Genomic DNA, 115,343 nt, shown 5'->3' on the forward strand with positions numbered 1-115,343 from the left:
GAATCATCTGAGTCTTCACTATTGTTTTCATCACTAGCCAAGCCATCTTCACTCTCTATACCAACATACTTAGCCCATTTTTCACTATAATTAATGCTTGCGCCTTTTCCATCTATTATAACATTCTGAGCTATTATTATTCCATCAAGTGTAAAATAATCACAATCAATCTTTACAGTTCCAGATGGTGCATATATAATTCCCTTTAAAGAAACATATGTATTTGATATTTTAATATCACCTGTCTTTGAATATATAACAACACCAGAACCATTAACATTTAAGTTTCCTCCAAAACACGAAATATCAGATACTGCTCCTACAGATTAATTTAGATTTGTACTTCCATTCAAGTTCAAACTTCCATCAGTCCATATCTTTTCATCAATACTAATGTTCATGTTTCTAATTGAGTAATCTTTTTTATGATTATTACATCCGTCGCCAAACTCTTCACTCTTGATTTTATCATGAAGAATGATTAAATCCTTATTATAATCAAATGAATTATCTAAACTCTTATTACTAGAATCATTTGTATTTTTGCTATCTTTATCTATGATTTTTCCACTTATACATGGATATTTGGCTGTTGAAACAAACTTTCCATTAGTATATGCAGTACCATTAATTGTTAAATTCTCCGTATTTATTTTGATTCCTAATTCCTCATCCTCTGCATACAAAGTATAAGGATATTTTTCATTATTCCCTTCTTCCCCCTTTACTGGAACTCCAGAAATCAATCCTGTTACCATAGTACATGTTAACGCAACCGATAACACTCGTTTAATTACATTGTTATACATTCTCATCAAAGTGTCCTCCAATACTAGTTTTGTCAATATATATTATACCCTAAATGTTTTAGACACTTTCTAACTTTTTTCTAACTTTTTCTATCCATCTTTTATAAAAACCCATACAAAAAAGCAGATGTTATTTAAAAGAAATCTTTTATAACATCCGCTTTGGCATAGCTTGTCATTATTCGTCTATAATATGTCCTGCTTTTATGTTCTTCTTAATTAACTCATCAACTACGTCATATATCTTATCAGAACCAAGTTTTGTCTTCTCTTGGCGCTTATAAACTTGCGATGATTTAACCTGATGTAAAATCCAATCCTTTCCACCATTTGAATCATTAAGCATAAGTGGTTGTAGATTATCCATAGCATGAGCATACTTGCTTTCCGCTGTTTCACAAGCCTCAAACTCATCAAATAAAGCAATCATCTCTTCTTTCTGATCTTCTGGCAAAAGTGAATAGATTCTTTCCTTTGCCCTATCTTCTCTTTCCTTCTGAGTTGCAAGACCTTCACTATCATAAGCATAAGTATCACCTGCATCTATTTCAACTATATCATGAATAAGACACATAATCATAACCTTAGCAATATCAACTTCTTCATTAGCATAGTCTTTTAAAAGATAAGCCATAATTGCCATATGCCATGCATGCTCTGCATCATTCTCACATCTACTATATCCATCAATATGAGTTTGTCTATATATACTTTTTTCTTTATCAATTTCTAGAGCAAATTCAAGCTGTTTCTTTATTCTCTCATCCATACTAAAACTCCATCAATACATTAATATATTAAACATTCGAAAAATATCAAAAAACGTCCATCAAATAAATATTTATTTTATAAACATTGCATCCCCGAAACTAAAGAATCTATATTCTTCTTCCACTGCATGTTTATATGCATTTAATACATTATCCCTACCTGCAAGTGCTGAAACTAACATAACTAATGTTGATTCTGGCAAATGGAAATTTGTAATAAGACAATCAACTGCCTTAAACCTATATCCAGGATAAATAAAAATACTTGTATCTCCACTACCTGGAATAACTATGCCATCATCGTTCGTTACAGTTTCAAGTGTTCTACTACTTGTTGTACCAACTGCAATAATTCTACCACCATTTGCTCTGGCATTATTAATCTTATCTGCCTCTTCTTTTTCAACAACATAATACTCCGAATGCATATGATGCTCTAATATATTATCAACTTTAACAGGTCTAAATGTTCCAAGTCCAACGTGTAATGTAACATTTGCTATAATAATACCTTTATCTTCAATTTTCTTAAGTAATTCCTTAGTAAAATGAAGACCAGCTGTTGGAGCAGCTGCAGATCCATCATACTTTGCATAAACTGTCTGATATCTATCCTTATCCTTAAGTTCATGTGTAATATATGGTGGAAGTGGCATCTTACCTAACTTATCAAGTATTTCCTCAAAGATTCCTTCATACTTAAACTTGATAATTCTATTACCTTCATCAACAACTTCTAATATTTCACCTTCAAGTAATCCATCACCAAATGTAACTTCTGCACCAGGTCTTAGCTTCTTTCCAGGTTTAACAATACATTCCCATTCATCTGCAGTCTTTCTTTTAAGTAGTAAAACTTCAATTGCTGCACCTGTTTCTTTCTTCTGTCCTAAGAGTCTAGCTGGAATAACTTTAGTATTATTAATTACCAGGCAATCCCCTTCATTTAAATAATCAATAATATCGCTAAAATGCTTATCCTCATAATCACCAGTATTTCTATCAAGAACTAATAATCTTGAACTACTTCTATCTTCAAGAGGATCCTGCGCTATAAGTCTTTCTGGCAAATCATAATAATAATCATGAACACTCATTGAATTTTCACTTAGTTGTTTTTCGCTACTATCTAATACTTCTTTACTCATATCTTACACCTTTATATATTTGCTATAATTCTTTATTACTTCATCTTTATATATAATTATAACTTACATAATTTCATCACTATCTAAAACAATTGTAAATGGTCCATCATTAAGAAGTTCTACCTTCATATCCGCACCAAATACACCCGTTTCAACTTTACTTACTCTCTTTTTACACTCATCAACTATATAGTCATATAATGGAATTGCCAAATCAGGTTTAGCTGCTCTAATATATGATGGTCTATTTCCCTTTTTACAATCTGCATAGAGCGTAAACTGTGAAATAAGTAAAAGTCCACCACTTACAGCATCTAAATCTATATTACTCTTTCCATTTTCATCTTCAAAAATTCTAAGCTTTATAAGTTTATCAACCATCTTATCGGCTATTTCCTTTGTATCATCATCTCTAATACCTATTAAAACCATAAAACCATTATCTATTGCGCCTTCAACATTACCCTCAATGGTAACAGATGCATGCGCTACTCTCTGAACTATAAATCTCATAATATCCTCTAAAATCTTAATTTATACTATATAAAATATCCTATTAACACTTAAATAAAACTATAATTTTTATTTATTTATTCTTCTCAACAAAATCAACTAAACTATCATATGTTTCATCAGTAAATTCTCTTACAGTATCATCACAAGGTGTTAAATCTGGAATAAAAACTGTATTAACACCTGCTGTCTTGGCACTTTCAATTCCATTTCTAGAATCTTCAAATGCAATACACTCATCTGGTTTTAAACCTAAGTAGTTAACTGCATATTCATATACATATGGAAATGGTTTACCTCTTTTAACATCTCTTGCTGATATTATAATATCAAAATACTCTCTTATACCAGCTCTAGTCATATAATCATTAGCAACATTAACCTTAGATGCCGTAACAACTGCAACCTTAATACCTTTACCTTTAAAGAAATCAACAACTTCCTTAACACCAACCTTAGGTTCAATTGGAGTAGTCTTTAGCTCTTCTTCCATTAATTCACGTCTTTTCATTCTTACCTTAGTATATGCATCCATATCGCCATACCATTTAAAGAAACGTTCCGTTGCAAGTTGGTGATCAGTACTTCTAAGCGTATATACTCTGTCCATCTCCATATGATATCCACATATGTCAACTGCCTTCTTCCAGCATTTAACATATATCTTCTCTGTATCTATTAATGTTCCATCAAGATCAAACAAAGCCGCCTTAATATTACTTAAATCCATAATTATCCTTTCAAAATATAAAAAGAAGCGAAAACCTCCGCTTCTTCCTATAACTTAACGCATTATGCGCTCATCCCTAAGTTTAATAATAATTTTAAATTATTCTGCTGATAAGCCGTACTTTTTATTGAACTTATCGATACGTCCACGAGCTGAAAGTGCTTTCTGCTGTCCTGTATAGAAAGGATGGCAAGCTGAGCAAATTTCTACGTGAATTTCAGGCTTTGTTGAACCTGTTTTAAAAGTATTACCGCAGTTACATGTTACTGTAGCTTCGAAATACTCTGGATGAATTCCTTCTCTCATCGCGTTCACCTCTCAAAAAATATGCTTAATTTAATACTACATTGTTATTTAACAACTCTATAACTTTACCATATATCAAAATAATTTGCAAGTATTTTTAATTTTATTGTTTTATGAACTCCAATTTTTTATGATTATCAGCATACTCTAATGCCTCTTCTTCATGAGAACTAATAATAACTGTGCTTCCATTCTCCGCATATTTGCATAAAAGTTTTAATACTTTAACTACATTTTTATGATCTAAGTTAGCTGTTGGTTCATCCATTATTATATATCTAGGTGAATTTATAAGTGTCCTAGCTATAGCCGCACGTTTTAATTCTCCGCTTGATAAACTTGATGGAAATTCATTTCTTAATTCATGTAATCCCAATTCGCTTAAAAGTTCTTCAATTTTTTCCTCGTCAACTTCTGCACCTTTTTTTAAATCATTATTTAATCCATATACAAATTTCAAATTATCAATCACTGATAAATACGGAATAAGTTCAATATTTTGAGTCATTATACCGAGATGACTTTTTCGAAATTCTGATATATCTATATCATTTAAAGCGGTTATTTCTACATCACCAAAATATACTTTACCTTCTGTAGGCTTTGTAAGACCTGAAACAATTCTAAGAAGAGTACTTTTACCAACTCCACTTTCTCCGTGAAAAACTGTAAACTTTCCTTCCGGTATATCATATTCAAAATCTTTTAATACCACTTCTTCTCTTGTATTTCTTTTATACTTTTTTGTTATTTTATCAATTCTTATACTCATATCTTCCATCCAAGGTAGGTTTAATAATCTTAGTTTATTACTTAATCACTTCTTTAGGACATACCTTATTTATTCTCGTATATGCACATATTGGACCAAGTATAAATGTAATTAAAAAACCATATAACGCTATAATAATTTCTTCCTTTATCGTAGGTGAAACAAGTGGAATCTTATTTGTATTCTTTATAATTTGATAAAGAACAACGTAAAAAACAAATCCCAAAATCACACCCAAACAAGCTCCAGCAAATGATATTATAGATATTTCACTAATCAAAAAACGTTTTACTTTTCTTCTACTAATACCAATTGTCCTAAGTATTTCTATTTCACTCTTTCGTTCATTAAGAGTAATATAATATATAAAATATAAAAGCAAGATACTTACAACAACAATCAAAGCTATAATCAAAATATAAACAGTACTCATTTCTTTAAGTCCCGATGATAATTTCGATGATACCATATCAGTTGTTACTATATCTATTCCATCTATACTGCTAAGTTTACCAACAATTTGCTGAATTTGTGATTTATCTATAACACTAATCAATACAGCTGATATGTCATCAGCTCCGACTTCTTTTACAATACCTTGTCCAGCCTTACGGGCTTTATCTATCATAACAGGCATGTTTTTTCTAGATACAAATACCGTATTATCCATCATAGAGCCGCTTTCATCAAGTATTGCTGATACTTTATATGAATCACCAAACATCTTAAATGTTTTATTTTCTCTTACAGCAACTCTATCGCCTGCTATAATTTCTCCCTCATCTAATGAGTTGATGAATTTTTTATCCATCCAAGGAGTAACTGTAAAATCAGTATCAATATCTATACCTATTATTTGCGCACTTTGATCACAGCATGAAGCATCTAATGTCATTAGAAATGTCTGAGTCGATATTTTATCTATTCCATCAATGCTTTTTATTTTATCTACAATAGAATCATTCATATAAAAATAACTCTTCTGTGTAGTTAGAAGCATTCCTTCTATTTCATTTCCATAATTTTTTGGAACAACTATTATATCAGCTCCCATTCTATCTACAACATTTTCACTTCCATGTTTCATACCAATAATAATCAGGCTGGTCATAATTAGCGAAAAAGAAACCACAAAGCCTATTACAACCAGCCCGATACTACGATAGAATTTGGAACTTATACTCTTTAATATTAATTTATTAAAAGTTACCATTCTATTCTTTACCTTTTTAATTTATGCTTTTTTTACCTGAGTTAAAGATGCTAAGAATTCAACTACTGTTAAAATTACTATTGCAATACCACTAATTATAAGTAATGGTTTTGTAGTTGTATAACAATTCATTGTTTTCATCTTACAAACTGGTGCAATCACAGTTGGAAGAATAATGAATACAACTCCTAAAACCACCTGTGCTAATGATATTAAATTATTTACTGATATTTTATTAACAGCAATCTGAATAAGTGCAGTTAGTATCAAAACAATACTAAGTACGATTGCAATATGTTTTGTCTTATGACATTTTGCTTCCATCTCTCCCATTGAGCCACATACATGAGCATATGTAAATAAACTTACTAAAACAAATATAGCCTCTAAAAATAATAATGCGTTAATAATTCTTCTTGATTTCATAATCTATTTCACTTCCTTAAATTCTTTTGTATTTTTATCATATGTAACTGAGTTAGGTACACCATCTAATGTTGGATATACTCTTTTTGTAAAATCATCAATATCAAGTGATTTATCCAAATCTCCAGTCTTCTGTAAATCTTCAAATGATCTTGTGAATGTATCTCTACCAGCTTCAATTGAAGGATCATAATCTAACGAAGCTAAAATCTCTCCATATCTAACTACATCGTCATTACTTTCTGATGGCATATATCCTTTTTCAACCTGTAGTCTTGCTGCTTCCTCTGGTTCTTCCTGAACAAATGCTGCCGCTTTTTGAATTGCTCTTGTATAAGCTGCCGCACCTTCTGGATTATTCTTTATAAGTTCCTGTGAAACATATGCCTGGCAGCAATATTCCTTTGAGAATACTTCATCTTCACCAATATCTAATATCTTAATAAAATCATAGTTTTTCTCAGCATTATATGCTACAGGATCATGAATACCTATTGCATCTACTGCTCCATTATCAAGCGCTGTTGGTAAGTCAGTCATTGCATATGTTACAAACTGAATATCTGCTTTATCTCCATTAACTGTAAAACCTAATGAATAGAGTTTTCTTTTTAACTGTATTGGAGCTGAATCTGATAATGATGCAACACCTATTGTTTTACCTTTTAAATCCTCTAAACTCTTTACAGCTGAACCGTTCTTAGCATAGAACTTTGTACATCCTCTATGTAAACCAGTAACAAATGAAATAGCTAAACCATTTGATATAGGCTGCATTAATGTACCTGTAAGTCCGTAACCTGCATTTATTTCACCACTTGTAATCTGTTCAGTAATTGTATCAAGGTTTGATGTTACAATCTTATACTCCTGACCAATCTTTTTAAATTCTTCATCAAAATAACCATTAATGATTGCAATATGTACAGGTGCAAGACATAAACTTTCTTTGTTATTTAAAATCTTAACTACCTGTGCTTCTTTCTTGTTTTTATTACCACCATTGTTCTTACCACAAGCTGTAGATAAACCTGTTATCATGGATACAGCCGTTAATAATGCGACAAATTTTTTTAACTTCATATTCTCAAAACTCCTATTATAAATAATACTCTGGTTCTTTTTGTTCTCCAGCAAAGTTTAAAATCTCCAATATTTTTGTACGATATTTAAAGAAGTCATCACTTCCTCTAACTCTTGGTCGAGCTAATTCAATATCTATAACCTTCTCTATTTTTGCAGGTCTCGGTGTCATAATAACAACCTGATCTGATAAGTAAACAGCTTCATCAACATCATGAGTAACCATAATCATCGTCATGTTCTGTTCTTTCCAGATTCTTAATATTTCGTCCTGCATATTCATTCTTGTAAAAGCATCAAGCGCTCCAAGTGGTTCGTCTAAAAGTAATACCTTGGGATGTCCTACTAATGCTCTTGCAAGGGATGCTCTTTGATTCATACCTCCTGATAACTGATGTGGATATGATTTTTCAAATCCCTTTAGACCTACCATTTCGATGTACTCTTTTACATCCGACTTTTTTTCTTTATATATTCCCCTGGCTCTTAATCCAAATGAAATGTTTTTTTCAATTGATAACCATGGATATAAATTAGCTTGCTGAAATGCAAATCCTCGTTCATGTCCTGGTTTTGTTACCACTTCATTATCAAGATACACATTTCCTTTATCTGCTGGATTAAGACCTGCTATGGCACGAAGAAGTGTTGTTTTACCACAACCTGAAGGACCAATAAGTGAAACAAATGATCCCGGTTTGATATCTAAATTTACTCCTTCAAGTGCATTTACTACACTTCCATCAGGATTAACAAAACTTTTCGAAACATTATCAATTTTTATTTCGCCTACCATTTTATTACTCCTTTCTGCCATTCTAATAATCTATCTTTTATCCTAAATAAAAGTGTAATTATTAAATTACATAAAACAGCTAAAAGAATAAGTCCTGCATATACATTTGCGTAAAGCATCATACTCTTTTGCCAGTTTAAGTACCAACCTATACCAGATTTACATCCAAACATTTCAGCTGTTACTAATGTTATGAACGAACCTGTTGTAGCATAAAACACACCTAAGAACACACTTGGAAGTGCTGCTGGTATACCAACTTTAAATATCTTGTAGAATTTATTTGCTCCTAATGTATCAGCAACTTCGAAATATGTCTGCTGAACATTTTGAATACCATTACTTGTCATAACTGTAATTGGGAACCACACCGCAAGTGCTATCATAAAAATAGCTGCCTGATATGATGTACTAAAAAGTGATAATACAAGTGGCGACCATGATGTTGCTGGTATTGGTCCAATCACCTTAGTAAGTGGATTAACCCAATATGCAATCTTTTTGTTAAAGCCGACGCAAATACCTGTTGTAAAACCAATTATTGCTCCAATTGCAAACCCAATTATAAGTAACTTTCCTGATGATATCACACATTTGATAAGTAATTCTCTATCATTTATAAATACAGCAAATACTCTATCAAGTGATGGGAAGAACAATACTGGTAATAATGAATACTTACTACATACTATATTTATAATATTAAGAAGTAATACTGCACCTGCAAGAAGCGGTCCTATACCTTCAATCTTTTTTGATACTTTTTTATTTATAAAAGATATAATAAAAAATACTACATAAACTCCACCTAATATAAATAGAAAATATCTAAAATATGGTTTATCAGTGGCTGGTTGTAAATCCGAATTTGGAATCAACACATCAATTAACACTGCAAATAATAATGAAATAATAAAACTTATTTTCTTGCTTAATTTTAAAATCACTTTTCTAACTCCTTTAACATTCTTACTCCTTTATCTTTTTCACGTAACAAATCTTATCACATATAGCATATACTGTATAATCCTTGTAATTTATCACTTGTAATCACTGTAATTTATCGCGGAAATATTCATCTTACTTCCTCTTATTTTTCTATTAATCCAATAAAAAATCAAAAGAACTTAGCAGACATATAATCTAATTCTACTAAGTTCTTTTATTACTAATTTGTACTCATTTGATACTAACTATTTTATTTATTACTATACTAACTATTTAAATTATTAACTTTTTACTATACTAACTATTTAAACTATTAACTTTTTACTATACTAACTATTTTTCCGATTCTTCTTTATATCTATTTAGTTCTTCTATATATGCCTGTCCAATATCACTTAATTTGTAATACTTTCTAAGTATATATCCTATAGTAAGCGGATCTTCCTCTTTAAGTTTTATAGTAACAAATCCTTTCTTTAAAGTTACACTTTCTGTCATAATACCTGTTCCTATGGCATAACCATTCATCTTAGCCATAATCTCAGACGATGTTGCTCTATCATCAAGTTTTATAAGTTTATCAAAATCATAATCTCCCAGCGCTTCCTCTGTAAGATAAAAATCATTATCACTACTTTGATCAAATGTAACACACGGATAATCTTTAAGTTCACTTAGAGCTATTTCTGTTTTATCAGCGAGAGGATGATCCTTCCATACATATACATATGTATCTCTAACCATTAAAGGAAAGAACTCTAACTGATAATCCCTAAATATCTTTCTATATATATTTTCATTATTACTTGAATATGCTATTATTCCAATTTCACTTTTTAAATCCCTAACATTTGATAAAACATCATCTGTTTTTGTTTCATGAATAGAATACACATATCTCTCTTCATCAAATCTTTTTAATGTATTTACAAAAGCATGTACAGCAAATACATAGTGCTGCAAAGATACTGAAAAGTGTTTTTTATCTTTATCCTTCCCTATATATCTATCTTCAATCAATTCATATTGATTAACAGCTTTTTTTGCATATTCAAGAAAATCTCTTCCCTGACTAGTTAAAGAAATTCCTTTATTAGTTCTCTTAAATACTTTTATTCCAAGTTCATCCTCTAGATCATGTACTGACGCAGAAAGCGCTGGCTGCGTAACAAATAATTTGCTGGCTGCTTCTCTCATAGATGTTGAACTTGCAATTACTATAACATATTTTAATTGTAATATTGTCATAATAGTTCCTTCTTTCAGATAAATCATTTTCTTATAGGTATTCGCAAAATACGCAAATCTACCCACATTCACAATAACATATTTCAAATATATTTTATAATTCTTAAAATTTATTATCTGATATAAATAAAACTAATTATAGAATCATAACCTATCTAAACCATATATATCAAAATATATAATTCTATTATTACAATCACAATATTTATGTATATTCTATACATTGATATATATTCTAATATATGATATTATCCTTGATGGAACTAAGAATTTTAAATAAACAGATTAATTAATCATAATACGAATTAATCGTATGTATTAATAATATAAGGAGATTAACATGTTTAATACATTACCAAGCGATCCAATGATTTTAGTTAGTGTAGTTAATACAAAACTTCGCGATACATATTCAAGCATCGATTCACTTTGCGATGACCTTGATGTTGACAAAGACGAATTAATCGGCAAGTTAAATAAAGTAAATTACAAATATAACGCAGAAAAAAATCAGTTCATTTAAGAACTGATTTTTTTATACCCAATTAAATATTCAAATAATATTATATTTATTTAATATATTTTTATATCGTTTATTACTTTATATTTGTACTTCTTATAATTAAAATTACCTCTAACATAATCTCAATTAACATAGCTGTCACTATTGGCAATATTCCTGCCATAATTAATCCTATGGCTGCAAGTTTATAAAGAACAGCAAGCTTAATGTTTCCATCTGTTAATCGTTCTTGTTCAAAAGCAACTTTGATGTTTTCAATCAAAGGAACTGGATCATCTTTCATTGAAATAACTGATGCACTATGAAAATCCATAAAATCATCATTACTTTCAATAAGTCCACATGCTGTTCCTACACTTGCTCTTGAAATCATAACACTGTCAGTTTTATAATCTCCAATAAACATAAGCTGTGGCGAAAAATCATCCATACTTTTAAGTCTTTCAAACATCTCAGGCATTGTTAAACTTCCATAACATGTTCCTTCATCAATACCTGCTAAACTACCAGCTCTCTTAACTTCACCTTCGTTTGCATCTGAAAGAATTGCATATTTGCTGATTCCAAATGACTTTGCAATCATAACAGCCTTACTTGCAAATCTATGTGTTGCCATCTCAACATCAAACACAACCGCTCTAATTCTTGCAAGCTTACTAAGTGCATTTTCATCTTTTACATAAACACCATTTCTAAAACATTTATACAAACCAACAAGACCAGATATTCCAGCTGTACTTGTAATGGTTATACCACAAGTCATAAGCATAACTGAAAAACCTTTAATAATCCATGGTTTAAAATTTTTAAAGCCACCTAGTGCAGGAGCTAAAAACATGATTCCAATGGAGAACACCGTAAAAAACACCATTAAAATAATTGATAATGTAATTGCCTCATCCTCGGTCTTTGATATTTCAACGTCAGCATTTTTAATATTATCAAATAGCCTTGTAGTAAAACATGTCTTTTTATCATTTTTAACTTCAAGTTCTATTTTTTCATCAATTACATATACACCACTTTTAACAAATGCTCCCGGAACTACCGCCATAGTCCCACCATCATTACAAAATGGCGACATATCAACATGCGCCATTCCTTTTACCACATAACCATCAAGTGGAACTTTTTCTCCTGGATTAACCAAAATATTCATACCCTTTTCAATTTGAGTAATGTCAACATCTGCCTTAGTTTCTCCAACAACCATATGAACAACATTTGTTCCTAAATCAAATCTATTTATAATATCCTCTTTAACTGATCTGATAAGCGAATAAGACAAATCAAAAAGCATCCCATATATTGCCATACATAAAACAGCTTTCATATATTGTCCTAGTGCTAAAAACGCCAATGTAGAAATCACAACAACATGATTATATTCAAATATATCCTTATTTGATAACATATCCATGGTTTTTATAATCGGAGTTATAGCAACAACAAAATATGCAAACATAAAAAATCCTATTTTTATATTTTCATAAACAGATTCGTCCAATCCTGGATAATACTTTTGAAACGGAACAAACATTGCAACTGCGATTAATCCTAACGCAAATGCATACTTAATTATTTTCATTTAGACTATTCCTCTAATCTCCTCAATGCTTTCAATTCCATTATCAGCTAACCATTTGTCCATTCCATTTATAATATCAAGACTAATATCTGGCTTCATAAATGAAGCTGTACCAACCTGAATTACTGTAGCGCCAGCCATAATAAATTCAATTGCATCCTGCCATGTTGTAATTCCACCAAGTCCCATAACAGGAATATTAACTGCATGAGCTACCTGATGAACCATACGAAGTGAAATTGGTTTTATAGCAGGGCCTGAAAGTCCGGCATATCCATTATTAAATACAGGCTTTCTCTTATTAATATCAATTGCCATACCAAGGAATGTGTTTGTAAGTGAAACACCTTCTGCACCTTCTTCCTCGCACATACGAGCAAGTGAAACTATATCTTCTGCATTTGGTGATAACTTAACTACAAGTTTATGCTTACATTCCTTTCTAATAAGCTTAACTACTTCTCTTGCAGCTTCAGTCTTAACTCCGAAATTCATACCACCTTCCTTAACATTAGGACATGATATGTTTAATTCCAAAATATCTAAATTAACTTTATTAAGCTTTTCAACACCACTTAAATAATCATCAATACTATGACCACCAAGATTAACTATATTAACAAGTTCCTTGCTATTAACCCAAGCTAAATCATTCTCTATAAATGCATCAACACCTGGATTTTCAAGTCCGACACTATTCATCATACCCGATGGTGTTTCCCAAACTCTAATACCATCATTACCACCATGTGGATGTTCAATAAGTCCCTTTGAACATATACCACCAAGTTTTTCTATATCAAAAAATTCATTCATTTCTCTACCGAAGCCGCATGTTCCTGATGCAAGTGCTACAGGATTCTTAAACTTAACTCCAGCAAATGTTGTTTCTAATCTACTCATTTTTATTTCCTTTTCTAAACTAATATTCAAATATATATCATCTATTTGTAGGATTCATAACACTTAGTATCTATTTGCTACTATCATTATTCTCCCCATACTTCATTTGCTAAGAATACAGGACCATCCTTACAAACTTTCTTATTTCCATGATTTGTCTTACATGTACAAACAAGACATGCACCGAATCCACAAGCCATACGGTTTTCCATAGAAACGTAAAGTCTGTCATCTGTCTTTTCTTCTTTACACTTCTTATATAAAACCTGCATCATAATTTCAGGTCCGCATGTAAGAATGTAATCATACTTTGTTGTATCAATATCGTCTGTGATAAATCCACCAACGTTTACAATTAAATTATCACAAATTTTCTTGTATTCTTCTTCAAGAATTGGTGTACCACTAAATCCAAGATAAACATCAACTGTATTATTTGGATTATTCTTATATTCCTTAGCACTCTTAAAAAGTGGAGCTATACCTACGCCACCACCAACAAGTGCGATTTTACCACTTATATCCTCAGGAAATCCCTTTCCAAGAGGGCCTGTGATTTCTATGTCATCACCCTTCTTTAATTCACTTAAGATTTCAGTTCCCTCACCAACAATCTTAACTAAAAAGCTTACTGAATTATCATCACTATCATAAACGCTAATTGGCCTTGAAAGTGTAGGATAACTATCCCAAGCTCTAAGCATATAGAACTGTCCAATCTTACTTAATTTTTGATCTTCTACTTTTAAGAGAAAGAAATCTTCATCTATTCTCTCATTACTAATTACTTTGCTCATCTATAATTTCCTTTCATGCATTAATCATTATGAATTTTCTTCATTGAGTTAAATCGTTGTAAAGGATACAACGATTTAATCCCTTCGGGACACAAAGTCCTTTGGACTTTGCACATGTACGCTCTGAAAAATCTTTATGATTTTTCTTCGCTGAGTTAAATCGTTGTAAAGGATACAACGATTTAATCCCTTCGGGACACAAAGTCCTTTGGACTTTGCACATGTACGCTCTGAAAAATCTTTATGATTTTTCTTCGCTGAGTTAAATCGTTGTAAAGGATACAACGATTTAATCCCTTTGGGACACAAAGTCCTTTGGACTTTGCACATGTACGCTCTGAAAAATCTTTATGATTTTTCTTCGCTGGTTAAATCGTTGTATACAACCTTGCCCTTGCAGATTGTATATATAACCTTACCTGTAAGTTTTTCTCCAATAAATGGTGAATTCTTTGCCTTGGATTTAAAGTTATCTGTTACAATCCATTCTTTATTTTCATCAAAGATTGTTATATCTGCGTACGCTCCTTCACTAAGAGTTCCGCCATTTATATTATATATCTTAGCAGGATTTGTAGACATCTTTTCAATCAACTCACTAAGTGTTAATTCATTCTTTTTAACAAGATTTGTAATACCAAGTGCAAGTGATGTTTCAAGACCAATCATACCACTTGGTGCTGATGCCATATCCTTACTTTTTTCTTCACTACTATGTGGAGCATGATCTGTAACAATCATATCAATTGTTCCATCTTTAAGTCCTTCAATAATCGCTCTTCTATCTTCTTCTGTTCTAATAGGTGGATTAACTCTTGCAAGTGTACCCTTCTTTAAAACTATATCTTCAGTAACACTAAAATGCTGAGGTGTGGCTTCGCCATAAACCTTACCACCAAGTTTCTTTGCAAGTCTAACTACTTCAATTGTATTCTTTGATGTAATATGCTGAATATCACATTTAACGCCTGTAGCAAGTGCAATCATGCTGTCTCTTGCAGCCATTGAATCTTCTGCAAGTGATGAAGCACCACCATAATTGATTTCTTTAGAAACCTTGCCCTCATTAATACCCATCTGCTTAATGAATGCAGGATCTTCTTCATGAAGACTAATAGGCAAATCAAGCTTTTTAATTCTTTCCATTGCTTCTTTTAAAAGTTTCGCATTCATAATTGGAATTCCATCATCAGAGAATCCAATTGCACCAGCAGCTGCTAATCCTTCTATATCAGTTAATTCTTCACCTTTAAGTCCCTTAGTTACTGTAGCTACTGAATATACATTAATTCCTGTTTCCTTACCCTTATCAAGAACGTACTTTAGGGTTTCAACACTATCAACAACTGGCTTTGTATTACCCATACAAACAACTGATGTAAAGCCACCAGCCTTAGCTGCTTCAGCTCCTGTATAGATATCCTCTTTATATGTAAGACCAGGATCTCTAAAATGAACATGTACATCTACTAAACCTGGACATGCTACAAGTCCTGTTCCATCAATAATCTCTTTCTCATTTTCAATTAGATTAAGATCACCTTTTTCTTCTAATGATCCTTTAACTATCTTTTCAATTTTATCATCTTTAATTAAAATACTTCCAACTTCATCAATCGATGATGCTGGGTCTATAATTCGAATATTCTTAATTAGCATCCTTTCTCCTTAAACTCTTATCTATTATAAGATTTTTTCAATTAATACCTTATTTTTCCATCCTTTATATTTTAACAAATCTTTATAATAGTTACAACTTAAACAAAGAAAAAATACATATATTCAGGCATTGAAAAGGTCTATAAATAATATGTAGAATCCTTTATTATCCAATTTCAATGGCATAAATTATAGATTAATGTATACATAAATTTTCAGTCATAATAATCAACTCTGTTTTATAACATTAAATTTACTTGACTTTAATTATAGATTATGTTATCATTTTTCTCGCTGCGCAGTTTAATATGGGGATATTATCAATGTGGAGAATTTTAAAATTTATTCCGCATTTTTTTATTACTTATATTAACGAAAGGATACAAAACTAAAATGAAAAAAACAAATCATATTCTATTATCATCAATTTTATTGATTGTTTTAACTTTATCTAACCCAATCGATACTTACGCAAAGGTACAAACATATTATGGGCCAGAACATTCTTCTGGAACACAAATGATTGCCCATGCTACAAGAACAAAATATACATACGACTCAACTGATGACGATATATCATATACTCATGGCAATTGGAAGACTATTAATTCATTTACATGTAGTAAAACAACAAAAAAAGGACAAGCCTACACTTTATCCCATACAGTTAATACAATTTATAGTGTTAGCATTTCAGCTTCGATTCCATTTGAATTTATAGAAAAAATAGTACCTAAAAAAATTGAGGATATCATGAAGGGAAGTATCAGTGTTGGAGTAACAAAAAGTATTTCTGAATCAACAACATGTAGCTCAAGTGGCGTATTGTATAAAAAAGGAAACGTTGCTGAATTACAGATAAGAAATACAACAAAAAAAAGGGTAAGAATTGTAAAATGTCAAGATCAATGGCAAAGTATATCAGGAGAATGGAAAAAATCGGGTAAAACATACGAAAAGAAAATAATTACTACACACACTTATCCTGATCATCGAGTAATAGAAAAATAACACACTACTGTACAAAAATATAAAACAGCTATGTTCTAAATGACCATAGCTGTTTTTCTATTATTATTTAATTTTCTTCTACTGCGTCTGCTACTGAAGTTGGAACATAATTTGTATTTAGTTCATTTTTAACTTCATCATCATGCCATGGTTCAGGATCTAAGCTTCCATCCTTAACAATCTTTGACTCTATAAACGAAATAATAATACCAATTAAAATAACTATCGCTGAAACAGCCCAACCTAATATAATATTAGCAGTTGCTGAATAGCCAGATTCTTTTCCTCCATATACACCTTTTTTTACGATTGCAAGATCGTATAAATTCCATGCGAAAAAGATAGTTAAAATAATAGGTGCTAAATACTTAATCGAAACTTCAAACCATATCGATGACATTTTAAAACTCTTAGTATTCTTATTAATTTCAGCAAGTACTTTCTCTGTTTTAAAGAACCAACCAACTGCTATTGTTTCCGTAATACCAACAAATACAAGATTAATTCCATTCGCATATGTATCTACAATATCAAGACATGCAAGACCTGCACCTGTTACATATATTAATGAACAAGCAGCTGCAATCACACATACAACCTGAGTTACTTTCTTTGCATTTAATTTAAACTTATCTGAAATCGAAGCTGAAATACCTTCAATAATTGAAAAGGCTGAATCAATTGCCAATGTACATAAGCAAAAATAGAAAATAAAAGCAAATATACTGTTAAACATTCCATTATTTGTAAGTTTAACAATAGCCTGTGGATATATAATAAATGCCGTTTTAACACCTGACGCATCCATATTATCAAGCATTCCAACACCACCCATTGTAGTAAACATTACAATACTAGAAAGAAGACTTACTCCTAAATCACTGAACGCAATAATTACTGCATCTCTAGCAATATTTGACTCCTTAGGTAAGTATGAACCATATGCAATCATAATAGCCATCATAATAGAAAGTGAATAAAATACCTGTCCAATGGCATCAATCCATAAACTTGCCACACCAAGCTGTTTTAAATTTGGTGTAATCATTTTTGCTAAACCATCAATTCCACCTGGCATAACAGCACCTTTTATTGCCATAATAACAAGACAAACAACTGGCGCAAATACGGTAAATTTAACAACCTTACTAACTGAGCTTGCACCGTTTCTAATACATACATAAATAAGAACCCATGCTATAACAAGCGCACCTAAAACAAGAGGAGAAATTGTTCCAAATCCCTTTGTTGTTCCAGTTGTTTTAATCTGTTCTGCCCATAAGCTTCCTGCGCCTTCAACATCACCTGTAAGGCCGTTAAACTTATAAGATAATAGAGCCATTAATATAACCCAAGCAAATACAACTGCATAATATGTAACAATAACAAATGCATTAACAGTTGCTGACCATCCAATCCACTGGAACTTCTTGTTCATTGCTCCAACTGCATGAATTGCACCTTTTTGAGTCTTTCTACCGATAGCAATTTCCATCATGAGAAGAGGAATACCTAAAACTAACATCATCAAAATATAAATGAAAATGAATGTTCCTCCACCATATTTCGCCGCTAATCCCGGAAATCTCCACGCATTTCCCAAACCTACTGCTGATCCAACAGCTGCCAAAATAAATGTGAAGCTAGAGCTCCAACGTCCTCTTTTTTCTTCCATTTTTACTGCCTCTCGATGTAAAAAACATCTGTCCTTTCTTCTTTAATACATTCTATAATTTTACCACACGATATAGAAAGATTCAATAACCGAAAGAAACTATCGCATGTGCGATAGTTTCTTTATTACTATAATGATTTTGCTTTTGACCATTTAGAAAAATACTGCTTTCCTCTTTTCCCTATAATAGTTCTAACTCTTACAAAACCTTTATTTATATTCTTAATTATAATTCTTGTTTTCTTTGTTTTATATCTCTTTACATTTGCTGTAAATGATTTATTACTAGAAGAGAATATTTCATATTATTTAACACCCTTAACTCTTTTAAGTGTTATCTTTCTATTATTTCTTATTTTTTTAACACTCTTAATAACTGTTGTTTTTGTATTTACAATTTTCTGTGAAGATAATTCTTTTTCTTCATCAGTTGCATTTGCTCCTAAATCAAGAGAATTTGAAGCATAATATACAAATCCTTTTTTCTTACAATACTTACTAATCTTATTAATCAAATTCTTATCTGTTGAATACTCTATTAAGTATACATTTCCACCATGCTTACTAACAAAATTAATGTATGATTTTGCATACTTATTATCGCCTTCATCCTGTTCAATGAAAGCATTATCATTATCCCAGTCAATTGTTGTAAATACAGATTCCTGAGCAACAGCATTTAATATCTTTTCAAGTTTGCCATGTCTTTTTACATATTGTCTTACATAAGTATCTCCGCCATTAACAACAACATCCACATCTAACGCTTTGAAATTTTTAAGTATTGTTGTTACGCCATTAAATATTTTATCGTTATGATACATATAATATACGTCTACATTATCAACGAAAAAACCATCAACGCCCTTTTTAACAAGCTCTTTCGCAAGTGTACCTGATATAAAATCCTGCCACTTCTTCTTGGATACATCAACCCATCTTTCATCTTCCCAGTTCTCATATACATCAAGAGTTACATCCTCATAATCCTTATAGTAATCTCTAAAATTTTCTACTGAGCCAAGATTAATATAACTATAAACTGTATGTCCTGTTTTTCTAAGTTTCTTAATTGTATTTGCTGAATATCCCTGTGCATCTATAACGATTGTTCTATACTCATTAAGTTTTTCAACATCTTTTTCTTCTACACTATTAAATACACCAAATTCATATTTGATTCCCTTACTATTAATTCCTGACTTTGCATAAACTTTATTACTATTAAAAATATTCATGGCAAAGCCACAAACCAAAATCAAAACCACAACTTTTAAACAAATAAATCTTTTCATAATCTGCTCCTTTTATAATTTTAGCCCAAAGAAAATCTTTGGGCTATTTATGTCTACATTATGCTTCTTCAACACTTGTATTTTTGTTTTCAATCACATTTACCAAATAATTATATATCGGTAAAACAATCAATTTACAAATAATTATGCCAGCAAATGCTCCAATAGTATTTAAAATAACATCATCAACATCTACAACACGATAATTATATCCTATCATTTTACCAATCATAAATTGCATTATTTCAATTGCTATTGATGTGCAAACAAAAATAATACAATAATTTATTATTTTTTTATTCTTTATTGCAATTGGTATATATATTCCTAATGGAAATAATAAAATTAAATTTCCACCTAATTGTCTCATTATTACAAACGATCTATCGTCACGCAATATTTCAATAATCGATTTGAACGGAATAATATTATAATTTTTCCCATAACCATAATTTTTATGTATTTCAATTACTGATTTCTGAAATGGTATCGGAAAAAATACCACTCCTACTAAACAAATAATGTATACTATAAAAACTATACTAACTATATTATCTATTACGTTATTTTTCTTCCATAAAACAATAAAATATACAAAAATTGAAAACGTACATATTATTAGACCTAAAAAATCAAACTCTATCATTGTGTAATCTTAATCTTTCCTTTCAAATGTGCTCCATCCAAGTCTTTAACCAAGTATAGTTTGTATTTTCCAGAAGACATATTTGTCCACTTTTCTTTTGTTGTACCACTATACTTCACATCTACCTCTCCAATATTTGTATTAAAAATCCAATCTTTACGATATAAAATAATTGTAAATTCCTTTTTTTTACATCTATCTTCATCACAAGATGACGTTACTTTAATTTTTATATCTCCCTTATCAAAACTTCTATATTTACCATCAACGAAATTTTCAAAATTAAATGTAGTAGTATATGCTTCTTTAGCAAATACCAATGTTGGTAATGATATTATTATTGCAAATGCAACAATTGTTAATTTTCTTAATATGTTTTTTATGTATTTCATTTTTTCCACCTTACGCCTTTCTATAGTATTCATAACAAGTAAATTTTTATTATGTCATGAAAAAATGTTATAACATTAATATTATTAATTTTACAACTAAAAGTTGTTCTCTAATATTCAATTTTCACATTAAAAGAGAGTCGTATTCTATACGACTCCCCTTATATATTAATATATTAATTTATAAATTACTTATTGTAATTAACAATCTGACCAAAGTCAGCCTTAAGGCTTGCGCCACCAACTAAACCACCATCGATGTCTGGCTTAGCCATAAGTTCAGCAGCGTTACCAGCGTTCATTGATCCACCATACTGAATTCTGATTGCTGCAGCTGTAGCATCATCATAAATTTCAGCAATAAGATCTCTGATTGCCTTACATACTTCTTCAGCCTGATCTGATGTAGCTGTCTTACCTGTTCCGATAGCCCAAATTGGCTCGTAAGCGATAACTACATTCTTAGCCTGATCTGCACTTACACCAAGAAGTGCGATCTTAATCTGCATACGAATCCAATCGATTGTGATACCCTGTTCTCTCTGTGTAAGAGATTCACCACAACAGATGATTGGAATTAAATTATGCTCAATAGCCTTTAATACTTTCTTATTAACTGTTTCATCAGTTTCAGCGAAGTATTCTCTTCTTTCTGAATGACCGATAATAACATATTTCACGCCCGCATCAACTAACATGTTTGGAGCAATTTCGCCTGTATAAGCGCCGCTTTCTTCAAAATAAAGATTTTCAGCACCGATAGCGATGTTTGTTCCCTTTGTAGCTTCAACAGCAGGAATAATGTCAATAGCTGGAACGCAGAATACTACGTCCACATCATCATTTGCAACTAATGGTTTTAATTCTTCGATTAAAGCAACTGCCTCACTTGGAGTTTTGTTCATTTTCCAGTTACCTGCGATAATATTTCTTCTCATTTTTAATTCTCCTGATATATTATTTATCATTTGCTGCTGCAACACCTGGAAGTTCCTTACCTTCAAGGAATTCAAGTGAAGCGCCACCACCTGTTGAAATATGGCTCATCTTAGGGCCAAATCCCATCTGGTTAACAGCTGCTGCACTATCACCACCACCGATGATTGTTGTAGCATCTGTATCAGCAAGTGCTTCTGCAACTGCCTTTGTACCTGCAGCAAGTGTTGGGTTTTCGAATACACCCATAGGTCCGTTCCAAACTACTGTCTTAGCACTCTTAACTGCTTCAGCATAAAGTTCTCTTGTCTTAGGACCGATATCAAGACCTTCCTTGTCATCAGGAATTTCGTTTGTAGCAACTACTTCTGTAGCGATTTCTGCATCGATTGGATCAGGGAAATCAACAGCTGCAACTGTATCAACAGGAAGTAATAACTTCTTACCAGCTGCTTCTGCCTTCTTGATCATTTCATTACAGTAGTCAAGCTTTGTATCGTCAACAAGTGACTTACCAACTTTACCACCCTGAGCCTTAACGAATGTATAAGCCATACCTCCACCAATGATAAGTGTATCGCACTTTTCAAGAAGGTTGTTAATTACGTTAAGCTTATCAGCAACTTTAGCACCACCAAGGATAGCTACGAATGGTCTTTCTGGGTTGTTTACAGCGTTACCTAAGAAATCAATTTCTTTCTGCATAAGGTAACCAACAACTGCTGTATCAACATATTCTGTAACACCAACATTTGAGCAGTGAGCTCTGTGAGCTGTACCAAATGCATCGTTAACAAATACGTCAGCAACTGAAGCTAAATCTTTTGAGAAAGCTTCACCATTCTTTGTTTCTTCTGCTCTGAATCTTGTGTTTTCAAGTAAGATAACATCTCCATCATTCATAGCATCAACTGCAGCTCTAACTGTATCATCAACAACTTCAAGACTTGGAACGAATTTAACTTCCTGTCCTAATAATTCTGATAATCTTACAGCTACTGGTGCAAGTGTCTTTGTCTGTTTATCTTCTTCTGTTTTTACTTTTCCAAGATGTGAGCAAAGAATAATCTTTCCTCCATCTGCGATTAATTTCTTAATTGTTGGAAGAGCAGCTACAAGACGGTTTTCGTCTGTAATCTTGCCATCTTTTAAAGGCACGTTAAAGTCACATCTGCAAAGTACTCTCTGACCTTTTACATTGATATCATCAACTGATTTTTTGTTAAGCATCTTTTGTGCTCCTTTCTTAATGAAGGAAATTCATAAAGAATTTCCTGAATGTATTTGTGCAAAGTCCTTTGGACTTTGTGTCCCGAAGGGATTAAATCGTTGTATCCTTTTCAACGATTTAACTCATATTTTTTAGCTCATAAAAATATAAAGGGTCCGGCCCATATAAGCCGGACCCTGTTGGATCTAAATTAATTTACCAAACTAATTATGCAAGTTCAGCAAAATATTTGATTGTTCTAACCATCTGGCTTGTGTATGAGTTTTCGTTGTCATACCATGAAACAACCTGAACTTCGTAAAGATCATCAGCGATCTTTGAAACCATAGTCTGAGTTGCATCGAATAATGAACCATACTTCATACCGATAACGTCTGATGAAACGATTGCATCTTCATTGTAGCCATAGCTTTCTGAAGCAGCAGCCTTCATAGCAGCGTTGATACCTTCAACAGTTACATCACTACCCTTTACAACAGCTGTAAGGATTGTTGTTGAACCTGTTGGAACTGGAACTCTCTGAGCTGATCCGATAAGTTTTCCGTTAAGTTCTGGAATAACTAAACCGATAGCTTTAGCAGCACCTGTTGAGTTAGGTACGATGTTAGCAGCACCAGCTCTAGCTCTTCTAAGGTCACCCTTTCTGTGTGGTCCGTCAAGGATCATCTGGTCACCTGTGTAAGCATGAATTGTGCTCATGATACCACTCTGAATTGGAGCGTACTTGTTAAGAGCATCAGCCATAGGAGCTAAGCAGTTTGTTGTACATGATGCAGCTGAGATGATCTTGTCATCTTTTGTAAGTGTCTTCTCGTTAACTGAGAATACGATTGTAGGAAGGTCGTTTCCAGCTGGAGCTGAAATAACAACTTTCTTAGCACCTGCATCGATGTGTGCCTGTGATTTATCTTTTGAGCAGTAGAAACCTGTACATTCAAGTACTACATCTACTCCGATTTCTCCCCAAGGAAGTTTTGAAGCATCAGCTTCTGCGTAGATCTTAAGTGTCTTACCATCTACTGTAATTGTACCAGCTTCGTCATCAGCTGAAACTGTGTGAAGACCTTCACCGATTCTACCACAGTATCCACCCTGAGCTGTATCATACTTTAATAACTGAGCAAGCATTGAAGGCTTTGTTAAGTCGTTGATAGCAACAACATCATAACCTTCTGCACCAAACATCTGTCTGAATGCAAGACGACCAATACGGCCAAAACCATTAATTGCAACTTTTACTGACATTGCGTTTTTCCTCCTGAAACTTTTATTCTTCTGTTAATTGATAATTAACTAACAATTATTTTACAAAATTTCTTTGTAAATATCAAGTGATTTTTGCATTTAGTTTAAAGATTATCAAAAATTTAACAATCTATATAACGCCAATTACCTTTATTTGTTTATCTTTTATAAATAATCCAATAAAGTTATTATTTTTACAAACATCAAATAATCTTTTATATGAGTTTGAACTCCTCCAAATCATCAAGATTTAAAGCCATTTCTTTATCATTAACTCTTACCAAAGCCTTATACTTTTTATTTGCTTTAACTTTAAGACTTATCACCTTTCCATCTTTCCATGAAAAATCAAAACTAGCTCCACCTCTTACTACTAATCCCTTTACACTTCCACTTTTCCATTCATCAGGAATTGCAGGTAAAATGTATACCACTCTTTCTTCATCTTCATTAAGAATATCTCTATGTGATTGTATAAGCATTTCACTAATAGCTGCTATGCTTCCAAAGTTTCCATCAATTTGGAATGGTGGATGATTATCAAATAAATTAGGTAGTGTGGATTTTTCTAATAAAGCCACCAAGTTTTTATATGCATTTGCTCCATCACGAAGTCTTGCGAACATAGCTATGATCCAAGCTCTACTCCATCCTGTATGACCACCACCATGCGCTAACCTATCTTCAAGTGATTTTCTTGCTGCTTCCATAAGCTTAGGTGTTTCATCAAAACTAAATTGCGATGATGGGAACAAACCATATAAATGTGATATATGTCTATGACCTTTTTCGGCTTCATCATATTCATTAAACCATTCTAAAATTTGTCCCTTACTTCCTATCTTAACTTCCGGTAATTTACTTAAAACAGCTTCTAATTTTTCTATGTACTCTTTATCTTCACCAAGGATTTTTGCACTTCTAATATTAATCTTAAATAAATCCCTTAAGATTTCATTATCCATGGTGCATCCAAATCCATTGCACCCTTTAGTTCCATCAGGAAGTATGTATGTATTTTCAGGCGATACCGATGGACATGTTACAAGTTTTCCATTGTATTCAACCAAGTAATCAATAAAGAATTGCGTACTTTCCTTAATGATTTCATACATGTCTTTTAAAAATTCTTCATCACCCGTATACTCATAGTGATCCCATATATGAGTGCAAAGCCAAGCAAATCCCATAGGCCAATATGTAGCAGGATTATATGTATCCTGAGGTGCACAATCTCCCCATATGTCTGTATTATGATGAGCAACTATTCCACCACATCCATACATGTTACTAGCAACTTCTCTTCCATGCGTTTCCATTCTCTTTATATGAGCAAATAACGGTTCATGAAGACTGGATAAATTTAGTCTTTCAGCAGACCAGTAATTCATTTGTGCATTTATGTTTATTGTAAACTTACTTCCCCAAGGAGGAGTAAAATCATTATTCCATATACCTTGTAGGTTTGCAGGTAAAAATCCTGGTCTACTTGATGATATCAGCAAATACCTTCCAAATCTAAAATATATATTTATCAACTGATTAATACTCTCTATTTTTTTATTACCATTTTCGCTATTTAAATTTTCAAATAAATATTCAATATTTTCATATTTATTTGGTTTTTCATCCATCTCACCAAGTGTCAAACTACATGCATCCGCAAGATTACTATAATCCTTTATGTGTTCTTCCTTTATTTTTTCATAACCTTTACACTCAGCTTCATCAAGTCTTTCCCTAACTTTTTCAAAAGGATTCTCACAATAAAAAGATGTTTCAATTGAAACATAAACAGTTATAGAATCAGCATCTTCACATATAATGTGATTTGACATTACATCTGCATTTGCTCCATCACAGACGCATCTAAGACCTACCACGTATTCCACTGCGTCATCCATAGACTTTCCATAATAATAAAGTGTATTTTCATCCTGACTTATATCCGTTCTAACTGGTGAGCAATTATACGAGCAATCAATTGAAACCTTTTCATCTGAATAATAATTAAATGCTATAACCTGTTCATCAAAAGATGCCAAACATTCTCTATAGTATTTTGTTTCTCCATCATCAGCTATCACATATGCAATAGCCTTATCCAAATCAAGACCTCGTTCAACAACTTGTGCTTTCCCTTGTTCTTTAATTAAATTAATATACACATTTCCAGCTGTCTGATAAAACGCTTGTGATTCAGGCACAGCTGTAAGTGATAACTTCATAAGTCTTTCTGCTTCAGGAATCTTTCCAGCAAATATCAACTCTCTTATTTTTGGTAAGTTATCTTTAGCATTTGAATTAACTCTATCATGATAAGAATTACCCCATATGGAATCTTCATTAACCTGAATGTGTTCTATTTCATTCTCTCCAAAAACCATTCCACCAAGTCTGCCATTTCCAATTGGCAATGCCCTGTTCCACTCCCAATTAGAAGGAGTGTAATATCTCATTTTCATTTTTCTTTCTCCCGTAATAATTTAAAACCCGCTGTCTAAATCATAATTCACATCATAATAATCTAGTACCATTTTTACAACACCATCGTAATTATCTTCTTTTAATACTTCATCCTGAACATCCCAACCTACTTTTGATGCTTTCTGTGCACTTTCAGATAGTTTTTGTGCCGGATGATTATCATTATTATATAATTCTTCACTTTGTTTAATTGCATCATTAATATCAACTTTAACTTGTTCTAATATCAAATCATGAGTTTTTAAATAATCTAGCATTTCCTTATTATTTGAAACTTTCTCTAATACCGCATCATTCAAATAATAATAAATTTCTATATATCCCGAATAATTTGCTAATACATCATCACTATTTATACATGCTAAGAAAGCTAAAAAATTCGCTTCACTTTCCTTATAATATCCTTGATGATGAGATGATTCATGAGCAAATAAAAATGGATAATATAAATCTGTACTATACTTATTATATGTTACTTCCATGGTATATGGATAAGTGTATCCCCCTATATCCATCCATTCAAGAATATCTGAAATCATCGCTTTTTTCATATGTGGATAATATCCTTTTAATAACGGATATTGTTCGCCTAATTTTTTCATTGAATAAACAAGCTCACTTCTCGATTTTTTATTATCATATATAACTTTACCTTTTTCATCTCGTGGAACTTTATATGATAATTCATTTATTTTCTTAACTATGTGAGCTCGCACATTAACTACTTCACCTAATTTATAATCTTTATCAACTGCTCCTACAACTTTAACAACACTACCTCTAAATGGAATACTCCATGTATATGTATAAACAAATACGCTAATTACACATAATAAAATCATCATTTTAGAATAAAAGAAAAATATCATTCTATAACCTGTTTTCTTTTTTAATACAATAAATAAGAAAAGTTGTAAAACAAATATTATCAACAATAAAAAAAATATAAGCATAAACACTTCACCAATACATATAGGTATTGATGACGTTAGCTTACCTAAAATATCAGAAATATATCCATAAACATTTGCTCTATACGCGTCACAAAACTCTATATTAATCGCAGCAACATTACCAAACACTGCAGCAAATCCTAAAAATATGCATATTATGGAATAAATACTTTTTTTCATTGTAATTCTCCTCATATAAAATAACCTGAGTTTTAAAAATATAGGCAGTATTAATATATCATAAACAAACATTATTTTACAAACTTTTACAAGAAAATAGCACCTGCAAAAGCAGATGCCATTTCCATTAATATTACTAAATATTATTTTTTAATTTTAATCTTCTTAACTTCACTCCAGTTTCCATATACCTTCTTGCCATTCTTATCAAGAGTATATGCTCTAACCTTTACGAAGTAATTCTTATTCTTCTTAAGTTTCTTAAGTGTAAGAGAAGTTTTCTTGATATTCTTAATCATCCTAACTTTCTTACCCTTTGTAAACTTCTTGTTACGTGCATATTTAACTACATAACCTGAAGCACCTTTAACCTTTTTCCACTTAATAGTGAAAGCTTTCTTTTTATTATTCTTAACTGATTTAACTTTAACCTGTTTTGGCTGTTTAACGTATACTGTTACATATACAGTTTTTTCTTTACCAGCAACTGTAACCTTAGCCTTAACAATATTAAATTCAACTGTTCTTTCACCAACTATTTCTAAATCACCAAGTGGTTTAACAATTGCCTTTGCCTTACCGATACCAATATTGTTTTCATAAGTAACTTCAAAGTCCTTACCTTCTACAAACTTATTTCCTTCAAAAGTTACCTTAGGTGTAATTGCTTCACCTGTAAGTTCAAATTCTTCTTTTTCAACTTTAATCTTACCAGTAGCAAATGATTTAATTCTACCAACATTATACACTCTACCATCTGCCTGATATAATTCCTCATCTGTTTCTTCATCATATCCGATATAGCGAGAATAACCTAAAGCAATATTAACATCATCAGCAGAGATTGCATTTTCACCAAATGTAGGAGAATATTTTTTATAATTTACTTTTGAAGCATTGTTTTCTTCATCGTAATCAGTATAAACGCCTTCTTTTAAATCAGCTTCACTAATAGTATAATCTTTTGACATAGTATATGTAATGTTTTCTTTAACTTCACCTGTACCCCATGTCATAAATTTAGCTTCTTTAGCTTCTCTGATTTCAAGATTAATAACATCACCAACTTTTAATTCTGTTACACCATCATCTTCTTCAATAGGAATTAAATCCACATCTTCATCTTTAATATTTCTAATAACTGATTTAATTCTCTTTGTCTTTTCTTCCTGGCTTTCTTCTTCAAGTTCACCAAATGAATACTCGTAGAATCTATCAAATACATATTTTCCATTATCATCTTTTTGGAAATAGAATTCACCCTCTTTTCCATTTAACATACCCAAAATGTATAAATAATGGAATTCACCTGAATAAGGATCCTTTTCGTCATATGTTTCATCAATTATTTCAGCATTTATTGGTGTCTTATCACCTATTGAATAATACTTATCTATTGGTTTAATTTCTAATGAAGTTTCATAACGGATATCATCTAAATTATCTACATCACCGTAGAGCATTGCTAAAATCATATCCTCTCCTGGATAAACACTATGTGTATTAAGTAAATAATTCTTTCCACTATAATTAACGTATGTAAAACTATCTAATGAATTAATAGTCATTGCTTCTTCTTCAGTTACATTTACATTAAATACTCCACTTGCTACATCATATCCATACTGTGGATTACACGGAATGTTTTTAATATCTTCCATTTTGATATTGCTTGCATAAAGATATGCTAATCTTGCATATGCACTACTTACTGATACTAATGGATATTCATTAGCATTAAAGATTGCAATATCATTATCAGCCATCTGATCTGGAACAAATATAGACATTGCTAATGTATTATAGAAAGTATTACTTTCCCATCCATTATATGAATTAATTAAACCTGCTGAAATTGATTCTTTTAATTCATCCATATTATCTAATAAATTCTGATATGATGTTGCTGCAATTTCATGATATGGATTACTTGAATCCTTTAAGTTTTCAATTCTCTCCGGAGCAACTGTTTCTACTGCTTCAAATAACTTTGTAACATCTACAATTTCAGCACCAAATTCGATAACTCCATCTTCCGTTGCTTTCTCAAAAATCGATGTAACACCCTCATTATCAGCATATGCTTTAAATAAGTCTTCTCCAAATGAATTAAACTTAACTGCTGATAATGCAACTTTTTCCAAATCAACAGATGTTAACATAGCAGGTGCTAATGCAATTTCAGCTCCTTCTAAAAATTCTTCATCATATGGTCTAGAAGTTTCTGTTTCCTCTTTAACATCTTCATTAACATCTTCTTTGTTACCTGATACTGCAGATTCTTCTTTAACTACAGCATTTTTTCTAGCGTTATTGAATATAGCCTTAATATCTATATCTTCGCCTTCATTCTCTTCCTGTTCTTCCAAATATTCATCCCAAGTCTGCTGCATTAATACACCATCGAATTTATAATATTCACCATATGCATCTACAATACTTGCAGCGAATTTAGCTGGAGTATAATCTTCCTTAGTATAATTAGCACCAAGGTCTTCAATAAATGGTGTATAATACCATCCATCACCTGGTTCTGAAGTTAATGAGCCAACACCAATTTTAGCATAAGCTGATAAACCAACCCAAGACTCATAACTTGACATAAGGCAAGCATCATATCCAATAATATCTAATTTATCATATCCATTATCAACTCTATTCTTAAGAACTTTCTTAAGTTCTAATAAAGTGATTGGATCATCTGTATATTCATCATAACATACACCACCTGTGATACCACCACCGTGATTCCATAAATCAAGTGCCATATGTTCTGCTGGGAATTCCTTATCAAGATCTTCTAAGAAAGCATTAAGGAAATATTCATCACCCATGTTTGCATACTTAACAGTATCATCTTCCTTATCACCTACTACAGTATCACCTTCTTTACCTGCAGTATTAGAATCTAATTCATCATCAAGATCTTCATCAGCAAAATCTTCAAGCATAGCTGGATCATAATCAGCTATATCTTTTATAAACTCTAATGTTGGAATTGTTTGTGTTGATTCTTCATCAGTTGTATATTCATGCTCGAAATTAATCTTATACTGTGAAAGCTTTTTAGAATCAATTTCTTCAGGAATAACCTGATCTACTTCTGCTTCACTAAGACCTTTTTCTTCCATGAGATACTTTGAATATTCTTCCTTGAAATGCCAAGCAAGGCATCCACCAGTCTCAACAATAATATTATTATCCTTTGAGAAACCTTCTGGTACATCAGCTTTAAGAATTTCCATAAGGTCAGCTGTGGAATTAGAATTAATCGCTTCAAGATTCTGTCCACATAAATAAATACCAAATGTCCATCCTTTGGCTTTTTGAGAAACGATAGGCTTTTTAGCCTCTTCCGCATAAGATGTCACTTGCATACCAAGTACATTAAAACCTGTCATCACAAGCATAGCAGCACTAGTAAGACTTACTAGTCTCTTTTTGAAATTATACATAATTTCCCTCCTTAAAATAATGTGAGTATCCTGCATAAGCCGTTATTACACATTATTCTTCATGTAAAATTCCTTATTAAATTTTTACATTCATTCTTAATATTCCTAGTATTAAAACTAGTTAATTTTTTCATGTGTATGTGAAAACAAATATATAAACAGGATACCCCTAAATAAATAAAATTATATTCGTTTCCAACAAAAACAATTATAATATAACTAACAATATACGTCAATTTAAATTGTAATAAAAACCATCTAAATTATGATGTATTAAACATTTGCAATAATACAATAATTATATTATCATAGTACTTGTTATGTTTATCAAATAAACCTAACTCAAATTTACACTTGGAGGTTAATTATGATTTGCGATTTTCACTTACACAGTAACTTTTCAGGCGACAGTCATGAAGATCCAGAGAAAATAATCCAAACTTGCATTGAACAAGGTATGAGTGATATGTGTTTTACAGATCATCAGGATTTTGATTTTAAATATGAGAAAGATTTATTTACTCTAGACTATAATAAATACTTTGAAGAACTTAGAACTTTAAAAGATAAATACAAGGATAAGATAAATGTTCACATTGGTGTTGAACTTGGAATTGAAGAAAGAACTGCTAAAGATTGTATAGCATTTGCTGAAAAAATGCCTTATGAATTCATCATAGCTTCTACTCATCTTGTTGACGGTATTGATCCATACTATCCTGAATATTTTGGGGAGTATAGTGAAGATGAAGGCTTTAAAAGATATTTTGAGTTCTTAAATAAAGGTATCGACCACTTTGATAATTTTGATGTTTATGGTCATCTTGATTATGTTATAAGATATGCACCTAATAAGGATAAGTTTTATAATTACTGCAATTACATTGACATCATTGATGAGATTTTAAAGAAACTTATAAATAAAGGTAAAGGTATCGAAGTTAATACTGCTGGACTTTATAAAGGTCTTAAACAAACAAATCCTTCAAAGCAGATTTTAAAACGTTATAAAGAACTTGGTGGTGAAATAATCACAGTTGGTTCAGATGCTCATGTATATACAAATCTAGGATATGCATTTGATACCATTCCTGATTTACTTAAAGAAAGCGGTTTTGACTACTATTGTATTTTCGAAAATAGAAAACCTAAATTTTTAAAACTTGATTAAACTAAATTTTTAAATCATATTAATTTTATTAGAATTTTTAATATAAAAGACTCAACATATGTTTATACACTAAACATCTATTGAGTCTTTTATTATATTTATTTAAGTTGTTCCAAATATTCTATCACCAGCATCACCAAGACCAGGACAAATATAAGCATTTTCATTTAAACATCTATCAACATTTCCAACATAAAGTTCAATGTCAGGATGTGCTTTCATTAAATTCTCAATGCCTTCTGGTGCTGCAATTATACATAAAAATTTTATACTTATTGCTCCACTCTTTTTTATAAAATCAACAGCTTCAATTGCAGAGCCTCCAGTTGCAAGCATTGGATCTAAAATAGCAACCATTCTTTTATCTAATTCATCTGGCAATTTACAATAATAAGCCTCTGGTAAATGTGTATCTGGATTTCTAGCAAGGCCAACATGTCCAACCTTTGCAGATGGAACTAATGCTGTTAATCCATTCACCATACCAAGTCCAGCTCTTAATATTGGAACAATAGCTAACTTCTTTCCATCTATAACAGTTGTCATGCAAGTTTCTATTGGTGTTTCAACTTTCTCTTCAGTTAAAGGTAAACTTCTTAATGCTTCATAAGCTTCAAGCATCGCAATTTCTTCAACTAAAAGTCTAAACTCCTTAGTTCCAGTATTTTTATCACGTAATTTGCTGATTTTGTGTTTAATTAATGGATGTTCCATCACATAAACATTTTTGTAATCTTTATACATAATCTACCTCCTAATACAACTAGTTTTACTTCCCCTACGTCTATATAGATTTCAATACATTTGAAATCTTTTAATTAAATTTCTATTATATACCTTTCATACGCATTTACAACTTTTGTATCGTTATACATATCTTCCCTAGGATACTTAAGTCCATAATTTAAATGTACATGTCCGTGAACAAATAACTTCGGAGAATATGTATCTAATAACTCTCTAAATGCTTCAAACCCTCTATGTGGAAGATCAGTTCCATCATTGATACCAAAAGCCGGCGCATGTGTAACTAACACATCAAATCCTCCTGCCTTTCGTATCTTTCTTCTCATTTTTCTAACCCTTGATTTCATCTCTTTCTCAGTAAATTGTATGCCACGTCCATCATAAAGCATAGAACCACCAAGTCCTAAAAATCTTACACCTTTATATTCAAAAATTTCATCTTCAATACAAAAGCATCCTTCAGGTGGTTTTTCTTCATACTTATAATCATGGTTTCCACAGACATAAATTACAGGCAAATTAGTTAAAGTAACTAGAAAACTTAAATATTCTGAATTCAAGTCTCCACACGATACTATAATATCAATTCCTTCAAATTTATCCTTAGAGAAAAAATCCCAGTAATATTTTGATTCTACATCTGATAAAACTAAAATTTTCATAAGGACTGCTGACCTCCTCCTTCATTAACTCCAAGGAGTTCAACAACTCTTTTACTTGAGTTTTTAATTTCTTCAATTGTTGGAATAATGCCTTCAACATTTTCAACAAGATAATCCATATTCATAATGTCCTCCGGTTGTAAAACTTCTCCTTTTTTTACAATCACTTCTCCAGCTTGATTTCTTATTTCCCCAACAAATGTATGGAATCTATTTCTCTTCTTAGCATGTCTTATAGCTTGAACAAGTCTAACTGTTTCATCCGGCACTCTGCTAGAACAAATTAAGTCTATAACGCCAGCAGAAAATCCCCACCAGTAGTTTATCGCTTTATTATCCTTTCCATCAGCGCTTTTATATAAACCGTCTTCGATTCCTTCTATAATCTTTTTATAAAATCTGCCCCAATTATAAGCAGACATTGCAAGCCCAGTTTTAGTTCCATCTTCTTCAACTTTGTATAAACCAAACTTTCTATCATGCGCTTCAGGAGTAATCATCTCCTGCGCAGAAATAATATCTATTCCTTCTTCCTTAAATAACTTTTCATAATCAACATGCTTCATAGATGACCATGCAAGTTTAATCTTAATTCTTGGATTAACCATCTTCGCTCCAATAGCAAATGCATTAATACCAGCAACAACACCATAGATAGGATAATCAGCAACATAACCTACCACATCATTATCACTTAGTACACCTGCTATAATTCCTGTTAATAATTTAGCTTCATAGATTCTTGCATAATAAGATCTAACCGTATTATGTGTTGATCCTAACTGGCAGTTAAATATATAAACTGAAGGAAATTGTGCCGCAACCTTAATACTTGAGCTAATAAGATTTGGCGTAACTATAAATATGATATCATATCCATTCTTGCATATTTCAGCCAGTTTACCATCTGCCTGTTCATCATCACTTGGAATAACAAAATAGTCACTGCTAATGTTATCAGGCATTTCATCTTCTATAAATAATCTACCAAGTTCATGTCCATATATCCAAGCTGATTCCTCAGGATCTTTATCATAAACAAATGCAACTTTATAATTACTTGCCTTATTTGATCTAAATGGATTAAATCGAACCTTACTCTTTTTAGCTAAATCCTCTTCCATTCGTATTTCAACAGGATTATCTGCACTTAAATTACTAATCTCAGACCATATAGCCTGCAATTTTGTTTTAATATCACCTTCTAATAAATCCTTTTCATCCTCATATGGATAAAGTGATAAATAAAAAAGCATTGCATCATCATCAGTAATATACTTCGTAGTACTATCCTTTAAACTATTATATGCTTTTTCAAAATGAGCATGGAAAAACGCTACATCCTTTCTCTCATCTTCAGTAAGTACATCTTCCTCATCATCAAGAATAAATGATAACATCTTTGCATAACTACCTGACTTTGTAAAATGCAAATTATTAATTCCAGTCTTTGCAAAGAAATCTAAATACTCATAATAAATTATATTTTCTTCATCATCTGTTCTTTCTGGAACTTTTCTAACCACATCCGCTGAAATATAAGATGCACCTAGATACTTTAAGACGCTTACTCTCTTATGCCCTTCTATGACATAATACTTATGCATATATTCATAAACTTGAATTGGATCTGCAATTCCAGATTCAATCTGATAATCATAAAGACTGCTCCACTTAGTTGAAAACTCACTACCATACTCAAGTATTGGCATAAAATTTGGAGCAAATGCCTGCGTTCTACCTTCAGCGTATGTGCCAACAACATCAGAAAGCGGAATTTCCATAATTCCTAAAGGCATGTCTTCAACAACTTTAACATGTGTTAATATTTCATCTAATACAGGAAGATATGCAAACTCTCCGTTAGCTATCTTCTCTCTGTGAACCTTCTGTCCTAATTTTAACGCCTGTGCGTAATCTTCTTGTGCCATGTAAATCCTCCATACAATTATAAAATAATAACCTTTCTTTATAATTATATCATCATATGCTTATTTTGCGTACATTTTTAGATACGATATTTTTAAATTCTTTTAATCCAAGCATTTGCTAGTTTTGTCCATAAACCAACATCTTCTATAACGCTCTTATCACCAGCGAACGTATTTCTATCAATCAATTGTTTCTGAGCAATTTCTTCATCACTACGGCACTTAATCTCAAAGTATTTATCATTTTCATAAACACTTGTATCAACACCTGCAAACTGCTCCTCTAATTCTTTCCTTCTTTGTTCTGATACATTAATACCTTTTCCTTTTTTAACGTTATCAACAGCTCTCATAACCTGTTCCATGGTATAATCTAAAATTTCTCTACCATAAAGGAAATTCTCATCACATGTTGATAAACCATGCATTCCTGTAGGAAATACATAATGAGCAAATGGAATGTTCTTTTCCTTTAATGCCTTAGCTAAGAGATAGCTGTTTTCAACAGGAACCAAATCATCAGTCGCTGTCTGCCAAATAAAACAAGGTGGTATATTTTCATCAACGTGTTTTTCAATTGAAAAGTACTCTTTTTCCTCTTCGCTTGCATCCTGCCCAACAAGCGCCCATACAGAATAAATATGAGTATACTCGCCTGTTGTAACAACAGGATATGACAATATTACACCATCCGGTCTATTAGACACATCCTTGTATTCTTCATTAGTTTCAATAACATCATCAAAATGAACTGTAATACTTCCACATACATGAGCTCCTGCTGAAAATCCACATAGTAGCAATTTGCTACTATCTATATTAAATCTATCGGCATTTTTTCTAACATATCTTACTGCTCTTGATACATCCATAAGTGGCTGTTTTTCTAATTTAACTGACATTGTAATATCAGTTGTATATGTCAATACAAATACATTCATACCCTGATTATAAAACTCAAAAGCAGGTAATTCTGCTTCGTGTGGAACACACATACAGTAACCACCACCAGGACAAATAATCATGCATTTTCTTTTAACATCATCTTCATGCATATATGCATGAATGTTAGGTACAAAACCATACGCAGCTTCGTAATTATACTCTCCATCTTTCCAGATGTTTTCTCTAAATTCTTTCATTTTTCTTTCCTTTCGTTCCATAAATATTTTAGGCATTCATCTTATGTAATTTTACTATATCATATTCTATTTAACAATTATTTCTTTAGTAGCAATTTTCTCCTTAAATCTTACATCATGTTCTACTATAAGCATTGTTGGTTTAAAATCTAAAATCAGTTTCTCAATCTGCATTCTTGAAAAAACATCTATGTAGTTAAGTGGTTCATCCCATATGTATAAATGAGCTGGAGTAATTAGGCTTGCCGCGATTAAAACCTTCTTCTTCTGACCTTCAGAAAAATCCTCAATCCTTTTATTATACTGTGCTCGTTCAAAATCCAACTGTCTAAGAACAGTTAAAAACAATGTTTCATCAAGACTATTTTTTTCAGCATATTCCTTAAGTGTTCCTGAAAGATTAGATGTATCCTGATTAATATATGAAATAACCAAACCTTTCGGAACTTCTAATGTACCATTAACAATTAAACCATAATTCTCATTATTGATCTTACTCAAAATTGCTTTAATAATACTAGACTTTCCACAACCATTTGCTCCAGATAATAAAACTCTTTCACCCTGTTTTATATCAAATCTCAAATCAGCAAATAGCTCATCCATACCTTCATATTGTAGTGATAAATCATAGGCATTTACCAAGGTCTTTTTATGAAATTCCAAAGGATTAATCTTTAAGTTCTTAACGCTTTCAATATCCTTTAACAATCCTTCTTTTTCACTTATTTCCCTATCTACTCTTTTTTCAAAGCTCTTAATTCTAGAATTCATCTTTTTTGTTTTAGCACCTATGGTTGCACGGGTTGCAATACTTCTATCATTTTCCTTAATGGGATCAAATCCAATTTTTGTACTCTCACCTTTTTTAGCCCATCTGTCAAATCTATCAATAGAACTTTTAAGTCTGCCTATCTCTTTTTTATGTTTTTCATTCTCAGCTAGATTATGAACATCCTGCATTTCTTTCTGATTCCACCATGATGTAAAATTCCCCATTTGAACACTTACTGTTTCCTTGTTAAAAACAAGCATGTGGTCGCACACTGCATCAAGCAAATCTCTATCGTGCGAAACTAATATAAAACCTTTTTTCTTTTTAAGAAAATCCTTTACAATTTCTCTTGCGTTAACATCTAAATGATTTGTAGGTTCATCTATTAATAAAAATTCATTATCCCCAGCAAATAAAACTGCAAGCATAACTCTGGTTCTTTCACCAAAACTAAGCGTATTAAAAGGTCTATATAGGCATTCAGCATCCATGCCTATTTCATTAAGTTCAATTAGAACCTGCCAGTTTTCAATTTCAGGCTTCCATTCTTCTATTAATTCATATGCGCATTTTTCCATGGCATATGATGATATGGAATAGGGAAAATAATCAAACTTCATATTAGAAACTATGCTTCCCTTATATGAATACTTATCCATCAAAAGATTTAAAAGTGTGGTTTTTCCTTTTCCATTTCTACCAACGAAACCTAACTTCCAATCCGAATCTATATTAAATGATATATTTTCAAAAACATTATCCATACTACCTTCATATGCATATGTTAAATTACTTACTTTTATCTGTGCCATACTTACCTCCTGTCTTTAAATGGCAATAAAAAATCTGCTTCAACCGAAGCAGATTAAAACGCACATGAAGATGTGTATACAATAAATGAATAAGCCTAGTTATTAACCATAACAATTAATAATAGCTATACACATCATATATAACACACATTAATAAAGATTCTTCACAATGAAAACGATAATCTAAATCGGCATCAAAAACAGACCTTACGGCCATTTAATTAAAATATGTTTTTAATAATACCAAAATAAACTATCTAATCTTCATCGGTTCACCTTTCACACTATGTGTGCCCTTCTTTTTTTATAATGTGTTCTAATGTTTTAGAACTATAAAAATACTAACATAGTATAATTATCTAGTCAAGTTATCTAGCAAATAATGTTTCCCTTATTGCAACGCATTTATCAGCGATACATACTATCCAAGCTTCCCTACTCTTTGGAAAACTTCTAAATGTAAGTGGCCACATATGACTTGAAATCACATGCTCTACCTCCCTACTTACTTCAAAATACTTTTTAGCATTAACTGAAGCTTTCTTTGGATGACTAAATCCATGAAGTTTATGACTTCCATCATCATAATTATGCCAGTCATAAAGGTAAAAATCATGTAACATAGCACCCTTACATAAAGTATCTTCATTCGCACGAAGATGTAATTTTTTGTTTATCTTATAACTTAAATTAGTTACGCTTTCACAATGATCATATGTAGAAATTTTACCATGCTGTATAAAATTCTTCATATCCAAAGTACGTTCATTATACTTTATTTCATCAAGTATTTCTTCAATCTCTTTTTCGTATTTCTTCATTTTCACCTTTTCCTTTTTAGCATATCAAATGCTTAAATCCTTATCACAAATATTATTTAATCACTCAATAATTTAAACAATTTCAAATAATATTCTCACCACAATTTCAATTCTATCACCGACTTTTAAATATGTCATCTGTCATTATATCCAAAATATTCTTATATTTTTATTAATTTTTATCATTTAGAATACCCTGTATTTATTTGACAAAAGCAGGATTCAACACTAAGTTTAATCCTGCTTTCTTTACCCATATTTTTAGTTTTCTTATAACACTGTTTTTACTATATCTTTTGGAAAATCAATTATATATGTTGCACCAGCCTGTTCTAATTCTTCTCTATTTCCATAACCATATAATACACCAATAGAGTCAATGTTATTACCAACTGCGCCATCTATATCAAAACATCTATCACCAATCATAATATATTCATTTAAATTTGGACTTGCTGATGACTTATTAATAGCTGCCTCAACTAATTCCTTCTTTGAATAACTTCTATCCTTTAAATCAGGTCCTACTACATCTTCAAAGTATTTTGAAATATCAAAATGTTCAATTATTTTCTTTGCCATATGTGTAGGCTTTGACGTTACCACATACATTTTTATTCCATGATTTTTCAACTCTTCAAGAGTTTCTTTTATTCCTTCATATAATGGAGCATTAAAAATTTCTCCACCATTATAACACTCTCTATATAACCCAATTGCTTTTTCAATTGTTTCTTCATCCATACCATAATAATCTTTAAACGATGCTGCAAGTGGTGGTCCAATAAACTTCTTTAAAGTTTCTTTATTATCCACATTCACACCAAGTTTTTCCAAAGCGAATGACACTGAATTAATAATACCAAATTCTGATTGTGATAAAGTCCCATCCAAGTCAAAAAATACATAATTGTACATAAGATATCCTTTCTTGTTAGTTAAAAACTAAGTTGTTAATAAGTTACTATACAATCACCGAAACCGCTACGCTTGTTTCGGGATTGTACGCAGTCGTCAAATACATTCAAGTAAGCTTGATGTACTTGACTCGTTGCCAAACAAAAAAGATGCTACCTTAATGGTAGCATCCTTTCTATGTATTATAACGACTTTTTATTATTTTTCAATAACTAATTAATACAAATCATCGCTTTCTACTATATTTTCACTTGCAACACCTTCAACAGTTTTAACATTATCCTCTGTTTTGATTGTAGTCTGATTGATAACTGGATCAATACCACTAATGTTAATATTCTTATTAACCTTAGCATCGTATGTGTTAGCTTTCATGATTTCTGTGATGTCAATTCCTGTTGCTTCCTTAACTGACTCAATAGTCTTAGCTAATACCTGAGGTACATATGAACCCATTGTATCAACACCATTACCTGCTCCACCACTGCCATCAATAATAGTAACTTTATCAATAGTTGAGAGTGGTTCAGCAATTGCCTTAGCCATTTCTGGAAGAGCTTTAACAATCATTTCAACCATAGCAGCCTGACCATACTTCTTCATAGCCTCTGCCTTCTTTTCAAGTGCTTCAGCTTCGGCTTTACCTTTAGCTTCAATAGCTCTAGCTTCAGCTTCACCTACTGCCTGGATACCTGCAGCTTCCTGCTGCTTAGCGAAGAGGTCTGCTTCTGCCTGTGCTTTTCTAGCTTCAGCTTCTTTCTGTTTTTCAAACTTATCAGCTTCAGCATTTCTCTGTCTCTGATAAAGCTGAGCATCAGCTTCCTGCTGTCTTGCGAACTTATCAGCTTCAGCTTTCTTACGAATTTCAGCATCAAGAGCCTGTTCCTTAACTTCTGCTTCACGCTTCTTTAAGTCTACTTCTTTTTCCTGCTTAGCGATATCAGCTTCTGTCTTTGTGATTTCAATTGTCTTACGCTGAGCTTCCTTTTGAATTTCGTATGCAGCATCAGCTTCAGCTTTCTTTGTATCTTCAACTGTCTTAAGTTCAGACTTTCTAATTGCTAATTCATTCTGCTTAACAGCAATTTCTGTATCAGCAACAACTTTAGCATCATTAGATTCCTTAGCAGCCTTAGCCTGCGCAATTGCAACGTCTCTGTCAGCATTTGCTTTTGCGATACTAGCGTTCTTCTGGATAGTAGCCATGTTATCCTGACCAAGAGCGATAATTAAATCGTTCTGATCTACAACGTGCTGGATATTACATGAAATAATCTCAATACCCAAACGGTTCATGTCGACCTGCGCTTTTTCCTGAACCTGATCACCAAATGATTTTCTATCATTACAAAGTTCTTTCAAGCTAATTGTACCAATAATTTCACGCATGTTACCTTGTAATGAATCAACTAATGCAGCCATGATTTCTTCTTCTCTCATATTCAAGAAGTTCTTCATAGCAAGCTGTAAGCCTTCTTCATCAGTACGAATCTTAACTTTTGCAACAGCATCAATATTAACACCAATAAAATCAAGTGTTGGAACATAATCTCCAGTCTTAATATCAATACTAATCTGCTTAATTAAAAGTTCATCCTTTCTTTCGAAGAATGGTAACTTAAGACCTGCACGACCGATTAAAATCTTTGGATTTCTTCTAAGACCTGAAATAATATAAGCCTTATCAGGTGGTGCCTTCACATAACTAGAAATAATAATTAAAAGTACAAATAAAACTAGTAAAGCAATTGGTGCGACAATGAAAGGATTTAAGCCGCTCATAGAGCTTTCCTCTTCAAATGCCAAAATAAAACTACCCATAACATACTTCCTTTCTTTCCCATTTATTTTTATATGTTACATTATAAAACAAAAGTTCATTTTATAAAACAAATTTACATTATTATATAAAAAAAGACTCCTGTTAAACGCAATTACGTTTAACAAAAGTCTTGCTATTTCAACTTAAACCGGATCAAACGATCGTTCTGACGATTTAAATACAATGTAACTTGTTAGCTACTCCCTTTTGTTTTATTGATATGGATTTTATCACCTTGTTATTTAATTGTCAATATATTTTTCAAAGATTTTTTGGTTAATTTTTCTTTTCAATTACACCCATAATCACATTATCACAGTACTGACATTTATAGTCTTTATAAACTGCTCCAACTATCGGTGCAGCACAATATGGACATGTATCTTTTACTATTCGTTTAGCAAGAGAAACCATAACCTCACCTTCATGAACTTCCATTGAACAATGCTTTAAATAGCCTTTATGAATGGTTCTTCTAACTTCTTTTAATTTTGTTTTTGGTTTACTAACCACACCTGCATTCGGTAACCATTCTATCTTTGAAAATGCCTGGTTACAATATGCGAAAAATTGAGCAAATACATTTGCTGCACCAGAGCTAATTATTCTTCTTAGTGCCATATAACTTAATGGAGCAAATACTAAAACAAATATGCAATCATAAATAAAACTATTTAGTATCTCTCCCTTTATTAATTCATATGATTTATATGGATAATCTGGTGAAAGTAATAAATCCCTCTGATATTCATGATCAAAATAGTGCGATAAATCAGAAACACCAATCATAAAAAAGATTACTGTTATAAATGCTCCCAGTATAAAAAATATAATTGCGCCAACTTTCTTTGAATTTAGATTTTTAGCCCTATAATAATCAGGTTTGTTTACACCATATTTAAAATCACTAGCAATACTGTAAAATCTATTATCAGTTAAAACTTTAGCATGCAAATCTGAACTTCCACAATATGAACATATACCTGTAAAGAATACTCTCTTTTCAATCACGCCACCGCAGTTTTTACATTCACACATATAAGTCTTACTATATAGTTCAACCATCTCCTGTCCCTTAATAACTTTAAGTTCATAATTTTTCATATATAGTTTTCTAAAAATATGTAAATGTCTTCTAACCTTAGCCACACTATAACCTGTAACACCTGCCAAATCATGATAAGTTACATATCCATCAAGATCATTTTCAAAATAACTTGAATATATTCTTGCATTACCTATCCACTTTCTAGATACTATTGCAATTGTTAATAATATAATTGCAACTATCATACCTCTTATTGAACTTTTCATTGAAACAGCATGCATAGCTGTGTCTAAATCATCTCTATAATAGACAAACTCAGAAATAATATATGATCCACAAAGCAAAACATTAAATGCTGCTATTATAATAAAAATAATATTCTTAATTGCTAATTTTTTAATTCTCTTTTCAAGTAAATACATTTCCCTATACCGTTCCTTAAATTATTTACAATATGCTACTTTAACAAATCTTATTTTTTATTCTTAAGCACGCCTCTATATGCATAATCCAATGTCTAGAAAAAGGCATTTGGATTAAACCACGTATATCCTTATTACACCAATAATCAATTAACCAAATTGCATTCTCATCATCACTAACTACATGCAATGACTTAAGTTCTTCTCTTGTTTCTTCAGATATCTTTTTCTTCATATCATCAAAAGATAAACTCTTTAAAATATCTTCCGTACTCTGCTTAACTTCAAGCATATATGAATATAATTCATCTATGTCTAACTTCTTTGAAAACTCAGCAATTTCCTGTTTAACAAGTTCATTACCTGTTGTTATAATTGGAGAACATATTCTTTCCTGGTAATTTCCAGTAAAAAATACCTGCTCATCTTCTTTTATCAAAGTATGAGCTACAATATCTTCAATACGAAAGATATGCCACAATGAATACGCAATTGTTTTACTATGATATCCATCTGCATTTATAAACGGAATGGCGCTATAATCATCTTTATTTAATTCTTCCTTAAATGAAAAAACTGTATTCCATAAAGCATTACGCAAAGTAATAAGTGTATCTATTCCAGTTTCATAGGTATCTTTTTTCTTTAACTGACTCTGCATAACCTTGTTAAGTTCTGACCATTCTTTATTCATATGCTTCTCCTTAATTATTCTTAACAAACTTGTTTTGAATAAAAAACAAATTCTTCATCACGCTTTATTTCCTTATACCCAAGATATCCTGGTGGTTCACCAGATGATGGACCTCCTATTAAAACATCACTTTCAAATGCTCTTTTTGAAATGCCGGTTAATGTCAATGCATCTGATGTTCCGGCTTTTATAAATTGTAAACTCATATTTTTTCCTTAATCATTCCTACTTTCTTCACGTATACCCTTTTCCCTTGCTATCATGCCTCCTCCGAACTACTCATATCAGTATCTCATTTTGAAAGTTGAACTACCGTCTCAACGTCGTTTTCGTTGAGCAACACCTTGCCACCGTCTTCAGCATAATAATCAATGCGGAATTTAATGCGAGTGATATTAACCAATCGTACACAACTTGCCACGAAGGACATAGCCGATCTTCTCATAACATGCATTTGACGCTACATAATCCGCATTTGTATAAAGCATCGGTACATATCCTGCTTCCTTCACTTTCATCGTAACCTGATAAACAAGGTTTTCCGCATAATGTTTTCTGCGATACTCGGGGCGTGTGAACACAAGGTTTATCGATGCCATAGCTCCGGCTGACGCATACTTACAGCTTGCTACGCTCCGCCCCTTTTCATCCTTCCAAAGATACATATTCCCTGTATTGATAAAAGATTCTGCATCTTTCCTGTAACCATTATTATCCTTTTGATCAATGCCAATTTCATCGTGGAACACCGCCAGAAACTCAACTACCTCTTCTAAGTCTTTCATCTCACAACGGTAAATCTCTCCCTCTGCCTCTGTTTTCGGTTTAACAGGGTTAAGGCAGTCATATGCAAACATATTTGTGGAGATTTTCAACTCTAATCCATCTTCCGCTGCTCGTCTTATGAAATACTCTGCAAGAGAATACTTAATGTTAAAATGATATTCTCCGGTGAGTAACTTTTTTTCTTTGGCCAGCTGATATACCTTTTCCATTTCTTCTTCTGATACATCATCTGCTGTCCATATCCAAACCGGGAACGGATGTCCTGTAAAGCAAAGGATCATTCTCTCATGGTCAGACAACAGTAGTTTACATTCCCCGCCCATGATCCGCTTCAGAACGAAAAATGTGTATCTGTCCGCTTCTAGAAGCTCATAGTCCCTTTCATCAACATAAGTATCTATCATAGTTTTACCAACACCTCCCATCTGCCGTTACGCTTACCGTTCTCTCTACGGATTAGTCCCTTCTCCTGCATTTCAACTGTTCGCGTCTTTATCGTTCTTTCTGATTTTCCTATGATACCAGCCAATTCTTTCTGAGTAATCGAAGGATTCTTCAGTAACTCTTTTAGAATTGCCAATTCCTCCAAAGTGCAATTATTGCACTTTAGATCTTTTTCAATTGCACTTTTGGCACTTTGAATTGCACTTTGTTCCTTGTAATCCACGTGGATAAATCTATTCTTCAATTCATTCTGATAACCCATCAGAAGGTTTTCAAAAAATCGTTCTAAATATATTGTAGTAGCGCTGATTCCCTTGCCCAGATCATTATAATTGGCTCTGGCAAGTGAGTTTCTGAAGTACCATGAGTTCTCGGCAAATATCTCATTATTAATTGAAAAGCCAAACGTCTTCAAATACTTAATAACGAAAACCGCCGTAGATCTTGTATTGCCTTCACAAAACGGATGAATCTGCCATATACCGGAGGTAAACTTCGCTATATGCTTTACAGCATCATCAGCTGAAAGGCCTTCAAAGGAAAAATTCTTTTCCTGACCGAAATCATAATCCAAGGTATCCCTTATACTGTCAGCCGATGCATACAGAACTGTCTCTCCATTAAGAACCCATTCGCTTTTCGTAATGTTATAAGTCCTGTATTCTCCAGCATGGGGAAATATATCTTTGAACAGCCGTTTATGAATGGTCTTCCACTCTGCCGGTGAAAACTGAAATGTTCTTTCACCCAGCAGCTCAGTGATTCTGGCTGAAACAATATCAGCTTCCTTTGTTCCCTCTTCAATCTCACTTTGAGTCTGTCTTTCCTCGTAATAAGACTGAATGCGTTTCTGCGCAGTCTTTATATCTATTTTTCCTTCAATATGCTCTTTGGCCGTTTCCAACAAATACTCGGAGGTTTTCAACCCGTCAACATCCTGAAGGCCAATAGCCGTTTTCCATGCAGTAGATTTCTCTGATTGCTCAGGTTCTCCCTGTCTGATATATTCTTCAAGGTCCATCTGCCATCTTTCATGATCATTCCGTGGCATCTACAGTCACCTCCGTTCCTGATCTAATAATATATCCTTCCTGTATTGCAGCAAATGTAGCTACAGCACTAACAAATGCTCCGCTATATTTCAAATCAATAAATCTTAATGTCATCGGAAGTATAAAAAGTAATATCCCAGTTAACTTATTCATTACTGTATGTAGCGCAACTACTTCTTTTCGCATAACATATCCTGAAATTAAGTTAATAACCTTAATTATAGCAATAACAATAATCCAGATAACAAGCCAACTTGGCACGTGAATTGCCGGAATCAATTTTATCATGCATACAACAACCAATACAAAATCCGCGACTGTATCAAGTTTAGATCCAAACTCACTAATCGTACCCATTTCCCTTGCTATCATACCATCAATCATATCTGTAACTCCAGCAAGTATATATACCACATAAAACGTCGGAGATAATACTGGACAAAATATCAAAACAACGCTAAGTAATATTCTAATTCCAGTTATGATATTTGCCATATTTATCAGTCCTTTCATCAATTCCCTTACAATTTATCAAATGCTTCCATAAGTTCGGAGTAAGTTCAAACAATTCTTTTCTAGGTTTATAACTCTATGCATCCTCAGAAGTAAATACTCCAGCTGTTATGCCCAATCTCGACATACTCCGGACAGTTTCTCGAATCCCAGGTGACAACCCCTATGGGTTCTCCATCTATAAATGCATCCGTTTCCATAATATACTCTCTTGCTTTTTCATATAACACTTCCGCACCAAGAGTATTAGTCTGGAAAAATGAGAATAATGAAATCTTAAATCTTAATCCTAATATATCCTCATATATATAATCTCTACCATATAAAATCTTAGTTTCATCACTCTGAACAACATCTGATAATGAATCATTAATAATGTGCATTACATCGACTATTTCACCACTAAGATTTAAATTACATAATTCATCTGATAATTTCTTAAAGTCAAATATAACTACCCTTATTAATTATTATAATAATATACTTTAAAATAACTAGCTGATGAAATGTTTAAACTAGCATGTCTAAGATCAATTTTCCTTAAACCCTTATATTTCACTTTGAAGGTTCTTGGCACATATCTAAAAGAAACCTTCTTTGATTGGTAAAAACGATTTCCAGAATCAAGTAATATGCAATCAACAGCATCAAGATTTCTAAGTCTGTATCCCGAAGAATTATTAACTACATATGTAACTATATAATCATTATAATATTTCTCAATTGATGTAGCATAAATTGATACACCAATTCTACTATCCATTGAGCAATTTGTAGGTAGATTAACTTTGTTAGCATACACCTTGACTTTACACTTGTAATTTTTACCATTATTTTTACCAATTATAGTAACTTTACCTGTTTTCTTTGCTTTAATAATGCCTTTTTTACTTACTGTAGCTATATTTTTATTTGAACTTTTCCATTTAACTTTTCCTTTTGCGTTGTAAAGCTTTAATTTTTTTGCAAAACCAAGTGTAATATTTAGTTTTTTATGATTAAGGCGTCTTTTTCCACCATATTTTTTTGTTTTTCGATTATTATTAGTGGTATCAATTTTTTTGTTTCCTGTAATGATTTTTACGTCTTTATCTTTAAAATACTTGTAAGCATAAGAATTATAACTACAATAAACTGTTTTCAAGCCAGTTTCACTAAATGCACCGTCTCCGATTTCTTTAAGACTATCAGGAAGAGAAATTGTAGTTAATGATCCACAATTATAAAAAGCATCTTTCCCTATAGAAATCAATGTTTCAGGGAAATTAAATGTTTTTAAACTATCATTAAATGAAAATGCACCTTCTTCTATGATAGTAGTTTTATTTCCTAGAACAATAGTTGTTAACTTTTCACATCCAACACAAAAATCTTCAGGTATTACTGTAACTGTATTAGGAAGTTTAAGCGTACTCATTTCTCTACAATTATAAAACATTGAGTCACCAATTGTATTAATGGTCAAATGGGAAAGATCCATATAAGGAAGTGATTTACAATTAACAAAAATACGTGGCTCAATTGTTGTAATGGATGTTGGTAAATTAATTGAACTTAATGATTCACAATCCTCAAAAGATTCCTCTCCAAGGGTCTTTATTCCACTACCTTTAAATTTAACATATTTTAATTCTTTGCAATACTTAAATGAACCTCTTTCCAATGTAGTGACCGATTCTGGAATGGTAACCCCCGTGATTCTAGCTACATAAAAAGCGGTATCTCCAATAGAAACAACCGGCTTTGAATCAATAGTATCAGGAATTACTATATCACCTTCATCTGGTCCGTCTATAATTTCTATTCCTCCTTCAACTTCCTTGTATCTAAATTCATCAAAAGTATCTGCTTCTGTTTTATTAGTGAAAAAGCAAAACGTTGCAAGTGCAACCACTACTGATATTCTAATTATTTTTTTCATTTTGAATCCTCCATAAAATATAATACTTATCTATCACTTCTGTTATCTCAATTGTCTTCTTTATTTTACCATCCGGCGCATCTGCCCATGTTGTAAGTCCCATATGCTTCTTTTGGGCATCTGCTCTCTTATAAATCAATTCTGCAGCAGTATTTCCATGAACAGCATAATGCATTTTATTCTGAACTGTTGCATAAAACCTTTTAGTTGCTGCGGAGTTTTTGTCATAATCAATAGCTGTGGCATAAAGATCTGTAATCTTCTGATAAAACTTTCTTTCACTGGCACGGATTTCTCTAATACGTTCTAATTGCTCATCAAAATACTTATCAGTTAAAAACGTTCCCCTTTTGAGACGTTCATCATCCATAACCCAACCTTTGATTGTGTAATCTTTTGCTATCTGATTAACCCATTTTCTAAACTGAACTGCTCTTTCTGAATTTACTTTAAAACCAACAGCGATAATCATTTCTAAAGAATAATGATTTGTATTATAAGATTTTCCATCATTGGCAGTTATTCGAAATTTTCGAATAACTGCATTTTCCTGTAATTCGCTATCATTAAATATTTTTTTTACATGATAATTAATTGTATTTGTCTCAACATCATACAATGTTGCCATCATCTTCTGTGTCAGCCATATATTTTCATCTTCGTATCTCATCTCAATGCTATCAGTACTATCTCCAACTGATGCTACATATGTCAAATATTCGGCTGCGCTTGAACGAATAGATACATCATTTTTATTTTTCTTCAAATCAATGCCTCCTGCTATTCTAGAAATCTCTATAATATTAAACGTTTCCCACTACTTTCTTCATTCTATTTTTTGCATCTGTGATGCAGGCTTTTTCCATGCCTTTAAGTACAAAAGTGATTTTATAAGGATCAACTGTTCCGTCCTCATTATAACCACCAACTATTACTTTACTTACAACATAATTTCTTTTGTTAAACTAATTGCCATTTTTTCTGCCTCTTCCCTTATACATATTTATTTCTATACTCACCACTATATTCTCTCTCCTTTATTCCTTACGCCAAAATGATTTAATCGTGTGGATAAGCCTGCAAACATATTACATAGATTTGTACTCAACCCATTCGCCATCCTTAAGTGTTTCTAATTTTCCCCACTCCGGCTTTCCGGTACTGCGTCCTTTAACTCGAAGCGGTATAAACGCATCATGCTGACAATCCGGTAATGGATCTTCAATTTCTATCCAGCCATTCTCATCTATCAAATCATCCCATTCTTTATATAAGTCGTTTATTGAATCATAGAAGATATCAAATGAGCACTGCACAGCATCCATACTGCAATACTCAAAGAGATAAGTTCCTTCTTTTGTTTGATAAAGCATTATTTTATATATTGTGCTGTTTCTATTAACCTGTATAGGTTCTTTAAGATATGCATATTTTCTCATTATTCCTACTCGCATTTTCCTTTTATAGCTAACTTCCAATTTCCACTGAAACAATTTTGTTTTTACTCACCAATTATAAAAGTGGCAGTCTTATCCGACTGAGGTAAACTATCACTAACTAACAATATTCATCTACAAATCTTTTTTCAATGTATTCAACTACTTTTTCCCCATCATGGAACTCTGTATAACGAGGTTCCCCATCAGAATATGCAAGATGATAAATTCGATAAACTTTATTATCCAACAAAAACAAAACATCATCATTGGAATAACTCTTTGCTAAAGCTATCACATTCTGATATGGTGCCAGCACCGTTTCTTTCACAAGTTCACTTTGATAGAATTCCCTGTTTATTTCAGTACCCCAATTAAACTCTTCGCCATATTTTTTCTCTAAATTGTTTATTTCTCTTATTATATCAAACATATTATCTTATCCCTGCAATTTTGAATTTGTATACTCCTCTAAGTCTTTACTAATTATTCTCAAATTTAAACTGCCCCAATTTTTCGTCAAATTCCATATTATCATTCCTTCCATCGATTCCTCAAACATCCACTAATTGTAATCAGCTCTATCGATAACCATAGATAATAAAACTTAAATGCCCTCGCAAAGTACGTAAATGTAAGGATTTCTACGAATTCACCTTTTGTAGCAATGTGACAGTCTCCACGTGAACCGTATTAGGGAACATGTCAACTGTGCATGCCTTTACTAATTTATATCCTCTTTCAAGTAACACTTCTAAATCTCTAGCAAGAGATGTTGGTTTACATGATATATAAACCATATTTGAAACACCATAATCTATTATCTTATTTAAGGCCTTAGGATTTATTCCATCCCTAGGTGGATCAAGAATAATAAAATCTGGTTTATCCTTAATATCATCAAGGACCTTTAATACATCACCAGCAATAAAATCACAATTATCAATATTGTTAAGCTTTGCATTTTCAATAGCTGACTCTACTGCTTCTTCAACAATTTCAACACCAACTACTCTTTCAGCTGCAGGTGAAATCATCTGAGTGATTGTTCCTGTTCCTGAATATAAATCAAATACAACCTTGGCTTTTGAACTTTCACTAAGCGAGTCTGTACTCATAATATACTCTCTTGCCTTTGTATAAAGTTTCTCGGCACCCTTTGTATTTGTCTGGAAGAATGAGAAAATCGAAATCTTAAATCTAAGTCCAAGTAATTCCTCATAAATGTAATCTCTTCCAAATAATATTCTTGTTTCATCACTCTGTACAACATCAGATAATGAATCATTAATGATATGCATTACACCAACAATCTCACCACTCACATCAAGTTTACATAATATATCTTTCAATTCATTAAAATCATGTTCAACCTGTGATGATGTTACAATACCAACTATGATTTCTCCAGTTGATACTGCTCTTCTTACCAGCAAATGTCTTAGAAATCCTTCATGTTTTAACTTCTTATAAAACGGTAAATTATTCTTACTGCAGTAATCAAGTACTGCATCAAGAATTAATGTATAATCATTATTTATAATCTTACAACCACTTACAGTTACAATATCATGAAAGCTTCCCTTTTTATGAAGTCCTAATGCAAGTGGACCATCCTTAAATTCATCACCAAATGAAAACTCCATCTTGTTTCTGTATGCTGTATTATCAGGACTTCCAATAATACCCTCATACTCATAATCTGAGCATACACCATCAAGAATTTCCTTAACCATTCCTGACTTTAATTCAAGCTGTTTTTCATATGGAATCGTCTGATAAGAACAGCCACCACAAAACTCATGATATGGACACAAATCTATCTCTGTTTCAATTGCAGACTTTTCAAGTACTTCCTTAAGTCTTCCTACGCATCTGCCAGATCTTTTCTTTGAAACAACAAACTTTACTTTCTGCCCTACAATTGTTCCTTTAACAACTGCAACCCCATCATCTGTTTCAACTACACCTTTATTTGGAAATTCCATTTTTGTAACTATACCTTCGTAATCAATTCCTTTTTTCATAACTTATCCTTTTCTTTATTAGTATCATTTTGCTACTAAGCGCATCAAATAATATACATTATGTATATTATCGGAAGATGTATTTATGATATTTACATAGGCTTAACATTTATATATCACACAAACGGTTGAGTGTTTCCTAAATTCAGTTTTCGTCCTTGGTATTTTTCTATAAGCTCCGAAATGCGTCGCATATCTCTGAATAATCAGAGCTATGCTCCCTTCTGCGCTTATGAAAAATAAACCAAACCTCAAACTAAATTTTTAACGGAAAACTCAAATTGTTTGCTTAGATATAATAAATGTTTTCGCTTATGTAAATATCATACTTTAAAAACTTCCGATAATATACACTATATCTACTCTTTATCTTTTAGGCTTTCAATAAATGCCTTAACATCCTCGTTTACGTCATCTAATAAATATACTTTATCATTCTGCCGATTTCCAATTTCCTCTACTTTTTGGGAAATCTTCTTTTTTATATTCTCAAGTTCTCTTTCAAACTCTCTTGAAGATATTACTTTGCAGCCAAAAGATAATGCAGTAACTCCTATAAGATTATCTGATGAAACAACGGTCATGTCTAAGTTTCTTCCAAACTTTCCTGCCATCATTTCAATAAATGTATCCGCTGTTTGATTCTCCTTAGTATAAAATACATTTATTCCTTTATAGACTTCATTTCTATCAGAGTTTCCTTTAACATTATATGCATCATATACTACGTACACATCACCATCAAAATAGCTTTTGTATACGCATAACAAGTCATTAAGTTCATCTCTTGCACCATCTATGTTATCCTTAGATAGTTGCTTTAAACTACTAACTGCATAAATCACGTTATATCCATCGACAACAAGTAATTTCTTCTGTCTTTTTACTGGCTTATATACATATGGTTTATCATTTCTTACTTTACCATTTACTGTAACTTTTCTTTTACTGGCATTAAGTTTACCTCTAATTTGCTCATTACTTTGATTAGTATGAAATATATTATCAGTATTTCCTTTTATACCATATGCATCAGCAAATATCTTCTCAAGACTTTTTTCTTCCTTTTTTAATTCCTGCTGTCTAACCTTAGCATTCTCCTTTGCAATGTCGATTATATCTTCATCACTAAGCTCGCCAAAGTCCTCTTCACTTCCACCATAATATGCATTTTTATATTTATTGAAGTTATCATCCGTAGTATGTTTTTTATCATACACTTCATCCCATGGTACATAGTAGCCAGCTCCATGACTACAGAATATTGAACCCACTGGATTATTTTCATCAAGTAGCGGATCATAAGCAATACTTTCTATAACTTCTTCCTCATTATGGCAATCATCATATCCATCAAACACACAAACAATGCTTGCCTGTCCATGAGTATATGATGTTAATTCCTTCTGATAATTCTTAAATGTATAAACAGGTCCTCTTCCTGTTATCATAACTGAATCACTATTATCCTCTGAAACAGTACATGTACCTGACATCTTTTCGACATCCATCATACATCTACCAATATGTTCTCTTGGAATCATAATGGTAAAACTATAATATGGTTCAAGCAATTTACAATCATTATTCATAAGGCCATGTCTAATCGCCCTGTATGTCGACTGTCTAAAGTCGCCACCCTCAGTATGTTTTGGATGAGCACGACCTGCAACAATTGATATCTTCATGTCTGTAATAGGACTACCTGTAAGTATTCCAACATGCTCCTTTTCTTCAAGATGAGTAAGAATCAATCTCTGCCAGTTAATAGCAAGCTGGTCCTTACTTATCTTACTTTCAAATATCAAGCCACTACCTCTTTCAAGTGGTTCTATTGCAAGTCCAACCTCAGCATAATGTCTTAATGGTTCATAATGACCAACACCATATGACAAATCGTTAACTGTTTCCTTGTATAATACCTTACCTTCACCATACTCAATCAAAAGTCCAAATCTTTCTTCAACCACACTCTTTAATACTTCCATTTGAACCTCACCGAGAAGTGAAACTGTAAGTTCCTTAGTATCATTTTGATACTTAGTCTTCAATGTAGGATTCTCTTCTTCAAGAATCTTAAAAATGTTATAGACTTCATTATAATTATCATTATTAAGTGAATTAATACTGTAATTTAATACAGCATTTGTTATAGGTTCTATAACTGTTTTATCAGCACCAACACCCATTCCTATCTTTGTTTCCCTAAGGCCTGTTAAAGCAACAATATCGCCTGAGAAAGCCTTATCAACAGTTTCATAGGATTCACCATTTAAAAGTCTAATCTCATTTACTTTATCTTCTAAAACAACATCCTTAACACTTAAACTTCCACTCGTTATCTTTACATGTGTAAGTCTATTATCATTTTTATCCCTGTTTATCTTGTAAACAAATGCTCCGAATTCATCACCATATTTTTTCTCAAGTGTGAATCCAGTGATTGCATCCAGCAGTTCCTTTACACCTTCTGCTTTAGTTGCAACACCACCGAATACTGGAAATACTTTTCGCTTTGAGATTAACATTTTTATATCACTATCATCAAGACTTCCACTTTCAAGATATTTATCAAGCAAATCTTCATCAAGTGTGGCAAGGCTTTCAAATAGTTCATCGCTATCAATGCTAAAATCAATCGCATTCTTTGATAATTTAAGAGCTATGTCTTCAATTGTTTTTTCTTTATCAGCACCAGCCTGATCAAGTTTATTAATAAAGATAAATGTTGGTACTTCATATCTGTCAAGCATATCCCAAAGTGTCTTTGTATGACCTGTAACCATGTCCGTACCACTTATAAGAAGAATGCATACATCTAATACATTTAACACACTTTCTGTCTCATATGAAAAGTCAACATGTCCTGGTGTATCAACTAGTGTAATATTAGCATCACCATAAGAAAATCTTGCAACCTTTGAAAAGATGGTAATACCCCTATTTCTTTCAATTGCATTATTATCAAGGACCGTATCCTTATTATCAATTTTACCCTGATTCTTAATAGCACCCGACACAAAAAGCATGGACTCTGACAAGGTTGTCTTGCCTGAGTCCACCGATGCTAAAATTCCAATATTAATCTTCTTCATTCTAGGTCAGTATTTCCTTACTTAATTAATCAAGAATACCCTCATTGTATTCTTTCTGCCATTCGTCAATGATTCTCTCTTCCTTTGGATCATCCGTAGCAAATGTTTCCACATAAATATCTATTATTTCTTCTTCGCTTAAATCTTCGCCATATACTTCCTCAAATGGCTCATCCTTAAACTCATCATAGAAATCAATCAGCTGACACTTTACATCATCAGCATCAATTTTGGTTAATAAATTTTCCACATACTCTCTTGCTTCTCTTTTATCCATACATGTCCTCCTAAAAAGTTACTATTCAAGCTCATATGGTGTAGTCTGATATACATAGTAATTAAGCCAATTACTATATAAACAGTTTGATGTGCTTCTCCATGTAAGCTCTGGCTTATTAGCAGGATCATCATCCTCATAATAATTCACCGGAATCTGAGGATTAAGTCCTTTAGCCAAATCCCTTTTATACTCCTTATCAAGAGTTAATCTATCGTACTCAAGATGACCTAAAACAAATATCTGTTTTCCATCATCCGCGAGTACAAGTAAAACTCCTGCCTCTTTTGATTTTGCCAAAATTGTAAGATGAGGATTAGCTTCTATTTCTGCTGCTTTTACACCAGTATGTCTTGAATGCGGTGCATAAAAAACATCATCGAATCCTCTTACAATAGGCGTCTTTCTATGAAGCACCCTGTGTTTGTAAATTCCTGAAAGTTTTTGTTTTAACTGATATTTCTTAATTCCATAATGATAGTAAAGACCAGCCTGTGCTCCCCAACATATATGAAGAGTACTAGTAACATGAGTCTTTGACCACTCCATAATTTCCTTAAGTTCATCCCAGTAGTCAACTTCATCAAATTCCAAGTGTTCAATTGGTGCTCCTGTAATAATCATTCCATCGAATTTATGATCTTTAATCTCACTAAATGAACTATAAAACTTATTAATATGACTTGCAGGTGTTGTCTTTGAAATATGAGTATCCATCATAAGAAAAGTAACATCCACCTGAAGCGGTGTATTACTAAGTTCTCTTAGTAATTGTAATTCTGTATCTTCTTTAAGAGGCATTAGATTCGCAATTATTATCTTTAAAGGTCTAATGTCCTGAGACATAGCTCTTTTTTCATCCATAACGAATATATTCTCTGTTTCAAGTATTTTTTTAGCTGGTAAATCGCCCTGAATTTTAATCGGCATCTAACTATCCTCCTTAATTATTTAAATTATTTATATACTTTTAATAATTTATCTCTCATATAAATCTGATTATTCCTCTATCATAGATAGAAAATCTTCTTCAGATATTATAGGAACTCCAAGTTCCTTAGCTTTTTTATTCTTACCAGAATTTGAATTAATGTCATTATTAATTAAAAAGCTTGTTTTTCCAGTAACAGAACCTGTTACCTTTCCACCAAGTTTTTCAATTACTTCCTTAACTTCATCTCTATTCTTAAAGTGATTAACTGAACCTGTAATAACAAATACTTTTCCAGCTAACTTATCAGAAGATTCTTCATTAGCGACTTCTTCAAACTCTATTTCATCAAGCAAATTATTAATTCTATTTTTATTATCTTCATCACTTAAATAGTTCTCAATTTCTTTAGCGATAACATCACCTATACCCTCTATGGATACTAGGTCTTCATACTTCGCATTTAGAATATCATTACACTTATTATTATAATACATAGCAATAAGTTTTGCCACAGTTAAACCAACATTTGCTATGCCTAAAGCATTAATGAAATTAGCTGGTTTAACCTTTCTGCTATCATTAATTGCCTTTATCAAATTATCATACGACTTTCTTCCAAAGCCAGGCATATTAACTATATCTTCTTCAAATCTATCAAGTTTAAAAATATCAGCATATTCTTTAATAAAGCCATGTCCAATAAACTTAACTAGAGTTTCTTCTGATAAGCCATCAATATTAAATGCATCTCTTGAAACAAATAATGTAAAGCTCTTTATGTGTTTCGCTGAACACTCCTTATTAATGCAGTGAAGAGTCTTAACTCCATTCTCGTTCTTTATAACAACTTCTCCGCCACATGCAGGACATGTCTTTGGTATTTCAAGATTTCCACTCTTTGTAATATTTTCATCAATTTGTGGAATAATCATATTCGCCTTATAAACTGTTATTTCATCGCCAATACCTAGTTCAAGACTTTCAACTATACTTAAGTTATGAACACTCGCTCTTGAAACCGTTGTTCCTTCAAGTTCAACCGGCTCAAATATGGCAACTGGATTTATAAGTCCTGTTCTACTTGGACTCCATTCCATTTCTAACAAATGTGTTGTTGCAATCTCATCAGCCCACTTAAATGCAATACCATTTCTCGGGAATTTAGCTGTACTTCCAAGTGAAATTCCATATTCAATATCATTAAACACAAGAACAAGTCCATCAGATGGTAAATCATAAGTCTTAATCTTTTCTTCAAAGAAACCAACTCTTTCAACTACATCTTCACTTCCAACAAGGTAATGCTCAACTACATCAAATCCCTGATCTTTTAGCCATTCAAACTGATTCATAATTTCATTATTAAAATCCACACCTTCAGCACTAATAAGAGCAAATGCATAGAAATTCACATTTCTTTTTGCTGTTATTTCATTGCTAAGCTGACGCACTGAACCAGCACATAGATTTCTTGGGTTCTTATACTTTGATTCAACATCTTCAATTGATTCATTAATCATCTCAAAATCAGAATATTTAATTATTGCTTCGCCTCTTAAAACCAACTCGCCTTTATGTTTTATGTTAACCGGAATGTTTTTGAAAACCTTAGCGTTATTAGTAACAACTTCACCTACAACACCATTACCTCTAGTAACAGCGCTAAAAAGTTTACCATCTCTATATGTAAGTACAATTGTAAGTCCATCAAGTTTCCAAGATAACACCCCTTTATGATTACCTAAAAATGAAGCAAGTGCTTCCCTATCCTTTGTCTTATCAAGTGATAACATAGGCGAATCATGAGTTTGCTTTGGAAGTTCAGATAAAACTTCATAACCAACATTTATTGTAGGACTATTTGATAAAACAAGTCCTGTTTCTTCTTCAAGTTTAACTAATTCATCATATAAGGCATCATACTCCTTATTGCTCATTATCTCTTCACCCTGCTGATAATATGCGTATCCAGCCTTGTTAAGAATTTCCACCAATTCCTTTATACGTTTCTCTTTATCCATTAATCATTCTCCATAATCACGTTTTATAGATTTATATAACTCAAATATCAATTCACTTAATTAATATCATAATATATTAATTATTCTTACCTATTTTACTAATTCTTCTACTTCTTCCTTGCTTAAAACTCTGTATGTTCCAGACTTAAGTTTTCCAAGTTTTATATTACAAACTCTTACTCTCTTTAAATCAGATACTGTATATCCAAAGTAATCACACATACGTCTAATCTGTCTATTAAGTCCCTGTGTAAGAATAATATTAAAACTTGTTTCAGTTAATTTAGTAACCTTACACTCTTTAGTTACAGTATCTAATATAGGAACTCCGCTTCTCATACCTTCTAAGAATTCATCTGTAATAGGCTTACTTACATGAACCACGTACTCTTTTTCCTTATTATTCCTTGATCTCATAATCTTATTAACAAGTTCCCCATCCGTAGTAAGTAAAATCAAGCCATGTGAGTTCTTATCAAGTCTTCCAAGATAAACAAGCTTTTTATCAAAACCAATTGCTTTAATAATATTGTCTTTATTATTTAAATCATTCGTGCATTCGATTCCTACTGGCTTATTATAGGCTATTACAATCTGTTCCATCTTTGTATCAGAGATTACTTTTCCGTCAACCGTTACCTTGATCTTTCCACTTTCGTAGTCATCAAGATTTATCTTTTCACCCATTAAAACATCCCTGTCATCAATTGTTACTCTACCCTCGTCAATAAGCCTATCTGCTTCTCTTCTTGAACAATATCCTATTTCACTAAAAAATTTATTTAAACGAATTAATCTATTTTCCATAACGCATTATATTTTACCATATTTGCTGCAAATATTAAACATTCATAAGCATTTAAAAAGTCCTCAAACTAAATTAGTTTAAGGACTTAATATAAACATTTTTATAAATACGCTATAGCTAAACCAACTACTAGTACAACAAATAAAATTATACAACCAATTGTAGCCTGTAATTTTGACTTTTTCTTATCTTCCTTATCTTCACGTGAAGCAACAATTCTACCGGCAAGTCTAATAGCTTGTGAAACTGGCGCAAGTGAAATTAAGATAAGAGTAATTATACCTTCAACACCAAGGTATGAAATATTATAAGTTAATGAATAAACAAGTGGTGACTGTCCTTTTGGCGCATACTCAGCGAAAAATACAACACCTGAAAGCACAGAAAATACATATCTTCCTAAAACACCAAGAATGTAACCAATCTGTAAACCACCAAACTCAAATACAGTTGATTCTGTTTTCTTATCAATATGATGACCAATACCTGAAAGACCAAGCGCACCAAATGCTAATGGATAATCAGTTAATAACTGTGGCAATGTAACAATATAAGGATCAACAATCAACTGTAATAATCCATATGTTACACCTGCTAAAATACCAGCACCAATACCATACCAATAACCTATAAGACATATAAACATCATACTAAATAATGTAATTGATCCACCCATTGGCATCTTAAATAACTTCATGTTACTTGCAACAAATGCAAGTGCAATAAATACTGCTGAAACTGTAAGCTGTTTTGTTGAAATCTTAACATCACGCTTACCAATAAAGTACGCAGCCACAACCAAAGCGATAACCATCAACACAATAATTGAAGCTTTACCTGCTGTTGTTAAATCGTAACTTCCTGCATCTTTATTATACTTTGCAAAAATATTAGCTAAATATAACATAAAAATCCTCCTACAGCCTTACGGCTTCCCTAGCGATTATATTATTTCGGCTATGAATATACCATAGTAGAATATTTTTGTCAAATAAAGCAAAACTATACCAAGTTAGTAAACTTCTATTATTTTTGTACTGACCACATAATGATTAAAACACCATCTTCAACGGAAATTCTTGCTTCTTTATCAATGAATGAATTACTAACTCCAAGCGCAAAATCTGAAGTAAGTGTAACATCTCTAACTTCATACTTAAGTCCTTCAATTGATACATGATTTACATCCCCACCGTGAGCAAATACAGAGACATCCCCCTTCATGCCTTTTGGAAATACTATATAATCATTATATATTGCAGTAATCATGGTTTCATCCCCAACCATGGTTATGTTGTAACCTTGCTTGGTATAATTACAAATCATTTGTAAATTAGCTATGGTGTGAGCAATTCTCTTACCACCTAATCCCCCAAATATAACGAAGTTTGTAAAACCTTCTTTTATACCATGTCGCATACACATTTCCATGTCTGTTTCATCTTTTTCAACTTTAAGTTTTATAACATTCTTATGAGCAGGAACCGGTGCTGAATCAAAATCACCTATTACAACATCAGGTGTTAATCCTTTGTTTTTTAAATACTGATATCCAGCATCTGCAGCTATAATCAAATCTCCATCTTTTTTGTTTATGCCTAAATTCTTGCAATCTCCTGCACCTACTATAAAACATGTACTCATATTTATACCTTTCATTCCCAAAACATATAGTAATTCTTAAATATTCTTTATCATATAAATATCAGACGGGTCTCCCCGTCTGATATTTTACTCAATTTCAACAACGTCATCATTACCATCTGAATTATTACCATCATTATTATTCTGATTAGCATTATTATCATCATTGTTATTGTTATTGTTATTGTCATTGTTATTATTATCGTCGTTGTTATTATTGTCATTATTGTTATTATCGTTAGCATTATCAGCGCCATTGTTATCATTATTATCATTATTAGCGTTGTTATCGCTAGCATTTTCATCATTTGCATTATTATCAGAATTATTTGCGTTATTATTGTCATTATTAGCATCATCATTCTGATTATTATCAGCTGCAGGTGTTGTAGACTCTTTCTGTTTATTAGCCTCTGAAGCTTCTTTTGCAAGATTCTGGAAGAATAATTTTAAGTTTTCATCTTTTTCACACGCATCTTCAAATCTTGAATCAACTTCTTCATTAAATGCTACAACATCCTCATCGTTCGATAAGTTGATAATATATGCTTTTATTTCAGCACTAATATTATTATTAATAACATACTTGCCATCCTTCTTAACTATATATAAAACAGTCGCTGAAGGTGCAGGTGTATCAATGTCCTTAAATTTCAAATCATAAGAAATATAAGCTACATATTCTTCTTCACTCATGCCATTCTTCATTAAGCACTTAATATTCTCATAATTCTCATAATTACTAGTCTTATCTTCAAGATCCTGCTTTGTTAATCCTGTTGCATCATAAAGGCAAGGAATAACTGCTTCTAAATCATGATCAATAAGTCCTTTGTAATATGTCTTTATAAGAGTATCAATTTCAGCTGTAACAGCAACAAGGTTGTTAGCTGGTTCCTCTGTTGTAGGTTCAACTGACTCTGTAGGAACATCCTTAATAACTTTTACTTTCTTTGTAGGTGCTTCTTCATCCTTACCCTTAATCTTCTTAACTGCAAGAACACCAACCGTTACTACAATTATAAAAGATACAACTGTCAAAATACTAGAAATAAGTTTTCTTTGTTTTTCTCTAGCCTTACGTTGCTGCGCTAAAGCTTTCTTTCTAGCATAATAAGCTTCCTTGACTCTTTCTTTTGACTGTTCGTATTCTCTTTCTTCTTCCTCAGTATTCTTAACATCATTTGCATTAGCATAATATTCTTCAAATTCGTCATAATACTTATCTGAATTATCCGTCTGTGCATATTCCTGATAGTCTACAGAATTATCTTCATATACTGAGTCTCCATTACCATACTCTGACTGATTATCGTAAGGAAGTTCTTCATTTACACCATACTCATCACTATAGTATTCTTCTGCATAATTTCCATCGTAACCCTGATCAAAATATCCTTCATTATCATATTCCTGGTCACCATATGCATAAGCCTGATCCTGATCCTGATTTTGATATTCATATTCCTGATTATCGAAAGTACCATATCCATTCTGATCATCATAATATTGAATATCATTTTCATCATATTCATAACCAAACTGATTGTAATACTCTTCCTGAGTTCTATCTTCTTTAAGTTTTTCTAATCTTCTTTGAGCGGCTAATTCCTCTGCCTGACTTGCTCTTTCTTCTAGTTCTTTTTTATCTTCCTGCTTTTTTATTAACAAAGCTTCTTTTTCAGCCTGCTTCTGAGCACGTCTTTCTTCCTTTTCCTTAGCCTTTGCTTTTGCCTTTTCCATCTTTTCAAATCTTTTTCGAACTTTTTCTTCAGCCTTTTCAGCTTTTTTTCTAGCCTTTTCTTCTTCCCTTTCAGCAGCTTCTCTTTCTTCTCTTTCTCTTCTCTGCTGCTCAATAATCTGTCTCTGTTCTTCAATGAGTTTTTGTTTTTCTTCCTTTTCACGAAGTAATTCTTCTTCACTCATTTTAACGATTTTCTCGCGTTTTGTTCCTTCATCATCTTCAACAGATATATCATTTATCGGCTTATTTTTATTCTCTAAATATTCATTTAGTCGTTCTTCTCTTCGTTTCTCCTTTATAATTTTAGCTCTTTCTTCTGCCTGAGCTTTAATCTTCTCCTGAAGTTTAGCTCTCTCCTCTTGTATAGTTCTAGCTTTCTCTTCCTCTGCCTTAATTCTCTCTGCTTCTGCTTTTGCCTTTCTAAGAGCTTTCTTTTCTTTCATCTCTCTCTTTCTAGCTGCAAGATAACTCTTATCATGCTTAAAAGCATCTCTCTGAATGCGCTCTAATCTGCGCTTTGTCTCCTCCGCTTCTAACTCCTCTATAACACTGGAAATATCAAGAGCTTCATCAATGTCAACAAGTCCCTTATCCTTACTATCAGTAACTGCCTCCTCTGCTATGCTTCTAATAGAATGACTAGTTATGGCTGCACTCTTTTCAGCATCTATTTTAGGCTTGTTTTCGGGTTTTAAATTTTCGTTCTTGTCTAATTCCTTATCTAAATCCTTACTCACTTTTTTCTCCTTTTTACAAGTTTATAATAAACTTGCAAACCTTTTACTTCCTCACTCCGTGTTAATTATACCCACCAAGGCATAATTACCCAAATCATAATATCAAATCAAATTATATCAAAATTGTTTAAATTTATCAACTATGTTGATTTTTCCTTGCATAATCAAAAACTCTAATGTAAAATACCCTTGTTGGCACCTGTAGCTCAGTGGATAGAGCACCGCCCTCCGGAGGTGGGTTTTGCGTAGGTTCGACTCCTATCAGGTGCATAAAAAATGTTCTATAAGTCTTATAACTTATAGAACATTTTTTATGTATAAACACACATTATTCTGTCATTATTTCATTTGTTTCCCTACGGTATTTATATATATGATTTGATAACACATCCGTAGGTTCCACTTCTGTTGTATTTATTTGCTCGATCATAGTATTTATCTCCCTTGGATTCATATATCCCATATTTGGAATTAAAATAACTTCATGAACCGAACTTGGAATTATGTAAACCTCATCAGTTCCTTGTTCCGTAGCAAATTCTTTCAAACAATCCTTATATGCAATACATGAAGCTCCATATAACTTTATGCTATTAGTTAAAACAAACATATTTATTTCATCATGCATTCCATCTATTCTATCTAGAATATTATCAGCCTTTGATTTATATATAACCGTCTCCTCAGATAATTCCATATCTCGTTCTTCTTTTACAATCCCTATCTCTTCCATCAAATTAAATGTTAATATTTCAGATAATACTTCTCTCATAGATTTAATCACTGGTTTCATAATAATAGGTGTATTCTTAAAAGCTCTTTCAAATAATTCATCTTCATCAATTCCCCATAATAATATATGCGAATTATGAACCAGTGCTGTTGCTTTCCCTAACATATTATTATCTAGTATGCAAAAGCAAACTATGGATAAATCCATAAAAGTCCTATGTGGTACTCTCTCTAATAGTTTCTTATTACTGTTTGTATTAATAATCTTAAAAACTATCCTATCCTTAACCTTATCAAAATCCTTAAACACTTCAACATTTACATCATCATCTAATCTGGATCTTTCATAAATATTAATAATATCACTGGCTATCTCATCTAATTCTTTTCCTCCCTTATATTCACAATAATAATCCTTCAAATAAATAGTTGGGGTGATATCTGCTTTACTAGATGATATCAATAATGCTTCTTTTGATTGGCTATTATTCTTTAAAACCTTCTGGATTGTAACCACATATCCATCACCATATCTTTCACTTACTTTTTTACTTACACATTCTTTTATACTTTCTAAAAATTTAAGATACCTCATCAATTATTCCTCCTAAGTTTTACCTTAAAAGGTAGCGCTATCTCTAAGGTTGTAGTTCGAGTCTATACCTCTTATGCTACATTTTCAATAGATTTTTATCAAATAAATCATTTAACGTTTTTAAAGCGACATTTCAATGTATTATGTCGTTTTTCAGACGATATTAGATATTTATTTAACATAAATAAGGCACAAAAAAGAAGCTTTGAAATTCTTCAAAGCTTCTTTCTATATTAATATATGATTAGTTATTGATTAACTTATCTTCACCATTCCAGCTGTAAAGCTTTCTGATTTCTTCACCAACTTTTTCTGACTGATGTTCAGCTGCAAGCTTTCTCATAGCTTTGAAATGAACCTGTCCACCTGCTGGTGACATATCAAGTAAGAAGTCTTTAGCAAATGTACCATCCTGGATGTCTGCTAAAACTTTCTTCATAGCTTTCTTTGTATCCTCCGTAATGATCTTAGGACCTGTAACGTAATCACCATATTCAGCTGTGTTAGAAATTGAATATCTCATTCCAGCGAAACCTGACTGGTAAATAAGGTCTACGATAAGTTTCATTTCATGAATACATTCGAAGTATGCATTTCTTTCATCATAACCAGCTTCAACAAGTGTTTCAAAACCAGCCTGCATAAGAGCACAAACACCACCACAAAGAACTGCCTGTTCACCGAAGAGGTCAGTTTCTGTTTCTGTTCTGAATGTTGTTTCAAGAACACCAGCTCTTGCACCACCAATTGCTAAAGCGTAAGCAAGTGCTACTTCCTGAGCCTTACCTGTAGCATCCTGATGAACAGCTACTAAACAAGGAACACCCTTACCTGCCTGGTATTCTGAACGTACTGTATGACCAGGTCCCTTAGGAGCAACCATTGTTACGTCAACGTCTGCTGGTGGAACGATCTGACCAAAGTGAATGTTGAAACCATGAGCGAACATAAGCATGTTACCTGCTTCAAGGTTTGGCTCGATATCTTTCTTATAAAGACCAGCCTGTAATTCATCATTGATAAGAATCATAATGATATCAGCTTTCTTAGCTGCTTCTGCTGCTGTATAAACTTCAAATCCCTGAGCTTCTGCTTTAGCCCATGACTTACTTCCTTCGTATAAACCGATAATAACGTTACATCCTGACTCCTTAGCGTTAAGCGCATGAGCATGTCCCTGACTACCATAACCAATAACTGCGATAGTCTTTCCATCTAAAAGTGAAAGATTACAATCTTCCTGATAAAAAATCTTTGCCATTTTTATAGCCTCCATATTTTATTTTTATTATATTATAGTTATGTTGCATTCACGTGCAATATAACTTATAAACATTATTAGTTAGTTCCTCTTGTAAGACCTGTAATACCTGTACGTACAAGTTCAAGAACCTCAAATCCCTGAATAAGACCTGTAAATGCATCGAGCTTAGCCTGATTACCTGTAAGTTCAATAATTAATGAATCTGTACTTACATCCACAATCTTAGCTCTGAAAATATCACATACAGCAAGAACCTGTGCACGTGATGCTGCATCAACAGCAACCTTTATTAAAATAAGTTCTCTTGTAACTGATGAATCATCCTTAAGTTCAATGACTTCTCTTACATCAACAAGCTTATTAATCTGTTTAAAAATCTGTTCAAGAATTTCCTCATCACCATGAACAACAATTGTCATTCTTGAAAGATTTGGATTTTCTGTTTCACCGACTGTAAGGCTATCAATATTATAACCTCTTCTACTGAAAAGTCCGGCAATTCTGTTTAGAGCTCCTGAAGTATTATCAACAAGAACTGATAAAACCATCTTTCTCATATATACATCTGCCTTTCTCTATTATTGCAATCCTTAATTTTTCGATTGCACCGCTAATAAATAGTTTATCACAATCACTATTTTTGTCAATATTTAAACGGGGGATTTGTTAATATATGTACATTTTACGACTCTTGAACTACTTTTTACAATATGTTAAAATCTTTAATGTAGTTTTTAATATGACTATATTTTAGAAAGGAGCGCATAATCAAAGCGAATTAAGTGTAATTACATATAGAAGAATTGATTGTGCAAAAATAAATATGTCAGATAACAGACCTAGTAACAGAAAAAAATATACCACTTCTGGCAGTAGTTCCGTTGATAAAAGAGGCGACGGCCTTGGAACTGGTCCTGTAGGCAGTGGTAACGGACATAACAACAGCACAGGTGGATTTGACCATGGTAGTGGTTCAGGTAAAGCCATAACAAGAGGTGCAGCTGGTGGTTCCGGAATTATGATTATATTATTAATTGCCTATCTCATATTTGGTGGCGGAGGCGGTACATCTTCTAATAATTCACCTGTTCATTCAGGTAATCAGTCTAGCGGATCTTCTACCAACATGAACTCAGTTAACTCATCCGTAGCTGATGGTTCAAGAGCGAAATATACAAATATAAAGGGTGACAAAGATGATGTTGTTACTCTTATGGTTTATATGTGCGGAACCGACCTTGAATCAAGATCAGGCATGGCTACTAATGACTTAACCGAAATGGCTAATGCGACTAACGCTAAGAACGTTAACATTATCGTTTATACCGGTGGTTGCGCACGTTGGAAAAATAACATTGTAAGCAATAGTACAAACCAGATATATCAGGTAAAAGATGGAGGCCTTAAATGCTTAGTAAGTGATGATGGCAATAAAGGTATGACAAAACCTGAAACCCTTACTGATTTTATAAAATACTGTAAACAAAATTACCCTGCTAATAGAAACTGCTTAATCCTTTGGGATCACGGTGGTGGATCGGTTAGCGGTTATGGATATGATGAAAAACAGAGCAAAAATGGTTCAATGACACTCGGTGGAATTAAAAAAGCTCTTGAAAATGCTCAGACCAAATTTGACTTTATTGGATTTGATGCATGTCTTATGGCAACATGTGAAACAGCCCTTATGCTTGATCCTTATGCTGACTACCTTATTGCTTCAGAAGAAACTGAACCCGGTATTGGTTGGTATTACACAAATTGGTTAACAAAGTTATCAAAAGATACTTCAATGCCAACTCTTGAAATTGGTAAAAATATCATTGATGATTTTACAGCTAAATGTGCTTCTCAGTGCCGTGGCCAAAAGACTACTCTATCAATAATAGACTTGGCAGAATTTTCTAATACAATTCCATCAAGGCTTTCAGAATTTTCAAAATCAATAAGTTCTCTTATTGAAAAGAAAGAATATAAAGCTGTTTCTGATGCAAGATATGAAACTAGAGAATTTGCTGCAAATACAAGAATCGATCAGGTTGACTTAGTTGACCTTGCAAATAACATGAAAACTGATGAAGGAAAGGCTTTAGCTTCTGCTATTATTAGTAGCGTTAAATATAACCAAACTTCTTCATCCATGACAAATGCATACGGTGTTTCAATCTACTTCCCATATAGAAAAACAAGCTATGTAAATAAAGCTGTAGATACTTATGATAACATCGGAATGGACGATGAATACAGTAAGTGTATCAAGGAATTTGCTTCACTTGAAACAAGTGGTCAGATATCAACTGGTGGTTCTCAAAATCCATTAGGTTCACTTCTTGGTGGTGGCGATGGTGGTTCTTCATCTATGAGTTCTGATATGATTGGTTCCCTACTTCAGACCTTCTTAAGTGGTGACAGTCAGATTTCAATAAACGGACTTACAGATGTTGCAAATAGTTTCTTAAGTGGTCGTGCTCTTCCAACAGAAGACATGGCAGAATACATTTCAGAAAACTACTTTGATTCTACTGCTCTTAAATTTGAAACTAATGATAAAGGTGAAAGCATAATCAAACTTTCTGAAGATCAATGGGATTTAGTTCATAGCATTGATAAAAACACATATGTTGATGACGGAAGTGGTTACATTGACCTCGGACTTGATAATGTATATGAATTTGATGAAAATAAAAATTTAATTGCAGATACAGATAGAGACTGGCTTGCAATTAATAACCAGATTGTTCCATATTATCATATTGATACTACTGAAACTGATGATGAAACGGTTACTACTGGTTATGTTCCTTGTAAAATAAATGATGTTAAATCAAAACTTATTATTGTTTTTGATAAAGAAAATCCTAAAGGATATATTGCAGGTGCTCAAACTGATTATGATGAAGATGAAACTCTCACAATTGCAAAAAGCATGTCATCACTTAATGTAGGTGATAAATTAGATTTTATCTGCGACTATTATTCTTACGACGGTAAATACAATGATAGTTATTTACTCGGTGAGCAAATGACTGTTACAGATAATATGACAATTAGCAATATTGCAATTGCTGATAAAAAAGTAAAAATCACATATTTATTTACAGATATATATAATCAGCAATATTGGACAGATAGTATTGATAAGTAGCAAATCGCTACTAAGATAAAAAATAGATACCTCATAAGAGGTATCTATTTTTTATTCTGTTACTGTAAGTACTATTTCAAAATCTGTTCCAGCTCTAACATTCTCCGGTATACTCTGACTTTCAACAAAGAATACTTTATCAACAAACTTACCACTACTATCATACTCTTTAGTTATCTTATATTTTGATTCTCTTAATTTAGGAAAATCAATTTCAAGCACATTACCTTCTTTATCCTTAACTTTAACATTATAAAAGCCATATCCATCTAAAGATGATAACGCTCCTTCTAAACTATGTTTTTCAAGTCCTGGTACAAATAAAGTCATAATACGGTGTTCGTCATTAAACTCTCTAGTATCCGACTCTACTTCAACTACTTTTTTTACTTGCTTTTTATGTATATTTCTTTCAACCTTTCTATGTTCTACAAGGAAAGCATAGGATAATAAAACTGAAAGATATACAATACTTATTGCTGTAAAAGAAATAATGTATTTAAACTTTTTACTATCTTTTTCTCTTGCATAAATCTTATATGATATAACACTTGCCATTGAAGCAATAAGTGTTCCGAGCCCACCAAGATCAGCACCTAAAATAACTGTTTTATATCTATGAGTAAATCCAGTAATTAATAACGTTGCTGGAACATTACTAATAATCTGACTTAATGCAATTGATGTAACGAACTCACGTCCCTTTATAATTTGAGCTAACTTATCATGCACTTCTGGAATTCTGCTAATATTACCTGAGAATATAAAGAATGCTATAAAAGTAAATAATAAAGCATAATCAACTCTAAAGACTAATTTATAATCAATCCAAAGTGCCACTGCACATACCGCTACTACAGTATATCTACAAGGTATAATTCTTAATACCGTTAAAAGTGCACAGATAAATAATAAACAATATACTAAAACCTGTTTCCTACTTTCAATAACAATATGTTTATTATGTTCATCAGCAATATCTACCACATCCATTTTTCCCGGTAAGAATATCTGACTTATACATAATAAAACAATCGTTAATAAACTATAAGGTAACATCAAAGAGAAGAAATCTACTAAACTCATTTTTGAAACACCATATATGTATAAATTTTGAGGATTTCCAATTGGTGTTAACATGCTACCCATATTTGCTGCGATTGTTTCAAAGATAATTACTATTAAAATCAAATTATCTTTTTTACACTTTCTTAATACCATTATTGTAAATGGAACAAAAGTTATAAGCGCTACATCATTAGTGATAAACATGGCACTTACATAAACTGTAAAAATAAGAATCGCTATTAACTGCCATAATCTATTAGATTTATTTAAAAGAAACTTAGCTATTTTTTCAAATAACATGTTATCTTCAAGACCCTTTATAATTACCATTAAAGACCATAATATTCCAAGGGTTCTATAATCAATATACTTAATATATTTAGCGTCCGGAAAAACGAAGAAGGATGATATTATTGCAAGAATAATTGCAATGCATAAGATTGGATCAATCTTTATTTTTAATTTAGTCATCATACTCTCCGTATTCGCATCCTACGTTTTCACACTTTATTTTATCAATTAATCTGCCATGTCTATATAATGAAATAATTCCTTTTCCATTACCACCATTCCATAATCTATTATGTTTCTTTAATCCATTAGGTGCTTCATAATTTACAAACAACATATCCTTCTTCTCACATGTAATATCTGTAACCATTTTATTACACCAAGTTTTCTGTTCCACATGCCAAACTATTTTTGTATCTGTTTCCCTACAATCAAACTTTGTACGAGTAAATGTCCAGAATTTAGAAAAATTAAATTCGAAACACTTTCCTTCATAAAAGAATGCAGAAAGAAGTTTTCCCTTAAGTGCAACAGGACCAACTTTCGGTCTTCCTCCACCTATATCAAAAACGCTATTTTTAAGTTTCTTTCCTGTATTCATACTTGTAAGATTGTTAGATGATAACCATACCCAAGGAGATGTAAAATCCTTGCCCCAGTTTTTATCTGCGTATCCATAGCAAGTTTCCGGTCTTACTATATACTTTTCACCATTATAATATATATATCCCTTGTATAATGTCTTCATACCTTCAGCATGCCAAAACATTTCAAATAATTGTAATGTTCTAAATAATTTTCCAGCACCATATCCAACATTATATGGAATTACTTTTTTAACTTTTAAATTCCAAGATATTTCACCTGCATCACACATCCACTCTGGGTGCTTTTCTGCTTCTTCTTTTGAAATACTTATACTACCCTTTAATCTCTTTTCGCTAGCGAAGCAATCCTCTGCGCTAATTGAAAAAGGAGCTCTCTTCTTTATACTTACATTCTTCCAACCGAAGAATCTGTGCAGCTGAGCTTTTCCTTCACCCCAGCATCCTGCCTTAACCATCAAATATGAAGGCTTTCTTCCTCTTTTCATGTTTTCATATGATTGTCCAAGCACAGGCTCTTTTTGACCAAGTGCTGGATTACAAGTGAAAAATTCAATGAAGAATGGTTTGGCTTCACCAGTTTTTTCATTATAAGCGGTGAATGAATGCCACCACCAATCATATCCACATCTACTTTGTCCATTAAGCAACTGAAATTCATCTCTTGAAATATCTGATTTACTAAACATGCGTCCCCTTTCTATCTAACTCATTTTTACTAATCGACTTAAATGTAATAAATGTTATTATCGATATATATACCGCTCCAGTAACCCACGCTGTCTGATCAGTAAAACAAATAGCATCAAATTTATATATTGGAACAAATACAGTACTTGCAATTATTCTAGCTATCATTTCCAAAACACCTGAAACAAGTGCTCTGCCAGTATATCCTAACGACTGTACAGCCATTCGAAATACATTTAATATACCAAGTGCCCAGAAGAAAAATCCCAAACATCTTAAATACTGTCCAGCTGCATCTATAACTTCAACATCCTTTTTGGATACAAAAATAAGATTAAGTGGTTTACCAAAGAATATTAAAAATACGCCTATTAATAATCCATAAGTAAAACCTATATACATAGCCTGCATAATTCCTTTTTTTACTCTATCAATAAGACCGGCTCCATAGTTTTGTCCTACATAAGTTGCAACAGCAGCTGCAAGAGCATCAAAAGGGCACATAGCAAATGCTTTAATCTTCATAGCTGAAGTAAACGCGGATGAATAAAGTGTTCCAAGTCCATTATTTGAACTTTGCATTACCATACTACCTATAGCTGTAATTGAAAATTGCAATCCCATAGGTAATCCTATTCCTAAAGAAATTAATAACTTCTTTTTATTTACTTCTCTGTTTTCTCTTTCTGGATGCAATAACTTCATTTTAAGTAAAATATAAACAAGCAATATTATAACACTAATTCCCTGTGAAATAATTGTTGCAAGTGCAGCACCAAAGCATCCTAATTTAATTCCCTTAATAAAATATAAATCTAAACCAATATTAACAATTGTACTAACTACCAATGCAATAAAAGGTGTCTTGCTATCTCCAACTGCTCTTAGTATACCAGCGAAATAATTATAAAAAACAACAAATGGTACACCTAAAAAAATAACAAACAAATACTTATATGCATCGTCATATATTTTTGAATTAACAGATAATAAATGTAATATTGGATGACACAAAAGTGTTGTTAACACAGTTACTGTAATTGAGAAAAAAGCAGATATTAAAAATCCCTGAAAAACATAATCCTTCATGCTTTTAATATCACCAGCTCCAAATCTTTGTGCAACCGGAACTGAGCATCCTGCTGTTAAACCACTACAAAATCCAATTACCAAAAACAAAACAGATGATGTTGCACCTACACTTGCCAAAGCATTCTTTCCAAGATTCTGTCCTACAATTGCAGCATCAACTATATTATATGTTTGTTGAAATATATTTCCAAATAAAAGAGGAAGCATAAATACAAGCATTAACTTTAATGGACTTCCCTTTGTCATAGACTTTGTCATAATATCTCCTAAAAAAAGCGCACATCAATAATGATTTGCATCACTGATATGCGTCTATTTATATACTTTTATCGATTTTTCTTAATCTGTAATCTTTCCTTTTGCATAACAAACCTGTTATTACTAGGTGATGCATAACTTAAAACCTCATCAATAGTAAGGCCGTCATAAAAACCTTCTAAAATCTGTTCAATCTGATCCTCATCGAATTCTGGATTAGCGCAGATTTCTATCTGATCCTTTTTAAGGCCATTTCTATATCCTTCAATCATCATAGCCATCTGTTGTGCTTGAAATCTAGGTGTTGCAAATACCGTTATCTCATCGACACTTAAAAATTTAAAAGCTTCCTTTATATATTTAAGCTGATCCTTATTAAATTGTCCACTTTTCTTAAACGTTTTAAAATCTATTCCAGCCATATACTCACACCCCACTATTCTATATTAGATTAAAAAAACGAAACCCCAAGTTCCGTTTTATGTTGATCGTTAAACCAATATAAAATTGTCTACCCTTTATCAATATAATACCAAAAAAATACTATCATTGCAAATAAATTACACTTTTTTTATCATTTTTTCTTTTTGTGCAAACGAATGGGACCATCATTATGGTCCCATTAATTCGTTTCATGTTCGACAACATATTATGTTTTGTTAGATTTATTTTTACACTCTTACGAGTTAAGGATGACTTTTTTAAAATTAGACTTTTTAAAGAAAATTTCAACTTTCGGATGACGTTTTTATTTCTTTATCTTATACCATAATTATAATCACTTAAACCAATAAAATCTTCCACTTTCTGTAAATAATTTAAGAACAAATTGTGAACAAACCTCTAAAAAATTATTAACGTCAGTCAATTTTACATAAATCCAAACAAAATCACTGTCAAACTACGTTTACTTCCCTGAAGGCAATGTTTCTGCCCTATTTGCTATATTTTGCTTAAAGTTTATTATTTCATGATCATACTCTTGCTCCATATATGTAGAATGAATCAAGAAATCAGCAGTTGCTTTATTATTAGCAAATGGTATGTCATAAACCTGTGCTATTCTCATTAATGCCTTAACATCTGGATCATGTGGCGCAGCTGTTAGTGGATCTGAAAAGAATATAACAAAATCAACTTTTCCCTCAACTATCTTTGCACCAATCTGTTGATCACCTCCAAGTGGACCTGAATTATATCCTCTAACTGGTAAGCCTGTTGCATCTGTTATCATACGTGCAGTTGTACCTGTTCCACAAAGAAAATGGTTCTTTAATATTTCCGCATTCTCATTACACCACTCTATAAGTTCTGCCTTCTTTCCATCATGTGCAATCAGAGCAATATTTTTCTGTTTTCCAATTGTAATTGTTACTGTTTCCATCATTTCTTTCTCCTTTATTTCTATTTTCCTTTACACTTTCCCGTTACTATCATATTTTATCTTTCTAGTAATTTTATCACAAATCAAAGAAGAAATACATAACCTTCCTATTTCTTTCCAAATATTCAAAAACAGGACCCACTCTCACGGGTCCTGTTAAACACAAAATTAATTACTTGTATAAATGCAATCTCTTAATAAAGTACCAAATATTTAAAATAATGAATACCAAACTAAATAATATTCCAGCAGAAATTCCTGATGTCATTGCTAAACCAACTTCTTTTGCGCTTGGAAAACTATTAACAACTTTTTGGTACTGATTAACAAATATGGCATTATTAATAAGATTAAGAAAATACATGCCCAAAACACAGTATGGACCAAATTTCTTGAACATTAAAAGTCCAACACCTGCCACAACAGCAAGTATACATAGAATCATACAAATGTATCCATATGTAGAAACTGCATTTTTAAAACCAGGATTTCTAACAAGCATCTCGTCCATAAAATGCTGCATCTTTGGATCATCACTTTTAAAATAATTATCACTGGTTGCGGTTGTAAAACTTGAAAATTGACTATATGCTACAACCCACATCCAAAAGAACGCTAAAAAGTAATGCCATTTCATCTTTCCTTCAAAATTTCCCATGTTACTTTGCTTTGTATATCAAAGCACTCCTTTCATGTATTTAAATTATTTATACACTCCGTTAACCATATTAACATAAAAGGATATATAATTCAACAAATAAGCAGACTTTTATCAAAGCATTTTATAATTGACTTTTTGTTATTATTTTTCGTGATCCATGCGCCACTTAATGCATCTATTTAAATAATCAACATATTCTTCATTTTTACACATGCCTTTTCCTTCAACATCAGATATCTTTGCAACATCCTGTCCATTACATAGGGTTGTTTTCATAACAATATTAAGCGGTGGAACTTTAGTATCATTTGCTAAATATGTACCTATACCAAATGCTACCTTAGCCTTACCCATAAAATGTCTAAATATCTTATCAGCTCTTTCAAAATCGAGACTATCACTAAATAAAAGAGTTTTAGTATTAGGATCAATACCAAGTGATTCATAATGACTAATCATCTTTTCGCCCCATTCAATTGGATCACCTGAATCATGTCTTACACCACTAAATAAAGTTGAAAATGTAAGCTGAAAATCTCTAAGGAAACAATCCGTTGTTATCGTATCAGTAAGTGCTGTTCCGTTAAGAATACCGTACTCATGTACCCATGCATTAAGGGCATACCAGTTTGAATATGCTGGATTATGCTTGTGATTTCCCTGACCTGTACACATAATCCATTCATGAGCCATAGTTCCAACTGGTTTTAAATTATTTTTCTTTGCAAGATATACATTACTTGTTCCAACAAATGTTGAACTAGAATGTAATGTATCATTAAGATGTGAGAACTTATCAACTGCCATCTCCTGTGCTTCTGCTGATAGTCTTCTTCTTAATCCAAACTCAGAGAAAGTTCCAATATGCCAACGACCTGTTTTTAAATTTTCATATTTCTCTTCAAGTTTTTCCTTAAAACTCTCTATAAGTTCATTATAATCATATGCCATTCTAAAATATACTTCATTAACTATTGCAAGTGTAGGAATTTCGTACATTGATGTATTAAGCCATGTACCTCTTGTTTCTATTGAAAGACCACACTCTGCATCAGTTGTAATTTCAAAATCTTCATATCTTGGTTCCCAAAGTCTTAAGAAATCAACATAAGAACCTTTAATCCACTTAATATTGTTAAGATATTCAAGTTCATCCTCTGTAAATCTTATTTCACAAAAAGCCTTAATCTGATCCTTAATTTCCTGAACCATTTCTTCAGTAAACTTAACATCCTTATTTCTGCACTTAAAAGTCCACGTTGTCTTATAATCTGGGAACTGATGATATATAGCCTGTCCCATACTAAATTTATACATGTCCTGTTCAAGCAAACTATTTATAATTCTTTCGAGTTTCATTTTTCGTCCTTTCTTTCAAAGCTTTTCTTTATAAAATACTTTGTAAAAATCTTGCAACTCCATCATCTTCGTTAGATGCTATTATTTCTGTAGCATATTCCTTTAGTTCTGGGATAGCATTATCAACAGCATAAGCACTATCAGCGATTTCAAACATAGGTATATCGTTAACTGAATCGCCAAAGACTACCACTTTTTCAAAATTCATCTTTTCCTGAAGTTTCAAGATAGCCTTAGCCTTAGTACTGTTACCAGGACAAATTTCAAGCCAATACTCATCTCCATATGAATCCTTTTGAAGAACCGCTTCCCATTCATCACTTTCCTTAACTTTATCATAAATCGGTTGCATACACTCCAAATCATCAATCATAGTAATATATCCAACATCACCATTAAATAGTTCATTAATATCACTTACAAACTCAATGTCCTTTGCACCTTTTCGCTCATCAATATACTTATCAATTCCAGAAGAATGCTTACCTTCAGCAAATACCTTTGTCATCTCATTACCATTCCAAATACTAGTAAAACCGTTATATGGTAAATCTGACAAAATATCTTTAAGCTTAGTTAATTCTCTCTTTGTAAAAAGTGCTTTTTCTGTAACTTCCATATTTTTAGGATCTGCATAAGCTGTACCATTTCTAATAATCATAGGTGCTTTTAAATCAAAAGGTTCAACTATATGTTTTACACTTCCAAGAGATCTTGCTGTTGCAACAGTAAAAGTAATGCCCTTTAATAACAAATCATTAATAGTTTTGACCGATTCTTCTGAAATACTCTTGTCATTCTTCATTAGAGTTCCATCTAAATCAGATACATATAAAGTATTTAAAACATCAAAATATTTCTTATATCTGTTATTATGTGATTGTATTGCTAAGTCAGAATTTATGTATTCATTCAATCCATCTCTGTCAACCCATTTATAATCAACTGTTTCTTCCTCCTGTAAAACAACAGAGTCTTTATCGCAGTCAACTACTGCAAGATATGAATAAAACATACTATGACTCTTATCACTAAATGAGTGATTTACAAGTGTAAAATTATCGGATTTAAGACCTGTTTCTTCAAACATTTCTCGCTTAGCTGCTTCTAATTGTTCTTCACCAGAAACAGCTGAACCTCCAGCACTTGCTTCCCAATATCCTGGATATACATCCTTATCAGGATGTCTCTTTGTTAATAGATATGTTCCATCAACATGTTTGATTAAAATATCAACAACCATATGATATTTTCCTTCAGGAATTAATCTAAAGCTACCATAAGTTCTTTCCCATGTTTCACCTGTTTTCTTAGCATCTCTATCATATAAATCCCAAATTTCCATTTTTAATCCTTCCAGTTAAGTCTAAACTACTTAGCAATAACATATTTTACTTTCTTAGAAAGTCCTCTTTTTCTTAAATATTTCTTTGTAAACTTCTTATTCTTTACAACAACTTTCTTAAGTTTCTTACACTTTTTAAATGCACCCTTTGAAATATTAGTGATACCCTTATAAATATATATCACCTTTGCATTCTTGTTAGTTCTAAAGGCTTTCTTACCAATTGATGTAACTTTAAAATTCACACCATCAATTTTTACTTTGCCTTTAACTTTAATTATTTTAGATTTCTTTGTACACTTAATCAACTTAAGTTTATAACCCTTTTTAACACTAGTAACCTTATAAACAAATCCTGTTTTCTTATCTTTTATAATACTACCAACTTTAATTTGTTTTTTATTTATTTTAATAGTATCCTTTTTATCTACAGATGTATTATTTTTAACTGTATTACTTGCTTTACTATCAGATGTGTTATTGTTTTCTTCATTCTGATAAAGCCCATTAGCTACAGCATATTTAAAGGCTCCAACAAATGCTTCTTCAATCACTTTAACATCATCTGCTATATTTATCTCTGATAAAGTAATACAGTTTTTAAATGCTTTACCATTAATTTGTTTAACACTATCAGCTAACACTACTTCCTCTAATGCAAAACAATCCCAAAAACTAAAGGCTCCAACACATGTTACTCCATCTTCAATAACGACTTTCTTTATAAAGTCCCTATATCCCCACCAAGGTGGAATATTTCCAGAATGATAATTATCCATATCACCATTTCCATAAATTGTAAGGACGTAATCATTAGTTAATGTAAATGAAACATCAGCATTTTTAAAACCACATTTTCCAGAAAGAAGTACATTATCCTCACTAGAATTAAATTTGTCTATATAAACTTCTTCTTTAGTTTCATTAAAGAATCTAATCTGTTTAATATTATTTGGATCTGTCACATCAAAACAAACTGCGTATTTAGGATCTCCCGGTACTTGTTTTAAAATATCAAATGGCATATTATCAAATGTTTCATAACCTGGCGTATTTAAAGTTTTATCTGTTGGGCCTGCCTTTATTGTAAAAATATTCTCGCCTTTATCAGTAATAACTTTAAGTTTTCTATCCCTAGCTGTATCATTAGTTACACTAAGCTTTAATATTCCATTTTCTTTAAACGCACTACCAATATATAGACTATCAGTTGCATTAAGATTATTAATCTTTGTATCAGGATCAATATCTGGATAAATAACACCATATGATCTACCTGCACCAACTTTTATATTATCAAACGAAATATCGCTAAGTGTTCCAATTCTACCTGCATGCGAATAAATAGTATATCCACCACCATTAAGAATACAATTACTAAAATGAATATCATACCCAGCTGAATACTCTAACTGAACCATTAAACATGCATTTATTGTTGCGACCTTTGGTTCTTCATCTTTTACAATATCCTCTGGTCTGATCTCATATACAATATTTGGAATTTCATATCTACAATTATCAAACTTAATATTTTTAGCATCTAGAGGATTTATATATTGTCTCTTTCCTTTTGCATCAAGAATTGGATCACCATTCTCATCTCTAATTAATTCAGCATATCCGTATATTTGTGTTCCATCAACATGTGTATCCTTTGGAAGGTAATGATTCATATTAGAAAAATAACAATCCTTCACTTCCACATTTCTAAATGGGTTAAGTGCATCATTTGGTTTTCCACCAAATGCACATCTTTCAAAATATGCATTACTACCCTTAAAATTATAAAAACTACAATTGTAAAATTTAGATTTAAGTTTACTATCAGGATACGATGTACTAACATATTCAAATCTGCAATTTTTATAAACTAATGAGATATTATCAGTAATATTATCTTCTTTATTAGGCTTAAGACTACATTCACCAAAATCTATATTACTTAGTATTATTTCGCCACTAAGTTTTTTATTTTCAGCATATGAGAAATCAACATAATATGTTACTTCATCACCACTAAGTTTAAGATAAAGTGTAACATCCTCATCCTTTGAATTTTTAGCTGTAATTGTATAATAATTTATAGCAGAATTAAAAACAGGATTAAACTTATTAAGTTTTCCTTTTGTTCCTGTATTGTACTTATCTGGAATTTCATTAATATCCTGCTGCTGATACTCGATTTTAATTTTTCCTTCATCAGCACCATAAATAACTTTTTCGTTTTTACTTGCTTGTCCTGTCCACAACAAAGTAGCAGAATATATTACTGCCATTATGCTAGATATTTTTCTTAATTTCTTATTTTTCTTTTTCATCTTCATCCTCCCAAACCACATAACCAAACAATTTATCTTTTTCCTGCTGCATGTTCACCCATGTTAACATCTAAGACTTCTCGTATAGGCTGAATCAATGATTCTTCATACTGAACCTTCCACTGAACATCCATGTTAATTAATCCCTGCTTAAGGCCATCCACTGTATTACCAGATTCAATTGGATTTTTATTATCATAAATATAAGATAATAGATTATAAGCATGATTTACCACATCCTTTGTATCCATTCCAGTAAAATGATACTGCAAATCAGGCAAATATAATGTACTCATTCCAATTGTATCAACAATTTTATCATTCGTTCCATCAACATTAAATGAACGAACATTTACAGCATAATGTATAAATTTTAATTCCATTGGAATATTACAATTTACAATGTCTTCTCTTGTAAGCATCTTCTTGGATTTTTCAACCACAACAGCCTTGCACGTTGGATACATTTCAACAAGTGCTTCAATAAAATTAACTAGCATTTCTGCCCTTACCTTATGATCAAGTCCTGATGCTAACATATCATTAGCAACAACCTGATACTTGCATGTCTTAAGTATTTCCTCACCATCAGGGCAATCCCATAATTGCGATATCTCAAGACCGTCCATTACTGGTTCATCTATTTCAACACACTTCATAATTAATAACTGTACAGGAAGATCATCATCATCTTCATAATGAACTTTATAATCATTTGCCATATACCCAGTCATTTCATCACTATATGAAAGCATTGTAGTACTACCTAAATGCTTCTTCATGATTTTATCCATGTCATCTGGCATAGGCATCCTGCATCTATCTTCAAAAAGAAGTCTAACCGCAAAAATCATGCCAGCATTTTCATAATTCTCTAAATCCTGTTTAAATACCTTTTCTTTTAAAGTTTTTAAAAATCCCATAATTTTTCAACTTCTCCTTTATACAATTCTCACTTTTTAATTATACAAAACTTAACACTACAACTCAATAAAAAAATCATAACCAGCCTTACAAAGGTTGGTTATGATTTTTATTAAATAATTTCATCAGATATAGATTTCAACAATTCATAAGCAACATCTAACTTATTCATTATTGGTAATTCTTTTACTTCATTTTCCTTTATGAATGTAACTACATTAGTATCTGTAGCAAATCCAGCTCCTTCAACTTTTATATTATTAGCTACTATCATATCAACATTTTTCTTTTTTAACTTTACCTTTGAATTTTCAAGCATATTCTCTGTTTCCATTGAAAATCCACATACAAATTGATTACCTCGTTTATTTTCACCAACGTATGCTAATATATCATCTGTTCTTTTAAGTTTAATACTCATGTCGTCATCTGACTTTTTAATTTTTTCATTAACATACTCACAAGGTGTATAATCAGCAACTGCTGCTGACTTAATAATAATGTCTGATTCATCAAAATGATCTTTAACTACTTTAAACATCTCTTTAGCAGATTCTATATTTATTGTATTAACTCTTATTGGTGGCTCAATTGATATTGGTCCACTTATAAGTGTCACTTCTGCTCCCATTGCTGCTGCTACTCTGGCAATTGCATAACCCATTTTACCTGTTGAATGATTAGTAATAAATCTAACCGGATCAATAGCTTCAACTGTAGGTCCTGCTGTAACTAAAACCTTTTTACCAATTAGTTTTTTTTCAAATAACAATTCATCACATATATAATCAAACAATTCTTCAGGTTCTGGCATTCTTCCAACACCTTCATCATCACATGCTAACCTTCCTGCTTTAGGTTCAATAAATTTATATCCATATTCCTTTAGAGAATTAATGTTTCTCTGGGTTATAGGATTTTTATACATATTGGTATTCATAGCAGGTGAAATAATTACAGGGCATGTAGCTGCCATAACTGTAGTAGTAAGCATGTCATCAGCTATTCCTGCATTAATCTTTCCAATAACATTTGCTGTAGCAGGAGCTATCATAAATATATCCGCTAATTTTGCAAGTGAAACATGTTCAACATTAAATTCGAAATTACGATCAAATGTATCCACTATGCATCGATTTCCTGTAAGTGTTTCAAATGTAATTGGATTAATAAAATTTGTCGCATTCTCCGTCATTATCACATATACATTCGCATGATTTTTAACTAATTTACTTGCAAGATTCGCTATCTTATATGCAGCAATTCCCCCGGACACACCAAGTACTATATTTTTCCCTTTTAGCATGTATTCACCTCATTTAATCTATTTATTTAACTTCTCCAAATAACTGCCCATGTTTTTCATAATTAGTCACCTTAGCAGCATCATTTTTTTCATCAACAAATACAACCTTTGGCTTATGACTCTTAGCTTCTTCAACATCCATTGTGCAATAACTCATAATAATAACTTTATGTCCAACTTCTACACATCTTGCTGCAGCTCCATTAAGGCAGATTACTCCACTTCCCCATTCACCAGCAATTGTATATGTTTCAAGTCTGTTACCATTATCAACATCAACAACCTGAACCTTTTCATATTCAAGAATTCCAGCTGCTTCTAAAAGCTTACTGTCAACAGTTATACTTCCGACATAATCAACCTCTGACTGTGTAACTGTTGCTCTATGTATTTTACCTTTTAACATTTCAATATTCATCGATTACTCCTATTCTTCAATAATGAAATTATCAATAAGTCTAACTTTATCAAAATATACAGCTAATGCACAAAGTATTGAGCCCTTTGTAGTTGTTGCTGTTTCAAGGTATGGCCATGTTACTATTTCAACATAATCAATCTTTGTACCCTGTACTTTTTTAATCTCTTCTTCTATTGTAGAAATAACCTTTTGTGGATTAACTTCTCCAGCTTCAATCATTTCCTTACCCATCTTTAATGCCTTTGATAATACTACCGCAGATTCTCTCTGTTCCTTTGATAAATATGTATTTCTTGAACTCTTTGCAAGTCCATCTTCCTCTCTTATAATTGGACATCCAATAATTTCAATATCAAAGTTTAAATCCTCAACCATATGCTTTACTACTGCTAACTGCTGCGCATCCTTCTGACCAAAGTATGCTCTATCAGGAGTTACAATATTAAATAACTTTGCAAGAACTGTACAAACTCCTCTAAAATGAATTGGTCTTGTTTTACCACATAACCCCTTTGTAAGTGTATTCATATCAACAAAACTTGAAAAGCTATCTTTATACATAGTTTCTGCTGCAGGATAAAAAATAATATCAACTCCAGCTTCTTCACAAAGCTTTGCATCCATATCTAAATCTCTTGGATATGTAGCCAAGTCTTCCTTAGGACCGAACTGCATTGGATTTACAAAATCACTTACAACTACCTTATCATTCTCCTTAACTGCTCTATCAATAAGACTCTTATGTCCCTCATGAAGATATCCCATAGTTGGAACGAATCCAATAGTCTTACCTTCCTTTTTCCATGTTTTAATCTGACTTCTTAATTCTTCAATTCTTTCAATAATTTCCATAATAAAATCCTCTCATCTATTTAAATTCTTTTTTTAACTTTTCCATAATATCCTGGTCAATCTTATATGTATGTTCAACTGCAGGATATGATTTTGATTTCACTTCATTAATATATCCTTCTATCCCACTCTTCATTACATCATATACATTAGCAAAATGCTTTACAAACTTTGGTTTATAATCAGTAAACATTCCAAGCATGTCAGCATAAACCAAAACCTGGCCATCACAACCATTACCAGCTCCAATTCCTATGGTAGTTATATCTAACTTACTTGTGATATATTCTGCCAAAGCACTCGGTACACATTCAAGAACCACAGCAAATGCTCCAGCTTCCTGAACTATAAAACAATCTTCTATAAGTCTTTTAGCTGCCTCTTCTTCCTTAGCCTGCACCTTATATCCACCAAATGCATTAATAGACTGTGGAGTTAATCCAAGATGTGCACAAACTGGAATTGATGCATCTGTAATTGCCTTTATGTGATCTTTTACTACTCTTCCACCTTCAAGTTTCACTGCATTTGCTCGACCCTCTTTCATAAGTCTTCCAGCGTTAACAACAGCATCATAAACAGATGTCTGATAAGACATAAACGGCATATCACAAACTACAAGAGTATTCTTAGCTCCTCTAGCAACTGCTCTACAATGATGAATCATATCTTCCATAGTAACAGAAATTGTATCCTCATATCCTAGCATAACATTTCCAAGTGAATCGCCTACTAGTATACTATCAACACCTGCTTCTTCCATTATTTTAGCAGTTGAGTAATCATAAGCTGTAAGCATGGTTACCTTATCACCATTAAGTTTTGCTTCTTTAAATGTGTTAATCGTCTTTTTCATTACTGCCTCCCACATTATCATATTCCTATTTAAGTTTAACTGTTGCATATCCCTACATACACTCATAAAGACACAGGGCTTGATTATCAATCAACCCCTGTGCCTTCTCATTAAACAGTACTAATATTTTACTATTTTGTATTAATATTGTCGATAGAAAAAATACACAAATATATTAACAATACAATTTCTCATATATTACACATCATCAAATAACCTCTGATGATATAAGTTCACCACTTTCTGAATAAACTAATTTTAATGAAAAATAGTCCTCTCTTTCTTCTAACAATCTAAAAAAAATCTTATCTCCTTCCCATATTGGAAGATTATATACATCTGCCTTATCTATCCACTCTAGATTTCCTTCATCACATTCTATAATTTCACCTTCAAATTCAGTTGATGTATAAAGGTACATATATTCTACCACCCTTTCATCTGGCTGATTTTCGTCTCCATAAATAAAAGTTACTATACCTCGAGGTTTATATTTTATAAGTGTAAGTCCTGTCTCTTCCTTTACCTCTCTTAATAAACATTCATCGGGACTTTCTCCATATTCAAAATGTCCTCCAACACCGATGTACTTATCTTTATTTATATCTTTTTCTTTTTTCACACGATGCATCATTAAATATTTATCTTCTTTCTCTATGTAACATAGAGTTGTAAGTTCTGGTAATTTGCTCATATTTTTTCCCTGCCTATCAAGTATTATTCCTATCACATTCTATCATAAATAATAATCATAACACAACTCAGCAAACATTGTATTTATACAATATAGGTGTTAATATAAATATATAATGCAATCAATATTTTAAGGAGGTAGTATTATGGGTATATGGGGACCTGATTCACCTGTCGATGATTTATTTGATTATGACAATGATGGTGAACTCGATATTTTTGAAACATCATTAAGAGATGATTTTTTAAATGAATCTGATGATGACTACGACGATGATGATGATGACGACTATGATTAAATTTTTAACTACAATATAAAACACTGATTATCACCTTAGATAACCAGTGTTTTTTCTTTTTAACTATCTATTATTTAATTCGTTTTTATAATACTCTAACTGTAATCTTGGAAGTCCATTATTTGGTACAGGAATAACAACCTTGTCATAACTTTCAATTCTAAAATCATTTTTTGCTTCTCTACAAATTATAAATGAATTTACAAGTGTAATAATCATTGTAATTGCTGGCCAGTAAAATGTTGGATGATATAAATATGTTCCATCAACTCTTGCTATACTTGAAGCTATAAATTCAAGTATGATCATGATAATGCCTGTTTCTGCAAAAATAGTAACCGTTGATAAACCACCAGCTTCTAATCTACTCTTCTTAAGCTGTGCATGCATATGAATGTTTACAGCTAATACTGCAACTACGAATATAATCTGTCCTGCATAATAAGCCATACTATTTACATTATAAATACTAGCTCCATCCTTACCAACTTTTTCAGCTCCAATAAACTGAATCATATTTGCTAAAACAGCAAATGCAACAATAAATAATCCATGTACAAAAGTAACTTTTTTCATGTTTACAACTTTCATTCCTTCATTAATATTTCTTTCCATTTCTTTATCCTCCATACTCTAATATTTTTTCAAAAACTATTTATTATTTATCTTATACACATATCATACATCTAAATATTTTTTTAACAATCTATAATTTCTAAATCATACATTTTGGGTATTCAACTGTCATTTTTATAATTCAAACGTCTTTTTTTCAAAACTTATATCTCCATAATTTAGTTATTCTTTTTCTATATACGCAAAAAGAAGTAGGTATTAAACCTACTTCTAAATCATCAATTTATATTTTAAAACACTTCTTAATATCTCTTATTTCACCTACAGCGAATACAATATCATCCATCTTTATTTCTGTGTCTCTTGAAGGAATAAATACCTCTTCATTACGCTTTAATGTGATAATATTAATTTTATACTTTTTACGAATATCAATATTTCCAAGTGTTTTACCAACCCATTCCTTAGGTACTTTCAACTCATAAATAGAATAATTATCATCTAACTGAACAAAGTCTACAATTCCATCAGATGCACACTTCATTGCAACTCTAAGTGCCATGTGTTTTTCAGGATATATAACCTCATCTGCACCATTTCTAAGTAAAAATTTCATCTGAACATCATTAGTTGCACGTGATATGATTTTTTTAGCTCCTAATTCATCAAGAAGTGATGTTGTTTCAAGAGAAGTTTGAAACAAACCACCTAAAGCAACAACACAAACATCAAAATTGCTAACACCCAATGATTTTAAAAATTCTATATTTGTACTATCACCAATTCTTGCATTTGTTACATATGGTAATATCTCATTTATACTCTGTTCATGACTATCAACTGCCATAACTTCACAATGTAATTCTTCTAAACGTTTTGCTATATGACTCCCGAACTGTCCTACACCTATTACTAAAACTGATTTCATATTTAACTCCTTATCCTACTGATATATTCTCAAGTGGCATACGTGAATTTTGGATATCTGATGAAGGTATTGCAGCATAAATCAATGTCAATCCTCCAACTCTTCCAAAGAACATAAGCAACATTATTATAATTCTCGAAACTAAAGATAACTTAGTTGTAATTCCAAGTGTTACACCTACTGTACCGATTGCTGATCCCGTTTCAAATAAACAAGTAAGCAATGGCATGCTTTCTATTCTACTAATAGCAATGGCACTGACTAAGAATAACAAAAGATAAATAAATAAAATCGCTCCGGCATCACGCACTGCTTCATCTGATATTCTTCTCTTAAAACACTGAACATCATTCTTTCTACGAAATACTGCAATTGCTGATAAGAATAGTACAGCAAATGTTGTAGTTTTCATACCGCCCGCTGTAGAACCTGGTGAACCACCTATTATCATCAAAATAATCATAATAACAGTTCCTGACGAATCCATTTGCGCTAAATCCTGAGAATTAAATCCCGCCGTTCTTGCTGTAACAGATTGGAACATAGAACTAATAATTCTTTCCTTCGATGCCAAATCACTATATTCATATAAATAAAAATAAATAGCTGGAAGAATAATTAATACCAATGATGTAACTATTACTACTTTACTTTGCAATGAATACTTTCTAAACCTAAACTTATAATTTACAACATCGCTCCATACTAAGAATCCTATACCTCCAAATACTATAAGCAACATTATAATTATATTCACATAAATATTTGCGCTATATGAAGTTAATGAGGAGAACTTTTCCCTAACCCCCATTAAATCAAATCCACCATTACAAAATGCTGAAACACTGTGAAATACTGCATACCATAATCCCTTAAAGAATCCGAAATCTTTACAAAAAACCGGGGCTAATAATAATGCACCAATAGCTTCTATAATTAAAGTTCCTTTAATCATAAAACCTATAAATCTAATTATTCCACCAACCTTTGGAGCTGATATAGATTCCTGCATAGTACTTCTTTGCCACAATCCTATCTTTCTTCCTGATACTCTAAGAATTGCAAGACCAATAGTAATAACACCTAATCCACCTATCTGAATCATAATAAGAATTACAGTCTGACCAAATACTGACCAGTATGTAGCTGTATCATGCACAATTAATCCTGTAACACAAGTGGCAGAAACTGCTGTAAACATAGCTTCTGAAGCAGGTGTTACTTGACCACTTCTTGACGAAATTGGAAGCATCAATAATGCTGTACCTACAAGAATTAATACCATAAAGCTTAAAATGATAATTTGAAAAGTACTAAAAACTCTTCTTTTCCTTCGCTTTTCCTTATAATCCTTCTGATTCATTTTCCTCTTTATATATTTCCTTTCATATTCTATCGTTGCATATACAACTTCTCTATTATATCACAAGATAACTTTTTATTTACAGTTTATTTCTATTTTCTAACTAAAAAGCGAGATAAACTAAATACGTTTTATCTCGCTTTACATTACTTACTATTTCTATACTTTAATTCAGGATACTTTTTATAATACTCTTCTTTATCTTTATACATCCTTTCATCTGCAATATGCATTGCTTCTCTAATATCTACATTGGAATTTCCGAAATAACTTCCTACCGCAACTTTAACCGTATCGGATTTTTCGCATACATCTCTTAAGTCATCGACTAAATTATTGAAATCTTGCTCAGTTTTTCCAACTACTAAAACAAGAAATTCATCTCCACCTACCCTGTATATTTCATTCTCCATAAATGTATCTCTAAGGACGCTTGCCGCAGCTTTAAGTAAGTTATCTCCTGCAATATGACCTTCTTTATCATTTACAGCCTTAAGACCATTCAAATCTACAAATGCAACACCATATTCCCCATTAAACGGACTATCTCCACTTACTATATCAGCAATTCGATTGTTCATGGCATTACGATTTAAAAGTCCTGTAAGAAGATCTGTATCACTAAGTATTTTCAGTTTTCTAAAAAGTTGATAATTCGAAATTTCTGCTGCTAAAATAAATGAAGTAACTTCTAGAATAGCCTTAATATTTAATGTATTATCGCTATTAAAATTAGTAACCCAAATATAACCTATTGTTTCTCCATTAGCTTTAAGTGGATAAATAACAAGATTATATACTCCAGCATACTTTAATGATGTATACCAAATAGGACTTATATCTTTCATCTTTTCAAGTTCATCTGCATCATGAACTATATAGCAATTACTGCCAGCAATCAAGTCTGCCCAGGTTTCCACAATATCGAAAAAAGCAATATCAGAATTATCATCTTCCATACTATGATCTTCTGCTGGATTTCTTAAATAACCACCTTCATCTATATATGATGCCATATCAGGTGTATGTTCATCAGGAGAAAGACTATCACATAACACTGAACAAGTTCTTGCTTTAAAATCAGTTAAAAGAATACACCCTCTATTAGCTTCGCAATCAGCTCTTATATCATCCATTATGCCTCTGATTGATTTTTTAAAATCATCAGTTTCTCTAAGTTTTAACGTAGTTCTAATAACTCTTGATGCTATATCAGGAGAAATATCCGCAAGTACATTAGCATCAACCTTAGGTGACATATCATACGAAAACATAAAATACTTTTTATCAACATCTTCAGAATCCATTGGCATAAGATACAATTCCATCCATGCATTATAGAATTCTGCATTTACATACGAATGAATCATTCTTTGTTCTAACACACATCTATAACTCATAGCCTCAAAATTCAAATCTTTTGGAATGTAGTTAGTATAAGGTTTTCCAGGTCTAAAATCTTCCCGTGACACATTTACTGATTTTAAATAAAGATCATTAGCAGCTTCTAAACATATATCCCCACATGAACCATCACTATTTATTTTTACTGATAGAACACTAGCAATCTTTTTCATGTGTTCAACAACTGGTCCGTAATTCAAACTACTCACCTCCCCTGTAAAACCCTCATTATTTTATAATTAACATATAGTAATATTGTACTATAAAAATAGTTTTTTTTAAAGGTTTTTTGGCAATTTTACTATTTTTTTCCAAAAAAATGGCTTAAATTTGTTTTTTTTATCTTTATTGTATGATAAAATACTTTTAGGTATATTTTGTTTTTACTTATTACAAAAAGCGGAGGAGTATATATATGGATTTTAGACAATTTTGTAATGGCTTTGGTGCCATGACCTGCGTTATTTCTGTTGAAGACCTAGGAGATGGTCGATATGGTAAAATTCGTATAGTTGACGGAAATGATGCATATATTTCATCTATTGAAAATCCTGCACCAGGTGTAGAAATGCTAGTTAAAAAATTTATTCCAAATTCGGAATATACAAATTATCTAACACGTGATTTAAATTTTGAAGATTACAGTTACAGGGCTGCTGTAGAAAGAAAATGTCTTCACTCATATGTAAAGCCTGATAGAATGCCAGGAGTATTATTTAATATGACATTTCTCCCAGTTGCATACGAAGAAGGAAATCTTAAATATTGTACATATACTATGGAGATTAACTTTGAAGCAGATTCAAAACGATTATCCAATATTTCTACAGATATAGCAACTGCGGTTCTTGAAACCAGTCTAAAACTTCGTATTGGAAAAGACTTTAAGTCTTCCATGGCTGAAGTAATTAAAGACATACGAGAACTCTGCGATGCTGAACACTGCTGTATACTTTTACTAGATCACTTTGAAAGAAAATGTTCTGTTCTTTGTGAATCATTTTCTGACAACACGGATCTTATTCCAATGGAGAACTACCTTGATGATAAGTTTTATGATATTACAGAAACTTGGAAAGATGTAATAGCTGGAAGCAACTGTGTTATTGCTAAAAATGATCAGGATATGGATGTTGTTAAAGAGCGTAGTCCAATATGGTACGAATCACTCTCAGCTGCTCGCGTTAAACGAATAGTTCTCTTTCCACTAAAATTTGGTGAAGAACTTTTAGGTTACATATGGGCTATAAACTTTGATCCTGAGAAAGCACCAAAGATAAAAGAAACTCTTGAAACAACAACATTTATTCTTGGTTCAGAAATTAATAGCTATCTTCTTATGGACAGGCTAAAAATTCTCAGTTCAAAAGATATGCTTACTGGTGTTATGAATCGAAATGAGATGAATAATCTTATCGATAAAATATATGCCGAAGATACAAACATTACCTCCGTCGGTGTTATTTTCACAGATCTTAATGGCCTTAAAACAGTTAACGACCAACAAGGTCATACAGCTGGAGATAATCTTTTAAAAAACGCCGCACGCGCGCTTGAAGAAGTATTTAATACCAAAAATATCTTTCGTGCAGGTGGTGACGAATTTACAGTTATTCTTACTAACATCAATGAAGAAAAAATACGACAGGATGTTGAAGATTTAAGCGTAGTTTCTGAAAGATACGGTGTTTGCTTTTCAATTGGTTCTAGTTTCACAGAGGATAATAGAAACATTAAAGATGCACTTAGAATAGCAGATGAACGCATGTATGAAGATAAAAAACATTATTACGAACTTCATCCAGATAAAATAAGATAATAAATAAAAATGGCAGAGGTTTATCTTGATATGCCTCTGTCATTTTTATTTATTTTTTCATTTTATATAATTCTAATTCAATCCAGTAAGATCCTTTATAACCTCACCACCTATAATAAGTCCAACAACAGAAGGAACAAATGATATGCTTCCAGGAATCTGTCTTCTTTCAAGACAAGTTCTTGCTGCATCCGGTGGACATATGCAATTAGTTCTACAACTTATAGTTGGATCATCTATAGGAGTCATTGCCTTTTCTTTTGAATAAACGACCTTAAGTTTTTTAACACCTCGTTTTTTCAATTCTCTTCTCATAACCTTAGCAAGAGGACAAATCGATGTTTTATAAATATCTGCGACTTCAAATGCTGTAGCATCTAATTTGTTACCTGCTCCCATAGAACTTATAATCGGTACACCTGCTTCTTGCGCTGCTAAAACTAACTGTATTTTACCTGTGACAGTATCAATAGCATCAACAACATAATCATAATCTTTAAAGTCAAACTGATTTGCTGTTTCTGGAAGATAAAATGTCTTATATGTATTAACCACAGCTTTAGGATTAATAGAAAGTATTCTTTCTTTTGCAACATCGACCTTATACTGTCCTACTGTTTTTACAGTTGCAATAATCTGTCTGTTTACATTGGTAAGACAAACTCTATCATCATCAATTAAATCAAATGTACCAACTCCACTCCTTGCAAGTGCTTCTACTGTATAACCACCAACACCACCTACTCCAAATATAGCCACTCTGCTTTTTTTCAAAATGTCCATATTATCTTTTCCAAGTAATAACTGTGTTCTAGAAAATTGATCCTGCATAAATATAACCTCATCATTTCATTTTTTTCTCAATCATTTATTCCTAACTTCTTTGCAAATTATTCTGGCTTTTGAAAAGACTCTCTATCCAATAAAAATAATACGTCCTTTACCTGATTCTCCACCATTGATAAATTCATCAATTAATCTAAAAGTACTCATATATATAACTTTGTCTGCTCTGCACCAAGTGTATTTTCCAGCAAAACTTCTAGGAATTTAGTCTTAAGCACTATCCATTCAACCCACTCTCCGGCACTGCCTTATAAATGGGTTATTTAATATAGTTATGCTTTAATTGCCCACCTCATCTTTGTAGATTTACTTCTAGGATTGATATGACATTCCTCTGCCGAAGGTCTAATAACATCCGTAGAGATATCACTAAAGGAACCTTCTTTATAGAGTTTCTTAAATGCTTTCTTAACGAGACGGTCTTCACCTGAGTGAAATGTAAGTATTGCAACTCTTCCGCCAGACTCAAGTACATTCGGTAGTTTTTCAAGGAATGAATATAATACTTCAAACTCACTATTAACATCTATTCTAAGAGCTTGAAATACTCTAGCACAACTCTTCTTTACTGCCTGATCTTTCTCATCCTTCGGAAGTTTCCACAGTGCATCTTCTATGGCATGTCTAAGTTCGGTGGTTGTATTCATAGGATTACCCTTCTTCATAAGACTAAACACCTTATTCGCTATCTCCTCGGCATATGGCTCATCAGAATTCTCTATAAGCATACCGATAAATTCATCTTTGGTTACATTACGTAATCTTTCAGCTGCCGATTCACCATGTTCAGGATCCAATCTCAAATCTAACGGTCCATCAATCTTATACGAGAAACCTCTCTCCGGATTATCTATCTGCATAGATGACACTCCCAGGTCTGCGAGGACAAAATCAAACTTGCCCGCTTCTTCAGATACCTTATCTATATTTGCAAAGTTGATTAGTCTGAACTTAAAGGAATCTTCACCATATCCAGAATTCCTTAGCCTTGCCACCGTTTTCTCTGACTCGATAGGATCCACATCTAATCCATAGATACATCCTTCTCCCTGCAAACACTCAAGCATCTTTCTTGTGTGCCCACCATAACCAAGAGTACAATCCAATCCTCTCTGCCCCGGCTTAATCTGAAGAAAATCCAAAATTTCTCGAACCATAATAGATATATGCATACCTGCCGGTGTGGATCCTTTAGCTATAACATGATCAACAATATCCTTGTATTTTTCAGGACTGTGTTCCTTATATTTTTCTTCAAACTTCTTAGGATACTTTCCAGAATAATGTACCCTTCTCTTGTGCTTTTTCTCTTCTGAACTCATTATAAAACTCCTATCATCCTAACTAATAAATTCATCTTCTCCACTATAGTATGTTAAAGTTTCTTTTGCATCCATAAAAGATCATACCATCTGTCAAACTTTTTTCCAATAGATTCCATGTGCGCAACCTTAGTAAATCCCATCTTTGAATGGAATTTGAAACTGTCATGAGATAAATACTCATCTTCCTTTTCACAATATGCCACACCAGCTAATATGTTCACTATCCCCTGCTCACGAAGTCTGTTTTCCAATTTTTCATAAAGAGCAGTACCTATCCCTTGTCTTCTATAATCCTTATCTAGATATATTGAAGTCGTAACAGTCCAAGCATATGCATCTCGAACACTATATGCACTCGCATATGCATAGCCAACAATTTTATTGTTTACTTCACATACCAGATAAGGATATTTTTCAACAATTTTGCTTATTCTATCTTCAAATTCTTCAATTGTTGGTACTGTATATTCAAATGAAACTGAAGTATTTAGTACATAATATGAGTATATCTCCACCAATTTTACAGCATCTTCTAAATGTGCCTCTCTTAATATAAAATCATTTGTCATATATTTTCGTTCCTCTCATTAATGACATCCACCATGCTCTGTTTCTCTTGTATCAATCACCTGTGAAGTCTTTACTTTTCCGTCTTCAACCTCATTAATCTTAAACTGTGGTGTCCTTCCAAAATGTGGAAACACTTCACAAACACCGATTTGTCTTAATCAGTTTTACTGTAATTAATCTTACACAGGGCACATCATCTGAAGGTCAAATGGTTCTTCTTCAGCAATTTCTTTTATTGGGTTAACTGTCAAATCACTCCCCATCACTCTGTAAAACGCAATCGTCTCCTCTGAAGAGCAAGCAGATATGTACAAAGCTTCCGCACCATTTTTTCTTGCTTCATCTTTTCCTACTTCAAATAATCGTCTGCCGATGCCTAGACCTCTACATTCAGAAGATACCTGCATCATATCAAGAATCATATATCGACCTTTTAGCTGTTTTAATAGTCCTATAAAACCAACAACTCTATCATTATCTAATGCAATGTATGTAATATATTCATCACTGCTTATTTGCTTGGCTACTGAACGTTTTTTATTTAGATCCCAATCTTCGGTATATTTGCATTCAATCAATATATATTCCCCGTCAATTCTGCGATATACCTTATTTACATCCTGTTTTCTGTTATATGAATCCAATGAATTTATAGAGAAATTCTTTTCTGATAATAATTCTATTTTAATCAAATAATAAACCTCCTTGCTTCTAGACATTTATACGATTGAAAATAAATATTTACAATCCCTTCCATGATTACTCTTCTTCTATTACCATCACATCAACCCGGCGAAGCTTAAATTTGAATAATTTACTACCTATACTTTTTTCGAACATACAGAACCGAGATTACCAAAACAATAGGAAAACCGATTCCTGCTAAAACCCCTACCTGCAGATTATTTGCTGCTTTCTGAGAAACATTACCAATGATTGCAGGCCCTACAGCTCCACCTAAATCTCCTGCCAAAGCAAGAAGAGCAAACATTGCTGTACCACCCGTAGGAAGTATCTGAGATGAAATACTGATGGAGCCGGGCCACATAATGCCTACAGAAAATCCGCACAAAGCACAACCTATTAATCCCGCCAACGGAGCCCCTGATAATCCTGCAACCAGGTAACAAACCAGACACATTACTCCTGAAGCCACCATAAATATAGTCAAATCAACTTTTTCACCAAATTTCCCATAAAGCAATCTGCTAATCCCCATGCATACTGCAAAACCACAAGGGCCAGCCAAATCGCCAACTGTTTTGGAGACATGCAATGCTGATTCAGCAAAAGCCGATGCCCACTGACCCATCGCTATTTCTGATGAACCAGCACAAACCATCAAAACAATAAAAACCCAAAACACTTTTGTTTTGAAGAGTTCAAGCATTGTCATACTTTTGCCATCTTCAACCAATGGTTCTATTGGACAGGTTGCAAAATTGTAAATATTATAAAATGGTATAATTGACCATATAAGTGCCATTATTCTCCAATGTTCTATACCAAAGACAGTAAAAAAAATTGTAGAGCAAAGTACAACACCAACCCATCCCCAACAGTAAAAGGAGTGCAAAAGACTCATCATAGAATCCTTATTCTCAAAGGGGCATGCTTCTATGATTGGACTTGCAAGCACCTCTGTCAAACCACTCCCTATAGCATAAATAATGACGCATCCAAGTATTCCATAAAATGGTACCGGTAATAAATCAGGTAGGAACGCTAATCCTGCAAGACCTAGCCCTGAAGTGATCTCTGCTGCTATGATGCATACTCTGTATCCCAATTTTTCTACTATTCCAGCACATAAGAAATCAACTATCAACTGAGTAACAAAGAAACATGATGATATAAGCGCAAGCATCCCAAAAGATATATCATAGGCATTGTGAAATGTTATAAACAACAACGGGACATAATTAGCACATATAGCCTGCGTTACAAATCCCAAATAGCATGCAAGCTGTGTTTTTTTGTAATTCTTCTTTAATACCATTATTATTCGCCTCACGTACATTTAACTGAAATTTAACCTTACATCACACCCATTTTACCACATAATATATTTAAGCACAAAAAATTTACTTCCTTTCAATCCCAAAACAACGCCTTCTACTCTACTGAATAGTAAAAAATAAGTATTTGCTTAATTCCTTTACATATTAATAAACCTGACCCAAAGGCCAGGTTTATTAAATTTTTTGTCTTACTTATATAAATTTCTATTTTTGCCAAGTTAGCTTCCGAGAATAATTTCTAGCAAACTGAATTAAATGAAACGCTTGGTTCTTGCGTACTAAATTCAACAGTTACAATAATATCAAAATCTATGAGAGGTTCCGGGTTTTCCATAGCATCAATACCAATAAAAATATCTATATGATCATCATATATAGATACACCTACAACATACCAGTTTTCTTTTAAATAGTCCAAACTAAATTCTTCCTTTAGACTTTCTTCACTATAATCTTCAAAGAACTCTATGAAATCATTATATATTATGTTATAACATGCTTCCATTATTTGATTATCATTTCTATAAATCTTTTCCAAAGAGGCAAGAACATAGTCTAAATTATCTTCTTTCACAAGAAACTCATACCTGTCATAAGGGGTAGCATCTTTCTTACCGAATGACTTATTATCAAATCCACAAACTACATCTATATAATAAGGATTTTCAGAACTTGAATCCTTTATCAGTATTCCATTTCCAAAATAAGAGTTTTCAATCTCAACACCAGATAAATCTTTCTCATTATAATTAAGATGTTTTATAGATTTTAGATGTTTTATTTTCTTATTAATCTGCTTATTTCTTTCTTTTTGTTCTTCTGTTAATTCAGACTTTTCTGTCTTAAATAAATTACTTAAAAATGACACAATAAAATCTCCTTTTATCAACAAACATTATATTTATTAATCTATTTTCCCATGTATTCACCCATCGTCAGAAATAATAAACTTAATGCCATAATTACTAAACTTATTACTTCTTTTATCACACTCTTATCTTTTGTTTCTTTATAGTATAAATACTTTTCCAATACTTCTGAAATTGTTAAAATAGTCATGATTCCAAAAGCAAACTTATTCTCTGAAACAATAAAATTAAATATGCAAAAAAGCATTAATAAACATTGTGTCCAATTCCATACGACATGGCTATTTCTTTCTTTTATTATTCGTTTATTTTTCCATTCATTTAATACTTCTTCTTTAGTCATAATATCCTTACAAGCCATATTTCCTCCTACTATCATTTTCAAATCATTATTTGCCTTAAATATTATAACATAGATAATAACTTTTAACTTTATATTTTATAAAATTTCATCTTAAAAACACCTATTTTCAGGCATTGATAAATTTGTATTTACTTGGTATTTTACCAAAATTAAGAGCAAATGGATTTCTTTTATTCATATTATATTTCCCCTTTCTCCATTCTTACTATTATAATATACCAGTTAAAATATAATTTGATATAATTTAATATAATTGTACGAATTCAAATATAAAAAAACCTATACTCCCAAACGAGAGTATAGGTTTATAATCATAACAATATATCTAATTAAAATTATTAGAATTTGCCAGCTTTTGCAGCTTCTTCAATAGAAACAGCTGTTGATACTGTCATACCAACCATTGGGTTGTTACCAGCACCGATAAGACCCATCATTTCTACGTGAGCAGGAACTGATGAAGAACCAGCGAACTGTGCATCACTATGCATACGACCAAGTGTATCTGTCATACCATATGAAGCAGGACCAGCTGCCATGTTATCTGGATGAAGTGTACGTCCTGTACCACCACCTGATGCTACTGAGAAGTACTTCTTACCTTCTTCAAGTCTTTCTTTCTTATATGTACCTGCTACTGGATGCTGGAATCTTGTAGGGTTAGTTGAGTTACCTGTGATAGATACGTCAACGTTTTCCTTCCACATGATTGCAACGCCTTCTGGAACTGAGTTAGCACCATAGCAGTTAACCTTAGCACGTGGAGAATCAGCATCTTTTGAGTAACACTTACGTGATACTTCTTTTACTGTATTTGTATATGGATCATATTCTGTTTCAACGAATGTGAATCCATTGATACGTGAAATAATCTGAGCAGCATCCTTACCAAGACCGTTAAGGATAACTCTAAGAGGTTTCTGACGAACCTTATTAGCTTTTTCTGCGATACCAATAGCACCTTCAGCTGCAGCAAATGATTCGTGTCCAGCAAGGAATGCGAAACATTCTGTGTCTTCTTCAAGAAGCATCTTACCAAGGTTACCATGTCCAAGACCAACCTTACGTGTATCAGCAACTGATCCTGGAATACAGAAAGCCTGAAGGCCTTCGCCGATTGCAGCTGCAGCATCAGCTGCTTTTCTACAATTCTTCTTTATAGCAATAGCAGCACCTACTGTGTAAGCCCACTTTGCATTTTCAAAACAGATAGGCTGAATACCTTCGATTAAGTTATAAACGTCGATACCTGCAGCTTCTGTGATTTCTTTACATTCTTCAATTGATGAGATACCATACTCCTTAAGACAAGCAAGGATCTGAGGCTCTCTTCTTTCATATGATTCAAATAATGCCATAATAAAATTCCTCCTATTCCTTATTCATGTCTTGGGTCAATGAGTCTAGCAGCATCAGCAACACGACCATACTGACCTTTTGCTTTTTCTAAAGCTGTGTTAGCATCATCACCGGCTTTGATGAAGTCCATCATCTTACCAAAGTTTACATACTTATATCCAATGATTTCGTCGTCTTCGTCAAGAGCAACGTCTGTGATATAACCATCTGTAAGTTCAAGGTAACGAGGTCCCTTTTCAAGTGTACCGTATGTTGTACCAACCATTGAACGAGTTCCTTTACCAAGATCTTCAAGACCAGCACCGATCTGAAGACCACCTTCTGAGAATGCACTCTGTGTTCTACCATATACGATCTGAAGGAATAACTCTCTCATAGCTGTATTGATAGCATCACATACAAGGTCTGTATTAAGTGCTTCTAAAACTGTAAGTCCTGGTAAAATTTCTGAAGCCATAGCTGCTGAATGTGTCATACCTGAACAACCAATTGTTTCAACTAATGCCTCCTGAATAATACCATCTTTTACATTAAGGGATAACTTACAACATCCCTGCTGAGGTGCACACCAGCCAATACCATGTGTATAGCCTGAAATGTCCTCAACCTTTTTAGCCTGTACCCACTTAGCTTCTTCCGGAATAGGTGCAGCGCCATGATGTACTCCCTGATGAACAGGGCACATATTCTTAACTTCTGTTGAGTAAATCATATGATCCTCCTTATTTTGTTTTTTTAGGGATTAAAATTAATCATCTTAAATAGTACCATAAGTGATACTTTTTATCAAGTAAAGAGTTAAATTTTTCACATAATCTCAACATATATAAAACTACTTTTTTCCATATAAGTAAAAAAGTAGAAATAATACCTATTACTGATATCATTTCTACTTTTATACTTAATATTTTATATTATATATCATTTATAATTTTTATTTTGATAAAGAAAATTTCATCATATTTATATTTAAATTATACATAATTCATCATATATAACTTATTTTTCATTATGCAAACTCATCATCCATAATTAATATATCTAGCGAGGTCATCTTTTAACTGCTCAAGATTCTCAAAAAGAACTGCCTTCATACCAGCATCTTTCGCTCCATCTATATTAAGCTGTCTATCATCAACAAATAAGCATTCAGAAAGATCAACACCAAATTTACTTTCTAATAATTTATATATTTTTACATCAGGTTTAACTACCTTTTCAAAACCAGATATGATTTTTCCATCGGCATATTTTAAGAATCTAAATTTTGGCCAATGTAAATTAGCTAGTTCAACAGGATAATTAGATAGTATATATACCTTATAACCTGCATACTTAATTGACCTAATAAGTTCTTCAGCGTAATCATACTCTTCTACTATGTATTCAATATTATCCCAAAATCGGTCAATTTCCTCATCGTGGTTTTTTATTTCATCCTTGAATATTTCTTTAGCTTTTTCATATGTAAGTAAACCCATATCAAGTTCATTCCAATGCGGAGACATAATCATGTTCTTAGTAAACAATTCAACTGTCTCTTCATCAAAGCCTAAATTTCTCATATAACTCTTATAACAAAAATCTACTAACACATCTCCTACATCAAAAACTATATTTTTTATACTCATCTACTTCCTCCATCTATTAAGATGTAAGGCATATACCAAATAATATATTACCTCATCAAAAAACTACAAAACATACATTCATTTATAAAATATAATCATATATATCATTCTTACGGTATCTTAAAATATTTGTTTATTATATATCTCGTGAATACGCGGATTCCATTTAACGATTACTATCAGTTTCTAATTACACATTGTACTACACTTTTTTCTTTTTTGCTATATAAAACATAAAGAAAATAATAATTATCAACAAAAAACCACAGTGATCTCACTGTGGTTTAAAAATCTTTTTTATATAACCAGATAACACTTAGTATCATTATACTACTATCTAATTATTTTGCTTCAATATATCCCTTAGCTACAAGTGTTTCTGCACAAAGAACTGCACCACCTGCTGCACCTCTAAGTGTATTATGTGAAAGACCAACGAATTTATAATCATAAACTGTGTCTTCACGAAGACGTCCAACTGATACGCCCATACCACCTTCATAATCTACATCAAGAGCTACCTGTGGTCTGTTATCTTCTTCTAAGTACTGGATAAACTGCTTTGGAGCACTTGGAAGATTAAGTTCCTGTGGAATGCCCTTGAAGTTAACCATAGCTTCAATAAGTTCTTCCTTTGTAGGCTTCTTAGCAAATTTAACAAATACTGCAGCTGTATGACCATTAAGAACTGGTACTCTGATACACTGTGTTGTAATAACAGGACCATCTGCTTTTACAATAACACCATCTTTGATTTCACCCCAAAGACGAAGTGGTTCCTGTTCACTCTTTTCTTCTTCACCACCGATGAATGGAATGATGTTTCCAACCATCTCTGGCCAATCCTTAAATGTTTTACCTGCACCTGAAATAGCCTGATATGTTGTAGCAACAACTTCAACTGGTTCAAACTTCTTCCAAGCTGTAAGAACTGGTGCATAACTCTGAATTGAACAGTTAGGTTTAACTGCAACAAATCCCTTCTTTGTGCCAAGTCTTTCTCTCTGATATTTAATAACCTCAAAATGTTCTGGGTTGATTTCTGGTACTACCATAGGAACATCAGGTGTCCATCTATGAGCGCTGTTATTTGAAACAACTGGCGTTTCTGTTTTAGCATACTCTTCTTCAATTGCCTTAATTTCATCTTTAGACATGTCTACTGCACTGAATACAAAATCAACTTCTGCAGCAACTTTCTCTACTTCATTAACATTGGCAACGATTAATTTCTTTACTGCCTCCGGCATTGGAGTATCCATCTTCCATCTGTCACCAACAGCTTCTTCATATGTCTTACCTGCTGAACGTGGACTTGCTGCAACAGTAACTACTTCAAACCAAGGATGGTTTTCTAAGATAGAAATGAATCTCTGTCCTACCATACCTGTTGCTCCAAGGATACCTACTCTAAGTTTCTTATCCATAGCTTCTTCCTCCTAACTCTTCTTTATTAATGATCCAACGTCATTAATTCCACTATGTTTGTTACCTTTTTATTTCTAAAAGCTCCCGGCCGGACTCGAACCGGCGACCCACGCATTACGAATGCGTTGCTCTACCAACTGAGCCACGGAAGCTTACCATCAAAAAAGCATACTCTAATTTACTATATTGAGTTGCAAATGTCAATATGTAAACTATACATAAATATATAAGAAATATACCTTCTAGTATCAAATATATATAATAAGCTTACATAAATCATCAATCATCAGCAAACGCATTTGTTAGCACTCTTTGCCTTTGAGTGCTAAATTTTGCTTGACTTTTATAATTATATTGATATACTTATATTTAGTGGTTATTTTAACGTATTTTTTTAATAGAATAATCACAATTAATTTTGATTTAACAAAGAAAATAAATATAAGAGGTGATTAATTATGGCAAAACAAGGAAGCTTGTCAATTAATAGTGAAAACTTATTTCCTATCATTAAAAAATGGTTATATTCAGACCATGACATTTTTATTAGAGAGTTAATTTCTAATGGATGTGATGCAATAACAAAATTAAAAAAGTTAGAACTTATGGGTGAATACACTGCACCTGAAGATAATAAATACCAAGTTAAGGTTATTGCAGATTCCGAAAACAAGACATTAACATTTGTTGATAACGGTATCGGTATGACAGCTGATGAGGTTGAAGAATATATTAACCAAATCGCTTTTTCTGGTGCTGAAGCATTTATTGAAAAATATAAAGATAAAGCTAATGATGATCAGATTATCGGTCACTTTGGTTTAGGTTTCTATTCAGCTTTCATGGTTGCTGACCATGTTACCATTGAAACGCTTTCTTATAAAGATGGTGCTAAGGCTGTTAAATGGGATTGTGATGGTGGTACTGAATTTACTATGGATGATTCAGATAAAACTGAACGTGGTACTACTATTACTCTTTACTTAAATGAAGATTCATTAGAATTTGCTAATGAATACAGAGCTAGAGAAGTTTTAGATAAGTACTGCTCATTTATGCCGGTTGAAATTTTCCTTGAAAATCCTAATAGTGAAGATAAGTATGAAACAATTGATGAAGCTGATGTTTTAGATACTGATACAGTTATTGAAACAATCGTTGAGGAAGCTAAAACTGAAGAAGTTGAAAATGAAGACGGTACAAAGGAAGTTAAGGAGATTTCTCCTGCTAAGAATAAAGCTAAGATTTTAAAGAGACCTGTTGCAGTTAATGATGTAAATCCACTTTGGAACAAGCATCCTAATGATTGTACTAAGGAAGAATACATTGATTTTTATAGAAAAGTATTTAATGATTTTAAGGAACCTTTATTCTGGATTCATCTAAATATGGATTATCCATTTAACTTAAAAGGTATCTTATACTTCCCTAAAATCAATACAGAATATGAATCGGTTGAAGGTACTATTAAGCTATATAACAACCAGGTATTCATTGCTGATAACATTAAGGAAGTTATTCCTGAATTCTTAATGCTTCTTAAGGGTGTTATTGATTGTCCTGATCTTCCACTTAATGTTTCAAGATCAGCTCTTCAGAACGATGGATTTGTTAAAAAGATTTCTGACTACATTACAAAGAAAGTTGCTGATAAACTTTCAGGTATGTGTAAGACAGATAGAGAATCATATGAAAAATATTGGGATGACATTAGTCCATTCATCAAGTATGGTTGTATTAGAAATGAAAAATTCAAAGAGAAGATTTCAGACTATGTTCTCTTTAAAAACATTGATGATAAATACCTTACATTCAAGGATGCCCTTGAAGAGAATAAGGAAAAACATGAAAATACTATCTTCTATGTTGATGATGTTAATCAGCAGAGCCAGTACATCAACATGTTTAAGGAAGAAGGTCTTGATGCCGTAGTTTTAGATCATAACATCGATACAGCTTTTATCTCAATGCTTGAACAGGGTAATGAAGGTGTTAAGTTCTTAAGAATTGATGCTGATGTAACAGATAACTTTAAGGAAGAAACATCAGAAGATGAGCTTAAAGAAACTAATGAAAAATTAAGTGAAATCTTTAAGAAAGCATTAGATAATAAAGACTTAGTAGTAAAAGCGGAAAAACTAAAGAATGAAAATATTTCTTCAATGATTACAATGTCTGAAGAAGGCAGACGTATGAAGGATATGATGAAGATGTATAATCTCTATGGTATGGATATGCCTATGAAAGATCAGTTTACATTAATCCTTAATGCAAATAACTCACTTGTTAAATACATCTTAGATAATCCAGAAAGTGATAATTCTACTCTCATTGCAAAACAGCTCTTTGATCTTGCAATGATTCAGAATAAGCCACTTGAACCATCAGAGATGACTGCTTTCATAGAAAGAAGTAATGAAATTCTTAACTTAATTGCAAAATAAATAATACTATAAAAGCCACCAGATATTATTCTGGTGGCTTAATTAATTCATTTTAATTAATATGTTGAAATGTATGCCTGTACACTTTCTTCCATCGGTGTTTTTAACACTCTATTTCCAACTTTAGCAACGGCACGAACTCTAACATAATATGTACGTCCTTTTTTTAGTTTTTTCTTTCTAAACTTTGTAATTGTAAATGTATTTTTATTCTTCTTTACTGTTTTTACTTTTTTAAAACCTGTTCTATCTGCAGTAGACATATATATCTCATACTTTGTAGCACCTTTTATCTTATTCCAAGTAACTTTAATTTTCTTCTTTTTATTTACAACATATCCTTCTGTTTCTACATCCTGATGAGATAAATCTTTTGCAAAATATCCATAATCTGACCATTCGCCATAATATTTCTTTTCATTTTCATCTTTTACATAAGCTCTAACCCTTACTCTGTAAAAATTCTTTTCACATGGGATTTCACAATAACAATCATCTTTTATGTCTTTGACAGTTGTTTTCTTTCCACTAGCATATGCATATTCTATTTCATATCCGTCAATAGACAAATCTGGTTCCCATTCGAGTAAAACAGAACCTCCATCATACGTTGAAGAATAATGTGGTGTTTCTAATTTAGCTGGAATTTTAATATCATCAGCACTTACAACACCAACACTTCCAACACATAAAGCTACTGAAGTAATAATAATTCCTAATTTCTTGACTAATTTCATTTTTCTTTCCTTTCTTTTCACTTTCTTTTTATTACCCTCATAATTATAAAGGTTCACTTTAAGTGAACCTTTATAATTATATATCATTTATTTTTATTATTCAACATCATTATGATTCTCATCACTCTCATAGTTATAAAGTTCTCCATAATCATCTTTCATGTTCTTTATACTTGAATATACAAGAATCTTATCCCCTTCTTTAAGAATAAACTTACTAGAAGGTTTATAGACATTATCTCCACGTTTAATCATTACAACATGTGTCTGTCTTGAAATATCAATATCCTTAAGCATCTGTCCAACCCATCTATGCTTGGCTAACATCTCAATCTCTCTTAACTGTAATTTGTATTCATTATCCTTATCATCAGCACTTATAACAATATTATCACCCTTATCAAGAACAACATCTTCATTAGGCATAACCGTTTTTCTTCCTCTTATCACAAATGCTATTGAGCTTTTCTTAGGTAGCGTAATTTCACTTATTTTCTTTCCTATAAGGATATCTCCCTCTACAAGATTAATATTAATAAAATTAACATCTTCTTCTCTTGCATATTCACCAACTCTTTTTATTTTCCCATACTGTTCAACGAATCCAGCAGAAATAATACCAGTTGGAATAGCAACCATACCAACGCCTAAGAAAGCTATAATTATTCCAAATGCCTTACCTGCTGTTGTGATTGGATAAATATCTCCATATCCAACTGTAAGAAGCGTCGATGTAGCCCACCATAATCCAGAAAATGCATTTTCAAACACATCTGGTTGTGCCTCATGTTCAAGACTATACATACATAAACTTGACCCCATCATAAGTACGAGTATTATAAAAATACTTGAGAATAACTGTTGCTTCTTTGCAAGTATAACATCCCTAATTACATTAATTGAATCATAATATGCATTAACTCTAAAAAGTCGTAATATTCTTACTACCCTTATCATACGAAATGCAACTGCGCCTGCCGGGAACACAACTGGCAAATAATATGGTAAAAATGATAACAAATCGACTAATCCAAAGAATGAAAAAACGTAGCTCCTTATTGCTCCTAATTCACTTTCCATCGGATAAGCATATTTTGCTGATATCAATCTTAAGACATAATCAATAGCAAATATAGCCATCGTTATGGATTCAATCAATATAAATATATCTTTATAAGAACGATATTGATCAAATGTTGAAAGAATAGCAACAGCCAAATTAAGTATAAGCGCCACCGTACTTACAATATCATAAAATTGATTTATAGGTTTATCAACAACACCTACAGAAACCATATCAAATATTGATTTTCTTATATTACTTTTTTTATTAGCAGTACTCATGGTCCTTCCTTCCAGTTTAAATATATCTAATACTTCAATAAAAATACCATTAATTAAACTATAATGTTTTCTTGTTTATTAACAGTATCATACATCCTTCTTGGATATGGTATATTATATGTCAAATATAATACAACATAAGTGAAAATACCAATTAATATTATACCAAAATAACCTACCAATGCAAAATGATAAACTGAAAACTCTTCAACAAAATCATCCATTCCATGCGTTAACAAGTAATCTGTTATATCCTTATTTGATGTTATAACTGCTGCAACTACTCCTAACGAAAAGAAAGTAACAACTGGTTTTTTTATGCCTATACACATATACACCTGATACGCAAACATCAATGCTAAGAAATACATAACTTCATTCTTCACAGCATCTGCTGGAAGATTATAATAGTCATAACATATACCTCTAAATAATACATACACTGTAAACACACTTAAATATGCAAATGTACAAATCATAGTTATCCCAATTGTTGAGGCCTTTTTAATTCCAGGAAAAACTGAAACATAACCTGCCACTGTAATATTTAAAAATCCATTTAATATTAATACCGTAGCAGCCATAGGCCATATGAATAAACTACCACGTCCTCTTATATCAAAAAAACCAAATGCTCCCAATAAGTAAAACACAATTGCCAATTTATAATTTAAATTTTCGCGTGGTACATACTTATATATTCCTAAATACATTAAAACCAACTCCTTAAATTAACTATTAATCCTTTGCCCAATTCTTTCGTATATTCTTTTTTATTGATCTTACATTAATTATAGAAAATACCAATGCAAAAATGCTCTGATAAAATACATTTTTATAAGTAATCCAACTTGATATTGAAATACCTAAAAACATTGGAATTAAAGCTGTATACAAAAATGCCATCATCCATAACATATGCGCCCAATTCATAAAATGTCTAACAACCCAAGTACTAAACTGAATCAACAAAATACTATTAATAACAAGACTTAAAATATTAGCAAAACTAAAGGATGTTTCTTTATACATAGGCGGAAAACCATAATAACTAATAATTGCTGTAAGCCCTCCCACAAAAAGCATTAATAAGTTTTTACAAATTGCATCAGCTAAAACCGTCTGTTCAATAATCTTTTTACCGTTTTCTGACATTAAAAGAAAACTTTCATACCGGTTTTCCTTACTATATATTCCTTTAAAAACCGTAATATCAACTACAACTATCGTATAAACCATTGCAATTGGACACATAGAAATAAACCTAACAAACATATCGACTATTTCCTCATGCGTATTAGGCAAAAATGGTCTATAAATCATCATCGCAATTTCTCCAGATAATATAGAAAATGGTAATATTCCATATATTATTAATCTATATATAAATGGAGTATAATTTCTATAACTTTTAATCATATAATCTCCCCAACTCTAATTATCTTCTATTTCTAAATCCATATATACTTAAAACTCCTAAGTATATGCTTTATAAATCAGGAATGACAATCTTACTCTTTCCTTTCATAATAGCAACACTAATTTGATATAAAGTTGGAATAAAACTTTCAATGTTAATATTTTTTATTTGCTCCATATTTTCAGATAAAATAACACCTTCAAATCCATCGTTAGTTCTAATCAAATTAAGGGCATTAGGTAATACTTTATCAAAATCCTCATCCTTTCCCTTAATAAATCTATATTTCTCTTTGATGTCTTTTGAATATCCCTGTTCAACAATTTTTCCCTTTTCCATAATCATAATATAATCCGTAACATTCTCCATGTCTGAAATATTATGAGTCGAAAAGAAAACAGTTCGTTCACCCTGTCCTGCTTTAATATACTTTCTAATCATTTCTGATAATGCATCTCTCATAAGAGGATCAAGTGGAGATGCCGGTTCATCCATGATAAGTAATTTTGTATCCCTAGCAAATACACATGCTAACTGAAGTTTAACTTTATTACCATCGGATAATTTTGAATTTGGTTTTGCCGGCTTCATAAAAATATCATAATCCAAATCCAAGCTTCTAGCGATATTCATAAACTTGTCCTCATTAAAATCCTTATACATTATCTTTGATAATTCCCTTATTTGATTACCGGTCCATGATGGAATAAAATACATTCCCGTACCTGTATAACCAATCAAATCTCTAAGTCCCTTATCCTCAATATTATTATATTTATCAAAATAAGTTAAACTACCTTTATAATCTCTTCTAATTCCTGACAAAATATTAAGAAGTGTGGATTTACCAGCGCCATTCTCTCCAACAAGCGCAGTAGCACAACCTTTCGGAATACCAAACTCCGTAAGGTTAAGCTCAAAATCTCCAAACTTCTTACTTAAATTATCTGATTTAATTACATAATTTCCTGTCATATAATAACCCCACACTATTTTTTCTTCTTTTTCTTTTTCTTCTTATCCTTATCCTGATTAATAAGTTTATTATTTACCATAATTCTTTTAGCAACAACAACATATCTACCTTGATTTTTATGATATGAACAAGTAGAAAGTGTAAGTAATTTATCCCCATAATTTGCTGTTGTTTCTATCTGATAAGGGCTTGCTTCTTTTGCCTTTTTCACATAGTCATCAAATTCTGTTTTATCATTAGCGTCAAAGAAATTATAATACTTAAATGCATTCTTATTACTATAATCTATTTCCGTTTTAAAAGTTGCAATAACCTCATATAATGCATCTTCTTTTATAGTATCAAATTCTATATATTTATGACCCTCATAAAAACCTTTATCAGCGTACTTTGTAAGTTCACCAAAAAGAGTACCCGTATTCATATTATGTCCATAGATAATAACGTTATCAGATGGTTTTAAAGGATCACACTTACCAGCAGCAAATGGTGTTCCTTCAATACTCCAATTTTTCTTGAAATCATTTCTTAAATAATATTCTTCATTATTCGGAGTATGCATTACAGGGTAGTCAATCTTTGTACCTGAAATTGTGAGCCAACCAATAAAATCCTTATTTTTCTTATATACTTTGACAAATTTATTCTGAACCTGAACGCCATCAATATCAGTAAATTCTACTTTCTTTTCCTCGCTCTGCTCAGTATTTATTTGATTTGTATCAGTAATTTTATCATCTTCTCCAATCAGTTTTTTCAAATCTGATACTGCTTTTTCTGATCTATAAATAGTATAGTAATACCGACCTATGTAAAAACCTGAAATTAAGAATGTGGCCGTAAAAACAATTATTAACAAATTAATAATCAAATTCTTTTTTCTTCTCATTATACATCATCCCCTTTTTCACTCTACAAAACCAAAACATACAAATTCCAAAATTACATCATATGCTTTCTAACATAATCAAGGAATCCTCTATTAGTCTTTGTCTTATGGAATATATCAATTATTCGCTCAGCAGCTTCTTCAGATTTAATTCCATTAAGAGACTTTCTAATTTTATTAACTTCATTAAGTTCAAGATCTGTTAGAAGCAAGTCTTCTCTTCTAGTTCCTGATTTAGCAATATCAATAGCAGGAAATACTCTTCTTTCTGATATCTTTCTATCTAAAACAAGTTCCATATTACCTGTTCCCTTAAATTCCTCATAAACGACATCATCCATTTTACTACCTGTATCAACTAAAGCCGTCGCAAGAATTGTAAGGCTTCCGCCTTCTCTCATATTCCTAGCTGCACCAAAAAATCTCTTTGGCATATGAAGAGCTGCTGGATCAAGACCTCCTGATAAAGTTCTACCACTTGGACTAATTGTCATGTTATATGCTCTTGCAAGTCTTGTAATACTATCAAGAAGTATCATAACATCCTCACCATGCTCAACTAATCTTTTAGCTCTTTCTATAACCATCTCTGAAACTCTCTTATGATGTTCAGGAAGTTCATCAAAAGTTGAATAAATAACTTCAACATTGCCACCTTCTATAGCTTCCTTCATATCTGTTACTTCTTCAGGTCTTTCATCAATAAGAAGAATAATCAACTTCATGTCAGGATGAGATCTTTTTACTGATTTTGCAACTTCTTTTAATAGAGTAGTTTTACCTGCCTTAGGTGGTGATACAATCATACCACGCTGTCCCTTACCAATAGGACTTATTAAATCAACAATTCTCATTGCTGTATTCTCTGTCTCATTTTCAAGTATAATTCTTTCATTTGGAAAAATAGGTGTTAAGTCTTCAAATGCTTTTCTTTTACTAGCTAGTTCTGCTTCATATCCATTAACCTTTTCTAGAAACTGTAACCCACCATAGTTTTCACCATTTCTTTTAGGTCTTACCTTACCAGTAAGTATATCACCTGTTTTTAAATTAAACCTTCTAATCTGCGCAGGTGAAACATATACATCCTCCTCACCTGGCAAGTAATTTTCACATCTAATAAAACCATATCCATCTGCAAGGACTTCTAATATACCCTGCTTTATTTCTTCATTACCCTGATTTTCATTACTAGTTTGTTTTTCACAAGCAATTTGAGATTGCTTTTCATCATTTATCTGTGGTTCATTACTATTTTTTATTTTTGTACTTTCCTCATTATCACTTGAACTTGTACTAGCAATAATTGCTTCTATCAAATCATCTTTTTTCATAGAAGCTGCCCCCTTAATCATATTTACCTTAGCTATCTCCCTTAATTCCTTTACTGGAAGTGTTTTTAATTTTTCTCTCATACTTTGAATGTGAATAATCACATACTCCTTTCTAGAATAATAAATAATATAAGAGGTATACTAATATTATAAACCTTTGATTATTTTATTTCTTTATTTATTTTTAAATTTTTTGAAAACAAATTGATTTTAAATTAGATAACAATACTTATTATTGATTAATTAGAATTATTATATGAAATATATCAAGTGATATTTCTATCACTTGATATAATCAGAATCTTTAAGATTTTAAGAGCCTGCTTCCTACTGTTCAGGTTGCATAGACTCTACACTAAGTGTCATAAGAACCATAAATGGTTTAGAACTTTTTCCCTTTTCAGCTTCTCCATAAACCATCTGACTAAAAGAATATTCATTATCCGCTAAACAAATATATCTTACATTCTTTTCCGTAACTGGTTCTCTTCCTGAAACATCTAATAAATATCTATTAGAATATGTATCACCATTTTTATCTGTATATGTATACTTTCCTTTATCGTATTTTATAACAGCTGCGTGACTAACCGAACCACCATCTGTTAAAAACTTTACCTTAATACTTTCCTTCCTACCAATCTTGGTTCTCGACATAAAATTCACCCATGCCTCAGATCCTTTAACCATATGGCCACTCTGAATCTCAACTGTAGATCCACCATTAAGATTATTTTTCATATTAAAGAAAACAACCATACCTATAACAGCGACCATGAAAATTGCAAGTATTAAATACACGCTACCCATTCCTGCTTCCTTTTTTTTCATATATTCTCCAATCCTACACAAACGTGCTTTTATTTAATAAAACTAACTACCTATGCCTATTTTAATAAACTTTCCAGCCACTGTCAACAGTAGTATTCTTAGTGGCATTTGCTAATTTAACTATTCCTCCTATAAACTTTTTATTTATATGTAATATTTTATAAAATATTACCCTTGACACATTTTTCCTATATGTTATTCTATATAAGGTATTTTTCATACCATAAATATAAAAATTCCAAAGGAGACAGATGATGACAGATAAATTAACAAATGATGAAAAAGCATTATTGTTACACGAAGAGTGGCAAGGAAAAATCGAAACAACATCTAAGTGTTCAGTAAAATCAAGAGAAGATTTGGCTCTTGCTTATACTCCTGGTGTTGCTGCACCTTGTCTTAAAATCAAAGATAACGTTGAGGATGCATACAAATACACTATTAAATCAAACACAATTGCAGTTGTTTCTGATGGTAGTGCAGTTTTAGGTCTTGGTAACATTGGCCCAGAGGCTGCTATGCCAGTTATGGAAGGTAAGGCTGTATTATTCAAGGAATTTGGTGATGTTAATGCAGTTCCTATTTGTCTTGATACTCAGGATGTTGACGAAATCGTTAATACAGTTTGCATGATTGCACCTGGATTTGGTGGAATCAATCTTGAAGATATATCTGCTCCAAGATGTTTTGAAATAGAAAATAAATTAAAAGAAAAATTAAACATTCCAGTATTCCATGATGATCAGCATGGTACTGCAATCGTTGTATTATCAGGTATTATCAATGCTTTAAGAATTGTTGATAAGAAAAAGGAAGATCTTAAAGTTGTTATAAATGGTGCTGGTGCAGCTGGTATAGCAATCGCAAAGCTTCTTATCAACTATGGTGTAAAAGCAACTAACGTTAAATTACTTGGTAGACATGGTATTCTTTCACCATCTAATGAACATATTAACTGGGCTCAGAAAGAAATGGCTGCAATCACAAACCCTGAAGACTTAAACGGCGATTTGTCAGTTGCAGTTAAAGGTGCTGATGTATTCATTGGTGTTTCTGCTCCTGGTGTTCTTACACAGGATATGGTTAAGACTATGAATAACGATGCCATCATCTTTGCAATGGCTAATCCAGTTCCAGAAATTATGCCAGATGAAGCTAAAGCTGCAGGTGCTAGAATTATAGGAACAGGCCGTTCAGACTTCCCTAACCAGATTAATAATGTTATTGCTTTTCCTGGTATCTTTAAAGGTGCTCTTGAAGGCAGAGCTGAGCAGATTACAGAAGATATGAAACTTGCTGTTGCTAAAGCTATTGCTAGTGTTGTATCAGACGATGAACTTTGTGAAGACTATGTAATTCCTGAACCATTCAATCCTAAGGTTAAGGATGTTGTTTGCAAAGCAGTTAAAGATTTAATATAGTTTTATAGATTAGAATATCGACCAACAAATTAATTAATCTTTATAAAAAAACTCTCACATCAAAGTGAGAGTTTTTATTATCTTTAATTATTTTTCAATGCTGAAATACTTTTTATCATTCTTAAGACCGCCTCTATAAGCTGCCATTTCAGATACAGTAACTAACTGATATCCATCATCTTTTAATGCTTTCATTATTTCATCAGCACCCTTGGCTGTTGATTCATGAAGATCGTGCATTAAGATAATACCACCATCGTAGGCACCCTTAATTGCTGCCTTAACTGTCTTTCTAGTATTCTTAGTCTTCCAGTCAAGTGTATCAACATCCCAAAGAATAATTGGATGTTTAGATCTCTTAAGATCACTTGAATCAATTCCACCCCCTGGTGGTCTTGTAACTGTTGTTTCTTCACCAATCAAATCGTATAAAGCTTCATCAACTTTTTCCACTTCACGAGCGATTTCTGAATGTGAAAGATATTTATACAATTCATGATCCCATGTATGATTTCCAATTTCACATCCTAATTCATTTTCACGAACTATATAATCGCTAAATCCATCTATCTGTCTTCCAATAACAAAGAATGTAACATGAGCATCATATTTCTCACATGCATCTAAAACCAACGGTGTATATTTCGCTGGACCATCATCATATGTAAGCGCTACCATCTTCTTATCAGCATCAATTGCCATTTGTTTAACTTCATCACTAGCACTACTCTTACCACCGAATTTATCATATGCAACAACTCTGTATGAATAAACTTTACCGCCTTCTCTATCCTTGTCAACAAAATGATTTTTATTTCCATCAACAGAAGCAATAGCCTTATATCTATTATCTTCTGTCAATCTATATACCATATAAGAATCAGCTCCACGAACCTTTTCCCATCTAACATCAAGTTCTTTTGAACCATCAACATTAGAGATTTCATTAATCACAGGATTTCTAAGTGCTATGCCTTCCTTGCTTCGACTGCTCTGTCCCTGCATAACTGATGAGTTACTGTAAGCAATAATCTTATAATAATATGCTTTTCCCTTAGCAACATTCTCATCAACGTAACTTGAATCCTTTACATCAGCAATAGTTTTATAAGTACCAGTGCTTTTGCCCGCTCTTAAAACT

General features: G+C 32.1%; 105 protein-coding genes, 2 tRNA genes and 1 pseudogene (1 of these 108 running past the window's edge). 9 read left to right on the plus strand and 99 right to left on the minus strand.

Features of this window, described 5'->3' with window-relative positions:
• Positions 1 to 326: 326 nt before the first annotated feature.
• The 13 genes from B5D16_RS07500 to B5D16_RS07560 all read right to left on the minus strand — a co-directional run bounded on the left by B5D16_RS07500 (position 327) and on the right by B5D16_RS07560 (position 10,762).
• On the minus strand, positions 327 to 815 hold the full coding sequence (locus B5D16_RS07500) for a hypothetical protein (protein WP_078766375.1): 489 nt from the start codon (positions 813 to 815) through the stop codon (positions 327 to 329).
• Between the two features lie 172 nt (positions 816 to 987).
• A complete protein-coding gene (locus B5D16_RS07505; RefSeq protein WP_078766376.1) occupies positions 988 to 1,578 on the minus strand; it encodes an HD domain-containing protein in 591 nt (196 codons plus the stop codon).
• Positions 1,579 to 1,650: 72 nt separating this feature from the next.
• Positions 1,651 to 2,676, minus strand: a complete 1,026-nt coding sequence (gene queA / locus B5D16_RS07510) for a tRNA preQ1(34) S-adenosylmethionine ribosyltransferase-isomerase QueA (RefSeq protein WP_078766516.1) — start codon at positions 2,674 to 2,676, stop codon at positions 1,651 to 1,653.
• Between the two features lie 114 nt (positions 2,677 to 2,790).
• Positions 2,791 to 3,240: a D-aminoacyl-tRNA deacylase gene (dtd, locus tag B5D16_RS07515; RefSeq protein ID WP_078766377.1), complete on the minus strand. Its 450-nt coding sequence runs from the start codon at positions 3,238 to 3,240 to the stop codon at positions 2,791 to 2,793.
• Between the two features lie 73 nt (positions 3,241 to 3,313).
• Positions 3,314 to 3,970 carry an HAD family hydrolase gene (locus tag B5D16_RS07520; protein WP_078766378.1) on the minus strand — a complete coding sequence of 219 codons (657 nt, stop codon included), beginning with the start codon at positions 3,968 to 3,970 and terminating at the stop codon, positions 3,314 to 3,316.
• Positions 3,971 to 4,069: 99 nt separating this feature from the next.
• On the minus strand, positions 4,070 to 4,276 hold the full coding sequence (gene rpmE / locus B5D16_RS07525) for a 50S ribosomal protein L31 (RefSeq protein ID WP_078766379.1): 207 nt from the start codon (positions 4,274 to 4,276) through the stop codon (positions 4,070 to 4,072).
• A gap of 103 nt (positions 4,277 to 4,379) precedes the next feature.
• Positions 4,380 to 5,048: an ABC transporter ATP-binding protein gene (locus B5D16_RS07530; protein WP_159444332.1), complete on the minus strand. Its 669-nt coding sequence runs from the start codon at positions 5,046 to 5,048 to the stop codon at positions 4,380 to 4,382.
• 37 nt (positions 5,049 to 5,085) lie between these two features.
• Positions 5,086 to 6,135: an ABC transporter permease gene (locus tag B5D16_RS07535; protein WP_159444333.1), complete on the minus strand. Its 1,050-nt coding sequence runs from the start codon at positions 6,133 to 6,135 to the stop codon at positions 5,086 to 5,088.
• A 147-nt stretch (positions 6,136 to 6,282) separates the two neighbouring features.
• Positions 6,283 to 6,687 (minus strand): DUF4418 family protein, encoded by a 405-nt coding sequence (locus B5D16_RS07540; protein ID WP_078766382.1) that lies wholly within the window; start codon positions 6,685 to 6,687, stop codon positions 6,283 to 6,285.
• 3 nt (positions 6,688 to 6,690) lie between these two features.
• Positions 6,691 to 7,770, minus strand: coding sequence for an ABC transporter substrate-binding protein (locus B5D16_RS07545; protein ID WP_078766383.1), 1,080 nt, complete (start codon positions 7,768 to 7,770; stop codon positions 6,691 to 6,693).
• A gap of 16 nt (positions 7,771 to 7,786) precedes the next feature.
• Positions 7,787 to 8,566 carry an ABC transporter ATP-binding protein gene (locus B5D16_RS07550; protein ID WP_078766384.1) on the minus strand — a complete coding sequence of 260 codons (780 nt, stop codon included), beginning with the start codon at positions 8,564 to 8,566 and terminating at the stop codon, positions 7,787 to 7,789.
• Positions 8,560 to 9,513 carry an ABC transporter permease gene (locus tag B5D16_RS07555; RefSeq protein ID WP_242943014.1) on the minus strand — a complete coding sequence of 318 codons (954 nt, stop codon included), beginning with the start codon at positions 9,511 to 9,513 and terminating at the stop codon, positions 8,560 to 8,562. Before B5D16_RS07555 ends, B5D16_RS07550 begins: the two co-directional genes overlap by 7 nt.
• Before the next feature lie 334 nt (positions 9,514 to 9,847).
• A complete protein-coding gene (locus B5D16_RS07560) occupies positions 9,848 to 10,762 on the minus strand; it encodes a LysR family transcriptional regulator (RefSeq protein WP_159444334.1) in 915 nt (304 codons plus the stop codon).
• Between the two features lie 340 nt (positions 10,763 to 11,102).
• Between B5D16_RS07560 and B5D16_RS07565 the strand changes: the two genes are divergently transcribed.
• A complete protein-coding gene (locus B5D16_RS07565) occupies positions 11,103 to 11,285 on the plus strand; it encodes a DUF4250 domain-containing protein (protein WP_078766386.1) in 183 nt (60 codons plus the stop codon).
• Positions 11,286 to 11,358: 73 nt separating this feature from the next.
• Here B5D16_RS07565 and B5D16_RS07570 read toward each other — a convergent pair whose 3' ends face one another.
• The 4 genes from B5D16_RS07570 to B5D16_RS07585 all read right to left on the minus strand — a co-directional run bounded on the left by B5D16_RS07570 (position 11,359) and on the right by B5D16_RS07585 (position 16,232).
• A complete protein-coding gene (locus B5D16_RS07570; protein ID WP_078766387.1) occupies positions 11,359 to 12,873 on the minus strand; it encodes a P-type ATPase actuator domain-containing protein in 1,515 nt (504 codons plus the stop codon).
• Positions 12,874 to 13,776 carry a dihydroorotate dehydrogenase gene (locus B5D16_RS07575; RefSeq protein ID WP_078766388.1) on the minus strand — a complete coding sequence of 301 codons (903 nt, stop codon included), beginning with the start codon at positions 13,774 to 13,776 and terminating at the stop codon, positions 12,874 to 12,876.
• An 86-nt stretch (positions 13,777 to 13,862) separates the two neighbouring features.
• Positions 13,863 to 14,573, minus strand: a complete 711-nt coding sequence (locus B5D16_RS07580; protein WP_078766389.1) for a dihydroorotate dehydrogenase electron transfer subunit — start codon at positions 14,571 to 14,573, stop codon at positions 13,863 to 13,865.
• Between the two features lie 348 nt (positions 14,574 to 14,921).
• Positions 14,922 to 16,232 (minus strand): dihydroorotase, encoded by a 1,311-nt coding sequence (locus tag B5D16_RS07585; protein ID WP_078766390.1) that lies wholly within the window; start codon positions 16,230 to 16,232, stop codon positions 14,922 to 14,924.
• A 393-nt stretch (positions 16,233 to 16,625) separates the two neighbouring features.
• Here B5D16_RS07585 and B5D16_RS07590 point away from each other — a divergent pair, with 393 nt between their 5' ends.
• On the plus strand, positions 16,626 to 17,243 hold the full coding sequence (locus tag B5D16_RS07590; RefSeq protein ID WP_078766391.1) for a hypothetical protein: 618 nt from the start codon (positions 16,626 to 16,628) through the stop codon (positions 17,241 to 17,243).
• 67 nt (positions 17,244 to 17,310) lie between these two features.
• Here the strand turns inward: B5D16_RS07590 and B5D16_RS07595 are convergent, their stop codons facing one another.
• The 10 genes from B5D16_RS07595 to B5D16_RS07640 all read right to left on the minus strand — a co-directional run bounded on the left by B5D16_RS07595 (position 17,311) and on the right by B5D16_RS07640 (position 31,738).
• Complete coding sequence (locus B5D16_RS07595; RefSeq protein ID WP_078766392.1) at positions 17,311 to 18,918, minus strand: sodium-dependent transporter; 1,608 nt, start codon at positions 18,916 to 18,918, stop codon at positions 17,311 to 17,313.
• 305 nt (positions 18,919 to 19,223) lie between these two features.
• A complete protein-coding gene (locus B5D16_RS07600; protein ID WP_078766393.1) occupies positions 19,224 to 20,213 on the minus strand; it encodes a glycoside hydrolase family 191 protein in 990 nt (329 codons plus the stop codon).
• A 58-nt stretch (positions 20,214 to 20,271) separates the two neighbouring features.
• Positions 20,272 to 20,859, minus strand: a complete 588-nt coding sequence (locus B5D16_RS07605) for a VanZ family protein (protein WP_078766394.1) — start codon at positions 20,857 to 20,859, stop codon at positions 20,272 to 20,274.
• Complete coding sequence (locus tag B5D16_RS07610; RefSeq protein WP_078766395.1) at positions 20,856 to 21,251, minus strand: hypothetical protein; 396 nt, start codon at positions 21,249 to 21,251, stop codon at positions 20,856 to 20,858. Before B5D16_RS07610 ends, B5D16_RS07605 begins: the two co-directional genes overlap by 4 nt.
• A 188-nt stretch (positions 21,252 to 21,439) precedes the next feature.
• Complete coding sequence (tpiA, locus tag B5D16_RS07615; RefSeq protein WP_078766396.1) at positions 21,440 to 22,189, minus strand: triose-phosphate isomerase; 750 nt, start codon at positions 22,187 to 22,189, stop codon at positions 21,440 to 21,442.
• A gap of 19 nt (positions 22,190 to 22,208) precedes the next feature.
• Positions 22,209 to 23,417, minus strand: a complete 1,209-nt coding sequence (locus B5D16_RS07620; RefSeq protein WP_078766397.1) for a phosphoglycerate kinase — start codon at positions 23,415 to 23,417, stop codon at positions 22,209 to 22,211.
• 208 nt (positions 23,418 to 23,625) lie between these two features.
• A complete protein-coding gene (gene gap / locus B5D16_RS07625; protein WP_078766398.1) occupies positions 23,626 to 24,663 on the minus strand; it encodes a type I glyceraldehyde-3-phosphate dehydrogenase in 1,038 nt (345 codons plus the stop codon).
• 215 nt (positions 24,664 to 24,878) lie between these two features.
• Positions 24,879 to 27,128, minus strand: coding sequence for a glycoside hydrolase family 95 protein (locus B5D16_RS07630; protein ID WP_078766399.1), 2,250 nt, complete (start codon positions 27,126 to 27,128; stop codon positions 24,879 to 24,881).
• A gap of 21 nt (positions 27,129 to 27,149) precedes the next feature.
• On the minus strand, positions 27,150 to 28,283 hold the full coding sequence (locus tag B5D16_RS07635) for a DUF3810 family protein (protein WP_159444335.1): 1,134 nt from the start codon (positions 28,281 to 28,283) through the stop codon (positions 27,150 to 27,152).
• A gap of 143 nt (positions 28,284 to 28,426) precedes the next feature.
• Positions 28,427 to 31,738: a clostripain-related cysteine peptidase gene (locus tag B5D16_RS07640; protein WP_159444336.1), complete on the minus strand. Its 3,312-nt coding sequence runs from the start codon at positions 31,736 to 31,738 to the stop codon at positions 28,427 to 28,429.
• A gap of 367 nt (positions 31,739 to 32,105) precedes the next feature.
• On the opposite strand from B5D16_RS07640, the gene B5D16_RS07645 reads away from it, so the two are divergent.
• On the plus strand, positions 32,106 to 32,909 hold the full coding sequence (locus tag B5D16_RS07645) for a histidinol-phosphatase HisJ family protein (protein WP_078766402.1): 804 nt from the start codon (positions 32,106 to 32,108) through the stop codon (positions 32,907 to 32,909).
• A gap of 102 nt (positions 32,910 to 33,011) precedes the next feature.
• On the opposite strand, the gene upp is transcribed toward B5D16_RS07645, so the two are convergent.
• From upp to B5D16_RS07785, 28 genes and pseudogenes are all read right to left on the minus strand, one after another.
• Positions 33,012 to 33,653, minus strand: a complete 642-nt coding sequence (gene upp / locus B5D16_RS07650) for a uracil phosphoribosyltransferase (RefSeq protein ID WP_078766403.1) — start codon at positions 33,651 to 33,653, stop codon at positions 33,012 to 33,014.
• A 74-nt stretch (positions 33,654 to 33,727) separates the two neighbouring features.
• Positions 33,728 to 34,318 carry a metallophosphoesterase family protein gene (locus tag B5D16_RS07655; RefSeq protein WP_078766404.1) on the minus strand — a complete coding sequence of 197 codons (591 nt, stop codon included), beginning with the start codon at positions 34,316 to 34,318 and terminating at the stop codon, positions 33,728 to 33,730.
• On the minus strand, positions 34,315 to 36,249 hold the full coding sequence (locus B5D16_RS07660; protein WP_078766405.1) for a BMP family ABC transporter substrate-binding protein: 1,935 nt from the start codon (positions 36,247 to 36,249) through the stop codon (positions 34,315 to 34,317). The genes B5D16_RS07655 and B5D16_RS07660 overlap by 4 nt, the downstream gene beginning before the upstream one ends.
• A gap of 92 nt (positions 36,250 to 36,341) precedes the next feature.
• Positions 36,342 to 37,391 (minus strand): alpha/beta hydrolase, encoded by a 1,050-nt coding sequence (locus B5D16_RS07665; RefSeq protein WP_078766406.1) that lies wholly within the window; start codon positions 37,389 to 37,391, stop codon positions 36,342 to 36,344.
• Positions 37,392 to 37,457: 66 nt separating this feature from the next.
• Entirely contained in the window at positions 37,458 to 38,978 is a 1,521-nt protein-coding gene (gene abc-f / locus B5D16_RS07670) for a ribosomal protection-like ABC-F family protein (RefSeq protein ID WP_078766407.1), read from the minus strand.
• A gap of 368 nt (positions 38,979 to 39,346) precedes the next feature.
• Positions 39,347 to 39,799 (minus strand): HD domain-containing protein, encoded by a 453-nt coding sequence (locus tag B5D16_RS07675; protein WP_242943015.1) that lies wholly within the window; start codon positions 39,797 to 39,799, stop codon positions 39,347 to 39,349.
• 270 nt (positions 39,800 to 40,069) lie between these two features.
• Positions 40,070 to 40,717: an HAD hydrolase-like protein gene (locus tag B5D16_RS07680; protein WP_078766409.1), complete on the minus strand. Its 648-nt coding sequence runs from the start codon at positions 40,715 to 40,717 to the stop codon at positions 40,070 to 40,072.
• A 216-nt stretch (positions 40,718 to 40,933) separates the two neighbouring features.
• On the minus strand, positions 40,934 to 42,538 hold the full coding sequence (locus tag B5D16_RS07685; RefSeq protein WP_242943016.1) for an SPFH domain-containing protein: 1,605 nt from the start codon (positions 42,536 to 42,538) through the stop codon (positions 40,934 to 40,936).
• A 277-nt stretch (positions 42,539 to 42,815) separates the two neighbouring features.
• Positions 42,816 to 44,009 (minus strand): hypothetical protein, encoded by a 1,194-nt coding sequence (locus tag B5D16_RS07690; RefSeq protein ID WP_078766410.1) that lies wholly within the window; start codon positions 44,007 to 44,009, stop codon positions 42,816 to 42,818.
• Between the two features lie 40 nt (positions 44,010 to 44,049).
• Positions 44,050 to 44,703 (minus strand): phage head-tail adapter protein, encoded by a 654-nt coding sequence (locus B5D16_RS07695; protein ID WP_078766411.1) that lies wholly within the window; start codon positions 44,701 to 44,703, stop codon positions 44,050 to 44,052.
• A gap of 20 nt (positions 44,704 to 44,723) precedes the next feature.
• A complete protein-coding gene (locus B5D16_RS07700) occupies positions 44,724 to 44,909 on the minus strand; it encodes a hypothetical protein (protein ID WP_200803962.1) in 186 nt (61 codons plus the stop codon).
• 189 nt (positions 44,910 to 45,098) lie between these two features.
• Positions 45,099 to 45,893: a GNAT family N-acetyltransferase gene (locus B5D16_RS07705; protein WP_159444337.1), complete on the minus strand. Its 795-nt coding sequence runs from the start codon at positions 45,891 to 45,893 to the stop codon at positions 45,099 to 45,101.
• Positions 45,890 to 46,984, minus strand: a complete 1,095-nt coding sequence (locus tag B5D16_RS07710) for a Fic family protein (RefSeq protein WP_078766413.1) — start codon at positions 46,982 to 46,984, stop codon at positions 45,890 to 45,892. Before B5D16_RS07710 ends, B5D16_RS07705 begins: the two co-directional genes overlap by 4 nt.
• Positions 46,971 to 47,480, minus strand: a complete 510-nt coding sequence (locus B5D16_RS07715; protein WP_078766519.1) for a CDP-alcohol phosphatidyltransferase family protein — start codon at positions 47,478 to 47,480, stop codon at positions 46,971 to 46,973. The genes B5D16_RS07710 and B5D16_RS07715 overlap by 14 nt, the downstream gene beginning before the upstream one ends.
• Positions 47,481 to 47,584: 104 nt before the next feature.
• The gene (locus B5D16_RS12770; protein ID WP_078766414.1) at positions 47,585 to 47,881 is read right to left on the minus strand and encodes a hypothetical protein; all 297 of its coding nucleotides are present in this window, start codon (positions 47,879 to 47,881) and stop codon (positions 47,585 to 47,587) included.
• An 80-nt stretch (positions 47,882 to 47,961) separates the two neighbouring features.
• Positions 47,962 to 49,419, minus strand: a complete 1,458-nt coding sequence (locus tag B5D16_RS07725; protein ID WP_078766415.1) for a leucine-rich repeat protein — start codon at positions 49,417 to 49,419, stop codon at positions 47,962 to 47,964.
• 52 nt (positions 49,420 to 49,471) lie between these two features.
• A pseudogene (gene rhuM / locus B5D16_RS07730) lies at positions 49,472 to 50,185 on the minus strand (RhuM family protein); the annotation flags it as partial.
• Between the two features lie 322 nt (positions 50,186 to 50,507).
• On the minus strand, positions 50,508 to 50,858 hold the full coding sequence (locus B5D16_RS07735) for a hypothetical protein (RefSeq protein WP_078766416.1): 351 nt from the start codon (positions 50,856 to 50,858) through the stop codon (positions 50,508 to 50,510).
• 118 nt (positions 50,859 to 50,976) lie between these two features.
• A complete protein-coding gene (locus B5D16_RS07740) occupies positions 50,977 to 51,288 on the minus strand; it encodes a hypothetical protein (protein WP_078766417.1) in 312 nt (103 codons plus the stop codon).
• 211 nt (positions 51,289 to 51,499) lie between these two features.
• On the minus strand, positions 51,500 to 52,882 hold the full coding sequence (rlmD, locus tag B5D16_RS07745; protein WP_078766418.1) for a 23S rRNA (uracil(1939)-C(5))-methyltransferase RlmD: 1,383 nt from the start codon (positions 52,880 to 52,882) through the stop codon (positions 51,500 to 51,502).
• A 359-nt stretch (positions 52,883 to 53,241) separates the two neighbouring features.
• Complete coding sequence (locus B5D16_RS07750) at positions 53,242 to 55,977, minus strand: translation factor GTPase family protein (protein WP_078766419.1); 2,736 nt, start codon at positions 55,975 to 55,977, stop codon at positions 53,242 to 53,244.
• 25 nt (positions 55,978 to 56,002) lie between these two features.
• Positions 56,003 to 56,254 carry a hypothetical protein gene (locus B5D16_RS07755; protein ID WP_078766420.1) on the minus strand — a complete coding sequence of 84 codons (252 nt, stop codon included), beginning with the start codon at positions 56,252 to 56,254 and terminating at the stop codon, positions 56,003 to 56,005.
• 21 nt (positions 56,255 to 56,275) lie between these two features.
• On the minus strand, positions 56,276 to 57,184 hold the full coding sequence (gene metA, locus B5D16_RS07760) for a homoserine O-acetyltransferase MetA (protein ID WP_078766421.1): 909 nt from the start codon (positions 57,182 to 57,184) through the stop codon (positions 56,276 to 56,278).
• 69 nt (positions 57,185 to 57,253) lie between these two features.
• On the minus strand, positions 57,254 to 59,209 hold the full coding sequence (ligA, locus tag B5D16_RS07765) for an NAD-dependent DNA ligase LigA (RefSeq protein ID WP_078766422.1): 1,956 nt from the start codon (positions 59,207 to 59,209) through the stop codon (positions 57,254 to 57,256).
• Positions 59,210 to 59,299: 90 nt separating this feature from the next.
• A complete protein-coding gene (locus tag B5D16_RS07770; protein WP_078766423.1) occupies positions 59,300 to 60,016 on the minus strand; it encodes a pseudouridine synthase in 717 nt (238 codons plus the stop codon).
• A gap of 101 nt (positions 60,017 to 60,117) precedes the next feature.
• Positions 60,118 to 60,924 (minus strand): energy-coupled thiamine transporter ThiT, encoded by an 807-nt coding sequence (gene thiT, locus B5D16_RS07775; RefSeq protein WP_078766424.1) that lies wholly within the window; start codon positions 60,922 to 60,924, stop codon positions 60,118 to 60,120.
• A gap of 119 nt (positions 60,925 to 61,043) precedes the next feature.
• The gene (locus B5D16_RS07780) at positions 61,044 to 61,661 is read right to left on the minus strand and encodes a thiamine diphosphokinase (protein ID WP_159444338.1); all 618 of its coding nucleotides are present in this window, start codon (positions 61,659 to 61,661) and stop codon (positions 61,044 to 61,046) included.
• Between the two features lie 87 nt (positions 61,662 to 61,748).
• Positions 61,749 to 64,142, minus strand: a complete 2,394-nt coding sequence (locus B5D16_RS07785) for a hypothetical protein (RefSeq protein ID WP_078766426.1) — start codon at positions 64,140 to 64,142, stop codon at positions 61,749 to 61,751.
• A 195-nt stretch (positions 64,143 to 64,337) separates the two neighbouring features.
• Between B5D16_RS07785 and B5D16_RS07790 the strand changes: the two genes are divergently transcribed.
• Positions 64,338 to 64,412 (plus strand) — tRNA-Arg (locus tag B5D16_RS07790).
• A gap of 58 nt (positions 64,413 to 64,470) precedes the next feature.
• On the opposite strand, the gene B5D16_RS07795 is transcribed toward B5D16_RS07790, so the two are convergent.
• The 3 genes from B5D16_RS07795 to ilvN all read right to left on the minus strand — a co-directional run bounded on the left by B5D16_RS07795 (position 64,471) and on the right by ilvN (position 67,290).
• Positions 64,471 to 65,469, minus strand: coding sequence for a DUF5688 family protein (locus tag B5D16_RS07795; protein WP_078766427.1), 999 nt, complete (start codon positions 65,467 to 65,469; stop codon positions 64,471 to 64,473).
• A gap of 244 nt (positions 65,470 to 65,713) precedes the next feature.
• The gene (gene ilvC / locus B5D16_RS07800) at positions 65,714 to 66,730 is read right to left on the minus strand and encodes a ketol-acid reductoisomerase (protein WP_078766428.1); all 1,017 of its coding nucleotides are present in this window, start codon (positions 66,728 to 66,730) and stop codon (positions 65,714 to 65,716) included.
• 77 nt (positions 66,731 to 66,807) lie between these two features.
• The gene (gene ilvN, locus B5D16_RS07805) at positions 66,808 to 67,290 is read right to left on the minus strand and encodes an acetolactate synthase small subunit (RefSeq protein WP_078766429.1); all 483 of its coding nucleotides are present in this window, start codon (positions 67,288 to 67,290) and stop codon (positions 66,808 to 66,810) included.
• Between the two features lie 266 nt (positions 67,291 to 67,556).
• Between ilvN and B5D16_RS07810 the strand changes: the two genes are divergently transcribed.
• Positions 67,557 to 69,878 carry a clostripain-related cysteine peptidase gene (locus B5D16_RS07810; RefSeq protein WP_078766430.1) on the plus strand — a complete coding sequence of 774 codons (2,322 nt, stop codon included), beginning with the start codon at positions 67,557 to 67,559 and terminating at the stop codon, positions 69,876 to 69,878.
• Positions 69,879 to 69,929: 51 nt separating this feature from the next.
• Here the strand turns inward: B5D16_RS07810 and B5D16_RS07815 are convergent, their stop codons facing one another.
• The 15 genes from B5D16_RS07815 to B5D16_RS07885 all read right to left on the minus strand — a co-directional run bounded on the left by B5D16_RS07815 (position 69,930) and on the right by B5D16_RS07885 (position 86,005).
• The gene (locus B5D16_RS07815) at positions 69,930 to 71,417 is read right to left on the minus strand and encodes an SLC13 family permease (RefSeq protein ID WP_159444339.1); all 1,488 of its coding nucleotides are present in this window, start codon (positions 71,415 to 71,417) and stop codon (positions 69,930 to 69,932) included.
• Complete coding sequence (locus tag B5D16_RS07820; RefSeq protein WP_078766432.1) at positions 71,410 to 72,531, minus strand: tocopherol cyclase family protein; 1,122 nt, start codon at positions 72,529 to 72,531, stop codon at positions 71,410 to 71,412. The genes B5D16_RS07815 and B5D16_RS07820 overlap by 8 nt, the downstream gene beginning before the upstream one ends.
• Positions 72,524 to 73,882 carry an MATE family efflux transporter gene (locus B5D16_RS07825; RefSeq protein ID WP_078766433.1) on the minus strand — a complete coding sequence of 453 codons (1,359 nt, stop codon included), beginning with the start codon at positions 73,880 to 73,882 and terminating at the stop codon, positions 72,524 to 72,526. Before B5D16_RS07825 ends, B5D16_RS07820 begins: the two co-directional genes overlap by 8 nt.
• A 68-nt stretch (positions 73,883 to 73,950) precedes the next feature.
• The gene (locus B5D16_RS07830) at positions 73,951 to 74,304 is read right to left on the minus strand and encodes a hypothetical protein (protein WP_078766434.1); all 354 of its coding nucleotides are present in this window, start codon (positions 74,302 to 74,304) and stop codon (positions 73,951 to 73,953) included.
• Positions 74,305 to 74,789: 485 nt separating this feature from the next.
• Positions 74,790 to 75,266, minus strand: coding sequence for a methylglyoxal synthase (locus B5D16_RS07835; protein WP_078766520.1), 477 nt, complete (start codon positions 75,264 to 75,266; stop codon positions 74,790 to 74,792).
• 172 nt (positions 75,267 to 75,438) lie between these two features.
• Positions 75,439 to 75,924 carry a hypothetical protein gene (locus B5D16_RS07840; RefSeq protein ID WP_078766435.1) on the minus strand — a complete coding sequence of 162 codons (486 nt, stop codon included), beginning with the start codon at positions 75,922 to 75,924 and terminating at the stop codon, positions 75,439 to 75,441.
• Positions 75,925 to 76,068: 144 nt separating this feature from the next.
• Positions 76,069 to 77,286 carry a nicotinate phosphoribosyltransferase gene (gene pncB / locus B5D16_RS07845; protein WP_078766436.1) on the minus strand — a complete coding sequence of 406 codons (1,218 nt, stop codon included), beginning with the start codon at positions 77,284 to 77,286 and terminating at the stop codon, positions 76,069 to 76,071.
• A gap of 28 nt (positions 77,287 to 77,314) precedes the next feature.
• Positions 77,315 to 78,631, minus strand: a complete 1,317-nt coding sequence (locus B5D16_RS07850) for a Cof-type HAD-IIB family hydrolase (protein ID WP_078766437.1) — start codon at positions 78,629 to 78,631, stop codon at positions 77,315 to 77,317.
• Positions 78,632 to 78,657: 26 nt separating this feature from the next.
• Positions 78,658 to 80,952: a leucine-rich repeat protein gene (locus B5D16_RS07855; protein ID WP_159444340.1), complete on the minus strand. Its 2,295-nt coding sequence runs from the start codon at positions 80,950 to 80,952 to the stop codon at positions 78,658 to 78,660.
• Positions 80,953 to 80,984: 32 nt separating this feature from the next.
• Positions 80,985 to 81,875 (minus strand): DUF4261 domain-containing protein, encoded by an 891-nt coding sequence (locus tag B5D16_RS07860; protein WP_078766439.1) that lies wholly within the window; start codon positions 81,873 to 81,875, stop codon positions 80,985 to 80,987.
• Between the two features lie 113 nt (positions 81,876 to 81,988).
• Entirely contained in the window at positions 81,989 to 83,182 is a 1,194-nt protein-coding gene (gene coaBC / locus B5D16_RS07865; RefSeq protein ID WP_078766440.1) for a bifunctional phosphopantothenoylcysteine decarboxylase/phosphopantothenate--cysteine ligase CoaBC, read from the minus strand.
• Positions 83,183 to 83,204: 22 nt separating this feature from the next.
• The gene (gene panD / locus B5D16_RS07870; protein WP_078766441.1) at positions 83,205 to 83,600 is read right to left on the minus strand and encodes an aspartate 1-decarboxylase; all 396 of its coding nucleotides are present in this window, start codon (positions 83,598 to 83,600) and stop codon (positions 83,205 to 83,207) included.
• A gap of 9 nt (positions 83,601 to 83,609) precedes the next feature.
• Entirely contained in the window at positions 83,610 to 84,455 is an 846-nt protein-coding gene (gene panC, locus B5D16_RS07875; protein WP_078766442.1) for a pantoate--beta-alanine ligase, read from the minus strand.
• A 16-nt stretch (positions 84,456 to 84,471) separates the two neighbouring features.
• On the minus strand, positions 84,472 to 85,311 hold the full coding sequence (gene panB / locus B5D16_RS07880; RefSeq protein WP_078766443.1) for a 3-methyl-2-oxobutanoate hydroxymethyltransferase: 840 nt from the start codon (positions 85,309 to 85,311) through the stop codon (positions 84,472 to 84,474).
• 208 nt (positions 85,312 to 85,519) lie between these two features.
• On the minus strand, positions 85,520 to 86,005 hold the full coding sequence (locus B5D16_RS07885) for an NUDIX hydrolase (RefSeq protein WP_078766444.1): 486 nt from the start codon (positions 86,003 to 86,005) through the stop codon (positions 85,520 to 85,522).
• A gap of 145 nt (positions 86,006 to 86,150) precedes the next feature.
• Between B5D16_RS07885 and B5D16_RS12465 the strand changes: the two genes are divergently transcribed.
• On the plus strand, positions 86,151 to 86,303 hold the full coding sequence (locus B5D16_RS12465; protein WP_159444341.1) for a hypothetical protein: 153 nt from the start codon (positions 86,151 to 86,153) through the stop codon (positions 86,301 to 86,303).
• 63 nt (positions 86,304 to 86,366) lie between these two features.
• On the opposite strand, the gene B5D16_RS07890 is transcribed toward B5D16_RS12465, so the two are convergent.
• The 4 genes from B5D16_RS07890 to B5D16_RS07905 all read right to left on the minus strand — a co-directional run bounded on the left by B5D16_RS07890 (position 86,367) and on the right by B5D16_RS07905 (position 90,774).
• On the minus strand, positions 86,367 to 86,918 hold the full coding sequence (locus B5D16_RS07890; RefSeq protein ID WP_078766445.1) for a hypothetical protein: 552 nt from the start codon (positions 86,916 to 86,918) through the stop codon (positions 86,367 to 86,369).
• A gap of 244 nt (positions 86,919 to 87,162) precedes the next feature.
• The gene (locus B5D16_RS07895) at positions 87,163 to 87,807 is read right to left on the minus strand and encodes a potassium channel family protein (protein WP_078766446.1); all 645 of its coding nucleotides are present in this window, start codon (positions 87,805 to 87,807) and stop codon (positions 87,163 to 87,165) included.
• Between the two features lie 10 nt (positions 87,808 to 87,817).
• Positions 87,818 to 89,170 carry a TrkH family potassium uptake protein gene (locus tag B5D16_RS07900; RefSeq protein ID WP_078766447.1) on the minus strand — a complete coding sequence of 451 codons (1,353 nt, stop codon included), beginning with the start codon at positions 89,168 to 89,170 and terminating at the stop codon, positions 87,818 to 87,820.
• 146 nt (positions 89,171 to 89,316) lie between these two features.
• Positions 89,317 to 90,774 (minus strand): GGDEF domain-containing protein, encoded by a 1,458-nt coding sequence (locus tag B5D16_RS07905; protein ID WP_078766448.1) that lies wholly within the window; start codon positions 90,772 to 90,774, stop codon positions 89,317 to 89,319.
• A gap of 215 nt (positions 90,775 to 90,989) precedes the next feature.
• Between B5D16_RS07905 and B5D16_RS07910 the strand changes: the two genes are divergently transcribed.
• Positions 90,990 to 92,393 (plus strand): GGDEF domain-containing protein, encoded by a 1,404-nt coding sequence (locus tag B5D16_RS07910; RefSeq protein ID WP_078766449.1) that lies wholly within the window; start codon positions 90,990 to 90,992, stop codon positions 92,391 to 92,393.
• 72 nt (positions 92,394 to 92,465) lie between these two features.
• Here the strand turns inward: B5D16_RS07910 and B5D16_RS07915 are convergent, their stop codons facing one another.
• The 13 genes from B5D16_RS07915 to B5D16_RS07970 form a co-directional block, all read right to left on the minus strand.
• Positions 92,466 to 93,224 carry a tRNA threonylcarbamoyladenosine dehydratase gene (locus B5D16_RS07915; protein WP_078766450.1) on the minus strand — a complete coding sequence of 253 codons (759 nt, stop codon included), beginning with the start codon at positions 93,222 to 93,224 and terminating at the stop codon, positions 92,466 to 92,468.
• A gap of 287 nt (positions 93,225 to 93,511) precedes the next feature.
• The gene (gene rsmH / locus B5D16_RS07920; protein WP_078766451.1) at positions 93,512 to 94,561 is read right to left on the minus strand and encodes a 16S rRNA (cytosine(1402)-N(4))-methyltransferase RsmH; all 1,050 of its coding nucleotides are present in this window, start codon (positions 94,559 to 94,561) and stop codon (positions 93,512 to 93,514) included.
• A 53-nt stretch (positions 94,562 to 94,614) separates the two neighbouring features.
• Positions 94,615 to 95,133, minus strand: coding sequence for a GNAT family N-acetyltransferase (locus B5D16_RS07925; RefSeq protein WP_078766452.1), 519 nt, complete (start codon positions 95,131 to 95,133; stop codon positions 94,615 to 94,617).
• Between the two features lie 18 nt (positions 95,134 to 95,151).
• Positions 95,152 to 95,268, minus strand: coding sequence for a NifB/NifX family molybdenum-iron cluster-binding protein (locus B5D16_RS12400; RefSeq protein ID WP_242943018.1), 117 nt, complete (start codon positions 95,266 to 95,268; stop codon positions 95,152 to 95,154).
• 45 nt (positions 95,269 to 95,313) lie between these two features.
• Positions 95,314 to 95,826, minus strand: a complete 513-nt coding sequence (locus B5D16_RS07930) for a GNAT family N-acetyltransferase (RefSeq protein ID WP_242943019.1) — start codon at positions 95,824 to 95,826, stop codon at positions 95,314 to 95,316.
• A 125-nt stretch (positions 95,827 to 95,951) separates the two neighbouring features.
• On the minus strand, positions 95,952 to 97,133 hold the full coding sequence (locus tag B5D16_RS07935) for an MFS transporter (RefSeq protein WP_078766454.1): 1,182 nt from the start codon (positions 97,131 to 97,133) through the stop codon (positions 95,952 to 95,954).
• Positions 97,134 to 97,393: 260 nt separating this feature from the next.
• Entirely contained in the window at positions 97,394 to 98,023 is a 630-nt protein-coding gene (locus tag B5D16_RS07940) for a hypothetical protein (RefSeq protein ID WP_078766455.1), read from the minus strand.
• Between the two features lie 41 nt (positions 98,024 to 98,064).
• Positions 98,065 to 98,385, minus strand: coding sequence for a hypothetical protein (locus B5D16_RS07945; protein ID WP_078766456.1), 321 nt, complete (start codon positions 98,383 to 98,385; stop codon positions 98,065 to 98,067).
• A gap of 341 nt (positions 98,386 to 98,726) precedes the next feature.
• Positions 98,727 to 99,746: a GGGtGRT protein gene (locus tag B5D16_RS07950; RefSeq protein ID WP_078766457.1), complete on the minus strand. Its 1,020-nt coding sequence runs from the start codon at positions 99,744 to 99,746 to the stop codon at positions 98,727 to 98,729.
• 20 nt (positions 99,747 to 99,766) lie between these two features.
• A complete protein-coding gene (locus tag B5D16_RS07955; RefSeq protein WP_078766458.1) occupies positions 99,767 to 100,459 on the minus strand; it encodes an iron-sulfur cluster assembly scaffold protein in 693 nt (230 codons plus the stop codon).
• 310 nt (positions 100,460 to 100,769) lie between these two features.
• Entirely contained in the window at positions 100,770 to 101,378 is a 609-nt protein-coding gene (locus tag B5D16_RS07960; RefSeq protein ID WP_078766459.1) for an HAD family hydrolase, read from the minus strand.
• Between the two features lie 341 nt (positions 101,379 to 101,719).
• On the minus strand, positions 101,720 to 102,805 hold the full coding sequence (asd, locus tag B5D16_RS07965) for an aspartate-semialdehyde dehydrogenase (protein ID WP_078766460.1): 1,086 nt from the start codon (positions 102,803 to 102,805) through the stop codon (positions 101,720 to 101,722).
• 80 nt (positions 102,806 to 102,885) lie between these two features.
• Positions 102,886 to 102,958, minus strand: a tRNA-Thr gene (locus B5D16_RS07970).
• A 306-nt stretch (positions 102,959 to 103,264) separates the two neighbouring features.
• Between B5D16_RS07970 and htpG the strand changes: the two genes are divergently transcribed.
• Entirely contained in the window at positions 103,265 to 105,250 is a 1,986-nt protein-coding gene (htpG, locus tag B5D16_RS07975) for a molecular chaperone HtpG (protein ID WP_078766461.1), read from the plus strand.
• 56 nt (positions 105,251 to 105,306) lie between these two features.
• Here the strand turns inward: htpG and B5D16_RS07980 are convergent, their stop codons facing one another.
• From B5D16_RS07980 to B5D16_RS08015, 8 genes are all read right to left on the minus strand, one after another.
• Positions 105,307 to 105,987 carry a fibronectin type III domain-containing protein gene (locus B5D16_RS07980; protein WP_143405083.1) on the minus strand — a complete coding sequence of 227 codons (681 nt, stop codon included), beginning with the start codon at positions 105,985 to 105,987 and terminating at the stop codon, positions 105,307 to 105,309.
• A gap of 96 nt (positions 105,988 to 106,083) precedes the next feature.
• Positions 106,084 to 107,331: an ion transporter gene (locus B5D16_RS07985; RefSeq protein ID WP_078766463.1), complete on the minus strand. Its 1,248-nt coding sequence runs from the start codon at positions 107,329 to 107,331 to the stop codon at positions 106,084 to 106,086.
• Between the two features lie 53 nt (positions 107,332 to 107,384).
• The gene (locus B5D16_RS07990; RefSeq protein WP_078766464.1) at positions 107,385 to 108,044 is read right to left on the minus strand and encodes a hypothetical protein; all 660 of its coding nucleotides are present in this window, start codon (positions 108,042 to 108,044) and stop codon (positions 107,385 to 107,387) included.
• 25 nt (positions 108,045 to 108,069) lie between these two features.
• Positions 108,070 to 108,750, minus strand: a complete 681-nt coding sequence (locus tag B5D16_RS07995; protein WP_078766465.1) for a hypothetical protein — start codon at positions 108,748 to 108,750, stop codon at positions 108,070 to 108,072.
• Between the two features lie 70 nt (positions 108,751 to 108,820).
• The gene (locus B5D16_RS08000) at positions 108,821 to 109,726 is read right to left on the minus strand and encodes an ATP-binding cassette domain-containing protein (RefSeq protein WP_078766466.1); all 906 of its coding nucleotides are present in this window, start codon (positions 109,724 to 109,726) and stop codon (positions 108,821 to 108,823) included.
• A gap of 14 nt (positions 109,727 to 109,740) precedes the next feature.
• A complete protein-coding gene (locus B5D16_RS08005) occupies positions 109,741 to 110,616 on the minus strand; it encodes a class B sortase (protein ID WP_078766467.1) in 876 nt (291 codons plus the stop codon).
• A 53-nt stretch (positions 110,617 to 110,669) separates the two neighbouring features.
• A complete protein-coding gene (rho, locus tag B5D16_RS08010) occupies positions 110,670 to 112,031 on the minus strand; it encodes a transcription termination factor Rho (protein ID WP_078766468.1) in 1,362 nt (453 codons plus the stop codon).
• Between the two features lie 246 nt (positions 112,032 to 112,277).
• Positions 112,278 to 112,781, minus strand: coding sequence for a hypothetical protein (locus B5D16_RS08015; protein WP_078766469.1), 504 nt, complete (start codon positions 112,779 to 112,781; stop codon positions 112,278 to 112,280).
• Between the two features lie 254 nt (positions 112,782 to 113,035).
• Between B5D16_RS08015 and B5D16_RS08020 the strand changes: the two genes are divergently transcribed.
• The gene (locus B5D16_RS08020; protein ID WP_078766470.1) at positions 113,036 to 114,202 is read left to right on the plus strand and encodes an NAD(P)-dependent malic enzyme; all 1,167 of its coding nucleotides are present in this window, start codon (positions 113,036 to 113,038) and stop codon (positions 114,200 to 114,202) included.
• Positions 114,203 to 114,289: 87 nt separating this feature from the next.
• Here the strand turns inward: B5D16_RS08020 and B5D16_RS08025 are convergent, their stop codons facing one another.
• Positions 114,290 to 115,343, minus strand: partial view of a polysaccharide deacetylase family protein gene (locus B5D16_RS08025; protein ID WP_078766471.1) — the 3' portion only. Its footprint extends 650 nt past the window's final position; 1,054 of the gene's 1,704 nt are visible here — the last part of the coding sequence; its start codon lies off the right edge, out of view; the stop codon is at positions 114,290 to 114,292.

This window comes from Eubacterium uniforme (assembly GCF_900167115.1).
GTDB classification, from domain to species: Bacteria; Bacillota; Clostridia; order Lachnospirales; family Lachnospiraceae; genus Eubacterium_S; species Eubacterium_S uniforme.

What these genes read in the sequence shown, in the direction of transcription:
- B5D16_RS07500 (WP_078766375.1), bottom strand. Translation starts at nt 815, where the DNA reads ATGAGAATGTATAACAATGTAATTAAACGAGTGTTATCGGTTGCGTTA.
- B5D16_RS07505 (WP_078766376.1), bottom strand. Translation starts at nt 1,578, where the DNA reads ATGGATGAGAGAATAAAGAAACAGCTTGAATTTGCTCTAGAAATTGAT.
- queA (WP_078766516.1), bottom strand. Translation starts at nt 2,676, where the DNA reads ATGAGTGTTCATGATTATTATTATGATTTGCCAGAAAGACTTATAGCG.
- dtd (WP_078766377.1), bottom strand. Translation starts at nt 3,240, where the DNA reads ATGAGATTTATAGTTCAGAGAGTAGCGCATGCATCTGTTACCATTGAG.
- B5D16_RS07520 (WP_078766378.1), bottom strand. Translation starts at nt 3,970, where the DNA reads ATGGATTTAAGTAATATTAAGGCGGCTTTGTTTGATCTTGATGGAACA.
- rpmE (WP_078766379.1), bottom strand. Translation starts at nt 4,276, where the DNA reads ATGAGAGAAGGAATTCATCCAGAGTATTTCGAAGCTACAGTAACATGT.
- B5D16_RS07530 (WP_159444332.1), bottom strand. Translation starts at nt 5,048, where the DNA reads ATGAGTATAAGAATTGATAAAATAACAAAAAAGTATAAAAGAAATACA.
- B5D16_RS07535 (WP_159444333.1), bottom strand. Translation starts at nt 6,135, where the DNA reads ATGAAACATGGAAGTGAAAATGTTGTAGATAGAATGGGAGCTGATATA.
- B5D16_RS07540 (WP_078766382.1), bottom strand. Translation starts at nt 6,687, where the DNA reads ATGAAATCAAGAAGAATTATTAACGCATTATTATTTTTAGAGGCTATA.
- B5D16_RS07545 (WP_078766383.1), bottom strand. Translation starts at nt 7,770, where the DNA reads ATGAAGTTAAAAAAATTTGTCGCATTATTAACGGCTGTATCCATGATA.
- B5D16_RS07550 (WP_078766384.1), bottom strand. Translation starts at nt 8,566, where the DNA reads ATGGTAGGCGAAATAAAAATTGATAATGTTTCGAAAAGTTTTGTTAAT.
- B5D16_RS07560 (WP_159444334.1), bottom strand. Translation starts at nt 10,762, where the DNA reads ATGACAATATTACAATTAAAATATGTTATAGTAATTGCAAGTTCAACA.
- B5D16_RS07565 (WP_078766386.1), top strand. Translation starts at nt 11,103, where the DNA reads ATGTTTAATACATTACCAAGCGATCCAATGATTTTAGTTAGTGTAGTT.
- B5D16_RS07570 (WP_078766387.1), bottom strand. Translation starts at nt 12,873, where the DNA reads ATGAAAATAATTAAGTATGCATTTGCGTTAGGATTAATCGCAGTTGCA.
- B5D16_RS07575 (WP_078766388.1), bottom strand. Translation starts at nt 13,776, where the DNA reads ATGAGTAGATTAGAAACAACATTTGCTGGAGTTAAGTTTAAGAATCCT.
- B5D16_RS07580 (WP_078766389.1), bottom strand. Translation starts at nt 14,573, where the DNA reads ATGAGCAAAGTAATTAGTAATGAGAGAATAGATGAAGATTTCTTTCTC.
- B5D16_RS07585 (WP_078766390.1), bottom strand. Translation starts at nt 16,232, where the DNA reads ATGCTAATTAAGAATATTCGAATTATAGACCCAGCATCATCGATTGAT.
- B5D16_RS07590 (WP_078766391.1), top strand. Translation starts at nt 16,626, where the DNA reads ATGAAAAAAACAAATCATATTCTATTATCATCAATTTTATTGATTGTT.
- B5D16_RS07595 (WP_078766392.1), bottom strand. Translation starts at nt 18,918, where the DNA reads ATGGAAGAAAAAAGAGGACGTTGGAGCTCTAGCTTCACATTTATTTTG.
- B5D16_RS07600 (WP_078766393.1), bottom strand. Translation starts at nt 20,213, where the DNA reads ATGAAAAGATTTATTTGTTTAAAAGTTGTGGTTTTGATTTTGGTTTGT.
- B5D16_RS07605 (WP_078766394.1), bottom strand. Translation starts at nt 20,859, where the DNA reads ATGATAGAGTTTGATTTTTTAGGTCTAATAATATGTACGTTTTCAATT.
- B5D16_RS07610 (WP_078766395.1), bottom strand. Translation starts at nt 21,251, where the DNA reads ATGAAATACATAAAAAACATATTAAGAAAATTAACAATTGTTGCATTT.
- tpiA (WP_078766396.1), bottom strand. Translation starts at nt 22,189, where the DNA reads ATGAGAAGAAATATTATCGCAGGTAACTGGAAAATGAACAAAACTCCA.
- B5D16_RS07620 (WP_078766397.1), bottom strand. Translation starts at nt 23,417, where the DNA reads ATGCTTAACAAAAAATCAGTTGATGATATCAATGTAAAAGGTCAGAGA.
- gap (WP_078766398.1), bottom strand. Translation starts at nt 24,663, where the DNA reads ATGTCAGTAAAAGTTGCAATTAATGGTTTTGGCCGTATTGGTCGTCTT.
- B5D16_RS07630 (WP_078766399.1), bottom strand. Translation starts at nt 27,128, where the DNA reads ATGAAAATGAGATATTACACTCCTTCTAATTGGGAGTGGAACAGGGCA.
- B5D16_RS07635 (WP_159444335.1), bottom strand. Translation starts at nt 28,283, where the DNA reads ATGAAAAAAAGTATTTATTCCATAATATGCATATTTTTAGGATTTGCT.
- B5D16_RS07640 (WP_159444336.1), bottom strand. Translation starts at nt 31,738, where the DNA reads ATGTATAATTTCAAAAAGAGACTAGTAAGTCTTACTAGTGCTGCTATG.
- B5D16_RS07645 (WP_078766402.1), top strand. Translation starts at nt 32,106, where the DNA reads ATGATTTGCGATTTTCACTTACACAGTAACTTTTCAGGCGACAGTCAT.
- upp (WP_078766403.1), bottom strand. Translation starts at nt 33,653, where the DNA reads ATGTATAAAGATTACAAAAATGTTTATGTGATGGAACATCCATTAATT.
- B5D16_RS07655 (WP_078766404.1), bottom strand. Translation starts at nt 34,318, where the DNA reads ATGAAAATTTTAGTTTTATCAGATGTAGAATCAAAATATTACTGGGAT.
- B5D16_RS07660 (WP_078766405.1), bottom strand. Translation starts at nt 36,249, where the DNA reads ATGGCACAAGAAGATTACGCACAGGCGTTAAAATTAGGACAGAAGGTT.
- B5D16_RS07665 (WP_078766406.1), bottom strand. Translation starts at nt 37,391, where the DNA reads ATGAAAGAATTTAGAGAAAACATCTGGAAAGATGGAGAGTATAATTAC.
- abc-f (WP_078766407.1), bottom strand. Translation starts at nt 38,978, where the DNA reads ATGGCACAGATAAAAGTAAGTAATTTAACATATGCATATGAAGGTAGT.
- B5D16_RS07675 (WP_242943015.1), bottom strand. Translation starts at nt 39,799, where the DNA reads ATGAAGAAATACGAAAAAGAGATTGAAGAAATACTTGATGAAATAAAG.
- B5D16_RS07680 (WP_078766409.1), bottom strand. Translation starts at nt 40,717, where the DNA reads ATGTACAATTATGTATTTTTTGACTTGGATGGGACTTTATCACAATCA.
- B5D16_RS07685 (WP_242943016.1), bottom strand. Translation starts at nt 42,538, where the DNA reads ATGGGTAGTTTTATTTTGGCATTTGAAGAGGAAAGCTCTATGAGCGGC.
- B5D16_RS07690 (WP_078766410.1), bottom strand. Translation starts at nt 44,009, where the DNA reads ATGTATTTACTTGAAAAGAGAATTAAAAAATTAGCAATTAAGAATATT.
- B5D16_RS07695 (WP_078766411.1), bottom strand. Translation starts at nt 44,703, where the DNA reads ATGAATAAAGAATGGTCAGAACTTAACAAGGTTATGCAGAGTCAGTTA.
- B5D16_RS07700 (WP_200803962.1), bottom strand. Translation starts at nt 44,909, where the DNA reads ATGAGTTTACAATTTATAAAAGCCGGAACATCAGATGCATTGACATTA.
- B5D16_RS07705 (WP_159444337.1), bottom strand. Translation starts at nt 45,893, where the DNA reads ATGATAGATACTTATGTTGATGAAAGGGACTATGAGCTTCTAGAAGCG.
- B5D16_RS07710 (WP_078766413.1), bottom strand. Translation starts at nt 46,984, where the DNA reads ATGCCACGGAATGATCATGAAAGATGGCAGATGGACCTTGAAGAATAT.
- B5D16_RS07715 (WP_078766519.1), bottom strand. Translation starts at nt 47,480, where the DNA reads ATGGCAAATATCATAACTGGAATTAGAATATTACTTAGCGTTGTTTTG.
- B5D16_RS12770 (WP_078766414.1), bottom strand. Translation starts at nt 47,881, where the DNA reads ATGCACATTATTAATGATTCATTATCAGATGTTGTTCAGAGTGATGAA.
- B5D16_RS07725 (WP_078766415.1), bottom strand. Translation starts at nt 49,419, where the DNA reads ATGAAAAAAATAATTAGAATATCAGTAGTGGTTGCACTTGCAACGTTT.
- B5D16_RS07735 (WP_078766416.1), bottom strand. Translation starts at nt 50,858, where the DNA reads ATGAGAAAATATGCATATCTTAAAGAACCTATACAGGTTAATAGAAAC.
- B5D16_RS07740 (WP_078766417.1), bottom strand. Translation starts at nt 51,288, where the DNA reads ATGTTTGATATAATAAGAGAAATAAACAATTTAGAGAAAAAATATGGC.
- rlmD (WP_078766418.1), bottom strand. Translation starts at nt 52,882, where the DNA reads ATGAAAAAAGGAATTGATTACGAAGGTATAGTTACAAAAATGGAATTT.
- B5D16_RS07750 (WP_078766419.1), bottom strand. Translation starts at nt 55,977, where the DNA reads ATGAAGAAGATTAATATTGGAATTTTAGCATCGGTGGACTCAGGCAAG.
- B5D16_RS07755 (WP_078766420.1), bottom strand. Translation starts at nt 56,254, where the DNA reads ATGGATAAAAGAGAAGCAAGAGAGTATGTGGAAAATTTATTAACCAAA.
- metA (WP_078766421.1), bottom strand. Translation starts at nt 57,184, where the DNA reads ATGCCGATTAAAATTCAGGGCGATTTACCAGCTAAAAAAATACTTGAA.
- ligA (WP_078766422.1), bottom strand. Translation starts at nt 59,209, where the DNA reads ATGGATAAAGAGAAACGTATAAAGGAATTGGTGGAAATTCTTAACAAG.
- B5D16_RS07770 (WP_078766423.1), bottom strand. Translation starts at nt 60,016, where the DNA reads ATGGAAAATAGATTAATTCGTTTAAATAAATTTTTTAGTGAAATAGGA.
- thiT (WP_078766424.1), bottom strand. Translation starts at nt 60,924, where the DNA reads ATGTTATATTTAGCTAATATTTTTGCAAAGTATAATAAAGATGCAGGA.
- B5D16_RS07780 (WP_159444338.1), bottom strand. Translation starts at nt 61,661, where the DNA reads ATGAGTACATGTTTTATAGTAGGTGCAGGAGATTGCAAGAATTTAGGC.
- B5D16_RS07795 (WP_078766427.1), bottom strand. Translation starts at nt 65,469, where the DNA reads ATGAGGTATCTTAAATTTTTAGAAAGTATAAAAGAATGTGTAAGTAAA.
- ilvC (WP_078766428.1), bottom strand. Translation starts at nt 66,730, where the DNA reads ATGGCAAAGATTTTTTATCAGGAAGATTGTAATCTTTCACTTTTAGAT.
- ilvN (WP_078766429.1), bottom strand. Translation starts at nt 67,290, where the DNA reads ATGAGAAAGATGGTTTTATCAGTTCTTGTTGATAATACTTCAGGAGCT.
- B5D16_RS07810 (WP_078766430.1), top strand. Translation starts at nt 67,557, where the DNA reads ATGTCAGATAACAGACCTAGTAACAGAAAAAAATATACCACTTCTGGC.
- B5D16_RS07815 (WP_159444339.1), bottom strand. Translation starts at nt 71,417, where the DNA reads ATGACTAAATTAAAAATAAAGATTGATCCAATCTTATGCATTGCAATT.
- B5D16_RS07820 (WP_078766432.1), bottom strand. Translation starts at nt 72,531, where the DNA reads ATGTTTAGTAAATCAGATATTTCAAGAGATGAATTTCAGTTGCTTAAT.
- B5D16_RS07825 (WP_078766433.1), bottom strand. Translation starts at nt 73,882, where the DNA reads ATGACAAAGTCTATGACAAAGGGAAGTCCATTAAAGTTAATGCTTGTA.
- B5D16_RS07830 (WP_078766434.1), bottom strand. Translation starts at nt 74,304, where the DNA reads ATGGCTGGAATAGATTTTAAAACGTTTAAGAAAAGTGGACAATTTAAT.
- B5D16_RS07835 (WP_078766520.1), bottom strand. Translation starts at nt 75,266, where the DNA reads ATGGAAACAGTAACAATTACAATTGGAAAACAGAAAAATATTGCTCTG.
- B5D16_RS07840 (WP_078766435.1), bottom strand. Translation starts at nt 75,924, where the DNA reads ATGGGAAATTTTGAAGGAAAGATGAAATGGCATTACTTTTTAGCGTTC.
- pncB (WP_078766436.1), bottom strand. Translation starts at nt 77,286, where the DNA reads ATGAAACTCGAAAGAATTATAAATAGTTTGCTTGAACAGGACATGTAT.
- B5D16_RS07850 (WP_078766437.1), bottom strand. Translation starts at nt 78,631, where the DNA reads ATGGAAATTTGGGATTTATATGATAGAGATGCTAAGAAAACAGGTGAA.
- B5D16_RS07855 (WP_159444340.1), bottom strand. Translation starts at nt 80,952, where the DNA reads ATGAAAAAGAAAAATAAGAAATTAAGAAAAATATCTAGCATAATGGCA.
- B5D16_RS07860 (WP_078766439.1), bottom strand. Translation starts at nt 81,875, where the DNA reads ATGGGATTTTTAAAAACTTTAAAAGAAAAGGTATTTAAACAGGATTTA.
- coaBC (WP_078766440.1), bottom strand. Translation starts at nt 83,182, where the DNA reads ATGCTAAAAGGGAAAAATATAGTACTTGGTGTGTCCGGGGGAATTGCT.
- panD (WP_078766441.1), bottom strand. Translation starts at nt 83,600, where the DNA reads ATGAATATTGAAATGTTAAAAGGTAAAATACATAGAGCAACAGTTACA.
- panC (WP_078766442.1), bottom strand. Translation starts at nt 84,455, where the DNA reads ATGGAAATTATTGAAAGAATTGAAGAATTAAGAAGTCAGATTAAAACA.
- panB (WP_078766443.1), bottom strand. Translation starts at nt 85,311, where the DNA reads ATGAAAAAGACGATTAACACATTTAAAGAAGCAAAACTTAATGGTGAT.
- B5D16_RS07885 (WP_078766444.1), bottom strand. Translation starts at nt 86,005, where the DNA reads ATGAGCAAATTACCAGAACTTACAACTCTATGTTACATAGAGAAAGAA.
- B5D16_RS12465 (WP_159444341.1), top strand. Translation starts at nt 86,151, where the DNA reads ATGGGTATATGGGGACCTGATTCACCTGTCGATGATTTATTTGATTAT.
- B5D16_RS07890 (WP_078766445.1), bottom strand. Translation starts at nt 86,918, where the DNA reads ATGGAAAGAAATATTAATGAAGGAATGAAAGTTGTAAACATGAAAAAA.
- B5D16_RS07895 (WP_078766446.1), bottom strand. Translation starts at nt 87,807, where the DNA reads ATGAAATCAGTTTTAGTAATAGGTGTAGGACAGTTCGGGAGTCATATA.
- B5D16_RS07900 (WP_078766447.1), bottom strand. Translation starts at nt 89,170, where the DNA reads ATGAATCAGAAGGATTATAAGGAAAAGCGAAGGAAAAGAAGAGTTTTT.
- B5D16_RS07910 (WP_078766449.1), top strand. Translation starts at nt 90,990, where the DNA reads ATGGATTTTAGACAATTTTGTAATGGCTTTGGTGCCATGACCTGCGTT.
- B5D16_RS07915 (WP_078766450.1), bottom strand. Translation starts at nt 93,224, where the DNA reads ATGCAGGATCAATTTTCTAGAACACAGTTATTACTTGGAAAAGATAAT.
- rsmH (WP_078766451.1), bottom strand. Translation starts at nt 94,561, where the DNA reads ATGAGTTCAGAAGAGAAAAAGCACAAGAGAAGGGTACATTATTCTGGA.
- B5D16_RS07925 (WP_078766452.1), bottom strand. Translation starts at nt 95,133, where the DNA reads ATGACAAATGATTTTATATTAAGAGAGGCACATTTAGAAGATGCTGTA.
- B5D16_RS07935 (WP_078766454.1), bottom strand. Translation starts at nt 97,133, where the DNA reads ATGGTATTAAAGAAGAATTACAAAAAAACACAGCTTGCATGCTATTTG.
- B5D16_RS07945 (WP_078766456.1), bottom strand. Translation starts at nt 98,385, where the DNA reads ATGGCTTGTAAGGATATTATGACTAAAGAAGAAGTATTAAATGAATGG.
- B5D16_RS07950 (WP_078766457.1), bottom strand. Translation starts at nt 99,746, where the DNA reads ATGGCATTATTTGAATCATATGAAAGAAGAGAGCCTCAGATCCTTGCT.
- B5D16_RS07955 (WP_078766458.1), bottom strand. Translation starts at nt 100,459, where the DNA reads ATGATTTACTCAACAGAAGTTAAGAATATGTGCCCTGTTCATCAGGGA.
- B5D16_RS07960 (WP_078766459.1), bottom strand. Translation starts at nt 101,378, where the DNA reads ATGAGTATAAAAAATATAGTTTTTGATGTAGGAGATGTGTTAGTAGAT.
- asd (WP_078766460.1), bottom strand. Translation starts at nt 102,805, where the DNA reads ATGGATAAGAAACTTAGAGTAGGTATCCTTGGAGCAACAGGTATGGTA.
- htpG (WP_078766461.1), top strand. Translation starts at nt 103,265, where the DNA reads ATGGCAAAACAAGGAAGCTTGTCAATTAATAGTGAAAACTTATTTCCT.
- B5D16_RS07980 (WP_143405083.1), bottom strand. Translation starts at nt 105,987, where the DNA reads ATGAAATTAGTCAAGAAATTAGGAATTATTATTACTTCAGTAGCTTTA.
- B5D16_RS07985 (WP_078766463.1), bottom strand. Translation starts at nt 107,331, where the DNA reads ATGAGTACTGCTAATAAAAAAAGTAATATAAGAAAATCAATATTTGAT.
- B5D16_RS07990 (WP_078766464.1), bottom strand. Translation starts at nt 108,044, where the DNA reads ATGTATTTAGGAATATATAAGTATGTACCACGCGAAAATTTAAATTAT.
- B5D16_RS07995 (WP_078766465.1), bottom strand. Translation starts at nt 108,750, where the DNA reads ATGATTAAAAGTTATAGAAATTATACTCCATTTATATATAGATTAATA.
- B5D16_RS08000 (WP_078766466.1), bottom strand. Translation starts at nt 109,726, where the DNA reads ATGACAGGAAATTATGTAATTAAATCAGATAATTTAAGTAAGAAGTTT.
- B5D16_RS08005 (WP_078766467.1), bottom strand. Translation starts at nt 110,616, where the DNA reads ATGAGAAGAAAAAAGAATTTGATTATTAATTTGTTAATAATTGTTTTT.
- rho (WP_078766468.1), bottom strand. Translation starts at nt 112,031, where the DNA reads ATGAGAGAAAAATTAAAAACACTTCCAGTAAAGGAATTAAGGGAGATA.
- B5D16_RS08015 (WP_078766469.1), bottom strand. Translation starts at nt 112,781, where the DNA reads ATGAAAAAAAAGGAAGCAGGAATGGGTAGCGTGTATTTAATACTTGCA.
- B5D16_RS08020 (WP_078766470.1), top strand. Translation starts at nt 113,036, where the DNA reads ATGACAGATAAATTAACAAATGATGAAAAAGCATTATTGTTACACGAA.